Here is a 113,216-nt window from a genome sequence, read left to right as displayed (position 1 = left end):
CCTGGTTCCTCGACGGTTTCTCGCCGGCGAAGAACCCCGAACTCTGGTCGGACGACCTGATGCGCGCGGTGGCTTCCCATACCGCGCCGGGGGGAACCTTCGCCACCTATACCGCCGCAGGCCATGTCCGCCGTGCGCTGGCCGATGCGGGGTTCGAGGTCAGCCGCCGCCCCGGCTTCGGGCGCAAGCGGCACATGACCACGGGGCGGCTTGCGAACCTATAGGCCCAGCGCCGCCAGCCGGGCGTCGAGCGGCGCCCAGTCCTCGATGCGCAGGCGCACGACCAGCGTCAGCACCCGCGACCGCCAGGCGGGAGACAGCCGCGCCGCGTCCTTTTCCGTCGTCACCAGCTGCGCCCCGGCGGCGGCGGCCTCGGCTTCAAGCCGTTTCAGAAGGGTCTCGGACAGCACTTCGTGATCGCCCAGCGCCTCGCCGCGGACCACCTCGGCCCCCTCGGCGCGCAGGGTGGCGAAAAAGCGGTCGGGATCGGCGATGCCGGCGAAGGCCAGGACACGGGCACCCTGCCAGTCCATCCCCATCGCCAGCGGCGCGAGCCGCCCGCGCAGGCGCGGTGGCGCGACGGCAGGGCCCCAGAGACCATCGAACCGCGCCTGAGCCGCCGCGTCGCCGATGGTCAGCACAAGGTCCGCCCGGGCCAGGCCCACCGCTACCGGCTCGCGCAGGGGGCCGGCGGGGATGCAGCGGCCGTTGCCGAAACCGCGCGCGGCATCGACCACCACCAGCGACAGCGCGGGCCTCACCGCCGGGCTCTGGAACCCGTCGTCGAGGAGGATCACCCCCGCACCCGCCGCCTCGGCCGCGCGGACACCGGCGGCTCGGTCCTTCGCCACCCAGACCGGCACAAAGGCCGCGAGCAGAAGTGGCTCGTCCCCGACCTCAGCCGCCGCGTGCCGGGTGGGATCGACCCGCACCGGCCCTTCCAGCCGCCCGCCATAGCCCCGGCTGACCACATGCACCGCATGGCCGCGCGCTGTCAGACGCTCGACGAGAGCTATGACGGTCGGGGTCTTGCCCGCCCCGCCCGCCGTCAGGTTGCCGACGCAGATCACCGGGACGCGAGGCGCGTAACCCGGCTGGCGCAGCCGCCGCGCGGTGCCCGCCGCGTAGAGCCGGCCCAGCGGCGCCAGAAGGCGCGGGAGCAGGCCCGGCCGATCCGGCGGCGCGAACCAGAACCGGGGGGCGCGCATCACTCCTCGCCATCCATGATGGCGCGGATGCGCTGCATCACCGTATCGGTCACCTCGGCGCCGTCGCTGGCGACGGTCCAGGCCGCCTGCGCCAGCCGGGCCGCGCGATCAGGCGCCAGAAGGTCGCCCAGCGCCTCTCCCAATCCACTGGCCGACGCCACCGCCCTCGTTGCCCGCGCCGCACCCAGCCGACCCAGCACCAGCCCGAACTGCCCGGTCTTCGGCCCATGCAGGATCGCCGAGCCAAGGACGGCCGCCTCCATCGGGTTTCGCACCGGGCCGTTGCCGGACAGGGTTCCGCCCAGGAAGGTGATCGGTGCCAGCCGGTACCACAATCCGTATTCCGCCGGATTGTCCACCACCAGGATTTCGCTCCCGGGCTCGGGATCCTCGTCCTTGGCGCGTTCGGCTACGACCCAATCGCCGGTTGCCTCAAGCTCGGCCGCCAACGGGCCCGCGCGGGCGGGATCTTCCGGCATCAGGATCAACAGCAACCGATGCGAATGCTGCGCGGCCTTGCGATGCGCCTGAAGGACGGCAGCTTCCTCGCTTTCGGCGCAACCAGCGGCGAACCAGACCGGCCGTGCGCCCAGCAGTTTCGACAAGGCCGCTCGCTCGGCTTCCTGCGCCGGCAGGAGCGCGCTTTCCTCTTCCATCCGCCCCGCCACGGCGACGGCAGACAGGTTCGCCCCACCCTTGCGGAAGGCCCGGGCCGCCGCCTCGTCCACCGCAAGGATCGCGCGGAACCGTGCGAGTGCCTGCCGCATCAGCCCGGGATACCAGCTGTCGCGTTCGCGCAGGAAGGCGGGCGCCTTGCCGTTGACCACCAGCATCGGGATCTTGCGTTCGGCGGCCTCATGCATCACGGCCGGGCGCAGTTGCCCGCCGGCAAAGACCGCGATCTCGGGACGCCAGTGGTCCAGAAACATGCGCGCATCGGCGGGATTGTCCGGCGGCGGCGGCTGCATGATCACACCCGGGAGGTCCGGCCCCGTGTCGGGCGCGGTCAACAGGATCGGCAGGCCGTCCTCCTCGACCAGCCGCCTTGCCAGGGCGCGCATCGGGCTGACCAGCGCCTCGCCGGGCGCGTGCAGCCAGACCAGCCGCCCGGCGGGCCGCGCCGGACGCTCGCCCGCCTCGGCCTGGTCGCGCCGCTGGCCGAGGTTGTAGAGCGTGAGGCCCAGCGAGGCCGCCATGGGTCAGTTGCCCAGTTCCTCGGTCGCAGAGGCCGGCACGGATTCGTCGCGCAGCCGATGGATATGGGCGATGAAATAGCGCATGTGGGCGTTGTCCACGGTGCGCTGTGCCTCGCCCTTCCAGGCCTTGAAGGCACTGTCGTAGTCCGGGAACATGCCGACGATGTGGATCTGGCTGACGTCGCGGAAGACGTTCTTCTGGGGGTCCACCAACTCGCCACCAAAGACAAGGTGCAGGCGCTGGGTCATGATCGGCTCCGTTCGTTTCAGACGCGGAGCGACCCTATCTTGTTCGCCGGGCAGGGGGAAGTCGGGGCAAGGGTCTTGCACGCACCGGGATCAGGGGTCACATTCCCGTGGGCGCCCGACGTGGCGGTCTTTGGTCTGGAGGGATTGTCGTGGACCTTGATTTCCTGATTGGCTGGCCAGGGGTCTATCTGGCCATCGCTCTCTTCATCATCCTCTGCATCTTCCTTGGCGTGCGGATCGTGCCGCAGTCCGAAAAGCATGTGGTCGAACGGTTCGGCCGGCTGCGCTCGGTCCTCGGGCCGGGGATCAACTTCGTCGTCCCGTTCCTGGACCGTATCGCGCACAAGGTGTCTGTGCTGGAGCGCCAGCTGCCGAACGCCAGCCAGGACGCGATCACGGCGGACAACGTGCTGGTGAAGGTCGAGACCTCGGTCTTCTACCGGGTGACGGAACCGGAAAAGACCGTCTACCGGATCCGCGACGTGGACGGCGCGATCGCGACGACGGTCGCCGGGATCGTCCGGTCGGAAATCGGCAAGCTGGAACTGGACCAGGTCCAGTCGAACCGCGCCCAGCTGATCGACCGCGTGCGCGAGCAGGTGACGGCCATGGTCGATGACTGGGGGGTGGAGGTCACCCGGGCCGAGATCCTGGACGTGAACCTGGACGAGGCGACGCGGGCGGCCATGCTGCAGCAGCTGAACGCAGAACGCGCCCGGCGGGCGCAGGTCACGGAGGCCGAAGGCAAGAAGCGGTCGGTCGAGCTTGCCGCCGACGCCGATCTCTACGCCGCCGAACAGGCCGCCAAGGCGCGGCGGATCACGGCGGATGCCGAGGCCTATGCGACGGGCGTGATCGCCGGGGCGATCAAGGAAAACGGCCTCGAGGCCGCGCAGTTCCAGGTCGCCCTGAAGCAGGTCGAGGCCTTGCAGGCCGTGGCCGTGGGTCAGGGCAAGCAGACGATCCTGGTGCCGGCGAACGCGCTGGAGGCCTTCGGCGATGCGTTCAAGATGCTGAAAGGACGGGGCTGACATGCTGCCGACAATCGCGGGGACCTGGTGGGCCTGGGTCATCCTGGGCTTTGCGCTCGGGGTGCTCGAGGTGCTGGCGCCGGGCTACATCTTCCTGGGCTTCGCCATCGGGGCGGTGCTCACCGGGGTGCTGGTCGGCATCGGCCTCGCGCCGGGCGGGCTGGCGGCGCTGGTGCTGATCTTCGCCATCCTGTCGGTGGCGGCATGGGCCGTGCTGCGCCGGGTGGTCGGCGTGCGCGAGGGCCAGGTCAAGATCTGGGACCGCGACATCAACGACCAGCGGTAGTGGATTTCACCGGGGCCAAGGCGGCGCTGTTCTGCGGGGCCTCGGTGCTGACCTGCCTGCGCGACGACCGGCCCGACCTGCGCTGGCCGGGGCTCTGGGACCTGCCGGGCGGCGGGCGCGAGGGGGCGGAGACGCCCGAGGACTGCCTGCTGCGCGAGCTTTGGGAAGAGTTCGGGCTGCGCCTGCCGGCCAGCCGGCTGGTCTGGCGGCGGGTCTTCCCCTCGATGGTCGAGGCCGGGCGGCAGGCGGTCTTCTTCGGTGGCCGGATCAGCCCGGAGGAGGTCGCGGCGATCCGCTTCGGAGACGAGGGGCAGGGATGGGAGCTGATGCCGGTCTCGGGCTTCCTCGGCCATCCGAAGGCGGTGCCCGAGATGCAGCGGCGGGCCGGGATCGTCTGGGCGGAGATGCAGGCTGTCCACGGTGGACAATCCGGGATCGCCCCGTGATTTCAACAGGATGGCCGTGGGCGTTTACCGGATGTCAACCATGGCGCCGAAGGGCGGCGGGATGGTGCGCTGGAGCGCTCCCTACGCGGGTGGCGGGGCGGCTGCGTCGATGAGGCGGCGGATGATCCCATCCGGCAGGAGGCCGCGCGCGGCCAGAAGCCTGGCCAGCCGCAGCGTCGCGCCAAGCGCGGGATAGCACAGCGTCACGATCAGGAAGAGCCGGATCAGGTCCGGGGCGGGCAGCGTCTCCCAGCGGGTGAAATCGGCCAGATAGACCGCGTCGGCGTCGATCCACTGGCCGATGTCCCGGCGTTTCGCGGTGAAATAGAGGGCGTTCGGCGTGCCGGTGAAGGGAAAGCGGTTGGCCGAGGCGAAGCCGAAGAAACGCAGGCCGAGGTCGCGCAGGCAGGCGTCCTGCTCGGCGAAGAGCGGCTGGTCGCGGTAGATCGGGACGAAGGCGACCTCGGTCTGGACGCAGAGCGCGGCGGAGAGCTTGCGCGCGCCGCCCCGGAAGGCCGCGAGTTCCCCGCCCTGGATGTCGATCTTGAGCCAGTCGATCCGGGGCAGGTCGGCCAGATCGTCCAGCCGGACGGTCCGGACCGGCTGTCGGGCGGTGACCTCGGTCAGCGCGGCGAAGGAATGGATGTGGGCCGTGATCGCGGGATCGGGGGCAAGCGTCGAGGTGAAACCCGGATGCCGGGTCAGGTGCAGCGTCGCGGGGCCACCGTCGCCGACCGCATGCGGCAGGTAACGGCGGCGCGGGTCGGCGGGCAGTTTCGCCAGTTCCTCGGGGTTCGGCTCGAACCCGGTCAGCCGGGCGAGGCCATGGTCCAGAAGCGGCGCGTAGGGCGGCGCCTCGCTGGTCGGCAGGGCCGAGGCGCCGACATCCGCCACCTCGATCGGGTCGGCAAGCGGCAGCGCGGCGAGGAGGTCGGCCAGCAGGTCGGACGGCAACTGCATCGGGTCAGGCCCCCCTTGCGGCGCCGGGCATCGCTCAGCGCCGGATCGTGTCGCCGGGTTGCAGGGTCGGGAACAGCTCGATCTTCTCGCCCGGGGTGGCGGTTCCAGCGATGATCTCGGCCGCCTTGCGCCCGATTTCCAGCCGGCAGGCGTCCATCGTGGCCAGCTTGCGCGGCAGGCCGTCGAGCAGTTCCACCCCGTTGAACCCGGCCAGACCGATGCGGCCGGGCACGTCCAGCCCCTTGTCGAAGCAGTACAGAAGCCCCCCTGCCCCGATCATGTCGTTGGAATAATAGAGGAAATCCACATCCGGCGTCCGGTTCAGGACCGCGGCCGTCATCTCGCGCCCCTTCAGGAGCGCCGATCCGCCGGAATAGTATTCCCGGTCCACCAGCGTCAGCCCGGCCTTGCCCAGAGCCTCTTCAAAACCTTCCAGCCGTTTCTTGGCGCGGAAGTCGTTCGGCATCTGCGTGCCGAGGAAGGCGATCCGGCGATAGCCGGCGGCGATGATCGCCTCGGCCATCTGGCGCCCGGCGCGACGGTGCGAGATGCCGACGGCATGATCGATCGGGTCGCCGTCGATGTCCATGATCTCGACGATGGGGATGCCGGCCCGGGCCAGCATGGCGCGCGAGGCGGCGGTGTGTTCCAGCCCCGCGACGATCATCCCCGAGGGCCGCCAGCTGAGCATCTCGTAGATGACCTTCTCTTCACGGTCGGGCAGGTAGTTGGTCACGCCGACCACCGGTTGCAGGCCGGTGCCTTCCAGCGTCTCGGAGATTCCGGTCATCACCTCGGGGAAGACCATGTTCGACAGCGAAGGGATCACCACGCCCACCAGGTTCACCCGCTGGCTGGCCAGCGCACCCGCGATCTTGTTCGGGACGTAGCCGAGCGCCCGGGCGGCCTCGAGCACCTTTTCCCGCGTCGGACCCGACACGTCGCCCCGGTTGCGCAACACCCGGCTGACGGTCATTTCCGAGACGCCCGAGGCTTCGGACACATCGCGAAGGGTCAAGGCGTGGCGCGGGTCTGGGGTAGGCTTGGTCAATGCACTGGTCCGGCGGTGGGCATATCCCTTGTTAGCGCCAAAGCCGGGGCTTGTCCAAGGCGCAATCGTCTGCTAGTGTTACCGCTAACAGCCAGTTTGGCTGGCCATATCCTGCGCGTCCCTGCAAGCTCTCACTTCGGATGCGTCGGACCAGGGGGGAGGTAGTGGGCCAAAACTTGCCTCCCCTTTTCTTTTGTCCGGTTGAAATGCTGCCCGTTTCGTCGCATGAGGGGACGGCGGCCTCGTAGCTCAACGGATAGAGCGTCCCCCTCCTAAGGGGAAGGTTGCAGGTTCAAGTCCTGCCGGGGTCACCATCCTTGCGCTTCCCTGTTTGAAATCAGCCGGATAGGCTGATCCTCGCGGCCTTGGAGGAGAGCGGGGACATGCGGCGGATCGCGGTTCTGGACATCGGCAAGACCAATGCCAAGGTGCTGGTCGTGGACCTGGCCACCGGGGCCGAGGAGGTGCTGGCGCGCACGCCGAACGCGGTGGTGCGGAACGGGCCCTATCCGCATCACGACCTGGCGATGCTGTGGGGGTTCGTGCTGTCCGGTCTGCGGCTGGCGGCAGGTCGCGGGGTGGATGCGGTGTCCATCACCACGCATGGGGCGGCCTGCGTCCTGGTGGACGGGGACGGCGGGCTGGCGTTGCCGATGCTGGATTACGAGCATGACGGGCCGGATCGTCTGGCCGCCGAATACGATGCGGTGCGGCCGGGGTTTGCCGAGACGGGGTCTCCGCGCCTGCCGGTCGGCCTGAACCTGGGCGCGCAGGTGTTCTGGCTGTCGCGGGCCTTCCCGGCAGAGTTCGCGCGGGTGCGCCATGTGCTGACCCTGCCGCAATACTGGGCGTTCCGGCTGTCCGGGGTGGCGGCCAGCGAGGCGACCTCGCTGGGCTGTCACACCGACCTGTGGAACCCCTGGCAGGGTCGGTTCTCCTCGCTGGTGTCGCGGATGGGATGGCAACGGGTATTCCCCCCGGTGCGGAAGGCGGCGGAGGTGCTGGGGCCGGTGCTGCCGTCGGTGGCCGAGGCGACGGGCTTGGCCCCGGGGACGCCGGTCCTCTGCGGGATCCATGATTCCAACGCCTCGCTGGTGCCGCATCTGGGCAAGGCGCCCTGCGGGGTCCTGTCCACCGGGACCTGGATGATCGTGATGGCCTTGGGGGGGCGGGCGGTGGAACTGGATGCCGCGCGCGACGTGCTGGTGAACGTGAATGCGCGGGGAGAGCCGGTGCCGACCGCGCGATTCATGGGCGGCCGCGAGATGGAGGAGATCATGGGGGGGCGGATCGTGGAGCCTGCTCCGGCGGATCTGCGCGCGGTGCTGGAAGGGCGGGTGATGGCGCTGCCGTCCCTGCATCCCGACACGGGGCCGTTCCCGGGCAAGCGGTTCGGCTGGATCGGGGGCGAGACCGAGGGCGGCGCGCGGATGGCGGCGGCGTCGTTCTATGCGGCGCTGATGGGGGCGGAGTGTCTGGACCTGGTGGGAGCCGAGGGGCCGGTGATCGTGGAGGGGGCCTTCGGGGGCAACCTGCCCTTCCTGCGGATGCTGGCGACGGCGACGGGGCGGGTCGTGAAGGGCTCGGGCCAGGGGGCCGGGACGGGGCTGGGGGCGGCGCTGCTGGCGGGGCCCTTGGCGGTGAAGGCGGCGCCGGCGGTGGAGGTTCAGCCCGAACGCGATGCGCTTTGGACCGGGTATGTGTCTGCCTGGCGGGAGGCTGTTGGCCGGTGAAAGCTCCTCGTGCGCCTTCGGCTTCTCGTCGCGAGCGACGAGTGACGAAGTCATCGAGGAGCGGTCAGCCCATGTAAAAGGTCTCGACCAGCGGGATCGCCACCGGGGAGCCGTCGGGATTGGTGGCCATGATGTCGCCCATGTACGCCCACCATTTCCGCATCACCGGGTGGTTGGGCAGGTCGTCCATCGTATGGTCGTCCCGGCGTTCGAGGTAGCCGAAGAGGGTCATCGTCTCTCGGTCCAGGTGGATCGAGTAGTTCGAGATGCCGGTGTCCTTCAGAAGCTGCACCAGCTCGGGCCAGATCTCGTCGTGGCGGCGGATGTATTCGGCCTCCATCCCCGGATTGAGGCGCATCTTGAAGGCGTGGCGTTGCATCAGGCGTCCTTTCTCTTGCGGGCGCGGAAGTCGGCCAGGAGGTTCGGCAACAGGACCGAGGCGATCAGGAGGACGCCGATCACGCCGGTCTGGATATGGCCGGTCAGGTTCATCAGGCCCATGCCGTTCCGGAGGTTCAGGATGATGAGGATCGACAGGAACACGCCCACCATGCTGCCCTTGCCGCCGAAGATCGAGACACCGCCCAGAAGGACCATGGTGATGATGTCCAGCTCGAACCCCAGCGCGGTGTCGCCGCGGACCGAGCCGAGGCGGGCGGCGTAGAGGAGGCCGCAGAGGGCGGAGATGAGCGCGGAGAGGAGGAAGAGCACGGTCTTCACCTTTGCCACGTTCAGGCCGGAGAAGCGGGCGACCTCGGCATTGGTGCCGATGACGATGACCTGCCTCCCGAAGCCGGAGCGGTGCAGCGTCATGCCGAGGAGGATCAGGAGCGCAAAGAACAGGAGGAGCGACAGCGGGATCGGGCCGATCAGCCCCTTCTGCCCGAGGTCGGTGACCCAGGTCGGGAAATTGCCGAGCGAGGTATCCTTGACCAGCACGCGCGCCAGGCCGCGGAAGCCGATCAGCATGGCCAGCGTGACGACCAGCGAGGGGATGCCGACGCGGGCGATGAGAACGGCGTTCACCGCCCCGGCGACGAGGCCCGCGGCAAGGCAGACGAGGATGGCAAGGCCGGCCGGGGTGCCTGCGTTGACGAGGTAGCCGAAGAGTGCGGCGGAAAGGCCCATGATCGAGGCGACGGAGAGGTCGATCTCGGCGTTGACGATGACGAGGGTCATCACCAGCGCGACGATGATCTTCTCGATATGCAGCTGGAACAGGTTGATCTGGTTCTGCACCGTCAGGAATTCGGGCGCGAAGCTGGCGTTGAGGGCGAGGGTCGCAAGGAAGACGGCGAGGAGGCCGGTCTCCCAGGGGGTGAGGAAACGGGTCATCCGGCGCCCCCTTTCCGCAGACGGGCCAGCTGGCGGCTGGCCAGCGTGTCCACGGTGACGGCGGCCATGATGAGCCCCCCGAGCAGCGCGTCGCGCCAGAATTCCGAGACCACCGCCCAGCGGGTCAGCGAGTTGTCGATGGTGTCGACGAGGAGCGCGCCCATCAGGACGCCGATCATCGAGCCGGAGCCGCCCATGATCGAGACGCCACCCACTACGACGGCGGCGATGGACTTGAGTTCGTAGCCAAGCCCCGCGACGACGGTGATGTTGCCGAACTTGGCGAGGAACAGGAAGCCCGAGAGGCCGGCGAAGGCTCCCGAGAGGATGAAGGCGGTGAAGACGACGCGGGGGGCGTTGATCCCGGCCATCACGGCGGCGTCGGGATTGGAGCCGACGGCGTAGAAGCGACGCGCGGGGCGCCAGAAGGTCAGGGCAAGGCCGGTGACAAGGACGGCGGCGAGGGCCAGGACGACAGTGACGCGGATGTCGAGGCCGCCAAGGGAGAAGGCGTTGGCCGAGGGCAGGTCCACCAGCCATTGCGGGAGGCTCGCGGTGGTGATGGTCTTGGCGTCGGACCATTCGACGAGGAAGCTGCGGAAAAGTGCCAGCGTGCCGAGGGTTACGATGATCGAGGGCACGCGGCCCCAGGCGATGAGGAGGCCGTTGAGCAATCCCAGCCCGGCACCGAGGGCCATGCAGAAGAGGACGGCGAGGACGGGGTGGAGGTCGGGCATCGTGTTCAGAAGCTGGCCCGCCATGTAGGCCACGACGCCGAGGATCGAGCCTGTCGAGAGGTCGATGTTTCGGGTCATGATGACGATGGCCTGGCCGACCGCGACCGGCAGCACCACGGCGGCGGAGGTCGAGATCCGGTTGAACATGCGGGGGGAGAGGTAGCCCTCGATCTGGGTGGCGAAGAACAGGATCGTGGCGAGGAGCGCGAGGCCGAGCGCCAGGAGGCGCAGGGTTTGGGGGGAGGCGCGGGTGAGGATGGTCATGCGCTGTCCCCCAGGGTGGGGGCGGGTTTCGAATTGTGCGCTGACGCGCGAGCCTTTTGTCTCGCCTCTGCGCGGCATAAGGGCCGCGCAACCGGCTCGGGCGTGCTCCGCAGGGGATATTTTGGGACAGATGAAAGGGTTTGGGTGCGGTGCGCGGTCATGCGGCGGGTCTTTCGGAGGTGGCCTGGCCGGCGGCGAGCGCGATGACGCGCTCTTGCGTGGCCTCTTCGATGGGCAGGATGCCGACCTGGCGACCCTCGCGCATGACGAGGACGCGATCGGCAAGGGCCAGGACCTCGGGCAGGTCGGAGGAGATGACGAGGATGGCGACGCCTTCGCTGGCGAGCTGGCGGATGATGGCGTGGACCTCGGCCTTGGCGCCGACGTCGATGCCGCGGGTGGGTTCGTCGAAGATGAGGACGCGGGGTTTCGTTTCCAGCCACTTGGCCAGCATCACCTTCTGCTGGTTGCCGCCCGACAGTTTGCCGACCTCGATCAGGCTGTCGGGCGAGCGGATGGCGAGGCGCTTGCGGTAGGTCTCGGCCATCGCGGATTCGGCGGCGCGGTCTATGAGGCCGAAGGGATTGAGGAGTTTCTTGAGGCTGGCGAGCGAGATGTTGGCGAAGATCGGCAAGGGCATGGCGAGGCCGAGCTTGCGGCGGTCTTCGGAGACATAGGCGATCCCGAGGTCCATTGCCTGCTGGGGCGTGGCGATGCGGACCTGTTGGCCTGCGAGCGTGATGGAGCCGTCGGTCGCCGGGGCGATGCCGAAGAGGGAGAGCGCGACATCGGTGCGCCGGGCGCCGACGAGGCCGGCGAGGCAGAGAACCTCGCCCTTGTGGAGGTCGAAGGTGATGTTCTGGAAGACGCCGGCACGGCTCAGGTCCTTGACGGAGAGGAGCGTCTCGCCATGCGGGTTGGCGGCGGTTTTCACCGCGAAGCTTTCGAGCGCGCGGCCGACCATGTCTTTCACCAGGCCGTCTTCGGTGACCTCGGCGACGGGTTTCGTGCTGATGTGCTGGCCGTCGCGGATCACGGTCACGCGGTCGGCGATGCGGAAGATCTCGTCCAGGCGGTGCGAGATGTAGATGACGGCGACGCCCTGCGCCTTGAGCGCGCGGGCGATGTCGAGGAGGCGGGCGACTTCGTGGGCCGAAAGGCTGGCGGTCGGTTCGTCCATGATCAGGACCTTGACCTTGAGCGAGAGGGCCCGGGCGATCTCGACCGTCTGCTGTTCGGCGAGCGTGAGGCCCGAGGCGGCGCGGCGGACGTCGAGTTTGACGCCGAGGGGGGCGATCAGGGACTCGGCCTCGGCATAGATCTCGGACCAGCGCATGATGCGGCCCTTGGCGCGGTTCGAGATGAAGATGTTCTCGGCGACGTTGAGGTCGGGGAAGACCATCGGCTCCTGGTAGATCGCGGCGATGCCGGCCTCTTGCGCGCCTTGCGTCGAGCGCAGGGTGACGGACTGCCCCTCGACGCGGATCGTGCCGGTGTCGGGCTGGTGGACGCCGGTCATGATCTTGATGAGCGTGGATTTCCCCGCGCCGTTTTCGCCGACGATGGCGTGGACCTCGCCGGGGAGGATGGTCAGGCTCATGTCCTTCAGCGCCTGGGTGGCCGCGAAGGACTTGGACAGGCCGATGAGTTCCAGGACCGGCTGGGTCATGGGGGGATGTTCCGGGACGTTGGGGCAAGCCCAGGAATTTTCGACGAAAATTCCTGGGCTTGCGGGTTGGATACGGGAAGCGGCCTTAGTTCGCGGCGGCTTCGACGTTGTCCTTGGTGTAGACGGTGAACGGCCCCATCAGCACGCGCCTGGCGCCCGGCCGGCCGGGGTCTTCCTCGATCTTGAAGGTGCCCATGCGGCCGGCGGTGAATTCCTCGCCGACCTCGCCCTTGATGGCACCGGTCGCCAGTGCGTAGGAGGCGTGGTAGGTCAGGTAGCCGAGGTCCACGAAGCTCCACAGCGCGAACTGGGGCGCGCAGCCGTTCAGCGTGTAGCTGACCATTTCCGCCGGCAGGCCGAGGCCCGAGACCTTGACCTTCTCGCACAGGCCCTCGTCCTGCATGGCCTTGGCGGCGGCGACGATGCCGACGGTGGTGGGCGCCATGATGACCTTGAGGTCGGGATACTTGTCCACGAGGCCGAGCGCCTTGTTGTAGGATTCTTCGGACTGGTCGTTGCCATAGACGACATCGACCAGCTTCAGATCCTTGTACTTGTCGCCCTTCAGCGCCTCTTTCATCATGTCGATCCAGGCGTTCTGGTTCGCCGCATCCGGGCTGGCCGAGAGCACGGCGAATTCCCCGGCGCCGCCCGCGAGGTCATAGGCCATGTCGGCCATGACGGTGCCGATCGAACCGAAATCGACCTGGGCCACGAAGAAGCTTTCGCCCTTGCCCGAGGGGATCGGGCTGTCCCAGGTCACGACCCTGGTGCCGGCGGCCTGCGCGGCCTCGGCGGCCGGGGCGATCTGGTCGCCCGCGTTGTTCGACAGCATGACCACGTTCTGCTTCTGCGTCGTGGCGTTGGTCAGCATCTCGATCTGACCAGCTGCCGAATTCTCGGGCGTCGGGCCGATGAATTCCAGCTTGCCGGTCGAGCCAAGCTCGGCCGCCGCTTCCTGCGCGCCGCGGTTGGCCTGGTCGAAGGGCAGGATTCCGAGGAATTTCGGCAGCAGGACCGCATTGACCTGCTGGCCCGGGGTGGCGGTGACGGGTTCGGCCATCGCGGTCGAGCCCATCAGCGTCGCAAGGCCCGCGGCGAACGCAAGGCCGGTCAGTTTCATCATCATCTTTCTTCCTCCCTTTTATGTTTTCCTGCCGTGCCCTCCTCAGGCCGCGGTCAGGACCTTCGCTTCTTTCGGGTCGATCAGGACCACCTCGACACCCAGTTGCCGCAGGTGATCGACCATGTTGGGCGGTGCGCCGGTGTCGGTGACCAGCGTCGAGACGCGGGTCAGCGGGCAGACCACCATGTTGCCGCGCGCCTCGAACTTGGTCGAATCGGCGACGACGATCAGGGTCTCGGCGCGGGACAGCAGCTTTGCCTCGGCCCGGGCCACCAGAGGATCGCTTTCGATGATGCCAAGCGGCGTGATCGAATAGCAGGACATGAACATCTTGGACGCCGCGAAGTGCTGGATCGCGTCCTCGTCGAAGGGGGACAGGATGATCCCGGCCTCGCGGTAGATCTCCCCACCCGGCAGGACGACGCGGTTCGCGGAATGGGCGATCAGCTCCTGCGCGATGGGGAAGGAGTTGGTCAGCACCTGCATCCGGTGCTGGCGCAGGCATTGCGCCATGAACCAGGTGGTGGACCCCGCGTTCAGGATGATCGAGTCGCCGTCCTGGCAAAGCTCGGCCGCCCCGCAGGCGACCGCGCGCTTGAGATCGGCGTTCAGCGTCTGGCTGGAATCGAAGGACGGGGCGGTGAGCGGGGTCTGGCCCGATGCCACGGATTCCGCGCCGCCGTGGACGCGGCGCAGCTGGCCCGAGTCCTCGAGTTTCGCGAGGTCGCGCCGCAGGGTGGCGACCGAGGCGCCGGTGACGCCCACCAGGTCGGCCACGCGAACGATCCCCCTCTCCCGCAGGCGGGTCAGGATCAGCTGCCATCTTTCGCGTTCGTGCATCATGGTTGGAAAGGCTGTCAGAATCGCTCATATCCGTCAACAAACAATCGCAATGCTGCATTGCGGAAGATTCTCTGCGATGCAGTATGGCGTTTCGTGATTGACTGTGAGCGTTTCGTCCCTATCCTGATCGGCAACCCTTTCAGCCAAAGTCCGGACCGATGACCCAGGAAATCACGCTCAAGTCCCTGTGGGACGATGCTTATGCCGCCAGTTTGGACGAGCCGGGAAAGCTTCTCTATCGGTCAAACCTGCTGGGGTCGGACCTGAGAATCACCAACTTCGGCGGAGGGAACACCTCGGCCAAGGTGAAGCACAAGGACCCGCTCTCGGGTGAGGATGTGGAGGTTCTCTGGGTCAAGGGGTCGGGCGGCGACATCGGGTCGATGAAGCTGGATGGTTTCGCGACGCTGTACATGTCCAAGCTCATGCAGCTGCGCGCGCAATACCGGAGCCTGGACCAGGAAGACGCGATGGTCGAGGCCCTGGGGCACACGATCTTCAACCTGAACCCGCGCGCGCCGTCGATCGACACCTGGCTGCATGGCTTCGTGCCATATGCGCATGTGGACCACGTCCACTCCGACGCGGTGATCGCGATTGCGGCCAGCGCGGACCAGGTACGGCTGACCGAGGAGATTTTCGGGGGTGAGCTTGGATATCTGCCCTGGCAGCGGCCGGGTATCGACCTGGGGATCAAGCTGGGCCGGATGGCCGAACAGAACCCGAAGCTGAAAGGCGTGGTGCTGGGCCAGCACGGGCTCTTCACCTGGGCCGACACGTCGAAGGACTGCTACCTGCTGACGCTGGAGATGATAAACCGCGCGGCGGTCTGGCTGGACGCCAACGTGAAGCGGCCGGTGTTTGGCGGGGAGAGAGTCCCTGCTCTGGAGGTTGCGGAGCGTAAAGCGACGGCCCGCCGCCTGATGCCGCTGATCCGCGGACGCATCTCGGCCGGGGCGCATATGGTCGGCCATTTCACCGACGCGCCGGAAGTCCTGGAGTTCGTGAACTCTCATTCGCTTTCCGATCTGGCGCCAATGGGGACGTCCTGCCCGGACCACTTCCTGCGGACGAAGATAAAGCCGCTGGTCGTCCCGGCGGATGCCGATGCGGCCGCGCTGGACGGCCTGATCGCCGGCTACCGCGCCGACTACGCGGCCTACTACGACCGCTGCAAGCGCCCAAACTCTCCCGCCATGCGCGACCCGAACGCGGTGATCTACCTGGTGCCGGGCGTGGGGATGATCTCTTTCGCCAGGGACAAGGCGACGGCCCGGGTCTCGGCCGAATTCTACGTCAACGCGATCAACGTGATGCGCGGGGCCTCTGGGGTTTCCAAGTACCAGGGCCTGCCGGAGCAGGAGGCCTTCGACATCGAATACTGGCTTCTGGAGGAGGCCAAGTTGCAGCGGATGCCGAAGCCCAAGCCGATGGCGGGCCGGGTGGCCTTCATCACCGGCGGCGCGGGCGGGATCGGGTCGGCGAGCGCCGAACGGCTCTTGCGCGAGGGCTGCAACGTGGTGTTGGCCGACATCGACCAGACAGCGCTGGATCAGGTCGTGGCCGGGTTCGCCCAACGCTACGGTCGCGACATGGTGCGCGGCGTGGTGATGGACGTGACCTCCGAGGCGGCGGTGATCGCGGCGGTGGACTATACGGTCGGCGAATACGGCGGACTGGACGTGGTGGTGAACAACGCCGGGATCACCTCGGCGGCGGCGGTCGAGGATACGACGCTGGCGATGTGGAACCGCACCATGGACATCCTGTCCACCGGCTATTTCCTGGTAGGGCGCGAGGGCTATCGTGTTCTGAAAGCCCAGGGAATCGGCGGGTCGATGGTGTTCGTCTCGTCGAAGAACGGGGTGGCGGCCTCGCCCGGGGCCAGCGCCTATTGCACGGCAAAGGCGGCGGAGATCCACCTTGCCCGCTGCATGGCGCTGGAGGGCGCGCCCATGGGCATCCGCGTCAACGTGGTGAACCCGGACGCCGTGTTGCGGGGCTCGAAGATCTGGAAGGGTGAATGGTCGGAACAGCGCGCGGCGTCGAACAAGATCGCCGTGTCCGAGCTGGAGGAACATTACCGCAAGCGCAGCCTGTTGCAGCGGTCGGTCTTTCCCGAGGACATCGCCGAGGGCGTCTATTTCTTCGCCTCGGACCTTTCGGCGAAATCGACGGGCAATTTCCTGAACGTGGACGCGGGGAACGCCGTGTCCTTTACAAGGTAGGGGGCGGGGATGCTGATTTCCGAGGATCTGGTCGGATCGCTGAACGAAGCGGCGCGCGTGGCGCATGAGGATGAGTTCGGCGCCCTGGGGCGCAAGCTTTCCCGGCGCGGGGTGGACATCGAGGCGCTGGTGAAGCGCGCGATGGACTGGTCGGTCGCCGTCCCGTCCTGGGGCGTGGGGACCGGCGGAACAAGATTCGCGCGGTTTCCCGGGAAAGGAGAGCCGCGGAACATCCACGACAAACTGGCCGATTGCGGCGTGATCCAGCAGCTGACGCGGGGGACACGGACGGTGTCGCCGCATATCCCCTGGGACAAGGTTTCGGACTACAACGCGCTGCGGCAAGAGGCGGCGCAGTATGGGCTGGGGTTCGATGCAGTGAACTCCAATACCTTCCAGGACCAGGTGGATCAGCGGCTGTCCTACCGCTATGGCTCGTTAGCGAACGCCCGTTCGGATATTCGTGCACAGGCGGTGGCGCACAACATCGAATGTATCGAGATCGGCAAGGCCCTGGGCTCTCCCGCCCTGACGGTCTGGATCGGGGACGGGACGAACTTTGCCGGGCAGCAGAGCCTGTCGAAGATGTTCGAGAACTACCTGTCGGCGATGGAAGAGGTCTATGCGGCGCTGCCGCCCTCGATGGCCATGTTCATTGAACACAAGATGTATGAGCCGGCCTTCTATTCGACGGTCATCAGCGATTGGGGGTCTTCGCTGATGGCGGCACAACATCTGGGGCCGCAGGCGAAGTGTCTGGTGGACCTGGGCCACCACGCGCCCAATGTGAACATCGAGCAGATCGTGGCGCGGCTGGTGCATGTCGGGCGGCTGGCGGGGTTCCACTTCAACGACTCGAAGTATGGCGACGACGATCTGGACAGCGGCTCCGTCGATCCGTTCCGCCTTTTCCTGGTCTTCAACGAACTGGTCGAGGCCGAATTGCGCGGGGCCAAGGGCTTTGCGCCCAGCCACATGATCGACCAGAGCCACAACGTGACCGATCCGATCGAAAGCCTGATGGCTTCGGCCATCGAGATCGCGCGGGCCTACATCCAGGCGTCGCTGGTGGACCGCAAGTCGCTGGCCGAGGCGCAGGAAGCGAACGACGTGATGGCCGCGCACCGGACGCTGAAGGCCGGCTTCCTGACCGATGTCTCGCCGATCCTGGCCGAGGCGCGGATGAGGGCCGGCGGGGCTTACGACCCCATCGCCGCCTACCGCGCCAGCGGCTACCGCGACCGGGTGGCGAAGGAGCGGCCAGAGGTCAAGGGGGCCGGCGGCGGCATCGTCTGACATCGCGCCGGAGGGGAGGCCGGGCAGATGACACAGCACTCGATCATCGACGAAAGCCATGCCTTCTGGGACGAGGTGGTGGCCCCGTTCCTCGCCGCGCGCTTCCCCGAGGAAACGGCGCAGATGGCAGCTGGCGTCTTCGGCTACGGCTCCGAGGTCCTGCGGCTGGACGACGAATATTCGACGGACCACCACTTCGGGCTGCGGGTGAATGTGCTCTTGCCCGAAGGTGTGATGTCCACTCGGGGGGAGGTAATCGAGGATGCCCTCGCCGAGGGCCTGCCGCAGGTCTGGCGCGGGCGCGAGTTGCGCGAGGGCTACACGCGCACGAAGGGTGTTGCCCTTGGGTCGCTGGAAAATCACCTGCGGTCCACCATCGGGCTGGACGCACCACCGAACAGTCCTTCACAATGGCTGGCGATCCCCGAGGAAGACATCATGCATGTCATTGCCGGGGAGGTCTGGCATGACCCCTCGGGGCGCTTTTCCGCCGTGCGGGAGGCCCTGGCGGCCTATTATCCCGAGGAGGTCCGGCTGCGGCGGCTCGCGCATTGGTGCCGCTATTTCAGCGGCATGGGGGTCTATGCGCTGAAACGGGCGCTGTTGCGGAACAACGAGCTATACGCCAGCACCGCCTTTGCGCGCAGTCTGCGCTGGGGGGTGCAGATGGCCTTCCTCCTGGACCGGCAATACTACCCTTACGACAAGTGGCTGACGGTGATGTTCCACCGCCTGCCCCGGATGGGCGCCCGGCTGGCGGCGATTGTCGAGGAAGCACCCAGGCTTTCGACGCCGTGGGAGCGCAAGCTGGAGCTCTTGCACCAGATGTCGGACGTGCTGGACGCAGCGATGGTCGAGGACGGGCTGATCGCGCCGCATCCGCGTTACAAGGTCTCGGCAACCTCGGGCTACCGGCTGCTGGAATCGGCCTATGCCGAGCTGATCCGCAAGTGCCCGGCCGAGATCCGGGGCATCGTTCCGCAATGGGAACAGGTGCATTGGGAGGGGTTCCATTCCGAATTCGTCGCCGGGGTGGGGTTGGAGGACTGGCGGCGCATGCTGCTTCTGGAGGAATGCGAATGAACGGTTATGAACGGGTGATGGCGACGATCAACCACCAGCCGGTGGACCGCACGCCCATCGATTGCTGGCTGTATCAGAAGCAGTTCCTGGAGCGGCTGGAGGCCGAATACGGCCCGCGCGAGAAGTTCATCGAGGAGTTCGGGATCGATGTCTTCGTCGGCCTCATGCCCTTCCCGAACCAGCACGGCCGCAAGTTCGACATCCACGAACTCGCCGATGTCCCGCTGGAAGACCCGAAGCATCCGAAATGGCTGAATTTCACCGACTGGAACTACGATTTCGGCGGCACCAACATCGCCACGGCGATCCGCGACCACAAGGGCAAGCGCTGCGTGCTGGCGCATTGCTGGGGGATGGTCGAGGGCACCTCGTCCTTCCTCGGCATCGAGAACTGCTGGATGAACCTGGGCGGCAACCCGCAGCTGATGGCGAATTTCTTCGACCGCTATGCCGACTGGCTGTGCGTCCAGGTGGACCAGATGATCGAGGCCGGGGTGGACATGATGACCCTCTCGGACGACTGGGGGTCGAACGGGACGATGCTGTTCAGCCCGAAGTCCTGGCGCCAGCTTATCAAGCCCTATGCGATGCGGGTGGTCCAGCACGCAAGATCCAGGGGGATGCCGGTCAACCTCCACTCCGACGGCTACATCCTGCAGGTCGTCGATGACATCATCGAGATGGGCTATACCTCCTGGCACCCGGTGCAGGAAAGCGCCGGGATCGACCCGCGGGAAGTGAAGGCGAATTGGGGCGACAAGATCGTCATCTACGGCTCGCTGGACGTGATCGACGGGCTGTTGAAATACGACGGGGAGGAGCTGGACGAATACATCACCGAACGCTTCTCGATCTACGCGCCCGGCGGCGGGTTCATCTTCAACGGCGGGCATTTCATCCAGCCGGACATCCCGCCGATGCGGCTGGTCAGGGCCTACCGGCTGGTGAACAAGCTGGCGGCTCAGTACGGGACCCTTCAGTGAAGGTCCCCGACGGCGCGGTCTGGATCGGTCCGGCGCATCCGTTCGATCTGCGAGACGCTTATGTGAACTTTCGTTCTGCTTTCACTCTGGATGCCGCGCCAGAAGCCGCGCGGTTTTGGATTTCGGCGGACAGTCGGTATCGCCTTTGGATCAATGGCGTCTTCGTCGGCCGTGGACCGGAGCGGTCCTGGCCCTCGTCGATGGCGGTCGATGAACGTTCGGTCACGAATCTTTTGCGTCCAGGGAGGAACCGGATCGCGGTTCAGGTCCACTCGCCCGGACATTCGCACTTTGCCCATGTCCATCGCGGGGCCTGCGGGCTGATCGGGTGGCTGGAGGTGGACGGGACGACGGTTCTGACCACGGGCCCGCACTGGAAGGTGCGGCGGGACAGGTCGTGGTCAGATCGGGTCGAGCGGGTCTCGATATACGGGACCGGGGTCGAGGACCGGGATCTGCGGCTGGAGGAAGACTGGGTCGAGGCCGATGCCTCCGACTGGGAGGCGGCGCGGGTGGTGCAGGGGGCAGAGGGGCCGGTCTGGCAGCGGTTGCGGCCACGGGCGACGGCACTGCCGTTGGAAGATGTGCTGCCGCTGGGGAAGCCTTGGCAGGTGCGCGCGGGCCGGACCCTGGCCTTTTCGGAAGACCCCCACAGTGACCTGCGAAAGGCTTTTTCATCTTCGGCTCCCGGTCCAGCCCCTGCCCTGCTGCCGGCGGGCACTTCGGCGATCTGGGTTTTCGATCTTGGGGAAAGCCGGGCCTGTCTGGGCGGGGTGGAACTCACGGCGGCGGGAGGGGAGCGGCTGCTGATCTCCTATGCCGAGAAGCTGCGCGATGGCGAACTGCTGTTGCCTGACCCGGAGACCTATTGCCGGATGCGGCCTACCGATCGCTTCACGCTGCGCCAGGGGCGGCAGGTGGTTGAGGGGTTCACGCCGCGGGGCGCGCGGTATCTGCTCTTTGCGCTGGAGGGTGGCGGGGTGGCGCCCGCGCCGAAGTTCCACGCGCGGCTGCCGGTGACGCCGGTGGTGGAGCGCCCCCTGCCCCCACTCGGTCCGGAACTTCAGGGCGTGGCGGAGATCTGTCGCCGGACCACGCTCAACTGCCTGCAGGACGGATTTGTCGATGGCGTCTGGCGGGAAAGCAGTCTGTGGCTGGGCGATGCGGTGGCGCAGGACTGGGCGCTGCGGGGGATTTCCGACGATCCCCGGCCGCTTCTGTTCGCCATCGACATGGCGGCGGAGGGGGCGGACGCCGAGGGGCTGTTGCCGTCGGCACTTCCCGGCGAGGTGCCGGCCTATGCGGTGACGGACTACAACTTTTCCTGGGTCGAACTCCTGTCCGGCTGCGCCACGCATCCGGGGATCGACGAGCCGGAGGCGGTCTGGCAGCGCCACTGGGGCACCCTGACCCGGATGCTGGAGCGGATGGCCAGCTTCCGTGGCGCGGACGGGTTGCTGCGCAATCCGCCGGGGCGGCGGCTGTTCCTGGACTGGTCGCCGATGAATCGCGTCGAGCCGAACCTGACGCTGAACCTGCGCTATCTGCATGCGCTGCGGCTGGCGGCGGAGATGGCCGGGCGGGTCGGCCGGACCGCCGATTGGGCCGAGGATGCGGGCGAGTTGGCCCGGGTCTTGCAAGGTCACCGGGCGCCGGATGGTTGGCGCGAAAGCCCCGGCGGCGAGGCTGCCAGCCAGCTTGGTCTGGCGCTGCTGATCCTGACGGGGGTGGTGGAAGGGGCGGAGGCCGAAGGTCTGGCCGACCGCATCGTGGCCCGGTCGCTGGACCTGCGGGATGGCCCGGTGGAGGGCCAGCCCGCGCTCGCCAGCCCCTTCATGCACCACTATCTTTTCCTTGCATTGCAACGGCTTGGGCGCCGCGACGCGATCCGCGCCATCATCGCCGCGCGCTGGGGCCGCTGGGTGCGCGAAGGCCGCGTGACCACGCCCGAGAACTGGTCGATCGACTTCCCCGACGGGTCCGCCTGCCACGGTTTTTCGGCGCACCCGCTGGGCTGGCTCTAGAAGTCCAGGTTCTCGACGCTGAGCGCGTTCTGCTGGATGAAGTCGCGGCGGGGTTCCACCACGTCGCCCATCAGCTTCGAGAAGATGTCGTCCGCCTCGGCCAAGTCGTCCACCTTGACCTGCAACAGCGTTCGCGCCTCGGGGTCGAGCGTCGTCTCCCACAACTGGTCGGGGTTCATCTCGCCCAGACCCTTGTAGCGTTGCAGGGTAAGGCCCTTTTCGCCTTCGGTCAGGATGGATTTCAACAGGTCGATCGGACCGTGGATGGCCTGCTCACGGTCCTTGCGGACCAGGCGGGAGGGGTCGCGGTAGATGTCGCGATACTGGCCGGCGATCTGGCTGAGTTTCCGCGCCTCGCCCGACCGCAGCACCGCGCCGTCCAGCGTCCGCAACTCCTCGACCCCGCGCAGGATGCGGGACAGGCGGATGCCGTGGTCCTGTGTGATGCGGCCCTGCCAGCCGCGCTCGAACTCGGGCGCGATCAGGTTCAGGCGCCTGGCCACGGTGTCGGCGACGGCCTGGAGGTCATCGTCGGCCTTGCCCGGATCGAAGGCGCCGGCCAGTGCCGCCTGTTCCAGGATCGGGCGCGGGTAGTGGGTGGGGAAGGCGTCCAGCACGCGGCGGAACTGGCGCGCGCCCTCGATGACGCGGGCGAGGTCGTTGCCGGCGATCTCTTGCCCGTCGGTCAGGCGGAGGACGGCGCCTTCGGTCCCCATCTCGATCAGATAGTCGTCCAGCGCGGCCTGGTCCTTAAGATAGACCTCGGACTTGCCGCGCGTGACCTTGTAGAGCGGCGGCTGGGCGATGTAGAGGTGGCCGCCTTCGATCAGCTGGGGCATCTGGCGGAAGAAGAAGGTCAGCAGAAGCGTGCGGATATGCGCACCGTCCACGTCGGCGTCGGTCATGATGACGACCTTGTGATAGCGCAGCTTGCCGATGTCGAACTCGTCGCGCCCGATCCCGGTGCCCAGCGCGGTGATCAGCGTCCCGATCTCCTGGCTGGAGAGCATCCGGTCGAACCGCGCGCGTTCCACGTTCAGGATCTTGCCGCGCAAGGGCAGGACGGCCTGGTTGGCGCGCGAGCGGCCCTGCTTGGCCGAGCCACCGGCCGAGTCACCCTCGACGAGGAAGAGTTCGGATTTCGACGGGTCGCGTTCCTGGCAATCGGCCAGCTTGCCGGGGAGAGAGGCCACGTCCAGCGCCGTCTTGCGTCGGGTCAACTCGCGCGCCTTGCGGGCGGCCTCGCGCGCAAGGGCCGCCTCGATGATCTTGCCGACGATGATCTTGGCCGGGCCGGGGTTCTCCTCGAACCACTCGCCAAGCTTTTCGTTCACGAGGTTCTCGACCGCCGGACGCACCTCGGAGGACACCAGCTTGTCCTTGGTCTGGGACGAGAACTTCGGGTCCGGCACCTTGACCGACAGCACGCAGGTCAGCCCTTCACGCGCGTCGTCTCCGGTGAAATCGACCTTTTCCCGCTTGGCGATGCCCGAGGACTGGGCATAGGCGGTGATCGTGCGGGTCAGCGCGCCCCGGAAACCGGCCAGATGCGTGCCGCCGTCGCGCTGCGGGATGTTGTTTGTGAACGGCAATACGGTTTCGTGGTAGCTGTCGTTCCACCACATCGCCACCTCGACGCCGATGCCGTTCCTTTCGCCGACCATGTAGATCGGCTCCGGCATCACGCTGGTCTTGGAGCGGTCGATGTATTTCACGAACTCGCGCACGCCGCCTTCGTAGAACATCTCGACCCGCTGCGGCTCGGCATGGCGTTCGTCCTCCAGCACGATCCGCACGCCGGAATTCAGGAAGGCCAGTTCGCGCAGCCGGTGCTCCAGCGTCTTGAAGCTGTAATCGAGGTTCGAGAACGTCCCGTCCTGCCGATTGGTCTTGGCCGAGGCCAGGAACCGCACCTCCGTCCCCCGCTTGCCCGGTGCGGGGCCGACCGGATGGACATGGACCGTGCAGTCGCCATCCTCGAACCGGGCGCGGTATTCGGTGTCGTTGCGCCAGACGGTCAGCTCCAGCCATTCCGACAGGGCATTCACCACCGACACGCCCACGCCGTGCAACCCGCCCGAGACCTTGTAGGCGTTGCCGCCCTCGTCCGTGTTGTTGAACTTCCCGCCCGCGTGCAGCTGGGTCATGATGACCTCGGCCGCCGAGACGCCTTCCTCGGGGTGCAGATCGACGGGGATTCCGCGCCCGTTGTCGCGCACCGAAACGCTGTCGTCGGCGTGGATCTTCACCACGACTTCGGTGGCATGTCCGGCAAGCGCCTCGTCGATGCCGTTGTCCACGACCTCATAGACCATGTGGTGCAGACCCGAGCCATCGTCGGTGTCGCCGATATACATGCCGGGGCGCTTGCGAACCGCCTCCAACCCCTTGAGAACCTTGATGGAATCGGCGCCGTATTCGGCCGGCTTCTTGGGCTGGTCAGCCATGCGTGGGAAACCCTTGTCGTTGCCCGCGATTTATAGCGGTTCGGTGCGGGAATGTCACCCCTCGGCCACCAGATTTGGTGGTCAGGTGAAGGGGATCACCAGCCCCACGGCGATCAGCAGACAGCCCGAGGCCACGTTCAGCCGCCGCATCGCCTCGGGGCTGGAGAGAAGCCGCCGCGCCCGGTCGAGAAACCAGGCCAGCGCGAGGTTCCCCAGCATCGGGATCAGCGCCGAGATCAGGAGGATAGCGACGATATCGGGCGCCGTGACGCGCGACAGGTCGAAGAAGCCGGGCAGCACACCCATGTAGAACAGGATGGCCTTGGGGTTGCCGATCACGGCTGCGACGCCCACGGCAAAGCCGGCCCAGGCCCCCGGCCGGGTCAGTCGGCTGTCGGCGTCGATGGCGGCGGCGGGCTTGCGGATCAGCAGGATCCCCATGACCAGAAAGACCGCGGCCGCCACCCAGCGCAGCAGGCTGAGGAAGTCGCCATACAGCGACAGGATCCAGCTCAGCCCGAAGATCGCGGCCAGCGGCCAGATCAGGTCGCCCAGAGCCACGCCGACGGCCAACGGCCAGGCCCCGCGCATGCCGAAGGCCAGCGCGCGCGCGGTCAGTGCGACCCAGACCGGACCGGGGACTGCCCAGAGCGCGGCCATGCCCAGCGCGTAAAGCCAGAGTTGCCAGAGTGTGACGGTCATCGGCGGGCCTCAGAACAGACCGCCGAGAAGGTCGAGCGGTCGGGTCTCATCCCATGGCTCCCGCCCGAGATCAAGGACTTGCAGGTGCGCTTCGGCCTTGTCGCGGCAAAGCGCGCCGGTCCTCGCCCCGGTCATGTCGAGGTAGGTGAGCAGGTTGCCGACCGGTCGGAAGCCGGCGGCGGGATACAGCCTCGCCGTGCCGAACAACAGGACATGCCGGGCCGGCGATGCCTGCGCAGTGGCCAGCGCGGCCTGGAGAAGCGCGGCCGCATGGCCCTGCCCGCGATGCGCGGGATCGGTCGCCACGTCGGCGACGCCGGCGATTGTGACAAGCTCCTCGCCCAACCGTACCGCACGCAGTTGCACGGCGAGATGGGCGATGATGCGCCCCCCGTGACGGCGCAGGTGGCGCCAGCTGTGGCGGGTCTGAAAGAAGCTGCGCCCCCCGAAATCGGTGCGGAAGCAGCGTTTCAGCAAGGCAGCGATGGCGAGATCGTCTTCATTTGTGAGCTGATATTCGGCAATCGTCTCGACACTCATGCGTCCACCCGTGAACTGCCGTTCTGGTCACTGATGCTCAGCATCCGGCCCCGGTCGCCCAGCGCGGCAAACAGGTCGGCCTCGGTGCCGGTCATCAGCGCCTGCGCGTCGAGCTTGCAGATCTCGTCATACAGCGCGGCGCGGCGCCGGTCGTCGAGATGCGCGGCGACTTCGTCCAGCAGAAGGACCGGCGCCCGGCCCAGCTCCTGCGCAAGCGCACGGGCATTGGCCAGGATCAGGCTGATCAGCAGCGCCTTCTGCTCTCCGGTCGAACACTGGTCGGCGGGCATGTCCTTGGCGCTGTAGCGCGCCAGCAGGTCGGCGCGGTGCGGGCCGACCAGCGTGCGGCCCGCGGCAATGTCGCGCCGCCGGCTTTCGGCCAGCGCGCCGGCAAGGTCGGCCGGCTCCTCGCTGCCTTCGGGACCGGTCAGGGTCAGGTCGGCCGAGGGGAAGGCGCTGGCCGGGTCGGCCGCCTGCGCGATCCGGGCGATGGCCGCGCGGCGGTGGGCGGTGATCGCCTCCCCCGCCTCGGCCATCTGCGCCTCGAGCGCCGCATACCACTGGGCATCCGTCACCCCGTCCTTGATCAGCCGGTTGCGATCGCGCATCGCCTTTTCGTATATGAGCGTCTGTTCGGCATGCTCGGGAAAGAACGACAGGGTCATCCGGTCGAGAAACCGCCTGCGGCCCTCGGCGGCTTCGATCCAGAGCCGGTCCATAGCCGGGACCAGCCAGAGCACGCGCAACACGCGGCCCAGACTTGCCTGGGTCGCGGCCTTGCCGTCGATCCGCACCTGCCGCGCCTCGCCGGGTTCGGCCCAGGTGTCGATCTCATGTGCGGCAGAGAGGCCGCTGACCGTCGCAGAAATCTTCCAGCCCACACCGTCCGGCCTGCGGGCAAGATCCTCGGGGGCGGCGCGCCGCAGACCGCGGCCGGGAGAGAGCAGGGAAACCGCCTCGAGGATGTTGGTCTTGCCCGCGCCATTCGGTCCGGTGATGGCGACGGGGCGGCCGTCGAAGGCCAGCCGCGTGGCCCGGTGGCTGCGGAAATGCGTGAGCGCGAGGGTTTCGATCGCCAGACCGCCCACCGGGATTTCCTTTCAGACCAGGTGCTTGCGGCCGGCTCAGACCCGCATCGGCATCACGACATAGACCGCCGAAGTGTCATTGCCTTCGCGCATCAGGGTCGGGTCGGCGGCCGAGTTGAACAGGAAGACGGCATTCTCGCGGTCCACCTGGCTGGCGATTTCCAGCAGGTATTTCGCGTTGAAGCCGATCTCCAGCCGGTCGTCGCCATAGGCCACCGCCAGTTCCTCCTCGGCGGCGCCACTGTCAGGCGAATTCACCGACAGAACCAGCCGGTCCTCCTCCAGCGACAACTTGACCGCGCGCGAGCGTTCCGAGGACACGGTCGCCACGCGGTCCACCGCCTTGGCGAATTCCGAGGCGTCAACTTCCAGCTTGCGGGTGTTGCCGGTCGGGATGACGCGGGTGTAATCCGGGAAGGTGCCGTCGATGACCTTCGAGGTCAGCGTGATCGCCGGTGTCGCAAAGCGAACCTTCGTTTCGGAAACCGAGACGGCAATGGTGGCGTCGTCGTCGTCCAGAAGCTTGCGCAACTCGCCCACCGTCTTGCGCGGAACGATCACGCCCGGCATCCCCTCGGCCCCGTCCGGCAAGGGCGCGTCGATCCGGGCCAGCCGGTGGCCGTCGGTGGCAACGCAGCGCAGCACCTTGCCGCCCTCGCCCTGCGCCACATGCATGTAGACGCCGTTCAGGTAATAGCGCGTCTCCTCGGTGGAAATCGCGAATTTCGCCTTGTCGAACAGCCGCCGCAGCACCGGCGCCTTGGCGGAGAAGTTCGAGGAATATTCGCTGGAGGCCATCACCGGGAAGTCCTCCTTCGGCAGGGTCGCCAGGCTGAAGGTGGACCGGCCCGCCGTGATGGTCAGCCGCCCGGCGGCGGCATCCTCGGACAGGTTGACCAGCGCGCCGTCCGGCAGCTTGCGGACGATCTCGTGCAGCATGACCGCCGAGACCGTCGTCGCCCCGGCGCGTTCGACCATGGCGGGAGCGCGGTCCACCACCTCGATGTCGAGGTCGGTGGCGCGGAAGGACACCTGGTTGCCCTCGGCCTCGATCAGCACGTTGGCGAGGATCGGGATCGTGTTGCGGCGTTCGACCACCGACTGCGCCTGCGCCAGCGCCTTCAGCAGCGTGGCGCGTTCGATCGAGAGCTTCATCAGACTTCCCCCTGCCCCCCGTTGAAGGGACGACGAATTTACCCGGTTTTCACCGGTTCACAAGTGTCGATACGGACTGTGAAAGGCTTTCACGGGGCCGTCAAGTGCGGCCCCGGCGCCTAACCCTGCAACAGGCGGCGCAGAAGCTGAAGATCGTCGGCAAGCTGGCTGTCGGTCAGCATCAGCTCCTCGATCTTGCGCACTCCGTGCATGATCGTGGTGTGGTCGCGCCCGCCGAAGCGGCGGCCGATTTCCGGCAGGCTGCGCGGGGTCAGATGCTTGGCCAGATACATCGCCACCTGCCGCGGCCGGGCAATGGTGCGCAGCCGCTTGGGGCCGATCAGGTCGGACAGGCGGACGTTGTAATGTTCGGCCACCTTGCGCTGGATCTCCTCGATCGTCAGCTTGCGGTCGGAGGACCGCAGGATGTCGGCCAGGCAGTCCTGCGCAAGTTCCAGCGTGATCTCGCGCCCGACCAGCGAGGCGAAGGCGAACAGCCGGGTCAGAGCGCCTTCGAGCACGCGGACATTGGTGGTGATGCGGTGCGCGAGGAATTCCAGCACGCCGTCGGCCAGCACCAGACCGCGATACTGGGTGCGGTAGAACTCCACCTTCTGCTGCAGGATCCCTAACCGGAGTTCGTAATCCGTGGGATGCAGGTCCACGACCAGGCCGCATTGCAGGCGCGACTTGATGCGTTCTTCAAGATCCTTGATCTCGCCCGGGGCGCGGTCGGCGGAAATGACGATCTGCTTGTTGGCATCGACCAGCGCATTGAAGGTGTGGAAGAACTCTTCCTGGGTCGAATCCTTGCCGGCGATGAACTGCACGTCATCGACCATCAGCACATCGACGGACCGGAACAATTCCTTGAAATCCATCACCTGCCGGTCGCGCAGCGCCTGGACGAAGCGGTACATGAACTGCTCGGCCGACAGGTACAGCACGCGACGGTCCGGATGGCGGGCCTGAAGCTCGTGCGCGATGGCGTGCATCAGATGCGTCTTGCCGAGGCCGACGCCGCCATACAGGAACAGCGGATTGAAGGTCACTGGGCCGCCTTCGGCGACCCGGCGGGCCGCGGCGTGGGCCAGCTCGTTCGGCTTGCCGACGACGAAAGTATCGAAGGTAAAGCGGGCGTCCAGCGGCGCACCGGGCAGATCCTCGTCCGGGCCACGCGACCGCGCGGGCTTGCCGGCCGGCTTCGCTGCAGGCGGAGTCGCCACCGCGGCCGCGGCCCCGACGGCGAATTCCAGACGATCGACCGGGGCCCCCGCGCTGGACAGCTGGCTGCGGATATGGTCGCCGTAGTTGCGCTGCACCCAGTCGCCGAAGAAGATCGTCGGCACCTCGAACCGGGCCACCCCGTTCTTCAGCTGCGACAGCTTCAACGGTTCGATCCAGGTGGCATAATTGTGCTTGCCGACGCGTTTGATCAGCTCTTCGCGAACCTGCCCCCAGGTTTCATTCGTCATACTACAACCTGCCAATGTCCCTGAACCGAAAGCACGCAGCTTCGATCCTGCCTTTAACCCTTGTTGACCGATCCTGCCCCGACCAAACCCGCGGTTGGCCGGAGAGGCCATTCGCGCGAACGGTTTGTCGGGGGACTGAACGACACAAGGCGGCACTGCCGGCACACCGACAGCTGGGCCATGCAAAGCGGGATGGCTTGGATGCCATCTCCAATCCATTGATCCAGAAGAGAAAACTCAGACCAGGTTGCGCTTTGCGCGTCCGGTCCGTGCAGCAGCTTTCCCATCCAGATCCGTTCTTGTCCCCCAAGACGAAGTGAATCGCAGGCTGACGCTATCAAGGCCGCTGCGGGCACTGCAACCGAACAACGCGCTTGACAGGGCTTCGCCGAAATCGAATCCGGAGCCTCTGGCAAATCGGCAACGGGGCGCCGATCCCGACCGTTCGGGCCGGCAGAAACGACAAGGGGCACGGCCTTGCGGACGCGCCCCCTGGAGTGGATCCGGTGCTGTCGCCCGGGATCAGGCCTTGACGACGGCCTTCACGCGCGCGGCCAGGCGCGACATCTTGCGCGCCACGGTATTCTTGTGCAGCACGCCTTTCGTCACGCCGCGGGCGAGTTCCGGCTGGGCGGCCTTCAGCGCGGCCTGGGCGGCTTCGGCATTGCCCGAGGCGATGGCTTCCTCGACCTTGCGCAGGAAGGTGCGGATGCGCGAGCGGCGCGCCTTGTTCACGGCATAGCGCGCCTCGGACTGGCGGGCGCGTTTCTTGGATTGTTCGGTATTGGCCATGGGTGGCGTCCTTGCGGTCTGTCGGTTTCAATTCTGTCGCACGAAAGACCAGAAGGCCCCATCCCGGAGGATGGATCTGATTCTTGCCTAAGCGGGCCCACGCGCATGTGCCGCCGGCCTATATGGCAATGCAGCGGGAAAGGGAAGCCCCCGCATCACGGGGCGCGCGCGCGTCGATGACTTCGTCACTCCTCGCTGGCTCCCGACGAGAAGCCGGAGGCGCACGAGGAGGGTCGTCAGCGGTCGCGGAACTGCGGCTGGCGCTTTTCCAGGAAGGCGGCCATGCCTTCCTTCTGGTCCTCGGTGGCGAACATCGCGTGGAACATGCGGCGCTCGAACAGGAGGCCCTCGGAGAGCGGCGTTTCCTGCGCTCGGTTCACGCATTCCTTGACCACCATCGCGGTGACTGCCGATTTCTCGACGATCTTCTGCGCGGCCTTCATCGTCTCTTCGATGAGCGCCTTCGCGGGCACGACCCGGCTGACGAGGCCGCAGCGCTCCGCCTCGGCCGCGTCCATGAAGCGGCCGGTCAGGTGCATGTCCATCGACTTCGACTTGCCGACCGCGCGGGTCAGCCGCTGGGTGCCACCCATGCCGGCGACGATGCCGAGGTTGATCTCGGGCTGGCCGAACTTGGCGTTGTCGGCGGCGATGATGAAATCGGCCAGCATCGCCAGCTCGCAGCCGCCGCCCAGGCAATAGCCCGCGACCGCCGCGATGATCGGCTTGCGGGCGCGGGAGATCACCGCCGCCTCCGGCCCGAACAGATCATCGAAGAAGACGTCGATGAAGCTCTTTTCGGCCATCTCCTTCACGTCTGCCCCGGCCGCAAAGGCCTTTTCGGACCCGGTGATGACGATGCAGCGGACGCGGTCGTTGGCTTCTGCTGCCGTCACCGCCGCCGCAAGCTCGCGCATCAGCTGCGCATTCAGGGCGTTCATCGCATCGGGGCGGTTGAGCCGGATCAGCGAGACATAGTCCTCGGTCTCGACGATCAGCGTTTCATAGGCCATCTCGGCCTCCCTGTGGTCAGTCGCGGTGACTCCTAGCACCAAACGGCGCGTTGGCAAGTCACCTCTGGCAGGCGGGGCACCAGAACGAGGACCGTCCCGACTGCACGCTGCGGGTCACCATGCCGGGGCAGCCGGGCGTCTCGCAAGGCTCGCCTTCCCGATCATAGACCTGAAAATGCTTGGAAAAATAGCCAAGCTCGCCATTGGCCTGCCGGAAGTCGCGCAAGCTGGATCCACCCGCCTCGATCGCCTCGGCCAGCACGTCGCGGATGATCGGCACCAGGGCGCGGACCTGCCCTTCCTCGAGGTCCCCGGCCAGCCGCAACGGGCTGATCCGCGCGCGATACAGCGTCTCGGCCACGTAGATGTTGCCCAGCCCCGCCACGATCCGCTGGTCCAGAAGCGCCGCCTTGATCGGCGTCCTGCGGCCCTTCAGACGCCCGGCGAGGTAGGGCTCGTTGAAGTCGTTGCCGAAGGGTTCGGGGCCGAGGTCCTTCAACAGCATGTTGTCTGCGGCCCGGTCAGTCGGCATCAGGTCCATCGCGCCAAAGCGGCGGGCATCGTTGAAGGTGACCCGTGCGCCACCCTCCATGTGCAGCACCACATGGTCGTGCTTCTGCGGCGCGGGATGGTCATGATGGAAGGTGCCGATCTGCGCGCCCGAGACCAGCATCCGCCCCGACATGCCCAGATGCACCAGCAGCGTCTCGCCCGAGGAGAGATCGGCCAGCAGGTATTTCGACCGCCGCCGCAGCGCCGTCACCCGCTGCCCCGTCAGCCGCTCGGCCATCCGCTCCGGCAAGGGCCAGCGCAGGTCGGGGCGGTTGACCTCGGCCCTTGCGATCACCGCGCCTTCCAGCACCGGCTGAAGGCCGCGGCGGACGGTTTCGACTTCGGGCAGTTCGGGCATTCAGACCTCGCGCAGGACGGCCTCTGCCTTCTCCCGCAATGCGGCGTAGCCCACAACATACTTGTGCGCCTGCACCACCCTGCCCCTGCGGAAGTGAAAGACCAGATACCAGCCCTGCGACTCGGTCACCGCCTCGAGGTCGCGCCACCTGTGCGTGGTCGCCCCGAACCACCAGCGCGGCAGCGTGATCGTGTCGCGGTCATAACTGATCTCGTAAAGGCTCGTGTGCAGGGCCAGGTAGATCACCGTCAGCAGGGCCAGCGTCCCCGGACCCCAGACCGGGGCCCGCATCTGCCACAGGACCACCACCAGCGCCGCCAGTACGCCCCAGCAGAGCAGCCTCAGCCCCAGCGTCGCCCGCAGCCGCCGGGTGCCCAGCGTCTCTGCGACCGGCCCGCCGACACCGATCAGCGAGACAAGACGTGACGCGCCATCCGGCCGGTGCAGCTCTGCCCCCTCGGGCACCAGTCCCGCAGGCATCCGCTTGCGCAGGCGCCAGGCCAGCACCAGGCGGACCAGATACATCGCCACCGCCAGCCCCAGAAGGCCCAGGACGAACCAGACGTAATGCTCTACCTCGGCCGGCATTGCCCCCCCTGCGGCAGATTGCGGTTTCCCTTCGCCAGGTTCGGGCGCTATATCCGCGGCGGATGGCAATTTTCGGGCAGCTGCGCATGACCGGCGACAAGACCACGCACTTCGGCTTCCAGGACGTGCCCGAGGCCGAAAAGGCCGGGATGGTGCATGGCGTCTTTTCGCGCGTGGCCTCGAAATACGACATCATGAACGACGCCATGTCGCTGGGCATCCACCGGCTGTGGAAGGACGCGATGATGGACTGGCTGGCCCCGCGTCCCGGCCAGCGGCTTCTGGACGTGGCGGGCGGCACCGGCGACGTGGCCTTCCGCTTCCTGAAACGCGCGCCCGGCGCGCAGGCCGTCGTCTGCGACATGACCGAGCCGATGCTGGTGGAGGGCCGCAAGCGCGCCGAGGCGGAAAGCCTGGCGCACAGCCTCGACTGGGTGGTGGGCGACGCCATGGCGCTGCCCTTTGCCGACAACAGCTTCGACGTCTACACCATCTCCTTCGGGATCCGGAACGTGACCCGCATCCCCGACGCGCTGTCCGAGGCCTTCCGCGTGCTGAAACCCGGCGGGCGGCTGATGGTGCTGGAGTTCAGCCAGATCCCGAACGACCTGATGCAGAAGGTCTATGACCTCTATTCCTTCAACATAATCCCGGTCATGGGCCAGGTGATCGCGGGCGACCGCGCCAGCTACCAGTATCTCGTCGAATCCATCCGCAGATTCCCCGATCAGGAAAGCTTCGCCGCGATGATCCGCGCCGCCGGGTTCGAGCAGGTGAAATACCGCAACCTGACCATGGGCATCGCGGCCCTCCATTCCGGGTGGAAGCTGTGAGGACCTGCCGCTCATCGGTCCCGTTCGGTCCCTCTTCGCTGTCGCGCCCCGCGATGAGCGACCGAAGGGATGCGAAGAGCCGCCCGGAGCGCGCCGCATGAAGGGCCCGCACAACATCGTCCGCCTGATCCGCACCGGCGCCACGCTGGAACGCACCGGCGCCATGGACGTGGTGCTGGAAGCCTTCCGCGCGCCCCCCCGCCTGCGCTTTGCCGCGCGGATGCTGGGCTGGCCCTTCAAGTGGCTGGGTCTGAAGGGCGACCCCGAGCTCCCCCCCGCCACCCGGGCGCTGACCGCGCTGGGGCCGGCCTACATCAAGTTCGGCCAGGTCCTCTCCACGCGCCCCGACATCGTGGGCGAGGAACTGGCCGACCAGTTGAAATACCTTCAGGACAAGTTGCCCCCATTCCCGACCGAGACCGCCAGGAACATGATCGAGGCGGAGCTCGAGGTGCCGGTCTCCGACCTGTTCTCCGACTTCTCCGAACCCGTCGCCGCCGCCTCGATCGCCCAGGTCCACCGGGCGCGGCTGGCCGATACCGGCGAGGAGGTCGCCGTCAAGGTGCTCCGTCCCGGGATCGAGCGCGCCTTCCGCAAGGACATCGACGCCTTCTACCTCGCCGCCCGCTGGATCGAGCGGCTGGCTCCCTTCAGCCGCCGCCTGCGCCCCGTGGACGTGATCGCCCATTTCGAAGGCGTGGTGATGGGAGAGCTGGACCTGCGGCTGGAAAGCTCCTCGGCCGCCGAGTTCGCGGCGAACACCGCGCAGGACGAAGGTTTCCAGGTGCCGAAGCCGCACTGGTTCCTGTCGTCGCGCAACGTGATGACGCTGGGCTGGGCGGAAGGGATCGGGCTGAACGATGTCGAGGCGATCGAGGCCGCCGGACACGACCGCCGGGTGCTGGGCGCCCGCGTGTTGCAGCTGTTCCTGAACCACGCGCTGCGCGACGGCTTCTTCCATGCCGACATGCACCAGGGCAACCTGAAGGTGGCCGCGAACGGCGACATCATCGCCTATGACTTCGGCATCATGGGACGGATCGACGAATACACCCGCCGGGTCTATGCCGAGATCCTGATGGGCTTCATCCGCAAGGATTACCGTCGCGTGGCCGAGGTGCATTTCGAGGCGGGTTACGTTCCGGCAGACCGCGACATCGACGAATTCGCCCGTGCCCTGCGCGCCGTGGGCGAGCCGATCTTCGGCATGGACGCCAGCCGGATCTCGATGGCCCGCCTTCTCGCCTATCTGTTCGAGGTGACGGAACGCTTCGGGATGGAGACGCGGACCGAGCTGATCCTTCTGCAACGGACGATGGTCGTGGTGGAAGGCGTGGCGCGGTCGCTCGACCCGCACATCAACATCTGGCAGGTCGCCAGCCCCATCGTCGAACGCTACATCCGCGAGAATGTCGGCCCCAGGGCCGTGCTACGCGATCTGGTCAAGACCACGCGGGTGCTGGCCCGCTTCGGCCCGAAGCTGCCCGCGCTGGTCGAGGCGCAACTGATCCGCGCCGGGAACCCGGCCACGCAGCCGCCACGCCCGCAATCCTCGCTGCGCTGGGTTTTCTGGCCCGCTCTGGCAGCGGTCGCCTTCGCCGCCGGATGGCTGGCAAGGGCGATGATCTAGGGCCGGACACCCTCAGTAGCCGCCCGGTCCCGCCTGCCCCTCGCGCCCTCCGGTAAGCCTGCGGAACCCCGCAACAGCCGCCCCGGCGGCGGCAGACAGGAACTTCGTGTCGCCGCCCACCGTCGTCATGTCGAAGCCCCAGCCGATGGCGCGGGCAGCGTAGTCGGGCGTCCCGCAATGCAGCGCGGCGCGCAGGCCGTTGCGCTTGCAGGCGGCCAGGATCTTCCGGAAGGCTTCCTGCATCTCGGGCTCTTCCCGGTCCATGCCGGGGGCCAGACGCCCGGCCGACAGCGAAATCGACAGGTCAGCGGGCCCGACATAGATCCCGTCCAGCCCCGGCGTGGCGGTGATGGCGTCGAGGTTCGTCATGGCCTCGGCGGTCTCGATCATCGCGAAGGCCAGGATGTTGGCGTTGGCCTGCGAGGCATAGTCCCCCTGCGCCGCGAAGGCCGCCCGCGTCGGGCCGAAGCTGCGCACGCCCAGCGGCGGATAGCGCAGATAGCTGACGAATCGCGCGGCCTCCTCGGCGGTGTTCACCATCGGGCAGATGATGCCCTGCGCGCCCGCGTCCAGCGCCTTCATGATGATGCCGGGTTCCAGCCAGGGCACCCGCGTCAGCAGCACCGCGCCGCTTGCGCGCATCGCCTGCAACATGGGCAGGAGGTCTGAGTAATCCAGCGCGCCGTGCTGCATGTCCACGGTCAGCGAATCGAAGCCCTGCGCCGCCATGATCTCGGCCGCGAAGGGGCTGGCGATGGAGCACCAGCCGTTGACCGTGGGCCTGCCCTCGGCCCAGAGCGCCTTGAGTCGGTTGGGAAACATGCGCCCTCCTCAGCCGCCCTTGAGCCGCTGCAACAGATAGACCTCGCTGTCCGGCTTCACCGGCGCGGCGCGGTTGTTGGCGATGACCTCGCCGTCCACCGCCACCGACAGGCCGGCCGCCACCGCCGGCGCCAGCCCCGGATGCGCCTTGACCAGCGCATCCAGCATCTGGCCCACGGTCGCGGCTTCGACCTCCACCACCTCCTGCCCCTCGGCAAAGCGCCTGAGGCTCGCCCAGAGATGGACCCTGGCCATGCCTTACCCCTTCGCCGCCTTGATCGCCGCCAGCACCTTGGGCGGAGAGCAGGGCAGGCTGCGGATGCGGACACCCGTCGCCCCGGCGATGGCCGAGGCGATGGCGGGCAGGGGCGGGGTGATCCCCGTCTCGCCCACGCCGCGCACGCCGTAGGGATGGCCGGGGTTCGGCACCTCGATGATCACCGTGTCGATCATCGGCAGGTCCGAGGCCACCGGGATCCGGTAGTCGAGGAACACCGGGTTCTGCAGCCGCCCGTCGGGGCCGTAGATATATTCCTCGTTCAAGGCCCAGCCGATGCCCTGCGCGGCACCGCCCTGATACTGGCCCTCGACATAGGCCGGGTGGATCGCGGTCCCTGCATCCTGCACCACCAGATAGCGCAGGACGGTGGTCCGCCCCGTTTCCGGGTCCACCTCGACATCGACGACATGGGTGCCGAAGCTGGCGCCATATCCGCCCGCCGTCACCTCGTGGTGGCCCGAGATCGGCCCGCCGGTCGAACCCATCTTGGCACCGATCTCGCCGATGGTCATCGGCGGGTGCTTGCCCGCGTTCGGGCCTGCCGGATGGGCCGCGCCGTCACGCCATTCCACCGCCTCGGGCTCGATCCCCCATTCAGCCGCCGCGCGGCGGCACATCTCGCGGATGGCCTGGTTGGCCGCCTCGATCGCCGCCTTGCCGCTGGCAAAGGTCGCGCGGCTGCCATGGGTGGGTTCGTTCACCCCGAGCGCCCCGGTTTCCACCACGTTCACCCGGACATTCTCATACGGAATACCCAGATGCTCGGCCACCATGAGCCCGATCGAGGCCCGGCTGCCGCCGATGTCGGGCGTGCCAACGGAGACCGTGGCCGTCCCGTCCTCGCCGATGGCGAGGCTGACGGAGGTCTCGCCGCCATGGTTGAACCAGAAGCCCGAGGCCACCCCCCGGCCCTGATTGGGGCCCAGCGGGATGGAATAGTTCGGATGCGCCCTGGCGGCCTGCAACGTCTCTTGCAGGCCGATCACGTCATAGACCGGGCCATAGCTGGACTTGGACCCGTTCTTCGCCCCGTTCTTCAGCCGCACCTCGATGGGGTCGAGGTTCAGCTCGCGGCACAGTTCGTCGATCATGCTTTCCACCGCAAAGGCTGCCATGGGCGAGCCCGGCGCGCGATAAGCCGCGGCCTTGGGGCGGTTGGTGATGATCTCGATCCCCTCGTGCTTCAGCGCGGGGATGTCGTAGCAGGCAAAGGCGCAGGGCAGCGCCTCGCCGATGGGCGACATGCCGGGGAAGGCCCCGCCCTGCATGCGGAAATAGACCTGGCCGGCAGTGATCGTGCCGTCCTTCTTCATGCCGATCTTCACGTCCATCGAGGCGCTGGCCGTCGGCCCCGTGGCGCGCAGCACCTCGGACCGGCTCATCACCAGCTTCACCGGCCGCCCGCCTGCCTTCTTCGACAGCGCCAAGGTCAGCGGCTCCATGAAGATCGTGGTCTTGCCCCCGAAGCCGCCACCGATTTCCGAGGGCGTCACCCGCAGGTTCGCCGCCTCGATGCCAAGGACGGCGGCGCTCATCCGCCGGATGTACCAGTGGCCCTGGGTGCAGACCCACATCTCGCCGCGCCCGTCCTCGCCCAGCTGGCCCACTGCGGCATGCGGCTCGATATAGCCCTGATGGGTGGCCTCGGTGCGGTAGGTATGCTCGCGCACCACGTCGGCGGCGGCAAAGCCCGCCTCGACATCGCCGTGCCCGAACTCCATGTAGCGGGCGACGTTGCCGTGCATGCCTTCCGGCACCGAATAGTCGGCGACGCCGGGCCGGATCACCGGAGCGTCCGGGGCGATGGCGGCATCGACATCGGTCACATGCGGCAGGACCTCGTATTCCACCTCGATCAGCCGCGCCGCGTCCTGCGCCAGTAGCTGCGAGGTCGCCGCCACCGCCGCCACCGCGTGCCCGTCATAAAGCGCCCGGTCCCCGGCCAGCGTGTTGTCCTGCAGGTTCAGGTCCTCGCCCGTAAGGCCGGTCGGAAGGTCGGCCCGCGTGACCACGGCCTTGACCCCCTCCAGCGCCAGGGCCTTCGAGGCGTCGATCTTCACGATCCGCGCATGGGCATGGGGGCTGCGGACCACGGCGGCCCAGAGCATTCCGGGCAGCGAGAAATCCGCGCCATAGCGCGCCCGGCCCGTCACCTTGTCGAGGCCATCGGGGCGGTTCGGCCGCGTGCCGATCAACTTGTATCCGGTCTTCACATCATCCCGTGCCATCACGCAGCCCCCCGATGATCCTGACGCATTTCCGCCGCCGCATCCTGCACGGCGCGCACGATCTTGTCATAACCCGTGCAGCGGCACAGGTTCCCGGCCAGCCAGTAGCGGATTTCCGTGTCCGTCGGGTCCGGGTTCCGCTCCAGCAAAGCCTTCGCGGCCACCAGGATCCCCGGCGTGCAGAAGCCGCACTGCAAGGCCGCATGTTCGATGAACTTGCGCTGCAAGGGGTGCAGCTCTTCCTTCGCCATGCCCTCGATGGTTTCCACCCGCTTGCCGTTGGCCTCGGCCGCCAGCATCAGGCAGGAACAGACCAGCGTGCCGTCCACAGTGACCGAACAGGCGCCACAGTCGCCGGTGCCGCAACCTTCCTTGGTGCCGGTCAGGTCCAGATGGTTGCGCAGCGCGTCCAAGAGCGTCTCGCGCGGGTCGGCGAGAAACTCCACCGGGTCGCCGTTGACGGTGGCTGTGACGTGAATCTTGCTCATGCCTTCATTCCTTTCGCCCGGTCATAGGCGATCCTGGCCGCCCGGCGGGCCAGCACGCCCGCCACCTCGATGCGGAACTCCTTCGTCCCGCGCTTGTCCGAAATGGGTTTCGCCGCGCCCTTGGCCGCCTTGGCCAGAGCGGCCAGCGCCGCATCGTCCAGCGTCGTGCCGATGATGGCCTGCGCGCAAGCCTCGGACAGGATCACCGTGGGCGCCACCGCCCCCAGCGCCACCCGCGCCTCTGCGACCCTGTCGCCGTCCAGCCGCAGGTTCACCGCGCAGCCGACGACGGCGATGTCCATCTCGGTCCGCGGAATGAAGCGCAGATATGCGTCGCCCCCGTTCTTCGCCCGCGGCGGCAGGGTGATCGCCGAGATCACCTCGCCCTTCGCAAGCGAGGTCCTGCCCGGCCCCACCGGCACCTGTTCCACCGGAATGTCGCGGCTGCCCTTCGGCCCCGTCACCGTGACCACGGCCCCGGCGGCGAACAGACCCGGCACCGAATCGGCGGCCGGAGAGCCGTTGCACAGGTTCCCCGCCAGCGTCGCCCGGCCCTGCACCTGGGTCGAGCCGACCAGGTTCATCCCCTCCACGACGCCCGGCCAGTCGCGCACCAGTTCCTTGTGCGCGCCGAGAACGATGCCGGGCACGGCGACACCGATTCGCCAGCCGCCCTCGGGCGTCTTCTCGATCCGGTCCACGCCCGGAATGTGCTTGAGGTCGATCAGGTCGTCCGGCTGCACCATCCCGGCGCGCATCTGCACCAGGACATCGGTGCCGCCGGCCAGAAAGCGAAGGGTTCCGGTCGATGCCGCGGCGATCGCGGCCGCGTCCTGAAATGTTGTCGGGGTGTGGTATCGCATTGCGCCTCCCTACCTGTCCTTGGGCGGTCTCGTGTCGCCGTTCGCCGCCGACTTTGCGGCAGTCGGACCGCCGCCGCAATGCCAGTCTGCGACTTTCCCGGCCCGCCGCCGACCTCCGGCTTCAAGAAAGCGCCAATCCCGGGGCACAGGATGGCCGCCCCGTGCATGGCCACCATCGGGAGCGCAACGGCCCGCGCCCCCGGACAAGGGGCACGGGTCCAGGGTCAACGGTCCGCTGGGGCAGGTCGCGGACAGACACGAGAGGAACCCGGTCGGCGGCATCCCCGCTCGCCTGGTCCTGCCGACCCCGCCTCGTCTAGCGCAGCGTGTCGGTCGAGGAGAAGAACATCGCCTGGCTGACCGCCGAGCGCACCTGTTCCTCGGTATAGGGCTTGTTGATCAGGAAGGCCGGCTCTGGCCGGTCCCAGGTCAGAAGCCGTTCGGGGAAGGCGGTGATGAAGATGCGGTGATGAAGATCACGGGGATGTCGCCGAACTGGGCCAGGATCTCGTTCACCGCCTCGATGCCCGAGGAATTGTCGGCCAGCTGAATGTCGGCCAGGATCAGGTCGGGCCTGTCCGCCGCGGCAAGGCGCACCGCCTCGCGGTGGGTGCGGGCGGTGGCGGTGACCCGGTGGCCCATGCCCTCGACGATGGCCGAGATATCCATGGCGATGATCGCCTCGTCCTCGATCACCAGGACCGCGCCGCGCACCGACTGTTCCATCTCGCGGATGGCGATGTCGATCAGCTCGGCCGCCTCGGCCTCGGACGTGTCCATGCTCGCGGCGACATCGGTGGTGCCGAAACCCTAGATCGTGTTCAACAGCAGCGCCTCGCGCGAGTTGGGCGTCAGCGCGGCCAGATGTGCCTGCGCGACACCGGCGATGGCGTCCTCGGCCTCGGCGACCAGCACGCCCGAGGTGGACCAGATCGAATGGAAGATCACGAAGAGCGACACCTTCGGGTCGCGATGCGCGCCCGGCACCCCGGGTCTGCCACGATCGATTCCAGCACCGCCACCCCATACTGGTCGCCGCTGGCCTGGTTGCCGGTCAGCGCGCGCGCATGGCGCCGCAGATAGGGCAGGTGCCGCGCCACGGTTGCCGAGTGGTCCACCGCTTCCTGTGCAAGCATGAGGTCTGCCTCCATGTTTCGTGGCATGTTTTCTGCTTCTCGTCGGGAACCGAACGCGGCAGCTGGCGTTTGGTTCCCGAAGCTCAGGAAAAATTTCGAGCAGACCAAAAAAATCACGGAACCATGACAGCCTCTGCGCGTTGCGGTCCGAAGGAACAGGAAGCTGATGCGATGAGTAACGAGAGGAATGGGGATGGGCCGGACAGACGGGCCATCCGGGCACAGATCGACGAGAACCTGAAGCGGGTCTATGCGGCCACGCTGAACGAGGAGTTGCCGGACCGCTTCCGGGAGCTTCTCGCGCAGCTGAAGGCCCGCGACAGTGCCGGCAAGGACGGTGCGGCATGACCGCCCGGGCCGTGGTCGTGCCGCTGGTGCCGGAAGATCCGCGCGACCGGCTGGCCGGGGCGATCCCCAGGCTCCGCGCCTTCGCGATCAGCCTGACCCGCGAGGTGTCGCGGGCCGACGACCTGGTGCAGGACACGATCCTGAAGGCCTGGACCAACATGGACAAGTTCGACCCGGCGACGAACCTGGATGCCTGGCTGTTCACCGTCCTGCGCAACACCTTCTACTCCAGCCTGCGCAAGACCCGGCGCGAGGTGCAGGACAGCGACGGCGTCCATGCCGGGGCGCTGTCGGTCAAACCAGCACATGACAGCCGCCTGGCCCTTCAGGAATTCCAGCGCGCTTTCGACAAGCTGAGCCCCGAACACCGCGAGGTCCTGATCCCGGTCGGCGCTTCGGGCTTTTCCTGCGAGGATGCGCCCGCGCTCAGGGCAAATGGCGGTGGATCACCGTCACGCCGACCATCCGTCGCGCCATCAGCGCGATCGCGGCGCGGCGCAGCGGCGGGACCAGCAGCAGAAGGCCCAGCGCATCGGTGAAGAAACCCGGCAGGATCAACAGCACCGCCGCCACGGCGACCAGCGCCTGATCCACCAGCGGCGACAGCGGATCCTCGGCCATCCGGCCCCGGAACCCCTCGACGAACTCCTGTCGCCGCACCGACAGGCCGGAGGCGGCCAGCCGGCGCAGGATGAACAGGCCACCCGCCGCCGTCAGCAAGACCCAGGCCAGGGTCAGCCAAAGGCCCAGCCGCGCGCCCAGGGTCACGAACAGCGCGATTTCCACCAGGGGAAGCGCCAGGATTGCCAGGATGATCGCCATCGCCACTCTCCGCCCGCCCGATCCGGTCTCGTGTGGTAGACTTCGGCGGGTGCCCACCCTACATAGGGGCAAACCGTGCCCATTCCAACGGAACACCAAAGGTTCAGAGGTCAGTAATGAACGGCTCCTTGATCCAGCTCCTGGTCCTTGCCGGGATCGCGATCTTTCTCATCCTCAAGCTCCGTTCCGTGCTGGGCACCCGCGACGGCTTCGAAAAGCCGCCGATCCCCCTGGAGAACGTCCGCCCCCGCATCCGTCGCGACTTCGAGGTGATCGAGGGCGGTCCCGACCGCGACATCATCGACCATGTCGCCGAAGGCTCGGATGCCGCCCGGGCCCTGGCCGAGATGAAGAAGGCCGAACCCGCCTTTGCGGTGGGCCCCTTCCTGCAGGGCGCGCGCGGCGCCTACGAGATGATCCTGACCGCCTTCGAGAAGGGCGAACTGGATCGCATCCGCCCCTTCCTGGCCGATGACGTCGAGGCGAGCTTTGCCGAGGCCATCGCCGCGCGCGAGGCCGAGGGCCTGACCATCGAGGCCAATTTCCTCGGCATCAAGGAACTTGCCCTGCACGACGCGACCTACAACCCCGACAGCCGGATGGCCGAGATCTCGGTCCGCTTCGCCGCAGACCAGACCTATGTCGTGCGCAACAAGGCCGGCGAGATCGTCGAGGGCTCCCCGCGCGAGGTGAAGAAGACCCGCGATATCTGGACCTTCGCGCGCCAGATGGGGTCGGACGACCCGAACTGGCAGCTTGTCGCGACCGGCGACTGACCGCTGTGCCATGTCCGCGGCCCGGTCCCTTGCTCTGGCCTTCCTCGCGGTCGTGGTCGGCCTGATGCCCGCCCGACCCGCCAGGGCCGAGCTTCTGGACTTCGACGCGCTCGACGGCTGGATGGAGGACGACCATCTGGCCGCGCTGACCGCCTTTCTCGGCACCTGCGACCTGATCGACCAGCCCGACTGGAAGCCGATCTGCGCCGTTGCCGCCGACGTGCCGAAGGACGACGCATCGGCCCGCAGCTTCTTCGAGCTGTTTTTCCGGCCCGTGCTGGTGGGCCAGCCGCCCGCGCTCTTCACCGGCTACTTCGAGCCGGAACTCGCAGGCTCGCCCATCCGCACCGGCCGGTTCCAGTACCCGATCTACCGCCGCCCGCCCGAACTGCAGGACGGCGTGCCCTATCACACCCGAGCCGCCATCGAAGGCGGCGCGATCGCGGGCCGGGGGCTGGAACTGGCCTGGCTCGACGACCCGGTGGATGTCTACTTCCTCCAGGTGCAGGGTTCGGGCCGCATCCGCATGACCGACGGCACGGTGATCCGCGTCGGCTATGCCGGCAAGAACGGCCACTCCTACCGCTCGGTCGGGCAAGAGATGGTGCGCCGCGGCACCCATACGCTCGACCAGGTCTCGGCGCCGGAAATCGCCACCTACGTCCGCTCAAACCCCTCGACCGGGCGGGCGCTTCTGGACACCAACCCCTCCTATGTCTTCTTCCGCAAGATCGGCACGCTGCGCCCCGAGGACGGCCCGATCGGCGCCATGGGGCGTTCGATCACCGCGATGCGCTCTGTCGCCATCGACCCCAAGTTCACGCCCCTCGGCGCACCGGTCTGGATCGAGAAGGACGGCCGCCGTCCGATCCGCAGCCTGATGGTGGCGCAGGATACCGGAGGGGCGATCAAGGGCATGCAGCGCGCCGACATCTTCTACGGCACCGGCAAGGACGCGGGCGATGCCGCGGGCACGGTGAAGGACCCCGGCCGCATGGTGCTCCTCCTGCCCATCGACCGCGCCTTCGCGACGCTGGAAGACGACTGAGGCCATGCGCCGCCGCCGCACCCTTTCGCCCGAGGAAGCCGACCTCTGGCGCAGCGTCGCGCGGACTACGCGGCCGCTGCACACGGCACGGCTGCCCCTGCCGACCGACCCGGCACCGGCGCCGGAACCGCCCCCGCCGATGACGCCAGCGAAGCCGCGCCTTCCGCCCTTCGCCCTGGGCGAGAAGGCGCGCAGCCCGGAACGGCTCGACCTCGCCCCGACGCTGCCGCAGCTTCTCGGCCAGGCGCCCCTGCGGATGGATGCCGGCACCCATGCGAAGATGACGCGCGGCAAGCTCGCCCCGGAGGCGCGGATCGACCTGCACGGCATGACGCTGGCCGAGGCGCACCCCGAACTGATCCGCTTCGTCCTGAACGCCCATGCCGCCGGTCTGCGCCTCGTCCTCGTCATCACCGGCAAGGGCAAGCAACGCGACGACGGCGGCCCGATCCCGCAAAGGACCGGCGCGCTCCGCCACCAGGTGCCGCACTGGCTCCACCTGCCGCCGCTCGGCCCCGTGGTGCTGCAGGTGAGCGAGGCACACCTGAAACACGGCGGCAGCGGCGCCTATTACGTCTATCTCCGCCGCCGCTGACTGCTCGTCGATGACTGCGTCACTCCTCGCACCGCACCGACGAGGAGACGAAGTCGAACGAGGAGGCCGCGCAGCCGCCCGGCCAAGCGCCCCTATTGCCCCTCGGCGATCGCCCCGACCGGAGCCAGCACGATCTCGGTTGCGTTGCGGACCGTCAGCACCAGCCCCGGCAAGAGGCCGACCCGCGCCCGGGCATCGGCGGTGAAGGCGTCCGCGATCCCCACCAGCCCGCCGAAAAGGTTCAGAAGGGCGGGGTTCTCGCCCAGGTTCAGGTGCCCGGTCCCGGTGGAATAGGCGGCAGTGTCGAGGTAGATCACGTTCAGATCGGCAATCTTCGCCACGCCGTCGATGTTGCCCAGCCGCTCGCCGCTGCCCGAGATCGTTGCCGAGATGTTCAGGATCCGGTCGCGCGAACTGCCGAAGATCACGAAGGGCTCGGGCAGCTTGCCGATGTCGCGCGCCTGCGACCGGAATACGTCCAGGTCCAGGTCCGGCGCGATCAGCACCACGCCCTTGATCCGCTCCAGCGCCCTCGGCCCGTCCTGCAACGCCTCCTGCCGCAAGGCCTCCATCGTCAGGAAGGCGCCCATGGAGTGGGCCACCAGGATCACGCTCTTCGCGCCCGCGGCCTCGACCTCGTCGATCAGAGCCACCAGGCCGCTGCGCGAGGCGATCACCGAATCCTTGTCATAGACATAGCCCAGCGCCGACCCGCGCGAGGGCCAGGCGAAATGCACCGCGACGCCCGGCACCTTCAGGTCGTGGTGCATCTGCGCCACCCGATAGACGCCCTCGGCCATGGTGTTGTTGAAGCCGTGGACGTAGATCACCACATCCGTCTGCCCCCGCCGCTTCAGCGCCCCGCTGAGCGCCGCGCGGAACTCGTTCCCCGAGCCGAATCGCTGCCAGTCCAGCAGCAGGAAATCCTTCCGCGCGTCGGGCTTGCGGGTCTTCGGCGGCCAGTTGACCTTGCCCGGCTCGCGCTCGGGCGGGATGCTGACGTCATAGCGCAGGAAATTTGCCGCCTCCGAACGCTCGAAACCGAAGCCCTCCGGCCCCTCGGCGCGGGTCGTGCCGACGAAGATCGCCTCCGGGGTGCCCCCGGCCAGTCCGGCCGGAGCCTTCTCGAACTCTCCCCGCGCCGCGCAGCCGGCGAGGATCAGGACAATCAACAGCTTGCGCAACCTGCTCTCCCTTTACGACCGAACCTTGCCCGACCGGCCGGCGGGGTCAAGACGCGCCCGCGGGTGGACAGCGGCGCCCCGCCGCCGCTAACCTCCGGGGATCACGAAAGGAACCCGAAATGAAACTTTCCGGCAAGACCGCCCTCGTCACCGGCGGCAACCGCGGCATCGGGCTGGCCACCGTCCGCGCCTTGGCCGAAGCAGGGGCCGAGGTCCATTTCACCACCCGCAGCGCAGCCAATCTCGCCGCCGCAAGGCGCGAGTTGGGCGAGATCCCGGCCATCGGCCATCTGGCCGACATGACCGACCGGATCGCCATGACCACGCTTCTTGAACGGGGCTTCGACATCCTGGTCAACAACGCCGCGGTGATCGGCCCGATCGGCCGGATCCTCGATGTCTCGGCCGAGGACTGGGCGCGCAGCATCGACATCAACCTCACCTCGGCCTTCCACGCCACCCAACGCGCCCTGGCCGGAATGGTTGCACGGGGCGGGGGGACCATCGTCAACATCTCCTCCGGCGCCGCGCACCGCCCGCAGGAGGGCTGGTCGGCCTATTGCGCGGGCAAGGCAGGGCTGGCGATGCTGACCCGCTCCATCCATCTCGAATACGGCGCGCAGGGCGTCCGCGTCTTCGGCTTCGCGCCGGGGGTGGTGGACACCGACATGCAAGGCGCGATCCGCGCCTCCGGCATAAATCCGGTCTCGAGGATCCCCCGCTCCGATCTCGCTCCGCCCGACCAGCCGGCCCGCGCCATCGCCTGGCTCTGCACACCCGAGGCCGATGCGCTCGCCGGGCAGGAACTGGACATCCGCGCCCCCGATTTCCGCGCGATGGCGGGCCTGCCGCCGCTGGCCTAGCGCGGAAAGGCCTCGGCGCCCCACAGCTCCCGCACCCGCGCGTCGCGGCCGCAGGCCTTGCGATAGAACTTGTAGGCATTGGCCTGCGACTTCGGCCCCGCGCGGGTCAGGACGATGTTCGAGCCTTTCCAATAGTCCTGGTGATAGTCCTCGGCACGCCAGAAGGTTCCTGCGTCGAGGACCGGGGTGACGATCTTCCGCCCCAGCGCCGCCTCGGCCCGAGCCACTTCGGCCTCGGCCGCCTGCCGCTGCGCCTTGCCTTGCACGAAAATCGCCGTCCGGTAGGAATCACCGCGGTCGCAGAATTGCCCGCCCGGGTCCAGCACATCGACCGACCGCAGGAACAGCCCGATCAGGTCGCCGTAAGAAATCACCTCGGGGTCGAAGGTGATCTCCACCGCCTCCAGATGCCCCTCGTGGTTGCGGTAGGTCGGGTTCGCCAGCGTGCCGCCGGTATAGCCAGACACCACGGCGCTGACGCCCTTCACCTGTTCGAAATCCGCTTCCACGCACCAGAAGCAGCCCCCGGCGACGATCGCCGTGTCTGCCTGCGCGGACCCCGTCAGCCCAGCCAGAACCACCAGACACCACCGCAGCATCGCGCCCTCCCGCCCCGAACGGACAAAGGCTGATCCCGCATCGCGCCGCGCGTCCAGTCACCGATGCGTGCTTCACGGGCTGGTGAAGCCTTGCCGACCCGTGCGACCCCCCTTGGCCATTCCTGTGCAGCGGACTAGCCTGACCCCGCACTCGGCTGCCGAAACCGCCGAATCCCTGCGCCGACCGAAAGGCCCCGATGCGTCACGCCGTGCTTCTTCTGGGCCTCCTTGCCAGCCCCGCCTCTGCCGAGATGTCGCTCCGGGATGCGGTGTCCGGGCTCGACCTCTTCCCCTGCGATCTCAGCAACCTGACCTGCACCTCGCTGACGGTGCCGCTCGACCATCGCGCCAATGACCCGGACAAGACGCTGGAAATCACCTTCGCCCTGTCCTTCGCCAGCAACGAAAGCCGCGGGATCCTGTTCTACTTCGTCGGCGGTCCGGGCGGATCGGGGCTGGCCTCGACCGACAGCTACCTCGCGGCCTTCGACCCCAGCCTGGCCGAGAACATCGACATCGTCTTCGTGGATCAGCGCGGAACCGGCTCGGTGCATGGCCTGGCCTGCCCGACGGCGCAGGCGCGATTCGACATCGCCCCGGTCTCTCTGGACGACCCCGAGGCCGTGCTGGCCACCGCCGGACGCTTCGTCACCGACTGCACGGCCGAACTGGACGCGGACGAGCTGCTGCCGGTCGTCGACACCGATCAGGCGATCCGCGATTCCGAGGCCTTCCGCCAGGCCATCGGCGCGCCGAAGGTCTGGCTTTACGGCGAAAGCTACGGCACCCAGCTGGTGCAGGCCTACGCGACGCAGTTTCCCCAGGCGGTCCGTGGGGTCATCCTCGACGGCGTGGTCGACCTGACGCTGGACGCCGAAGGCTTCTACCGCCGCTACACCCTGGCGGCCGAGGCGCTCTTGTCCGAAACCTTCGCGCTCTGCGACGCGCAGCCGGCCTGCGCCACGGACATTCCCGGTGGCGCGGCTGCCGCCTATGACGACCTTGCGCGCCGCGCGGCCGAGGCACCGATTCCCGTTCCCTATCCGCTGGCCGACGGCACCACCGCCACGCGCCACCTGACCACGGGCTTTCTCGAAGCCAATGCCTTCTTCGCGCTCTACTCGCCCGAGGGCCGGGCCGAATTCCTGCGCGCGCTGGCCGCGGCCGGCCGGGGCAACCTGGTGCCGATGCTCCAGCTTGGCTACCTGAACATGTATATCGACCCCGAGACCGAGATCGGCCTCCAGGATCCCGGCTGGTTCGGCGCGGCCTACTACGCGATCACCTGTTCCGACTACGGCAGCGGCGAAGGCACGCCCGAGGAACGCGCCCGGCGCATTCTGGACGAGGCCCGGGCCCTTCAGCCGCAGGCGCCGCGCCTGTTGCGGGCCTACTACCTGGAACGGGTGGCCTGCGCGCTCTGGCCGCATCAGGGCCCCGACCGCCGGCCTGCCCCCTATGCCGGTGGCGACTGGCCGACGCTGATCCTTAACGGAGACCGCGATCCGATCACGCCGATCTCGATGGCCCGTTCCGTGCTCGATGCGGCCCGCAATGCCTATGGCGTCTTCATGGCCGGCGGGTCGCATGTGATCTGGGGCCGGGGCCATGCCTGCCCGGACCGCATCGTCGAGTCGCTCCTCTACGACGGCACGCTACCGGCGGCCCGCGAGCAGCGGTGCGAACAGGATCCGATGACCGAGTACGAGCCCCTCACCCTGACCGATCCGGCACAGATGTCCGACGCCTTCGCGGTCGCCCGCGCGGTCGAGACCGAGCTTTTCAGCCTGATCCCGCTCATCGGCTGGGATGGCCAGCATCCGACGACCTTCGGCTGCCCGCTGGGCGGCACCCTCTCGGCCAGTCCGAGCGACCGGGGCACGGACTACCGCTTCTCCGACTGCCGGTTCTGGTCCGGGCTGGCGGTCGAGGGCAGCGGGACCGATGCCACCCTGCCAGAGACTGACGATGGCCTGGTGCTGGAGATCGCCGTCACGGGCGCGCAGCAGGGGCAGCTGACCTACCGCCACGACCGCTTTGCGCAGGCCTACAGCCTGTCGGGCCTCTGGAACGGCCAGCCCGCCGGCCTGCCGCACGACGGGCCCTAGCCGCCGGTCGGACCTGCCTCGGCGGCCCGGCGATAGTGGCTGACGGTGGCCTCGATCAGCGCCGAAAGACGCCCGCACCCGGCCGGCGCCTCCGGCTGCCGGGCGAGAGCGGCCGCCAGGTCCGGCAGGCGCCCGCAGCGGTCTGCCGTATCGATCAGCGAGGCGACCAGTGTCGGGCTGTAGGGTGCTTCGGCAAAGACCTCTGGCCTCAGCTCCTTCGGCCACCAAGGCACGAACCGTGCCAGCGCGGCGACAGCCTCCTGCACCACGACCGGCGCGAGGTCCTCGCCGCCCAGGATCACCCTGAATGCGCCGTGGAACTCGGGCAGGCGCCCCGGCATCGTCGCCGGCAGCCTCCCGAACAGCGGCAGCCTGTCCCTGACCGTGAAATCCTCGCGGTAAAGCATGGCATCGACCGCGTTGTGATCGCGGATCGACACCCGCGACGGGGCCTCGAAGAAGGGAACGAACACCTTCTGCAGCTCCTCCCGCCGCAGGGCATCGGGAACCGTTCTCTCGGCCCAGTCGCGGAACTCGCCGGCCACGAAATTCATCACCTCGGGCGCCAGATAGGGCAGCGCGATGCCCTTGATCGCCGCATCCGCGGCCAAGGGCCCCGCCAGGCGGAGGCCGCGCCAGGCAAAGGGGCTGTGCGACAGCCGCGCCATGGCCCGCACGCCCTGCCACAGGGTCTCGCCCGGATCCGCCGGTGCCGCGCTGCCGGCCAGCGACAGGACCAGCATCAGGGCCAGTCGCGCCGGCCAGAGCTGCCCCGATTGCTCGGCGGCATTGGCAAAGACCCACCGCAGCCGTTCGCGCCGCTCGGGATCCTCCAGCCAGTCCCGCACCGCCGCACCCAGACCCGCTGCCGGATCGGGGCCGAGGTCCGGGGCATGGCAGGCCGTCGCCGCCTGCAGCGCCGCGACCGACAGGCCCTGCAACTCCTCGGCCGTCATCTCGCCCGAGGGCGACAGCGGCGCGGCCATGCCCGGGATCGCATCCAGCAGCAGTCGCGCCAGGCGCGGCGCCTCGCCCGCCACCAGGGCCAGGTTCAGCTCGGCAAAGCGCAGCGACACCTGCTCGGCGGACATCGCCGTATCGTCCGGCGGTTCGGCCCCGACCGCCTCCTGGATCGCGGCGCGTTCCTGGCCTTCCGACATCTGCACCTTCTGCCGCCGGACGCGCGCGCCGCGCTGCACGGCTCCCCAGGCCAGGGTTTCGACCGCCTTGCGGCTCACCACCCGGCCCCGGGCATCGCGGAACCTGTCGCGCGCGAAGTCCAGGTCGTCCACGAAAACGCCCAGGTGATCAGCCAGCCGCCGCAGCAGATCGGGGTCGTCCGGCAGGCTGGCCGGGTCGGCAAGCGCGCGGTAGTAGACCGCGTCCAGATCCGCCCCAGGCTCGCCACGCGCTGCCCGAGCCTCGAACCAGGCCGCCGCCGCCCCGGCCACCGCCTTCGCCCTCGGATCCTGGAGGATCTGCGGCAGCATCCTCCGGCGCAGGTCGGGCAGATGCTCCACCCGCTCCGGCGCGCCCGGAACTGGTCGGACCAGCCAGACCATCTCGGCCAGCCTGTCGAACAGGGCCCTTGCCTCGACCCCGGTCAGATCCACCTTCAACCCGCAGGGGCCGGCCAGCACCTCGCGGATCAGCTCGGGCGTCACCTCGCGCAGCACCAGTCCCGGGCTTGCCACGGCCTGCAACTCCCGCGTCGGCAGCCGGTCCAGGATGCGCGAGAACAGGAAGGCCTGCCGCAACTCGCCGTCCAGCCGGCCCCGCGCCTCGGACGGCCCGTCCTGCACAAGGGCGGTCAGCTCCGCCTCCACGTCGCGCCCCTCCCGGCCCAGGCTTTCGGCAAATCGCGCGATCATCATCAGTGTCAGCGGGTCCGACCCGAAGACCTCGACCAGCCGTGGCACCAGGTCGATGCCCTCGACCGAGCGGGACCGGAACTGGTCGCGCAGCAGCGCCCGCCCGGCCTGGGTTCCCAGATCGCCCAGCGGCAGAACGCCCTGCACGGCAAGTCCGGGCAGATGGGCCGGCGGGATCGTGCCGGCCTCGCGCCCCGACAGGATCACCCTGGGCATCAGGCGCTGGCGGCCGACCAGTGCGATCCAGTCGGCGATCAACCCGACCCGGTATTCGCCCACGATCAGCGCCTCCTCGAACGTGTCGAAGATCAGCACCAGCCGGATCGGCGCGTCGGCGCCCTCTGCCGTCAGGATCTCGTTCAGCGCCGTCAGGCTGGCCACGACCGCACTCGCCTCGCGGCCGGGATCGACCGTCTCGCTGCCCGCCGCCACGCCGCCGCGCAGGGTCTGCCGGATCGCCGACAGCCTTTCGTCCAGGTCGGCCCGCTGTTCGCCCACCTGGCGCAGGAGTTCCTGGGTCAGCGCAACCCGGTGCCCGGCGCGCAGGGCGGGCTGGTCCAGGTCGAACACCACCCGCAGGATGGACCGGTCTCGCCCGAGACGCCGCCGCAGGGCCTCGAGCAGCGCCGACTTCCCGCTGCCGCCCAGCCCGGACAGGATCACCGTAGGCGGCGCGCTGCTTGCGGTGGCGACAGGTGCGTCCGGCAGGACCAGCGGAGGGATGCGGATCCGCCCCGTGGCGGCGAAATCCGCGAGCGCCGACAGCTCGTCCCTGCGGCCCCGCAACTTCCAGCCCAGGATCTGCCGGCTGGCTGCAAGCTTGTCGGACTGCACGGCAAGGCGCGCCAAGCGCCGCGCGAGATCAGGGTCGGCGGCCCAGCCCTCAAGCTCGACCTTCGCGTTCCGCAAAAGCTCCAGCGCCTGCAAGAGGCTCAACAGCGCGGGCAGGTCCTCTTCCTTCGGCCGGGTCCGGCGCGGCCGGGCAATGGCCGGCGCGGCCCGCCCGCCAGCAAGCAGAAGCCGCAGCGAACGGGCCAGGGCATCGTCTCCGGCCTCGGGCAGGCCCGCCAGAAGCGCACGCCGCGCCGCGCCAGAGGGCAGCCGCGCCAACCCGTCGCGCTGCGCGTCCGGGGTCAGCCGCCACAGCCAGGTCTCGCCAACCTGCACCTCGGTGGAAACCGCCGCCAGCGCCTGCAACCGCGCTGCTCCGTCCTCGGGCGTGGGGCCGAGCAGCACGCGCGGGTCGTAGGCGCCGATCAGCGCGGCGCGGGTCAGGTCGATGTCGGCCATGGCTACCATTCCTCGACCGCCTTCAGATAGACATGCGCGAGATAGCCCGACAGAAGCGCCAGCAGCGACCGCCCGCCGCCTTGCCGCGCCAGTTCCTCGGCCGCGCCCAGCACCAGCCGGGCATGGCGGCGCGATTCTCCGACGGCCGGCGCCTTGCCCGCCGCGACACTCAACCCGTCCAGGCAGTCTTCAAGCTCCTGCGCCGCGATCCGTGCCGGGTCGGGTATCGGGTCGAAGCCGACAAGCCGGGCCTCCACCCCGACCAGCGTGTCGGTCAGCCCGATCAGCACCACGCGCAGGGCCTCGCGCAGTTCGCCATCGCTGTAGATCTGGTCCAGAAGCATCCGCGCGCCGATCCCGGGCAGGCGGGCCACGTCCAGCTCGTCGATCACCAGCCACAGCGTGCGCGGCTGCGCCGGATTGGCCCGGGCCAGGTCCAGCAATTCCCGCTTCAGCACGGCGAAGATTCCGGCCACGGTCGCCGCCGCCGTGGTCAGGCCGCCCTGCGCGGACAGCAGCGTGTCGATCCTGTCCGCCGGCACGCCCGCCCGGGCCAGGATCAGCCGCGCCAGGTCCATCGCCTTTGCAGGCAGCTCGCCCGCGGACAGCTCGATGATCGTCCGTGCCTCGATCGGGACCGAATCGCGCAGAAGCGCCGTCGAAAAGCTTTTCCCGCTGTCCTTTGGCCCCTGCACGATCAGGATCGCCGGGTCCGGCCCCAGCTGCATGCGCCGCAGCGTGTCCTGCGTGCTACCCCGCCCCACCACCGCCCGCGAACCGTCGGCCAGACGCGACAGCCGGTCGTTGCGCCGTTGCGGATCGCCCAGCCGGGGATCGCCCAGGTCGGGCCGCGCGGCATGGATCGCCGACAGGCGGACGGCCAGATTGTGCAGCGTGCGCTCGCGGCCCAGCGCGTCGCGTGCCGTGACCTTGGCCCGATGCAGCGCGATCGGACGCAGGCGGTTGTCCAGGCACAGGCCGCCCGACGAGCCGCCGGCCGTCCAGACCCGGTGGCGCAGGTGGTTCGGGTCGCCGGGGTCCACCACGGTGCCAGGGGCGAAGCCTGCGCGTTGCGGGACGGCGGCGGGATGCTGGAAGACAAAGAAATTGTCTGTCGAATGGTCCAGCGCGCCGGTCTGCGCCAGGTCGTACCAGCCGCGCTCGCGCCCCGGGGCGCCGCGCAGCCGGATCGCGCAATAGTCGAGGAACGTGCCGTCCGGGCTGGTCGCCTGCGGGGCCGCGTCGCCCGGAGCCTTCCGCGCGGGGCTGAAGGCGACGAGCCAGTCCTCGGGCACCGGGTAAAGCCGGCCATCGCCGGTGCCCAGCGTCTCGAACCGGCAGGACAGGCGCGCGGCGGCATTGTCGCACAGGCGGTCGGTCGCGGGGTCGATCAGCGGCGCGACCACATGCCAGCAGGTCAGCACCGTATGCGGCCCGATCAGGAACCCGGTGCCCTGGCTTGCCGTGCCCGCCCCCTGCGCATCGGCGACCCGGACCAGGCACAGCCGCCGCGCGGCCAGGTTGAAGGCCGCCAGCAGGTCGGCCATGCCCAGCGCGGGCGACATGGCCTGCGCGAATTCCTGCACCCCGATCCCGCTGCCGTCGGCGTTCTGCGGCAGGACCTGGACGCTGCCTCCCGCCGCCTCGGCCTCGGCCATCGCCGCCGGCAGGTCGATCATCCCCAGCGCGGACAACTCGGCCAGAAGGGTTCCGTGCCAGGGCGGATCCCGGCTGGCCGCGGCCAGGATGACGGCCGCAAAGGCCGGGACGGGCTGGTGGATCCCAAGCGCCAGAGTCTTGAAATCGGGCAGGTCGCGCGACACCCGCGCGGCGATCTCGTCATGGACGGCGGCCACCGCCAGCCGGTTGCCCGTGATCCCGCGCGCCAGGGCCTCGGCCTGCGCCGGGGTCAGGGCAGGCCCGGTCATGGCAGCAGGGCGGCGACGCCGGCGGTAGCGGCCCGGACCAGCGCCAGGTCATGCGCATGGTTGGCGCGCAGCCAGTCGCCGGCGAAATGCAGACCCACCGCCGGCAGATCGCCGCCAAGCTGGCCGACGACCGACCCCGAATTGCCGCCCAGGGTCGTCGCGTCGTGGTCGAACACCATCGCCCCGGCCGTCTGCGCCCTTGCCGCCTGCACCAGTCCGGGGCTGAAATACTTGCGCCGGTAGTTCAGCCCATACAGCTCGCGCAGCCGTTCGATCACATCGTGGCGCAGCGCACCGCGCTCGTCCCGCGGGACCGAGGCCGGCGGCGCCGGGAACCCCACCACGAACAGGTTCGCATCCGTCCCGCGCCAGGCCGGGTCCGCGTTCACCCGGAACGGCTTCGGCAGAGCCATGCCGGCGGCATTCACCGGCTGGACCCGCAGGATCGCCATGTCCAGCTTGTCGAAGCTGATCGGCAGCCGATGGATCTGCCGCGGCCCGGCAAAGGCCACCTCCTCGATGGCGAAACGCTGCGCCGGATCATTGCCCGAGGGCGAAAAGTCGATCGTCGCCGCCCGCACCATCTGCCAGCGCCGCGGGTTGTCGGCGCGTGGCAGCGGGGCGGCGAATTCCTCCAGAACATGCCGGTTGGTCATCACCAGCCCCGGCCCGACCACGAAGCCGGTGCCCAGATGGATCCCGTCGCCGTCGATCCGCCCGACCGCCTGCAAGGGCCCCGCCTCCAGGTCCGGCCGCGCGAGGACCAGAAGCGCCGCGAACTGCCCCAGTTCGGGGTCGTCGGTGTCGATGCTTTGCACCTGCCGCCCCTCGAGCGTGGTGCGCCAGGTGACCGGCAGGGCCGGGCGGTCGGTAAGCGAGACCAGCGCCTCCAGCTCGATCAGCGTCGTCTCGTCCAGCCGGGCCGAGGTGCCCTCGGCATGCAGCCGCGCAAGCCCCGCGTCCAGCCGGTCCAGATCCACCGTCTGCCTGCCCTTCTCTAGCCGCCGGGTCAGCGGCTTCAGCACCTCGCGCCGGCCCGGCGCGTCCAGCCGCGCCTGCCCGTCCTTCGGGTCCACCGATGCCGCGGCCTCCGGCGTGATCCCCGGTGTTGCGGCCGCGCCAAGGCTTCTCAGCACCCCGGCAAGCCGGTCGGCGTCCACCGGGGCGGGAATCAGGATCGAGGGCGCGGGCGGCCGGCCGCGCAGCGCCAGTTGCGCCAGGCGCGGGTCGCGGCTTGCCGCAGCCGCTTCGGTCAGCCCGGCCGATGCCTGTCGGAACGCCCGCACCTCGCGCCCGGCGCCGCGCGGACTGCGCCCGGCCCGCGCATCGGCCAGCACGAGCGCCGCGACCTCCGGCCCATGCGCATCCCAGTCGAAGTCGGGATCGAGCCGCCCCGGCCCGAACATCCGCGTCAGCGCGGGTTCGATCCCTCCGCTGGGGTCCTCGAAGGCCGATTCCGGCGCCGCCGCCGCGATCGAGGGCAAGGCCAGCGACAACAGCGCCTCGGCATTGATGACCCCCGCGCCAAGACCCGAGGGGAAACCGGCCGGCCTCCGCGCCGTCTGCTGCACCGCCGTGCGGAACAGCGCCTGCACGCTGACGCCCCGCGCGTTGGCCTCGGCAATCACCTTCGTCCGGCCATGATGCCCCAGCCACAGCGCCGCGATGCCCGCCGTCAGCGCCGTGGCGAACGAGGTGCCCTGCCCGCCCGCGATCCCGTCCTTGGGCGCGTCGGGCTTCTGCCGGTCGGCGCGCCAGACGAACTCGGCCGGGGCGGCGAAATCCACCGCCGGCCCGTGCGAAGAGCCCTTCCAGCGCTTGTCCCGGATGTTCGTGCCGCCGACCGCGATCATCTCGGGATAGGCGGCCGGCCAGACCACCAGCCCGACGCAGTTGCCCGCCGCCGCAACCAGGATCACGTTCTGCCGCACCGCCCGCCGGATCGCCTGCCGCAGGGCGAATGAGGGGATGCCGCCGAGGCTCATCGAGATCACATGCGCGCCGACGCTTACCGCATGGTCGATCGCCTTCGCCACCGGCGCCGCGTTGAAGATCTTCACGTCGTTGATCGCGCGGATCGGCACCAGAGTTGCCTTCGGCGCGGCCCCCTTCATCCGCCCGCCCTCGCCCGAGGCCAGCACCGACCCCGTTCCCGTCCCGTGCCCCGGGTTCGACATCGAGGCCGCCAGCGGATCGGTCGGCTGCCTGCCGCCCTCGATCAGGTTCAGCGACTTGCCGAAATCGAAGGTGGTGTCCGCGAACTCGGCATGGTCGGCGACGCCGGTGTCGGGTTGGGCCACGATGATCCCCTTGCCCTTGCCCGGCGACATCGCCCAGGCCTGGATGACCCGGGTCTTTTCCAGCGCCCAGGTCTTCGGCTCTGGCGGGGTGCCCTTCTCCCAGCAGATCGCGTCCATCACCACGCCTTCGGTGCCGGCGGGCGTCTCGGGGACCGGCTCGACATAGGCGGTGGCACCGAGGTCGGGGTCGCAGGCGACAAGCCCGAGCTCGCCGCGCAGCTCGGCCGCGATGCCGAACAGCGCATCCTCGGGCAGGGTGCGGTCCAGACCGAAGGGGGCGAAGGTGAAGGTGACGGGCTCGTCCGGCTCGGGCGCGTCGAACAGGGGCTCCAGCGCGAAGCGGTCCGATCCCAGCAACGCCGCAAGCCTTGCCCGCAGCGCCGCCGCATCCGCGCCGCCCGCCGGCACGGTCAGCGCGAACCGCAGCCGGTCCGGGTCGTAGAGGGACCGCGTATCCTCTTGCGCAGCGTCCTGCATCAGGCTGCGCAGGGCGGGCAAACCATCAAGCTGCGGCATGGGGCCACCTCCAGGATGCAATGTTCAGACACCGGATCACGATCAGGCCGCCATGCGGCAAGGCGGTGGGCGACGGGGTGCCCGCAAGGCCTGAAGTGCTGCGGCCGCAAAACTGAAAACGATAAACAATTTACAGGATACTAGCGGATTTGTTCTGAGCATAGCGTGAATAATGCGTCAGGTTCCGCTTCTGGTTGATTCAGCCTTTGGCCGACTCGGGCAAATGCGCTAATCTGTCTGCAAGGCGCAATGTTGATTTCGGCGCCCGTTCCAGAAAGCAAAGTTCCTTTTCTTCCAACCGGATTTCACCGGCAGCATGCCCATTCAGTCAGGCCCGCCCATGCGGACCCCCCAGTCCAGGAAGGATAAACGATGGCCGAGACCGTTGTTCGCAACGAGTATGGCGAAGTCGTTTTCGTTCAGGCCCCCGAAGCCTCGACACTCGAAAGCGCCACCACTCTGTCCACGCCGCAGCTTGCGGCGGAACACTACATGAAATCCCTGCAAGACACACTTGGCCTTGCGGGAACCCGCCTGGCCGGAGACCCCGCGCTGGAAGGCGCGGGCGACACACCGGTGGCCGAATTCCAGTCGGAACGGGACGTCGCCGGCACCAAGGTCGTCGTCTATCAGCAGAAGGTCATGGGGCTCGACGTGTTCGGGGCCCGGCTCGGGATGCAGATGGACGGCGAAAGCCTGGCGCTGGAATCGGTCCAGTCCTCGATGCACGCCGAGATCGAGGTGGAGAACCCCTCGGCACTTGCCCCGGCCGGCACCCGCAAGCTCAGCCGCGCCGCGCTGGTCAAGCTACTGGGCATCGAACTGCCCGACATGGACAATGCCCGGATCGAGCGTCAGGTCGTCCTGCGCTACGAACCGGACGAGCGTGAAGAGGCCCATGACCACGAAGGCTGCATCGGCGGGCCGGGCGTGGACCTGCCGCGCCTGCCGCCGACGAAGCTGAAAGGCCTGGCCAAGGGCAAGCACTACATCTGCGACGAGGTGCTGTTCCAGGCGGCGATGGGCAAGGGTCAGGCACCGGTCAACTGGCGCGCGCTGGTGGAGCCGAAAAGTGGCGATGTCCTCTATCTGCGGGCGCTGGTGGCCTGCGCGACCGGGCTCGTGTTCGACCGCGATCCGCAGACCCAGACCGGGGCCAATGTCTCGGCCGCCTCGCCGAACGCGGTGCTGAACCCGTTCCGCAGCTCGCACACCATGGCCGGGCTGATCCCGGCGGTGCCGCAGCCCCTGTCGGGGAACTATGTCCGCATCGCCGAGACCCAGGCCCCGGTGCAGACCGCGCCCACGGTTCCGAACATCAACGGCGCCTTCAACTTCGACGCCCAGACGGAGGAATTCACCGCGACCAACTGCTATCACCACTGCGACCGGTTGTTCCGCACGATGGAGGACTACGGATTCAACGTCGCCTCCTATTTCAACGGCACGACCTTCCCGGTGCCCTGCGACTTCCGCGCGCTGGGTGACGCGGTCAACGCCCAGGCCCCCGGCAACGCGATGGGCAACGGACTGCTTGAGTTGCGCTTCGGCAAGATGATCCCCGGACAGACCATCGGGATTGCCACCGACAACCGGGTGGTCTGGCACGAATTCGGCCACGCGCTCCTTTGGGACAACGTGAACAGCCCGAACTTCGGCTTCGCCCATTCGGCGGGCGACGCGCTGGGGGCGATCCTGAACGATCCCGGCTCGCAGGCCGCGGACCGGTTCATGACCTTCCCCTGGACCGCGGCGGGCCTCAACATCGACCGCCGCCACGACCGCGCCATCGCCGACGGCTGGGCCTGGTTCGGCCCGCGCTGGAACACCCAGTATGGCGGCGAGCAGGTGCTCTCCACCACGCTGTTCCGCTTCTACCGCGCGATCGGCGGCGATTCCCCGCACCTGGCGACCCAGCGCCGCGCGGCCCAGGTCACGGCCTATCTGATCTTCAAGGCCATCGGCCTGATGACCGCCACCACGGCGATCCCGGAAGTCTTCGTGGGCCATCTCCAGACCGCCGACAGGACCACGCCCTCGTTCAAGGGCATCCCCGGCGGGGCACTGCACAAGGTGATCCGCTGGGCCTTCGAGAAGCAGGGACTGTTCCAGCCCGGCGCCGCTCCCGGCCAGCCGCAGACGGTGAACCGCGAAGGCAACCCGCCGGACGTGGATGTCTACATCGACGACGGACGGGGCGGGGAATACACCTACCTCGCGAACCACTGGTCCTGCCAGGACATGTGGTGCCGGCGCCGCCCCGACGGCGGGCTGACGCACCAGAACCCGCTCGTGGGGTTCAAGAGCTACATGTATGTCCGGGTGAAGAACCGCGGGATGCAACCGGCGCAGAACGTGCGGGTGGATGCCTACCACGCGCTGCTCGGCTCGGGCCTCGCCTTCCCCGACGACTGGGCGCCGATGGACACGCCACGCTGTCCGCCCCAGGTCCGCTCGCGCCGGGGGCCAGCGTGATCCTCGGGCCCTTCCGCTTTGTCCCGACCGTGGTCGGCCACGAATGCCTCATGGCCATCGCCCATGCCACCGGCGATCCCGGCAACGACACCACGATCCAGGGCACCATCCCCGAACACCGCTTCGTGCCCTTCGACAACAACATCGGCCAGCGCAACATTTCTCCGGTCCGGCCGACGATCCTCGACATCATCAAGCTTTTCCGCAAGCACCTCATCTGGATCCGCAACCCGTTCAGCAAGCCCGTGGTGGCCAAGGTCGAGGTGACGCTGCCCAGGTTCCTGCAAAAGCTTGGCTGGCGCATCGCCATCCGGTCGGCCGGCGGCGCGAAGTTCGAGCTTGGCCCGCGCGAAAGCCGCAAGGTCATGCTGGTCCTGACCCGCGGCAAGGATTTCGACGCCGATCTCCTCAGGCAGTCGATCGACCGCAAGGATGACGAGATCCGGATCAGCACCCTCCTCGACGGCGAGTTGTCGGGCGGCATGACCTACAAGCTCGACTTCCGCATGGCCAGGGACGACGACCCCGGAGAGCCCGACGACGACGACGACGATCCGCCGAAGGACGGCCCGCCGAACGGCCCGCAGGACTGGCCGCCGAAGCTCCCCGACCGTCCGGTCCGCACCCGGCGCCCGACGATGGAAGAGATCCTGAAGATCCTTCGCGGAGAGGAGATCGACGGCGCCACGCGCGGCATCCGCACCATGCGGCTGGAAATCGACTTCGACGGCGACTGAACCGCCGGACCGGGCCGGGGCCGCAAGGCTCCGGCCCGTCGCAGCGCGACCATCATTTCAGGAAGGGATCGCCATGGACAGCCCGGCCTCCGCCCCCTCCGGGGCGGCGTTTCTGCCACTGCACGAGATCGAACCGACTGCCACCATCAAGCGCAGGCTTGCCAAGCTCCTGTGGACCGTGACGGTCGTCCTGGTCCGTCATGCCGAACGCGGGGCCGGCGCCGACCCGGCGCTCACCCCCGCCGGGCAGGCCCGCGCCGCGCTTCTGGCCCAGATGCTGCAGGACGCCAACCTCTCGGCGGTCTTCGTCACCGACACGCTGCGCTCGCGCCAGACCGGCGCCCCGGCGGCACAGACGGCGGGACTGCAACCCACGCTCTATGCCGCGACCGACGCCGCGGGCCTGGTCGCTGCGATCCGCGCCGGCCACGCCGGACGCACCGTCCTGGTCGTCGCCCATTCCAACACCGTGGATGACATCGCCGCCGCGCTCGGCGCCCCCGGCCTGCCCGAACTGGCCGACAGCCAGTTCGACCGGCTCTTCGTCCTCACCCGCAGCTGGTGCGCGACCCGCATCCTGCGCCTGCGCTACGGCACCCCCACGCCCTGACCGTCAGGAGACCCCCATGCCCCCGATCACCCGCGCCATCGTCGTTCTCGACCAGACCAGCGGCACCCTGCGCGAGGAGGACGGCCGCCTCCTTGGCCTAGACCTCGCGCCATCGCTGCACGCGGCCGCAACCGGCCTCACCGGGGTCGAGATCCTCCTTGCCCTCCCCGGCGCCGCCGACCTGCCCGGGGCCGAGGCCCTGACCGGCTTCGCGCCCGCCGCCCTCCGCCTGCTGCCGCTCGGCCCGCTGACCTACGGCGACCTCGGCGCGCTCTCGGGCAGCGATCCGGCGACCGCGCTGGTCTCGGCCGACCGGCGCCTGCGCGGCGAGGCGCGGGCCGCAGGCTTCACCCCCGCCGCCCATCCCGCGCTGATCCCGATGCTGGCCAGGGGCGTTGCCCCGGTCGCCGCCCGCATCGCAGGCCCGCGCGATGTCGTCGAACGCTTCGCGTCCCGCAGCGGCGCGATCCCGATGCAGTTCCAGCCCGCACCCGACGGCTGGGCGCTGATCGCCCTGATCCCGCCCGAGGCCCAGGCCACCGCCGCCGAGATGGGCCTCTCGGTCTTTCCCCTCGCCTGTGACCCCGCGACCGAGGATCTGGTCTGGGCCCGGCTCGACGCGGGCGATCCCGGCCACCAGGGCGACCTCGCCGCCGCGCTGGCCGGCCGGCCCATCCTCTACAGCGAGCCGGGCCAGATCCTGATCGCGCTGAAACCCGGCGAGACGGCCGAGGCCCTCCACCTGCACGGCGGTCATGGCCATGCCGAGTTTCTCGCCCCCGACCCCGGCCTTCTGCAACCGGCCCTGCACGAGGCCGCCGACTTCGACGTGCCCGACATCGGCAAGCTGCCCGAGATACTGGAGGCCGTGGAACTCGACCCCGCCGTCCGCAAGATCCTCGCCGCGATCCGCCCGCGCTGTTCGGTGGTGACCGCCGCCTACGAGGCCGACCTCGACCGCTACACGGGCGTCACCACGCTCGATGCCGCCGGCCCCATCGTCTCGCGCCATTCCGCGCATCCCGACAACAAGCGCGCCGAGGCCGCGCTGATCGCCGACCTGCGCGGCATGGGCTACTGCCCCTGGCGGCACGACTTCGTCCATGCCGGGGCCACCCATTCCAACATCATCGCCGACCTGCCCGGCCTGGGCCGCCTGCGGATCCGGCCCGAGATCCTGGAGCGTTACCTCCGCATCCTGCGCGATGCCGGCCCCCTGCCCCCGCCCGACCGCTGGCTGCCGGATCTCGGTGCCCTCGCCCAGGACAGCTGGGCCGAGGGCTTCGACGATCTGCCCGATGCCACCATCCGGGCCGAGATCGAACGGGTCCTGAAGCTGCAACCCTGGTTTCCCTGGTGGAAGCACCGCTGCCCGCTCCCCGGCTTCGGCGCGGGTCTCGTCATCGTCGGCGCGCATATGGATTCGACTGCCGGGTTCGAACCGGGCTACCAGGCGCCCACCAGCCCCGCGCCGGGGCGCGACGACAACGGCTCCGGCCTGGCCGGGGTGCTGTCGCTCGCCCGCCACTTCCGCGCCTATGCCGGCAGGCTGACCCACACCGTCCGCTTCTGTTTCTTCAACGCCGAGGAATCGGGCCTGGTCGGGTCCAAGGCCTATGCGGCATCCCTTAAGGCGGCTCGGGCGCCGGTGCGGGCGGTGATCTGCATGGACATGATCGGCTACAATTCCGACGCCAACCGGATCTTCGAGCTGCATGCGGGCTATACCGACCCCGCGATCCGCGACCTGAGCCTGCCGCTGGCCGACCGCGTGGCGCTGGCCGCCGCCCAGCTTGGCCGGCTGGCGCCCGCGCAGATCTACAAGGGCACCTCGACCTTCGGCGGGCCGGACCGCAACGTCTATGACGGGGCGATCAACCGCTCGGACCATGCGGCCTTCCATCAGCAGGGCTGGGGCGCAGTGCTGGCCAGCGAGAATTTCTTCGCGAACCTGCCCACCGAGCCCGCCGCCGACGGCAATCCGAACTACCACCGCGCCGCCGACCGGACGACGGATGCCGCCTATGCCCGCGACATCGTCTGCGCCGTCGCCCGCGCCGTGACGCAGCTTGCGCTCTAGGCTCCTCTTGCGCCTCCGGCTTCTCGTCGCGAAGGCCAAGCGAGGAGTGACGAAGTCATCGACGAGCGTTCCGCGGCACACCGCCAAAGGTAAAGGGCGCGTAAATGCGCGCCCTCAACCCCTTGATGTGCCTTTGACCAGAGTTCCGTCCACCGTGGACGGCTACTTCGCCACCCGTGCGTTCCTGCTCGCAATCAGCCGCAGCCGCAGCGCATTCAGCCTGATGAAGCCTTCCGCGTCCTTCTGGTCGTAGGCGCCCGCATCCTCCTCGAAGGTGACGTGCTTTTCCGAATACAGCGAATGCTCAGACCAGCGCGCCACCGTCCGGGCCGAGCCCTTGTAAAGCTTCACCCTCACCGTCCCGGTCACATGCTCCTGCGTCTTGTCGATCAGCGCCTGTAGCGCCTCGCGCTCGGGGCTGAACCAGAACCCGTTGTAGATCAGTTCCGCATAGCGCGGCATGATCGAATCCTTCAGGTGCCCCGCGCCCGCGTCCAGCGTGATCTGCTCGATCCCCCGGTGCGCCTCCAGCAGGATGGTGCCGCCCGGCGTCTCGTAAACCCCGCGGCTCTTCATCCCCACGAAGCGGTTCTCCACCAGGTCCAGCACGCCCACGCCATGTTTGCCGCCCAGCTCGTTCAGCCGGGTCAGGATCGTGGCCGGCGACATCCGCTCGCCGTTGATCGCCACGGCATCGCCCTTCTCGAAGGTGATCTCCACCATCTCGGCCTGATCGGGGGCCTCTTCCACCGGCACCACCCGCTGCAACACATAGTTCGGGAATTCCTCGGCCGGATTCTCCAGCACGCGGCCCTCCGACGAGGTGTGCAACAGGTTCGCGTCCACGCTGAACGGAGCCTCTCCCCGCTTGTCCTTGGCGATCGGGATCTGATTGGCCTCGGCGAACTCAAGCAGTTTCGTCCGGCTGGTCAGATTCCACAGTCGCCAGGGCGCGATCACCTTGATCGCCGGATCCAGCGCCGCGGCAGACAGCTCGAACCGCACCTGGTCGTTGCCCTTGCCCGTCGCGCCATGCGCCACCGCATCCGCGCCCGTCTCATGCGCGATGCGCACGAGGTGCTGGCTGATCAGCGGCCGGGCGATCGAGGTGCCCAGAAGATACAGCCCCTCGTACAGCGCATTGGCCCGGAACATCGGGAAGACGAAGTCGCGCACGAATTCTTCACGCACATCGACGATGTGGATGTTCTCGGGCCTGATCCCCAGAAGCAGCGCCTTCTGACGGGCGGGCTCCAGCTCCTCGCCCTGGCCCAGATCGGCGGTGAAGGTCACCACCTCGCAGCCATACTCCGTCTGCAGCCATTTCAGGATGATCGAGGTATCAAGCCCGCCCGAATAGGCGAGGACGACTTTCTTCGGCTTCTGCATGGATGCACTCCGTCCCGGTTTCGCTGGCGCTTAAAGCGAAACCGGGCCGAGGGCAAGAATGGCCGAGACCCGTGTCGAGGCTCGACCCGCAGAAGCCGGACGCGCGCCCCGATGATTCGGCGCTCGCTTCGGTGCGGCCATGGCCCTGTGGCCAGGCGGATCACTTCACGACGATGACCTCATCCGCTTCGGGAAGAAGCACCGCGGTCTCATCTGATGCCAGCGTTTCGGCCACGGTGGCGTCGATCTCGGTCTGGTGCGGGGCCAGCCTGGCGCGCAAGGCGTCCAGCAGCGCTGTCGCGTCACCCGTCTTGTTCCAGGCGTCAATGATCGCCTGTTCGGCATCGGTGACAGCCTGGCCCGCCAGGGCAGCGGCGTCCCGGGCAGCCTGGATCTCCGCATCCTCCGGCCGGCTTTCTGCAAGCTGAAGCCCGGTCGCATCGGTTCCGCCAAGATCTGCGATCATTGTGTCGATGTCACCCGACACAGCCAGCTGCTCGTTCGTCAGCGTGCCGTCCGTCCGTGCCTGAAGATAATCTTCCACGGTAGCGAAGCCTGCTTCCTCGACCTTCGCCTGAAGGGCATCGAACTCCGCGGCGCGTGCTTCCAGTTCAGCCGCCTGACCCGCCGCGGCCAGGGCCGAAGAGTCCGCCACCGCCAGCCCGGCCAGAAGGCCCACCGGACCCTTCGTCGTCTGGCCGTTGCGGATATGCGCCAGCACGGCGTTGATGTTGGCGTTCATGGCGCCGTTCATCTTGCCAAGTTCGTTCGGCGCAAGCCCCGCCGCCTTTGCGGACTTGGCCTTGGCGGCCTTCATGGAGCCGTCTTCGGCCGCCTTCGTTGTCTTCTTCTTGGCGGCGGATTTGGCGGACTTCTCCTGCTTGGCCTTGCGCTTCTCGGACGACTTCGCCTCGGACTTCCCCTTCCCGGACGATCTAGCCTCGGATTTACCCGATTCGGACTTCTTCGATTCAGACTTGCCCTTCCCCCCACCAGAGCCCTCACCCTTGGCATGTGCGGCGCCAAACCCCGGGGGGAGAACTGCCAGGGCCGGGGAAAAAACCAGGAGTGACACGGCAAGTACAGACAACAGTTTCATCTTGCGCATTGGAGCGAGTCCTTGTCTGGATGGCACAGGCTAATGAATGGTCTTCCATGCGGGGCGCCAATCATGGCCAGAATATGACACAACGCATAAACCAGAGGTATACTGGGGCCATGTCAGGCTTTGCGGATGCGGCAAGAGCGACGACCGCGGCCCTGCGCGCGCTGTTCCCCGAAACGCCGCTGCAGCGCAACGACTTCCTGTCGGACCGCTACGGCGCCGAGATCTGGCTGAAACGCGAGGACCTGTCGCCGGTCCGCAGCTACAAGCTGCGCGGAGCCTTCAATGCGATGCGCAAGGTGCGGGCACAACAGCCCGACCAGCGCCGCTTCGTCTGTGCCAGCGCGGGCAACCATGCGCAGGGCATGGCCTATGCCTGCCGGCATTTCGATGTCTCGGGCACGGTCTTCATGCCGGTGACGACCCCGCAGCAGAAGATCGACAAGACCCGCGTCTTCGGCGGCGCGAACATCGAGATCGTGCTGACCGGCGACTATTTCGACCAGACGCTTGCCGCCGCCCAGGCCTTCTGTGCCGAGGCGCGCGCGCATTTCCTGTCGCCCTTCGACGACCCCGACGTGATCGAGGGACAGGCGTCGGTCGGGGTGGAACTCCTGGACCAGCTCGGCCGCGCGCCCGACCTCGTGGTGCTGCCGGTCGGCGGGGGCGGGCTGGCCTCGGGGGTGACCAGCTATCTGCGCGAAGTGGCGCCGGACACCGATTTCCGCTTTGTCGAGCCCCTCGGCGGGGCCAGCCTGACCGCCGCGCTGATGGACGGCGCGCCCGTCAAGCTGCAGCAGGTCAACAGCTTCGTCGATGGCGCCGCCGTGGCCCGGGTCGGCGACCACACCTTCCGCCGGCTGGACTGGGTGGACCGCGAGGATGTGCTGCTGGCGCCCGAGGACCGGATCTGCGTGACCATGCTGGAAATGCTGAACCACGAAGGCATCGTGCTGGAACCTGCCGGCGCCCTGTCCCTGGACGTGCTGCCCGAACTGGCCGAGGAAATCCGCGGCAAGACCGTGGTCTGCGTCACCTCGGGCGGGAATTTCGACTTCGAGCGCCTGCCCGAGGTCAAGGAACGCGCCCAGCGGTTCGCGGGGCTGAAGAAGTATTTCATCCTGCGCATGCCGCAGCGCCCCGGCGCCCTGCGCGAGTTCCTGAACCTCCTGGGCCCCGATGACGACATCACACGCTTCGAATATCTGAAGAAATCGGCACGCAACTTCGGCTCGGTGCTGATCGGGATCGAGACGCGATCGGCCGGCGGGTTCGCCGGCTTCACCGCCCGGATGGATGACGCGGGCCTGGCCTTCCGCGACATCACCAACGACGAGGCCCTGTCCGAGTTCCTCATCTAGACCTGCGCCGGCCCCAGGCGTGCGCCCCGGATTGCGGGCGGCAGGGCTTCAGGCGGCCCCGGCCCTGTCTGCGGACATTCCGTCCAGCAGCCCGGCGCGCGAGGCGCGATAGACCGACGCGACCTGCGCCACGTCCACCAGAGCCCCATCGCCGGCGGCGGCCCGACGCTCGCCTTCCTGGCAGATCACCGCCAGGTCGCGGAGGCCAAGGTTCAGTGCGCTGCCCTTCAGGAAATGCAGCTGCGCCCCAACCTCATCCTCCGGCACGCCCTCAAGCAGCGCCCGCACGGCACCTTCGGCTTCTTCCAGGAACATGCCGGCGACTTCGGCAAAACCGTCCGCGCCGATCTCTTCCCGCAATTCGTCCACCCTTTTCCAGTCTATCATGGCACCCACCCGCACTGTCACCCACGCACGCAGTCTGGCGGCGCGATCGTTAACAAACAGTCGCCAACCCCCTGCTTCTTGTCGCGCATTTTAGCGTTCACCCGGCGTTAAGCCCGGAACCGCAGGCTGCGCCGATCAGGTCGGAGAGGTGAATGTGCTTGCCGGTGCGATGAGGGGCGAAATGGGGCAGCCGGGCGTCGGCGCGCCGCGGCATGTGCTGGTTGTCGATGACAGCCGGGCCCAGCGTCTCATGCTGTCGATGCAATTGTCCCGCTGGGGGTATCGGGTCACGGACTGCGGCACCGCCTCGTCCGCGCTGGAACTCTGCCAGGATCAGGCCTTCGACATCGTCATAAGCGACTGGATGATGCCGGGCCTGACCGGACTTGAATTCTGTCGCGAATTCAGGGCCTTGGATCGTGAATCCTACGGCTACTTCATCCTCCTCACCTCCAAGTCCGAGACGACCGAGATCGCCGATGGGCTGGAGGCCGGGGCCGATGACTTCCTGACCAAGCCCGTCGCTTCGAACGAACTCCGCGCCCGCCTGCGTGCGGGCGAACGCATGCTGGCCATGCAGGCCGAGCTTCTGGCCAAGAACAGGGTCATCGCCTCGACCCTGGCCGAACTGCAGGGGATCTATGATTCGCTCGACCGCGACCTGATCGAGGCGCGGAAACTGCAGCAGACCCTCGTGCGCGACCGGGTGCGGGACTACGGCTGGGCCACGGTCTCGCTCATGCTGCGCAATTCGGGTCGGGTCGGGGGCGATCTGGTCGGCAGCTTCCGCGTCGATGACAACCGGGTGGCGGCCTACTCGATAGATGTCTCGGGCCATGGCGTCGCCTCGGCGATGATGACGGCGCGGCTGGCGGGGTTCCTGACCGGCTCGTCGCCGGAACAGAACCTCGCCTTCCAGAAGGGTCCACGCGGGACGCATGTCCTTCTGCCGCCCGAAGCCGTGGCGCAGCGGTTCAACCGCCTGATGCTGGAGGAGATCCAGGCCGAACAGTATTTCACCATGGTCTTCGCCGTGGCCGACCGCGCGGCGCGGCAGATCAGCCTGGTCCAGGCCGGCCATCCGCATCCGATGATGATCCGCGCGTCGGGCCAGGTGGAACGCCTTGGCCGTGGCGGCCTTCCGATCGGCCTTGTCCCCGATGCAAGCTATGACTGGCAGGACATCCCCTTTGCCCCCGGCGACCGGCTGGTGCTGGTCTCGGACGGCGTCACCGAATGTCCGCTGCCCGCGGGCGGCGACTTCGGCGAGGACGGGCTGGCCGCAAGCCTGCGGGCCTCGGCGCGCCTCTCCGGCGCCGACCTGCTGGAATCGCTCATCTGGGACATCGCCCGCCAGTCGGGTAGCGACAGCTTTGCCGACGATGTCTCGGCCGTGGTGCTGGACCTATCCTAGGGCGCGGGCCAGCATCGCCCGGTCGCCCGGATTGCCCAGCCGCCAGAGCGCCTCTTCCACCGGCAGCCAGATCGCGGTGTGCCCGGGCTCGGACGGCGGGCCAAGGCGGCGGACTGGATGCGCCAGATAGACGGTGCAGACCTTTTCCGCCCAGAGATCGTATTCCGGCATGTAGGTGAAGCGCCGGAATGCCCCGAGACGCCGCGTCACCGCGACTTTCCAGCCGGTCTCCTCGCGCACCTCGCGGTGCAACGCCGGGATCGGCTGCTCTCCAGGGTCGATCCCGCCGCCGGGCAACTGGAACTCGGGCACCGGCTCGGCCTGGTGCGTGGCCAGGATATGGTCGCCCCGCAGCAGGATCGCATAAACCCCGGGGCGGCGGGTGTAGGTCTGGCCCGGTTTCACCGGCTCGCCGTGGCGTCGGATCATGCGTCACCCCCTTGGTGCGGCGGTTGCCCTGACTATATAGGCGCGGTATGCCAGCATTCGGCACCATCAGGAACTCCCCATGACCACCGGTTCGCAAATCGCCTGGGACGATACCGTCCTGCCCTTCCAGCTTGACGCCTCGGGCATCCGCGGCCGCGTCGCCCGCCTGGACGGGGTCCTCGACCAGGTGCTGAAGCAGCACGCCTATCCTTCGGTGATCGAGGCGCTGGTGGCCGAGACCGCGCTTCTCACCGCGCTGATCGGCCAGACCATCAAGCTGCGCTGGAAGCTGTCGCTCCAGGTTCGCGGCAAGGGTCCGGCCCGCCTGATCGCCACCGACTATTACGGCCCGACCGCCGAAGGCGAACCCGCCCGCATCCGCGCCTATGCCAGCTACGACGCCGAACGGCTCGACCCGACCGCCGACCCCTTCTCGCAGATCGGCGAGGGGTATTTCGCGGTGATGCTCGACCAGGGCGAGGGGATGCTGCCCTACCAGGGCTTCACGCCGATCGCCGGGGGCAGCCTGTCGGCCTGCGCCGAAACCTATTTCGCCCAGTCCGAACAGATCCCGACCCGCTTCCAGCTCGCCTACGGCGAAAGCGCCGAACCCGGCCGGCCGCTCCGCTGGCGCGCCGGTGGCATCATGCTGCAACACATGCCGCAGACGGGCGGGGTCGCGGCCGAGCAGGGCTCGGGCGAGGGCGGACTCCTGACGCATGCCGACATCCTGGCCGGCGCCGAATCCGACGACTGGAACCGCGCAAACCTCCTGCTCGACACCGTCGAGACGCTGGAGATGATCGGCCCCTCGGTGCCCCCCACCGACCTTCTGGTGCGCCTGTTCCACGAGGAAGGCCCGCGCGTCTTCGACGCCCAGCCGGTGCGCTTCGGCTGTTCCTGCAGCGAGGACAAGGTGCGCAACACCATGTCGATCTACAGCCAGAAGGACATCGCGAAGATGACCACCGAGGCCGGGGTCGTTACCGCCGACTGCCAGTTCTGCGGCGCGCATTACGAGATGGACCCCAGGACGCTGGGCTTCGAGGCGGTCAAGTCGGAATGACCGACCCCGAGGACGCCTTGCGCGCGGCGCTGGCCCGCCCCGCCGGGCCATCCTCGGATTTCGACCTGAACCCGGGGATGCACCCCCGCCCCGACAAGCCCCTGCGCCCCGCCGCCGTGCTGGTCCCGGTCTGGCTGCGCCCCGAAGGCGCGTCCATGATCCTGACCAAGCGGTCATCGCGGCTGAAACACCACCCCGGCCAGATCGCCTTTCCCGGTGGCAAGGTCGACCCCACCGACGCCGGCCCCGAGGCCGCCGCGCTGCGGGAAACCCGCGAAGAGATCGGCCTTGAACCGTCGCGGGTGGAAATCCTAGGCACCCTCCCGGTGCACGAAACCGTCACCGGCTTTGCCGTCACCCCCTTCGTCGGCCTGATCCGCGGCACCTTCGACCCGGTTCCCGAGGCCGGCGAGGTCGAGGAAGTCTTCACCGTCCCCCTCTCCCACGTCCTGACGCCCGCCCGCTATACTATCGAGCGCCGCCGCTGGATGGGCGTCTGGCGCCGCTATTACGCCGTCCCCTACGGCCCCTATTACATCTGGGGCGCCACCGCGCGTATCCTGCGGGGGTTGGCGAACCGGGTGGGGCAATGAAGCTTGCAGGAGATTGGCTGGACCATCCGGGCACGCAGGCCCTGATGCAGGCGCTGGAAGCGGCAGGCCACCAGGCCCTGTTCGTCGGCGGCTGCGTCCGCAACGCGCTTCTTGGCGAGCCCGTCAGCGACGTGGATATCGCCACCGACGCAACGCCCGAAGCCCTCTCCACCCTTGCCGAGACTGCAGGCTTCAAACCCGTCCCCACCGGCATCGACCACGGCACCGTCACGGTGGTCGCCGGGGGCAAGCCGCACGAGGTCACCACCTTCCGCCGCGACGTGGAAACCGACGGTCGCCGCGCCGTGGTGGCCTTCTCGACCCGGATCGAGGAAGACGCCCACCGCCGCGACTTCACGATGAACGCGCTCTATGCCGACCGGCACGGCGCGGTCATCGACCCGCTGCACGGCCTGCCCGACCTGCAAGCCCGCCGCGTCCGCTTTGTCGGCGACCCCGAGACGCGCATCCGCGAGGACTATCTGCGGATCCTGCGCTTCTTCCGGTTCCACGCCTGCTATGGCGACCCCGAGGGCGGGATCGACGCCGAAGGCCTTGCCGCCTGCTCCGCGCTGGCGGACGGTCTCGACCTCATCTCGAAGGAACGCGTCACCGCCGAACTGCGCAAGCTCCTCTCTGCCCGCGACCCGGCCCCCGCCGTTGCCGCCATGGCGCAGGCCGGTGTCCTCGCGCGCGTCCTGCCCGGCGCCGACCCGCGCGCTCTTGCCCCGCTCGTCCACCTCGACGCCGAGGAACACCCCCGCTGGCTCCGCCGCCTTGCCGTTCTCGGCGGCGACACCGACATCCTCCGCCTCTCCAAGGCCGAAGCCCGCGATCTCACCGCCCTCCGGACCGCCATCGCCAGCGCGGACACCCCCGCCGTACTGGGTTGGCGCCTTGGCGAAACCCTTGGGCTCGACGCCATCCTCGCCCGTGCGGCGAGCCTGGGCGCGCCCCCGCCGCCGGGCTGGCAAGACGAGGTCCGGCGCGGGGCCAGCGCCCGCTTCCCCGTCATCGCCGCCGACCTGATGCCAGGCTTGCAGGGCGAGGCGCTGGGCGCGCGGATGAAAGAGCTTCAAGGCCGCTGGCTTTCCTCGGGCCTGATGCTTTCGCGCGAGGACCTCTTGAAAGAGGCGTGACAATCCGCCGCGATTCGTCTAAGGACGTCCCACCCAGGAAGGAGACCAGCATGGAAAACAGGATCCCCCTTCAGCTCGCCTGAGTTGACCGATCCTGTCGTGGCGGTCGTTTGCAGGCACCGCTTCACCCCATCGCTGCACCATCTTCGGGTCTTCCCAACATGTTTCGTTTCCTCGAAAATCTCGTCGATCCCTATCAGCCTTACGTTGAGCAGGACGCCCCGCCCCGCCGGCTCTGGCCCTTCCTGAAGGACTACATCCGGCCGTTCCGCGGGATCTTCGCGATCACCGCCCTCTTCTCGGTCGGCAACGCGGTGCTGGATGTCGGCATGATCTGGTATCTCAGCCGCCTCGTCGATCTGATGGCGGGCCAGACGCCGCAGGCCTTCCTCGAAAACCACTGGACCGAGATCCTGCTGGCCGCCCTGGTGATCCTGATCGTCCGCCCCCTTGTCGCGGGCGGGTCCGTGGGCCTGCTGCACAACACGATCCTGACGAACTTCGGCACGATGATGCGCTGGCGCGCGCACCGGCATGTCCTGCGCCAGCCCGTCGGCTGGTTCGAAAGCGACTTTGCCGGCCGCATCGCCAACCGGATCATGCAGGCCCCGCCCGCCGCCGGCGATGCGGTGTTCCAGGTCTTCGACATGGCCGCCTTCGCCGCCGCCACCTTCCTTGGCGCGCTGCTGATGCTGGCGAACTCCGATCCCCGGCTGATGGTGCCGCTCCTGCTCTGGCTCGTGGCCTACCTGTCGCTGATGCGCTGGACCATCCGCCGCGCCGGCCCCGCCGCCACGGCCTCTTCCGACGCGCGGTCGGCGGTCACGGGCCGCGTGGTGGACAGCTACACCAATATCCATTCGGTCAAGCTCTTCGCCCACCAGGCGGCCGAAGAGAACTACGCCAGGGAGGCCATCGAACACGCCCGCACCACCTTCCAGAAGGAAATGCGGATCGTGACGAAGATGGACGTGGCGCTGACCTTCATCAACGGTCTGATGATCCTCGGCGTCTCCGCGCTCGCCATGTGGCTCTGGACCCGCGACCTTGCCACCGTCGGCGTCGTCGCCGGGGCCGTGGCGCTGGTCCTCAGGCTCCACTCCATGACCTACTGGATCATGTGGGCCTCGACCCAGCTGGTGCAGAACCTTGGCACGCTGGCCGAGGGGATGGAGACGATCGCCCAGCCCGTGACCCTGGTGGACAAGCCCGGCGCGCAGCCGCTCCAGTTCCGCGAGGGGCTGCTGGAGCTGAAGAACGTCTCGCACCACTACGGGCGCGGGTTCGGGGGGCTGAAGAACGTCAGCCTGACGATCCGTCCGGGCGAGAAGATCGGCGTCGTCGGCCGCTCCGGCGCGGGGAAATCCACGCTGGTCAAGCTGATCCTGCGCTTCTACGACACCGAGTCGGGCGCCATCCTGATCGACGGCCAGAACATCGCCGACGTCACGCAGGAAAGCCTCCGCCAGAAGATCGGCATGGTGCAGCAGGACTCGTCGCTCCTCCACCGCTCGGTCCGCGACAACATCCTCTACGGCCGCCCCGGGGCGTCCGAGGCCGAGATGATCGCCGCCGCGAAGAAGGCCGAGGCGCATGATTTCATCCTCACGCTCGAGGACCCACAAGGGCGCAAGGGCTATGACGCCCATGTCGGCGAACGGGGGGTGAAGCTGTCGGGCGGCCAGCGCCAGCGCGTCGCCATCGCCCGGGTGATCCTCAAGGACGCCCCCATCCTGATCCTCGACGAGGCGACCTCGGCGCTGGACAGCGAGGCCGAAGCCGCCATCCAGGGCGCGCTTTACGGGGTGATGGAGGGCAAGACGGTCATCGCCATCGCCCACCGCCTGTCCACCATCGCCGCGATGGACCGGATCGTGGTGCTGGAGGACGGCGAGGTTGTCGAGGACGGCCCCCATGCCGACCTGCTGCGCAAGGGCGGTCTCTACGCCCGCTTCTGGGCGCGCCAGTCCGGCGGCTTCATCGGCCTCGAAGAGGAAGCCGCCGAATAGCCCCCAAGCCCAAGAATTTTCGCCGAAAATTCTTGGGCCGCACGGGAACCCTGCCGTCCATGCGGCGTTGACACTTGCTTCCCCCCAAGGACCGGCCTACCTCTCCCCCATGAGCGCGCTTCAAAGCCTCGGCTCCCTCATCGACGCCTTCCGCCCCGCCGACGGCCCGCCGCCGCAACGCCTCGGCGCCTTCATGCGCTGGGCGCTGGCCGGGTCCTGGCCGATGCTGGTCGTGGCCGGGGTCCTCTCCTCCCTCGCCGGCGTGACCGAGGTCGTCTCGGCCCTCATCCTCGGCTGGGTCATCGACGCCGCCGTCAATTCGGGCCCGACCGACTTCTTCGCCGCCCACTGGCACCTCGTCGCCTGGTTCCTCGGCTTCTACCTCGTCCTGCGACCGCTTGCCTTCGCCGTCTCCTCGGCCTCGAACAGCATCGTCATCGGGCCGAACGTGATGCCGCTGGTCCTGTCGCGGCTCCACCGCTGGACGCTCGGCCAGGCCGTCACCTTCTTCGACAACGACTTCGCCGGCCGCATCGCGCAGAAACAGATGCAGGCCGCCCGCGCCGTCACCGATGTCGCGACCGAAGTCATCAACACCGTCTGCTTCGCCCTCGCCTCGGTCATCGGCTCGGTCGCCTTCCTGCTCGCCGTGGACTGGAAGGCCGCAGTAGCCCTTGCCGTCTGGCTGGTCGCCTACATCCTCCTGATCCGCTTCTTCATGCCGAAGATCCGGGTCAATTCCGCCGCCCGCGCCTCGTCCCGCGCCATGGTCTCGGGCCAGGTGGTGGACACGATCACCAATATCAAGACCGTCAAGCTCTTCGCCCATGCCGCCTTCGAGGACCGCGTGGCCATCGACGCGATGGAGGTGTTCCGCGACCGCAGCCTCGAATTCGGCGTCATCTCCACCTGGTTCCGTTTTGCGCTGATGCTGCTCGCAGGCGTCCTGCCCGTCCTTCTGATCGGCGGCACGGTCCTTCTCTGGCAACAGGGCGCCGCCTCGGCCGGCGACATCGCGGCGGCCGGTGCCATCGCGCTGCGCATCGCGCAGATGTCCGGCTGGGTCAGCTTTACCCTCATGTCGATCTACACCAGCGTGGGCGAGGTCGAGGACGGCATGCGCACCCTTTCGGTTCCCCACGCCCTTACCGATGCCCCCGATGCCCAGCCCCTTCCCCGCATCCGGGGCGAGATCCGCTTCGATCACGTCACCTTCGCCTATGGCCGCGAGCGGGGCGGGGTCCGGGACATCGACCTGACCATCCGCGCGGGCGAGAAACTGGGGATCGTCGGCGCCAGCGGGGCGGGGAAATCCTCGCTCGTCTCGCTCCTCCTCCGCCTCTATGACCCCGAACAGGGCCGCATCACCATCGACGGCTTCGATGTCCGCGATGTCACGCAGGAAAGCCTCCGCCGCCAGATCGGCATGGTCACGCAGGAAACCGCGATGTTCAACCGCAGCGCGCGCGACAATATTGCCTACGGTAGGCCCGAGGCGACCGAGGACGAGATCATCGCCTCCGCCCGCGCCGCCGAGGCGGACGAATTCATCGCCGGCATGCACGACCACCAGGGCCGCAAGGGCTATGACGCCTTCCTCGGCGAACGCGGCGTCAAGCTGTCGGGCGGCCAGCGCCAGCGCATCGCGCTTGCCCGCGCCTTCCTGAAGGACGCGCCGATCCTGGTGCTGGACGAGGCGACCAGCGCGCTCGACAGCGAGGTCGAGGCCTCGATCCAGGAGGCGTTGGGCCGGGTGATGCAGGGCAAGACGGTGCTCGCCATCGCGCACCGTCTCTCCACCATCGCCGCGATGGACCGGATCATCGTTCTTGACCGTGGCCGGATCGTCGAGATGGGTAGCCATGACGAGCTTCTGGCGAAGGACGGGCTTTACGCGCGCTACTGGAAACGGCAATCAGGCGGCTTCATCGGCACCGAAGACGAACAGGCGGAAGCGGCAGAGTGATCGTCACCATCGAACGGCTCGGGCACCTGGGGCACGGCATCGCTCCGGGTCCCGTCTATGTGCCCGGAACCCTTCCGGGCGAAGTGGTCGAGGGCACGCCCGACGGCGACCGCCTGCTGGACCCGAAGATCATCACCCCCTCTGTCAACCGGGTCAAACCCCCGTGCCGCCACGCCCGCGCCTGCGGCGGTTGCCAGCTGCAACACGCCTCGGATCCCTTCGTGTCCCGATGGAAGCAGGAGGTCGTCCAGACCGCGCTTGCCGGTCAGGGACTTACGGCCGAGTTCCTGCCGATCGTCACCTCACCTGCCCGCTCCCGCCGCCGCGCCACGTTGTCCGCCCGCCGGACGAAAGGGGGCGTGCTGATCGGCTTTCACGCCCGGGCCTCGGACACGATTGTCGAGATCCACGACTGCGAGCTTCTGCACCCCGGCATCCTCGAAGCCTTTCCCGGCCTGCAAGCTCTGGTCCAGACCGGGGGCTCGCGCTCCACCGAGCTTTCCCTGCAGGTGACCCTGACCCGCGGCGGCCCGGATGTCGTCGTCACTGGCGGCAAGCCGCTGGACGCCGCCCTGCGCATGGACCTTGCCCGACTGGTCGAGGCGCACGGCTTCTCGCGCCTGACCTGGGACGGCGAGACCGTGGCGCTGCGTGACCGCCCGGCGCTGGCCATGGGGACGGCGATGGTCGTTGCCCCGCCCGGCGCCTTTCTTCAGGCCACTGCCGAAGGCGAGGCGGCGCTTCTGGCCGCCGTGCGCCAGGCGCTTGGCCCGCAGAAGCGGGTCCTCGATCTGTTCAGCGGTGTCGGGACCTTCACCCTGCCGCTGGCCACCGACATGGAGGTGCATGCCGTCGAGGGCGACGCGGCGATGACCAGGGCTCTGGACCTCGCCGCGCGCAACACGCCGGATCTCCACCGGATCTCGGTGGAAACGCGGGACCTGTTCCGGCGGCCGCTGGAACCCGACGAGCTGCGCGGCTTCACCGGCGCCGTCATCGACCCCCCGCGCGCCGGTGCCGAGGCTCAGACCGAGCGGCTGGCGCGGTCGGACATCCCGGTGCTCGCCGCCGTGTCTTGCAACCCCGTCACCTTTGCCCGCGATGCGAGGGTCCTGTCGGACCATGGCTACCGGCTCGACTGGATCCGGGTCGTCGACCAGTTCCGCTGGTCCACCCACATCGAGCTTGTCGCCCGTCTGTCGCGCGCCTGACAAATCCGTGAAGCCCTGCGGCTCTCGCCGCACTAGGCAAATCGACCGATTTCCGCTATCCATCGGAAAAAAAGACAGGCGGGCAAGGGCATGCGTATTTTCGGGTGGCTGGCGATCCTCGTGGCGGTGATCGGCCTTTCGGGCTGTGGAGATCCCAAGTTCCGCAAGTACCGCGGTCCCGAAGTGACCCAGATCCAGGTCCACAAGGCCGACCGGCGCATGTATCTTCTGCACCACGACAAGGTTCTGAAGGCCTATGACATCGCTCTCGGCTTCGCGCCCGAGGGCCACAAGCAGTTCGAGGGTGATGGCAAGACGCCGGAAGGCGCCTACACGATCAGCCACAAGAACCCGAATTCCAAGTTCCACCTGTCGCTGCGCATCGACTATCCGAACGCCAACGACATCGCCTTCGCCGAGGCGCAGGGCAAGAAACCCGGCGGCGACATCTTCATCCACGGCGGGCCGACCCGGCCGGTGTCGCGGCGGGACTGGACCGAGGGCTGCGTCGCGTTGACCGACCGGGAGATGGAGGTCGTCTATTCGATGGTAAAGCCCGGAACGCCGATCTACATCCTGCCTTGAACGCGAAAGGGGGCCCGAAGGCCCCCGCACGACAGCCATGCTTGCCGGGCTCAGGCCCCGGTCAGCATCGTCCACCAGATCTTGCCGCCCGGCTCCTGGAACCAGGCAAAGCCCAGCTTCGTCGCCAGCGGGTCCATGATGACCACCCGGGTATCGGGTTGCGCCATCCACGAGGACAGCGTTTCCAGCTCGGTCTCGTAGGTCTCCGAGATGTTCTCGCCCAGCAGCCGCCCGGTGAAACCGCTGCGCTGCGCCCGCACCAGGGGCGAAGACCCGTCGGACCCGAAATGCCAGGGCCGGTTCTGCACCGACATGTCGCGCGAATGGGTTTCGGCCGCCGCGTTCAGGCTGGCGTCGAAGGCCACCGGCTGCAGCGACTTGGCCGCGCGCAGGGTATTCATCGCGTCGAGGAACCGGAACGACACCTCGCGCGGATCGCCGATCCGGTAGACCTGTGGCAACGGCTTGCCGTCAGCCCCCAGCTGGGGCGCGCTGGAAGTTCCGCAGGCAGCCAGCGTCACGCCGGCGCCGGCAAGCAGGAAGATACGTCTGTTCATTCGGTCCACCAGATCAGAGCCGCCCCGGGGGCGGCCGTTCGGCTCTCCTTAGCGGAAGCGCGCGCCGGGTTCAAACGGGGTTCTTGCCGATCGGCAGGATGCTGACGGGCGTTTGATTTGCGGCCCGGTCACAAAGTCGCTATATGGCCGTCGAGAACAGACCTTACGGAGTATCAGCCATGGCAAACGGCAAGATCAGCCGCCGCGCGGTTCTGGGCGGTGCAGCGGGCGTGGCCGGTCTGGTGGCCTTCCCCGCGCTGGCCCAGGACGGAACCACCGAATTCCTGCAACCGGCCACGGCCACCCGTCACAACATCTCCAGCTTCCGCATCCTGCAATGGCAGGATTATTTCGACAACCTGCGCAACGGTGCGATCCTGGCCGACACCACGTCGCGCGCGCTGCACTTCTGGTCCGAGGACCAGTCGATCTATCGCCTCTACCCAACCTCGGTTCCCCTGTCCGAGGAACTGACCCGTCGCGGCTTCACCACCGTCATCCAGAAGGTGGTCAATCCGACCTGGCGGCCGACCGCCTCGATGAAGCAGCGCAATCCCGACTGGCCCGACATGGTCCCGGGCGGGGCGCCAGACAATCCGCTCGGCACCCGTGCGCTCTATCTGGGTTGGCCGGCCTACCGGATCCATGGCACCCATGACACCCGCAAGATCGGCCGCCGGTCCTCGAACGGCTGCATCGGGCTCTACAACGAGCACATCCAGGAACTGTTCGAACTCGCGAAGGTCGGCACCCAGGTCCGCCTGATCTGATCGCGCCCGACCGGGCCGGAACCGGACCGCGCGGCCGCAATGCCGCGCGGTCCTTGCGTTTTCAGGCCCGACGGCACCAGGCGGGCAGCGTCGTGTCGATCCGGCCCGTGCAGGCGGCCTCGACGCACCGCGCCAGACTGGCAAAGTGAAAGCCCTTCCCCACGGCCGGGGGGCCGTAATGCGCGTATTTGCCGGAGTTGGTGGCGATGTTGCGCACCGACTTCGGCACCACGGGCTCTCCGATGAAGCACCAGCAGGTGTCGTTCAGCACCTCGCCGCCGAAGGCGCTGATCGTGTCGATCAGTCCTTCGGCGCGTGCCTGTTCGTGGACATCGCGCCCGCAGGTCACGGTCAGCCGGACGCCCTCCGCCTTCTGCCGTCCTGCGCACAGTCGGGCCAGGGCCGCGATCTCGGTCAGCGAGAAGTGCGGATTGCCCAGCGCCACCAGATCAACATCCGGCGTGCGCGCGATGTTCAGCTCTGCCCAGGTCTCGGCCAGATCCTGCACCGACACCTGCACATGGCGCACATCGTCCCCCAGCACCGCCGTTGCCGTGCCGGCTTCGGGAGTGATGCCCAGGATGTGGAACATCGGCGCCGCCGAGGTAGTGGCGAAGGCCGCGCCGAATGCCTTCAGGTCGTCGTGGCCGACCTCGTGGTCCTCAAGCCCGCAGATCAAAGGTATCTCGTTCGTGGCGATCTTCCCGATGTGATAGCCAAGCAGCGGGAAGAACAGATCGTCCAGGTCCCGCAGCGGCGGCAGGTCAATGCGGATTGCGGCGCGGCGGCCCCTGCCCAGATAGCACTCGGCCGCCGGGGCGCGGCCTGTCAGGGCGACCAGGACATCCAGATAATCCGGATACTTCAGCGTCCGCGCGCCCAACACCGAATTGGCGAACATCACCGCGTTGGACTCGCCCCAGGCGATGTTCTGCCCAGCCCTGGGCCTCGGCTCAAGCAGATAGGGCGCGCAGGTGTAGGTCGGTCTTGCGCCCATCTCGACATAGGCATCGGCCAGCGCATCCGAGCCTTCGCCCACCACCGCCGGTACGCCTTGCGCCCGCCATTGCCGCCGGTCGACGCAGAGCGCGTTCATCGTCGTCGGCACCCGGACCCTTGCCCCCATATCGCACAGCCTGCGGGCAAACTTCAGACCGGCCGGTCCCTGGTAGAACACGCCGTCAAGATGCGCCATGTCGACGTCGACCAGTTCGGTCGCGCCCTCGATCCGCGCGGTTTGCAGGACGATCCGCATCGCCGTCTGTGCGGCCTCGCCGAAGTCTCCGGCCAGAAGGCGGCAGTCCAGCTCGCTCAGCCGGAAATCGGCCGGATCGGGCCGCGGCAGGTCAAAGCTTGCGGGCAGGTCCATCGGCCCCTCGGCGGACCAGAGCGTGTCGCCTTCTATCCGCGCGTGGCTGACACCGGAAAGGGCCGCGAATCCGGCCTCGTCCAGTTGCAGCACCGGAATTGCGCGATGGAACAGCTCTCCTGCGATCAGCACGCCCAGCGTTAGGATCGTTTCCTTGTGCCGAAAGACCAGCGCTGCCGGGGCGTGGCCGTTCATCAACAGTTCGAAGATCACCAGGCTGCCCGAGCAGGACCCCCGTCCACTCGGAATGGCCAGCACCTTCCCCGCGACCGACTCGCCGCACAGCGGATGGTGGACGTCGGTGACCCGTCCCGTGGCTGCATCGACTCCGCCCATGAAGCTGAGCCCGACATCCGCATGCAGCACCGGCCCGCTTGCCCGCCCCGTGATCAGGGCCTTCCCGCTCAGCATCGACCACGGCATTCCGCCCTCGCCCCTCCACCCTCTGGCTCGGGGTAGGCTAGCACGCGGGTTCCGAAAAGGTTAAGACCGCCCTAACGGATTCTGGCAACCTATTGGTCTTGAACAGGAATATCGGGTCTGTCCACTGTGGACACGTCACCCCTTCCGGGGCAACCACCCACCGAGGTTCTCTTCGATCACCGCCACCAGGGCCTCGATATGGGCCGCATCGTCGTTCAGGCAGGGGATGTAGGTGAAGACCTCGCCGCCGGCATGTTCGAAGGCCTCGCGGATCTCGCCGTTGATCTCCTCCAGTGTCTCGATGCAGTCCGCGGAAAAAGCCGGGGCGATCACCGCGATCCGCTTCTTTCCCTGCTTCGCCAGCTCTGCCACATGCTCGACCGTGTAGGGCCGCAGCCACTCCTCGCGCCCGAAGACCGACTGGAAAGTGGTGTCGATCGACCCCTTCTCCCACCCCAGCCTCTCGCGCAGAAGACGGGTCGTCTTGGCGCACTGGCAGTGGTAGGGGTCGCCCTCCATCAGGTAGCGTTTCGGCATCCCGTGGTAGCTGGCCACCAGCACGTCCGGCCGGTGGTCCAGCGCCGCATAGGCCGTCTCGACCGACCTGGCCAGCGCGTCGATGTAGAGCGGGTGGTCGAAGTATTCGGCCACGGTCCGCACCGCCGGCTGCCGCTTTTCCTTCATCAGTGCCCGGAAGAACTGGTCGTTCGCCGTGGCCGAGGTGGCGCCGGCGTAGTGGGGGTAGAGGGGGAAGAACAGGATCTTCTCGCATCCCGCATCGACCATGGCCCTGACTTTCGACTCGGTCGAGGGGTTGCCGTAGCGCATGCAGAAATCGACCATCACCTCGGCCCCGTGCCGTTCGGCCATCGCCGCAGCGATCGCCGCCGTCTGCGCCTTGGTGATGGTCAGAAGCGGGCTCTCGTTCAGCTCTTCGTTCCAGATCAGCCTGTAGTTCGCGCCCGAGGTGAAGGGACGCTTCGACAGGATGATCAGCTGCAACAGCGGTTGCCATTTCCAGCTGGGGTAATCGACGACCCGCTTGTCCGAGAGAAACTCGTTCAGATAGCGCCGCATCGACCAGTAGTCGTAGGCATCCGGCGTGCCCAGGTTCGCCAGCAGGATCCCGACCCGTGCCCGGCGCACCGGCGGATGATCGGCCGGCGCATGGGCCAGCCGACCCTCGCCGGGACGCACTTCCTCCGCCGCAGCGGCTTTCGTCCGGTCATCCGGCATGTCAGTCCTTCCCTCTGGTTCAGCACGGGACATAAGGGCTGGGTCGGCAGGGTCAACCATCTTTGGGCAGTCGGCCCTCGGGAACGCCCAGAGCATCAGCCAGCCGCGATCTGGCCGAACCCGGGCGCAGCGGCTTTTGCTGGCTGTCATGCGGTGCCCATCCGGTCAGGAACACAAGCTCGGCCGTCGCACGCAGTCGCCCCTCCGCCGTGACAAAGGTTCCGGCATAGACTTCCGCGGCCGCCGCCAGCACGGAACGGGAGGTGAAGCGGCGCAGCCGGCCAGCCAGGGCATTGGTTTCCCCTGCGGCCCTGAGGTCGGACATCAGCGCCCCGAAATCGCGATACTCGACGGTCTGCACAAGGCTGTCGGCGACCGGCAAGGCGAAGCCCGCACGTTGCATCAGCCCCCCGAGGTCGCGGATCTCGGCCATCGGCAGCACGCGGGGAGACAGCCCGCCGGTCACGCGGGCCTCGGCTTCGGCGAGGCTTGTCCGCAACTCCTGCAGGCTGCGCCCGCCGGGCAGGACGGCAATGAAAAGACCATCAGGTCGCAGCGCGCGGCGGCATTGTACCAGCTGGCCCAGTGGGTCGTTCGCCCAGTGCAGACCCATCGCGTGGATCACCAGGTCATGCGCGCCAGGAACCATGTCCAGCAGGTCGTCATCGGCAACCTGCCGGGCGTCCGGGCGCAGATCCCGCCAGATTTCGGGGAATCCGCTCACCACGGCCGGCGCCGTAAAGGTTCTGTTAACCTCGGTGAGTCTTTCCTGAATGTCGGTCAGGGCGAGGCGATGCAGGAACATCGCCGGACCATGATCGGGCAGGGTTCGGGCGCGGGCGCGGTGGCGGGCCAGTGCGGTACGGTCGGTCAGGATCGGGGCTTCGGTCATCGGCGGGACATTAGGAGGCAGGGATGGGATTGCAAGGCGCGCTGCATCTGATCTACCCGCCGCAGTGCCTGTCCTGCGCGGCGCCGGTGCAGTCCGATTTCGGCCTCTGCGCCGACTGCTGGCGCGAGACCCCGTTCATCGCCGGCCTCGTCTGCGACGGTTGCGGAACGCCGCTTCCCGGACCGGACAGCGAGGAGCGGGCGCTGTGCGACGACTGCATGACCGTCAAACGCCCCTGGGACCGGGGAAGGGCCACGCTGATCTATGACGGAAACGCCCGAAACCTGGTGCTGGCGCTCAAGCATGGCGACCGGATGGATCTGGCGCGACCGGCATCGGACTGGATGGCCCGCTCGGCGCAGCCGATCCTGCGGCCGGGGATGCTGGTCGTGCCGGTGCCCCTGCACTGGATGCGGCTGTTCCGGCGTCGCTACAATCAGGCGGCGCTTCTGTCGCGGGGCATCGCGCGCGCGACGGGTCTGGAGCATTGCCCGGACGCCCTGACCCGCCGCCGGCCCACCGGCACCCAGGACGGCAAGGGACGCGAGGCGCGCTTTGCCAATCTGCTGGACGCCTTCGTCGTGCCGAAGGCGCGCGTGATGCGGGTGCGGGACCGCGACATCCTGCTGGTCGATGACGTGATGACCTCGGGCGCGACCTTTGCCGCTGCGACCGAGGCGCTGATTGCCTCGGGCGCCCGGTCGGTTTCGGTGCTGGCGCTGGCGCGCGTTGCGAAAGACGGCTGAACCCCTATATTCGGGCGCGAAAGAGGTGCCCCGATGCGTCCGGTCGAAATCTATACCACCCCCATCTGCCCCTATTGCCACGCGGCCAAGCGGCTGCTGCAGAAGAAGGGCGTGGCCTTCGCCGAGATCGACGTCAGCCGCGACCCGGCGCTGCGCGAGGCCATGGTCCAGCGCGCCAACGGCCGCCGCACCGTGCCGCAGATCTTCGTCGGCGAGGTGCATGTCGGCGGTTGCGACGACCTATATGCGCTGGACAGCGCCGGCAAGCTTGATCCGCTCCTGGCCGCGTGATGCGCGCGGGCCTGGTCCAGCTGACCGTCACCGACGACCCGGAGGCGAACCTCCCGGTGACGGTCGGCCTTGTGCGTCAGGCCGCCGCTGCGGGTGCGGGTCTCGTCCTGACCCCGGAACTGACGAACGGCCTGTCCTCCAGCCGGACTCACCAGCGCAGCGTGTTCCGGCATGAGGACGACGACCCGACGCTGGCCGCGCTGCGGGCCGAGGCGCGGGCGGCGGGCATCTGGCTTCTGATCGGCTCGCTGGGCCTTCTGACCCATGACGCGGACGGTCGCTTTGCCAACCGCAGCTTCCTGATCGCGCCGGACGGCGGGATTGCCGCGCGCTACGACAAGATCCACATGTTCGATGTCAATGTCTCGGCGACCGAGGTCTATCGCGAAAGCGAAGGCTACCGGCCGGGCGCGCGGGCGGTCGTAGCCGAGACGCCTTTCGCGAAGATCGGCATGACGGTCTGCTACGATGTGCGCTTTCCGGCGCTGTATCGGCGACTGGCGCAGGGCGGGGCGCAGATCATCACCGTGCCGGCCGCCTTCAACCACATCACCGGTGCTGCGCATTGGGAGACCCTGCTGCGCGCCCGCGCCATCGAGACCGGCTGTTTCGTGCTGGCCCCGGCGCAGACCGGGTTCCACCCCGAAGCCGACGGCAAGGGCCGTCGAACCCATGGCCATTCCCTGGCCATTGCCCCCTGGGGCGAAGTGCTGGCCGATGCCGGAACCGAGCCGGGGGTGACGCTGGTCGATCTGGACCTGGCCGAGGTCGAGAAGGCGCGCGGTCGGGTGCCGTCTCTGTGGCATGACCGGAGCTTCGAGGGGCCATGAGCGGCGAGAAGGGAAGCGACAAGGCGGATGACATCGCGGTCGCGCTGTTCGGCGAACTGTTCATGGCAGATCAGCTGGCGCGGAACCGCATTTCCAAGGTGCTGCCGAAGGGGATGGAACTGTCGCATTTCGGCGTGCTGAACCATCTGGCGCGCATCAACGACGAACGCACTCCGGCGCAACTGGCGCGGGCCTTCCACGTCACCCGCGGCGCGATGACCAACACGCTGGCCAAGCTGGAATGGGCCGGGCATGTCCACATCCGCCCCGACTGGGAGGACGCGCGGCAGAAGTTCGTCGCGATCAGTCCCAGCGGCCGGGCGGCGCGCGACGGAGCCGTGGCCAGCGTGGTGCCGCTGATTGCCGAGGTCGTGCAGTCGATCGGCCCCGAGAAGGTGCGCGCTCTCTTGCCCGTCCTGCGGGAACTTCGGATCAGCCTGGAAAGCGAAAGCACCTGACCGGGCCGGCGGCCGTGTTGGCGGAAATGCCGATATCCCCGATATTGTGCCGGCTTCCCCGTCGAAGCCCCTTGCCCTGATCGCCCGATCTTCGCATAGACTGCACCGACATCCCGGGTCTGGTCATCATGCACATCCTGCAATTCCGCCTGCTTGCCCTGCTTGCCGCGAGCACCGCGCTGACCGTTGCGCCGGCGCATGCCGAAAGCACGGGCACGCTGAATATCAACGGGGCAACCGGCCTGATCGACATGCCGTCGGGCGAGGCGCAGAAGGATGCGACCTTCTCCTTCAGCACCTCGCTGGCAGGCCCGATCACTCGCACGACCTTCAGCTTCCAGTTCAGCGAGCGGCTGTCTGCATCATTCCGCTTCCAGACCTGGCGCGACTGGGACACGGTAATCCCAGGTGACAGCAAGGAAACCGACCGCAGCATCGACCTGCGCTACCAGATCCTGAAGGAAGGGACCTGGCGCCCTGCCCTGACCATCGGCCTGCAGGACATGACCGGACAGGGGCTGTTCTCTTCGGAGTATGTCGCGGCGACGAAGAATTTCGGCGACCGGCTGAAGGTTACGGCGGGCCTCGGCTGGGGCCGGCTGGGCAGTTACGGCAGCATCGGGGCGCCCTTCGGCGACCGCCCGCCGGTCAGCCCGACCGGCACGCCCAACGCCGACCAATGGTTCCGCGGCGATGCGGCGCCCTTCGCGGGCGTCGAATACAGGATCAGCGACACCTGGACCTTCAAGGGCGAGTATTCGTCAGACGCCTATGTGACCGAGGACGAGGTGCGCGGACTGTTCGATCGCGATAGCCCGTTCAACTTCGGCTTCGAGTATCAGCGCAATCCCAACATGCGCTTCGGGGTCTATTCGCTTTACGGCTCGGAGATCGGGTTGACCTTCCATGTGATCCTTGACCCGAAAAGCCGCCTGACCGGCGGGATCGCCGGCGCTGCCCCCGCCCCTGTCAAGGCACGCCCGTCGAGGGCAACAGACCCCGATGCCTATGACGGCGGCTGGGTGACGCAAGCGGATGCAGGGTCGATCCTGCGCAAGAATCTGGCCAAGCGGCTTGCCGCCGACGGAATTGCGGTCGAGAACCTCGCCTACACCGAGACGACCGTGCAGGTCCGCATCCGCAACAGCCGGATCGACGCGGGCTCGCAGGCCGTGGGCCGGACAGCGCGGGCGCTGAGCCATGTCATGCCCGCCTCGGTCGAGGTGTTCGAGATCGTGCCCGTGGTCAACGGCATGGGGGCCTCGAAGATCACCATCCGCCGCAGCGACCTGGAAGGGCTGGAGTATACCGCCGACAATGCAACCTTGCTGCGCGAGCGGGTCACCGTCACCGATGCGGGGCCGGTCCCTGCCTATGCCATCGGCGACGAGAACCTGTACCCCAGGTTCTCCTGGGGCCTGCGGCCGGCGCTGCGCCTGGCGGAACCGGCAAAGGGCGACATCGGCCTGCGCCTCTCGGCAAGTTACAACTTCGCGCCGGGTTTCGTGGTGGCGGGCTCGGTGTACAAGCAGCTTGTCAGCAACACCGATCTTGGCAGCCCCTCAACCTCGCCCCTGCCGCATGTCCGCACCGACGGATCGCTCTACACCGAGTTCGGAGATCCGGCGCTGGAGCGTCTGACTTTCGCCTGGTATGCGCGCCCGGCACCGAATTTCTATTCCCGCATCACGGTGGGCTATCTGGAGCGCATGCATGCCGGTGTGTCGGGCGAGCTTCTGTGGAAGCCGGTGGACAGCCAGCTGGCCCTGGGAATCGAGGCCAACTACACGCGGCAGCGCGATACGGATGGTGGCCTGGGCTTCGACGAGTATGACTATGACGTCGTGACCGGCCATGTGTCGGCCTACTACGACTTCGGCAACGGCTTCCTCGGCCAGCTGGACGTCGGGAAGTATCTTGCCGGCGATGTCGGGGCGACGATCTCGATCGACCGCGTCTTCGCGAACGGCTGGAGGGTCGGGGCCTTCGCCACTGTGACGGATGTCAGCGCGGAGGACTTTGGTGAAAGCGGTTTCGACAAGGGCATCCGGTTCACCATTCCCTTCAACTGGGCACTTGGCACCGAGACGCGGCGAGGCTTCGGCATGACCCTGCGTCCGGGCAGCGGCGATGGCGGCGCGCGGGTCGATGTGGACGGGCGGCTCTACGAGTCGATCCGGGAGTATCACACCGATGGACTTGACCCCGATTGGGGAAGGGTCTGGCGGTGAGATTTCCAAAGAAAGCGATTGCAGCCATCGCCCTGATGGCGCTGCTTGGCGCCTGCGGCAATGACGGCGGCGGCGGAAACCCTCTGGTTGCTGCGGTCGGTCAGATGGCCAAATCCGCGGTCTCCCAGGAAAGGAAGGGCGCCGCGGGAGCCGCGCGCCCCATAAAGCCTGCCGGGCGAGAGGAGCTTGAAGCCTATGGCAAACCCGTCTTGCGGGTCAAAGCCCAGGCGCTGGGGCAAGATGCCCTGCTGACGATTGCCGATACCAAGGCCGATGTCGTGACCTGGACTGCGCAGGGGCAGGCCAACTTCTCGCTCCGCAATGGCGTGCTGATCCAGACCCGCGGTCTCGGGGCCGACCTGATGTCGGCCGATGCTCCCGCGCTGGCGCAGCTGAAAGGCGCGGCCAGCTACCAGCGCATCTACTACTTCCTCGGCCCGGACGACGCCGGAACGCGGCGGACCTACGACTGTGCCGCCGTGGTCGTCGGCGCAGAGAGGGTCGAGATCCTGGGCAAGTCGCATGGGGTTACCCATGTGACCGAGACCTGCACTCGACCCAATGGCAAGGTGACCAACGACTACTGGATCGAAGGCAACACCGTGCGAAAATCCCGGCAATGGGCCAGCAACGGGGTCGGCTACCTGGAGTTCGAGAAGGTCATCGACTGACCACCGGGCCGGGCCCCTCGTCGCCGCACGGGCGCTTCCGCGGCCCTGGTCGGGAGGGTGCAGGATCAGCGCATCCCGCTGCAATCTGGGCCTGACAGGCAACGAATGGGTGCGAATCGTCGGTATTTGCCCCAGACTGGCGGGCAGAACGACAGCCTGCGAGGGCCGCATGAAGCCCCTGATCGCGCTGAGCCTCTGTGTCGCCTGTCTTGCCGCCCCGGCCCTGGCCGGCGGCCCGGTCGTCGTCGTCGAGGAACCGGAGCCCGAGGTGAAGGAGGCGTCGTCCTCCAGCAAGGGTTGGCTGCCCTGGCTTGTGGTGCCCCTGTTCCTTTGCGTGGTGATGTGCGGACCGGATGGGGACGACGAGGGCGATCAGTAGTCGCGCTGGAGATAGACTCCGATCCCGGTCTCGCCGTCGGCCCCGATCCTGCCCTTGACCGTGAGCCCCTTCCTGAGGTCGAGGTTCAGGTTGATCCGGCTCTTGCCCTCCTGATCGACCTCGATCTCGGTATAGACATTGTCCTTGATGTATTTCCCGGCCTTCAGCGCGGCGGAGCCGTCCTCGGAAGTCGTCACGTCCAGATCGTCCAGCCCGAAGGTCCGGCGCAGGTTGCCCACCAGGCCCACACCGCTGCGTCCGGCAAGAATGGCGACCGCATTCGCCAGTTGCGCGGCCTGCAGGGCCGAGATGTTGTCGAGGCCCCGCCCGAAGAGAAGCCGCGCCAGGACTTCCTCTTGCGGCAGGTCGGGAGAGGAGGTGAACCGGACAACGGGGTCGTTGGCCGGTCCTTCGACGGTGACCGTGCTGACGATGCCGTCGCTTTCGGTATCCGCCGCAATGCTGATCTGCGGGATCAGGCTGCCCTCCATCGCCAGATCGGCGCGCGACAGGACCAGGCGCCGCCCCAGGATGTCGATCCGGCCGCGGATCAGGCTGAAGCCCCCTGCCGGACGGACGTCCGACGTCGTGCCCAGAAGCCGCAGGCTGCCGCCAAGCTCGGCGTCGATCCCCCGGCCGCGGACGAAGACCCGGGCGGGGGCGGTGATCGTCAGGTCCAGCCCGAGTGCCCGGGCTGGCGCCGCATCACGCGACGCGGCGGCGATGGCGTCCAGAAGGCCCGCCTTGCGCCGGGTGTCGCGCACGGGCGCCGTGTCGCGGACATGGCGGATGTTCATCAAGGCATCGGCCGAGCTGAATCCCGAGGCCGGCACCAGCACCTCGGTTTCTCCGAGTTGCAGCGCACCGGACAGCACCGCCCCGCCGGCCAGCGGCCCGCGCAATGCCAGATTGCCGCTGACCCGCGTTTCATACAACTCGGGATCGTAAAGCCGCAGCCCGTCGAGGGCGATGCTCAGGTCGGCCTCCTGCCGCCCGTTCAGCCGGATCGGCCCGTCCACCCGCAGCCGCCCGCCCGAGGACAGGCCCGAGGTCGCCGAAAGCTGCAGCGTCCCGCCCGCCAGTTGCCCGATGGCCTGCACCTGTTGCAGGGACAGACCCAGTTCCGGGTCAGAGATGCGGCCGTCAGACAGGGTGACACGCCCCGAAAGCGACGTCAGCGCCAGCGGCCCGTTCAGCCGCAGGTCATAGCCGACCCGTCCCGAGGCGGACCGCGGCGAAAGGAACAGGTTCGCAAGCCCCGCCTCGCCCGAGCCGTTGGTCGCGAGGTCGGCGGTGCGGAAATCGTTCGCCACCCGCCCCTCGACCCGGGCGGCGAACTGGCCCGGCCCGTTGCCGCGCAGGTCGAGCCGATAGCCCGCCGCGTCCTGCACCGCCGTTCCGGCCACGGTCAGCGGGCCCGAGACTTCGGGCACGATCAGCCCCAGGTTCGCCAGCCGCGCGTCCAGCGTGATCCGCCGCACCTCGCCGGTGATCTCGCCCTGCGCCGTGGCGGACAGTTGCGGGTTCTGCAACCGGGCGGAGCGAACCTGGATCACCCCCCCGTTCAGGCCAAGGTCGAGGTCGAGATTGCTTTGCCCGGCCAACAGCCGATCCGCTTCGGCGTTGCCAATGCGCAGTGACCGGCCCTGCCCCGTCAGCCTGATCGCCCCGGCCTCGGGCGTGCCGGTGAAGCGGCCCTCGAGCGTCACCGCACCGCCATAGCCCGCCCGGAGCGCCGACAGATCGGCAAGGCTGACCGTTCCCGTCAAGTCCGACCCGGCCGAGGCCAGCCGGCCGCTCGCGCTCGCCCGCAAGGCCCCCGCCTTCAGATCCAGGCTGCGCAGGGCCGTGCCCGTCTCGTCCCGCCGGACCGAGGCGGTCAGCCGCGAGGCCCCGGAAAGCAGCCGGTCCGCCTCGGGTTGACCGATCGACAGACCGGAGCCGTCGAAGGCGATCTCGGCATCGAAGACGCCCGACAGCCGGCTTGCCTCGCCCGACACCTCCAGCCGCCCCGCCCCGCCCAGCGGACGGCCTGCCAGCCGCGAGAAGCGCGAGAAATCCGCGGCCTCGACGGCCAGCTTGCCGGTCATTCGCAAGGCCTGGTCCAGCCCCTCGATCCGCACCGCGCCGGTTCCGGTCAGGCCCGCGCCTTCCAGCCGGATGTCGGTCAGTTGCAGCGCGCCCGCGCCTTCGCGGGTGAAGAATCGCAGCCCGCCGGTCAGCGCCGGGCCCAGCGCCTCGGCCAGGGCGGGGTCGGAGGGCTGAAGGCCTGAGGCGCTTCCGCTCAGCGTGCCGCCGAAGCTCCGCCCCGCCGCGCTGCGCCCGATCCGGCCCGAGCCCGTGACCGCAAGGTCGGCGATCTTCAGGTCGGGCCGGTCCAGCCCCCGCACCGACAGGCTGCCCGACCAGCTGTCGGCATCGCCCTGCGCGGATCTCAACTGGAAATCGGCGCTGCTGACCTTCGTCCCGTCGGCCAGCGGCAGCACCACCGGCGCCCCGTCCGGCGCGACGAGGCGACCGCTGACCTCCAGCCGCTCGGGCACGCCATCCGCCGCGATCTCGGCCGCGCCGGTCAGGGCCAGCGACCGCGCGGCCAGGTCGAAACGGTCCACCCGCACCCGCCCGCCGGCGCTGCGCCAGGCGTCGAGCTTCAGGCCGACCTCGGTGCCGAAGAAATCCACCAGGTCCGGCGCCAGCATCGGCGCGAGATCCCCCGCAAGGTCGGCACCAAGGCGGTTCCCGCCGTCCTCGGCCCGCAGCGTGACCGTGCCGGTCAGCCGGTCGGCACCATCCGTTGCCAGCGAGACATCGGCCGCGAAATCGTCGATCGGCCCCTGCCCCTCGACCTGCAACTGCGCAGAGGGTGCGCCGGGGATGCCCAGCAGGCTGGCCGCGATCCCGCCCGCCGCCTCTTCGGCCCGGAGCGACAGCTTCAGTTCTCGCGTCGCATTGGCATAGGCCGCGTCCAGCCGCACCTCGCCCGAGGGGCCGTCGCCGGTGCGGATCAGGTCCAGCACCGCCTGCCCCTCGCCCCCGGCCAGTTGCAGCGAGGCCGACAGCGTGCCGGTGACCGGCTGGCCAAGCAGATCGGTGCCCAGCTCGATCCGGTCGGCGGCGACCTTCTCGATATCGATCGAGACCAGCAGTTCGGGAAGGCTGAACCCGGCCGCCTCGGGCGCGGGCACAGCCTCGGCCGAGCCGACGGGCGCACGGGCGACGATGATCTCGTCGGCGGACAGTTCGTTGACCACCACCTCGCCCGACAGAAGCGCCGAGCGCGACCAGTCCAGCACAACGCCGTTCAGCGTGATCCAGATGCCCTGGTCGTCGGCGATGGTCAGCTGCTCGATCGTGGCCTGGGCCGAAAGCGCGCCGGCAAAGCCCGTCACCGTGACCTTGCGCCCCGCACCGGAGAGCGTGTCTTCCAGAAAGGCGGTCAGGTAGTCGCGGTCGTCCTGCTCTTGCGCCTGGGCGGGCAGGGCGAGCAGGCAGAGGGCGAAGGCAAGCGCGCGCCGCATCAGAAGGACTGCCCCAGGCCGACATAGATCTGCACCCCGTCGCCGGTGGTGCCGCTGATCGGTGCCGCCACGTCCAGCCGGATCGGGCCAAGCCCGGTGTCATAGCGCAGCCCCAGCCCGGCCCCGGCATGGGAATTGGCCAGATCACCCGAGAAGCCATCCACCCCGATGCTGCCCCAGTCGACAAAGCCGACCACCCCGATCCGTTCGGTCACGCTGGCGCGCAGTTCCACCGAGGCGGCAAGGAATCGGTTGCCGCCGATCAGGAACTGCGGCCCGAAACCCCGCGTTATGGCAACCCCCAGCGAGCGATAGGGCTGGCCGCGCACCGTGCCGCCCCCACCCGAGAAGAACAGGTCGCTGCGCGGCGTTTCCAGCAGCGCCGGGCCGAAGACCGCCCCGGCCTGCGCCCGCGCCGCAAGCACGAAACGGCCCCCGGAGCCGAGGCTGCGATAGATGCGCCCGTCCAGCGTGGCGCGCAAGCCCGATCCGGTGGTGCCGAAGCCCAGGAAGGGCTTGGCTGTCGCATCGATGTAGAAGCCCTTCGTCGGATCCGTCGCCACGTCGCGTCGGTCCCAGGTCAGTCCCGCGGGCAGCGACAGGTTGCGGAAGTCGAACCGTCCGCCGGGGTCTCGCCCCCTAGCGGTGTCATAGGTCAGCCCGGCCCGCGCCGTCAGCTGTTCGGAAAACACGTGGGAAAACCGCAAGCCGAAGCTGAAGGCGTCAAGGTTGTAGTCGATCTCGTCCTCGTGCCGGTAGCTCAGCACCAGACCGGCCGAGGTGTCCGCACTCAGCGTCGCGGGGCGGTCGAGCGTCACCTCCAGCCCGTAATCGATGCCGCTGAGGCTGGTGCCGATGTTGGTGATCTCGCCCTTGATCCCCAGCCTTTCGCCCCCGCCCAGAAGGTTGCGGTGCAGCCAGGCGGCCGAAAGCGACAGGCCGTCCAGGCTGGCTATTTCGACACCCAGCGAATAGCGGCGCGGCTTCTGCTCGACCACGGTCGCGGTGATGCCCAGAAGGTCCGGCGCGGTGATCCGGTCGTCCTCGGTCAGCGCGACGGACGAGAAGATGCCGGTGCGGCGCAGCCGCGTCTCGGCCCGGCGCAGTTCGGTCTCGCTGAAGGTCTCGCCCTCGGGCAGGCCGGCGATCTTGCGGATGCGCGCCTCGCGCATGCGCTGTTCCCCGGTGATGGTGAGCGGCCCGAAGCGCAGGCGCGGACCTGGCGTCAGGCCGACATCGGCGTCGATCCGCCGGGCGGCGTGATCGGCCAGCACCCGCTCCTGTCCGACGAAGGCCTTGGCATGGCCGGCCTCGCGCCAGGCGGCGATGGCGACATCGACCGCCGACTGCACCTGGCCGCTTTCCGCCGGAGCGCCGGTGCGGAAGCCTTCGGGCAGCTCGGTCCCCGGCGCGAGGGGGGCGATTCGCGCCTGGCCGAACCGGAAGGGCGGGCCTGGGTCCACCAGGATACGGATGGTCGAGATCGCACGCGGCGCCTCGAGCGCAGGGATCGCCGCCGCCTCGCGCCCGTCGATCAGGATGCGGATGTCGACCGAATAGTGGCCCCTGGCATAAAGCGCCGCAAGGATATGCGCGTAATCCGACCGCGCCGCCGCCAGCAGGTCCTGCGGATCGGTCTGGCCCTGCTGTTGCAGCGACCGAACCATCGCCGCCTCGGTCACCGCCTTCGTCAGTTCCTCGGATCCGCCGGCGACCGAGATGTCCAGCCGCTCCAGCGCCAGCACGGGGGATGCCGCCAGCACCCCGACCAGAAGGCCAAGCGCGCACCGGAGCCGCGATGTCTTCGGACCGGCGTGCATCCAGCCTGACCCCTTTCCCTGCATTCCCCGGACTATTGCAGCTTGTGCCGGACCCTTCAATCGGGGGAAAGCCGGTCGGCAAGCCTCCGGTTCCCTCAAGCCGTCATCAGCCTGTGACAGGATCGTAGCATCACCGCCGCGAAGCTGGAGGATTGCAGATGACCGAAGACGCCTATGACCTGGACGAAGCCTACCGGATCAACGGTCCCGAGGACGCCCGCCGCATGTATGGCGACTGGGCGGAGACCTACGACGAAAGCTTCGGCGCGGCCTGGGGCTACATCGCCCCTCGCGAGATCGCGGCGATCCTGAAGGGCGAGATCGCCGAAGGGGCCGAAATCCTGGACATCGGCGCGGGCACGGGCCTGGTGGCGGAACACCTGCGCGGACTGACGGTGGACGCGCTGGACATCACGCCCGAGATGCTGGAGGTCGCGCGACCGAAGGGCCTTTACCGGAACCTGATGCTGGGCGACCTGACCAAGGCCCTGGACATCCCCGACGCGAGCTATGACGCCATCGTCAGCTGCGGCACCTTCACCCATGGCCATGTCGGCCCGGAATGTTTCCCCGAGCTTCTGCGCATCACCCGCCCCGGCGCGGTCTTTGCCTGCGGCACCATCGGCCCGGTGCTGGACGGGGCCGGCTTCGGCTCGGAACTTGCCCGGATGGTGGCGCATGGCCGGATCACCCCGGTCGCCTGGCGCGACATCCCGATCTACGAGTGCGCGGACCATCCGCACAAGGACGACCGCGGCCTGGTGATGGTGTTCCGCCGGATCTGAGTCCCGGGAAGGACATGACCCGATCCGGGTCATGTCTTGAAGAACGACATGATTCTCTTGGCTATCTTCACTCTGTGCAGGCCCGGGTCCGGCCGTGCCGTGCGGCCAGGAAGCTTAAGGAGGATCAAGCATGAGGATTCTGAAAGGTGGTATCGCCGCGATGGCCGTTGCGGCGCTGGTGGCGATGCCGGCTCCCGTTGCGGCCAAGCCCGACAAGGAAGACATCGCCCGCGCGCTTGCGGCCTTGGCGATCCTTGGCGTCGCGGTTGCCAAGGCCAAGAACGACCCGGACGGCTGGGACGAAGACCGTTACGGCGATCCGTTCAGCCCGGCCCAGGGCGTGATCTGCCTGCCGAAGCCCAAACAGTGCTTCAAGGACGGGCACTTCTCCTATCGCTGGACCCGGCGGATCTTCGGCATCTGACCCCTTGGCACGGAAAGGAAAACCATGAAGTCTCGTCATATCCTCGTTCTGGCAGCGGCAAGCCTGCTGGCCGCGCTGCCCGTGTCGGCGGAAGAAGCCCAGACCCCGGTCGATCCCGCGACCATCGATCCGGTCGCGCGGATGGAGAAGGCGGTGAACACCAAGGCGCTCGAGCGCATCATGACCGAGCAGTCGGGCCTGTTGTCGCCGGGCGACAGCCTGCGTCTCCTGATCGTCGCGCAGCAGCGCGCGCTGGCCGAGAACTGCGACGGCTATGCCGTCGATGAAACGAAATTCGCGGCGGTGATATCCGATATCCTGTCCGGCCTCCAGGGGATGACGGAGGAGGGTCAGAACAATCTGGCCGTGGACATGGTGATGGGGGCCTATGCGATGAGCCTCGGCGGTCTGACCGCAGTCGCGGCCTATGACCCTGCGCGCTTCTGTGCCCGCGGCGCCGAGATCAGGGACGAACTGACCGAGGATACCGAAGGCCGTATCACGGTTCTGATGCCCGCCCAGTGATCCGGTCGGACCGCAGCGGCGCCCCGTTGCCTCGGGGCGTCGCAGGTTCAGGGCATGGTCCGCGTCCTCGACAGCGCGCCGAGTCGGTCCATCGTCCTGACCACCCCGAGGAACTGTCGCGCGACCGACAGCGTGGTGCCGTTCTCGCTGAACCTGGCGAGGGTTCCGCCCGGGGTCGAGATCTGACCGCGCCCCCTTTCGACCACCAGTTGCCGCGCAAGCAGTCGGTCAACATGACGGCGCACCGTTTCGACGGGCAGGTCAAGGGCTTCGGCAATCCGGCGGCGCGAGATGTGGCCACGATATTCGGGCGGGAGCTGCTGGCGGGTCAGCAGCGCTTCGCGGGCGGAGGGTGCCCGCATGAACCTCTGGACGGTGGCGGCAACGATGACGAGGAACACCATGCATTCCTCGGGCCTGAGCTTTACCGTTCTCTGAAGATCCAGCTGGATGGCCAGGATGGCGTTCAGCATGGCGAAGCCGATCGGCCGTTCCACCGCCTCGAACTGAGCGATGTTCAGCACATATGACGGCTCGCATCCTGTGTTGACGGGCACCATGGGCAGCCTCTTCGTGGTCGGCACGAGTCAAGGATAATACAGGTCGATCGGGGGAAAAGGCTTCGGGGTCGGGGAGAACGGCCTTGCATCCCTCGGGTCAACGGCCTATATCGACGCCAACAGCGGTTTCGGGGTCCAAACTCGAAGCTACCGGAAGATGCGAGCGGGCCGCCTGGTCCGCTTTTTCGTTTTGGAACCCTGATGACCGATCTCGTCGCGAAAACCGCCATCGACCGCCGCCTTGCCGACATCGTCCAGCCGGTGATCGAAGGCATGGGCTACGAACTCATCCGCCTGCGGCTGATGGGTGGCAAGACGCGCGTCTTGCAGATCATGGCCGACAGGCCCGAGGGCGGGATCGGCGTGGACGAATGCGGCGACATCTCCACCGCGGTATCTGCAGTGCTGGACGTGGAAGACCCGCTGGAGGACAACTATATTCTGGAAGTCTCCTCCCCCGGAATCGACCGGCCGCTGACCCGGCTGAAGGATTTCGCGACCTGGAAGGGCTGGGAAGCCCGGGTCGAGACGACCGAACTGATCGACGGCCGCCGCCGCTTCAAGGGCGATCTGGCGGGGGTCGATGGGGATGAGGTCCTCATCACCATCGAGGACGCGGGCGAAGAGGTCACCATCGGGCTCAAGTTCGACTGGCTGTCGGACGCGAAGCTGGTCCTGACCGATGCGCTGATCGCCGAGATGCTGCGCCAGAAGAAGGTAGCCGAACCCACTGACGGCCAGTTCGACGAGATCGAGGAAACTGACGGGGACGAGGAAGAAGATCCCGCCCCCGAGACGAAACACTAGGGAGAGAGACCCATGGCAATCACCTCCGCCAACCAGCTGGAGCTTCTGCAGACCGCCGAAGCCGTGGCGCGCGAAAAGATGATCGACCCGGATCTGGTGATCCAGGCGATGGAGGACAGCCTCGCCCGGGCCGCCAAGTCGCGCTACGGCGCCGAGATGGACATCCGCGTCAAGATCGACCGCAAGACCGGTCGCGCGACCTTCACCCGCGTCCGCACCGTGGTCGAGGACGACGCGGTGGAAAACCACCACGCCCAGCTGACGGTGAAACAGGCGAAGTCCTACCTGGCTGATCCCAAGGTCGGCGACGAGATCGTGGACGAGGTTCCCCCCGTCGATCTGGGCCGCATCGCCGCGCAATCGGCCAAGCAGGTCATCCTGCAGAAGGTGCGCGAGGCCGAACGCGACCGCCAGTACGAGGAATTCAAGGACCGCAAGGGCACGATCATCAACGGCGCCGTCAAGCGTGAGGAATACGGCAACATCATCGTCGACATCGGCCGGGGCGAGGGCATCCTGCGCCGGAACGAGAAGATCGGCCGCGAGGCCTACCGCATCGGCGACCGCATCCGCTGCTACATCAAGGACGTCCGCCGCGAACCGCGCGGGCCGCAGGTGCTCCTGTCGCGCACCGACCCGCAGTTCATGGCGGAACTCTTCAAGATGGAAGTGCCGGAAATCTATGACGGCATCATCGAGATCAAGGCCGTCGCCCGCGATCCGGGCAGCCGCGCCAAGATCGCCGTCATCAGCTACGACAACTCCATCGACCCCGTGGGCGCCTGCGTCGGCATGCGCGGCAGCCGCGTGCAGGCCGTCGTGAACGAGCTTCAGGGCGAAAAGATCGACATCATCCCGTGGAACCAGGACATCGCGACCTTCCTGGTGAACGCGCTGCAACCGGCCGAGGTCTCGAAGGTCGTGTTCGACGAGGAAGCCGGCAAGATCGAGGTCGTCGTCCCCGATGAGCAACTGTCGCTCGCCATCGGTCGTCGCGGCCAGAACGTGCGGCTTGCATCGCAGCTGACCGGCCTCGACATCGACATCCTGACCGAAGCCGAGGAATCGCAGCGCCGCCAGGCCGAATTCGCCGAGCGCACCAAGCTGTTCATGGATTCGCTCGACGTGGACGAGATGATGGCCCAGCTTCTGGTCTCCGAGGGTTTCACCAATCTGGAGGAAGTCGCCTATGTCGATCTGGACGAACTTCTGTCCATCGACGGCTTCGACGAGGACACGGCGGCCGAACTTCAGGCCCGCGCCCGCGATTATCTCGATGCGGCCAATGCCAAGGCGCTGGAAAACGCCCGCAAGCTGGGAGTCGAGGACAGCCTGGTCAACTTCGAGGGCCTGACGCCGCAGATGCTCGAGGCTCTGGCCCAGGACGGGATCAAGACTCTGGAAGATTTCGCCACCTGTGCCGACTGGGAACTGGCCGGCGGCTGGACCACGGAGAACGGCCAGCGCAAGAAGGACGAGGGCGTCCTGGAAAAGTTCGACATGTCGCTGGAAGAGGCGCAGAACCTCATCATGACCGCGCGCGTCATGCTGGGCTGGGTCGATCCTGCGGAACTGGAGCAGCCGGAAGAAGAGGCTGCCGACGACGAGGAGGCCGAGGCCTGATTTCAGGCCTCGGGGTTACGCGCCATGACGCGCGGCGGCCGGGAAAAGGACAGGGACGAGCCGGAACGCAAGTGCATTGCGACCGGGGAAAGCCAGCCGAAGGCGGGGTTGATCCGCTTTTGCGTCGGGCCTGACGGGCAGATCGTCCCGGATGTCCTGGGCAAGCTGCCGGGCCGCGGGATCTATGTCTCGGCCGACCGGGGGGCGATCGAGAAGGCGGTGAAGAAGAACCTCTTCTCCCGCGCGGCGCGCCAGCCCGTGAAGGCACCGGATGGCCTGGCCGATCTGGTCGAGACGCTGGTGGCGCAGCGGACCGTCGAGCTCCTGTCGATGGCCCGCAAGGCCGGCGAGGCGGTGACGGGCTACGAGAAGGTGAAGGACTGGCTGGTCAAGGGCACGGCGGCGACCCTGGTCCAGGCCAGCGACGGGTCGGAACGGGGCAAGACCAAGCTGCACGCGCCCGATGGCGCAAACGGCTTCATCGGCTGCCTTTCGGCTGGGGAAATCGGTTTGGCATTCGGGCGCGAACGTGCGATACACGCCGCGCTTGCCGCTGGCGGACTCAGGTCCCGTGTTGTAGAGGAAGCGGCAAAACTCGCCGGTCTGCGTGGTTGGACGGGTGGGGATGACGGCGGCGAGACCGCCATGAAGGATACGAAGAACGCATGAGCGATACTGACGGCAAGAAACCTCTTGGCCTTGGGGGCGCCCCCCGTCCCGGACAGGTGAAGCAAAGCTTCAGCCATGGCCGGACCAAGAGCGTCGTGGTCGAAACCAAGCGCAAGCGCGTGGTGGTGCCCACTCCGGCAAAGCCGGGGGTGACCGGCGCCGGTGCGCCTTCGGCTGCCACGGGTCTGGGGGATCCGTCGAAACGCCCGGCCGGGATTTCCGATGCCGAGATGGAGCGTCGCCTCGCTGCCCTGCGCGCCGCCAAGGCACGGGAGGCCGAAGAGGCCGCCCGTCGCGCCGAGGAAGAGCGTGCCCGCGAGGAGGACCGCGCCCGCCGCCGCGAGGAAATCGAGGCGAAGGAGCGCGAGGACCGCGAACGCGCCGAGGCGCTGCGCCTGAAGGCCGAGGAAGAGGAACGCGCCGCCAGGGCCGAGGCCGCCGCGCGTGCCGCCGCCGCCGAAGCGCGCAAGGCCGATGTGCTGGGCACGCGCTCCCGCTCAGCCACGCCGCCGCCCTCCGCCGCCAAACCGGCGGAACGTGCGGCGCCTGCGGCCGGCGACGAGGCGCGCGGCCCGGCTTCCGCGAAGCCAGGCCTCTCGCCCCGCAAGACCGACCGCGAAAAGGACGACCGCGCCGAGCGCGGGGCCAGGCGGGGTGGCGAAGAGGGCCGCCGTTCGGGCAAGCTGACCCTGTCGGATGCGATCTCGGACGAAGGCGGCCGTCAGCGCAGCCTGGCCGCCATCAAGCGCAAGCAGGAAAAGGCCCGGGCAAAGGCCCTGGGTCTTGGCCACAAGGCCGAGAAGCAGGTGCGCGACGTGCAGCTGCCGGAAACCATCGTTGTCAGCGAACTGGCGAACCGCATGGCCGAACGCGCGGCCGACGTGGTCAAGGCGCTGATGAAGATGGGCATGATGGTCACGATGAACCAGGCCATCGACGCCGACACCGCCGAACTCGTGATCGAGGAATTCGGCCACAAGGCCGTGCGTGTTTCGGACGCCGACGTCGAACAGGTGATCGACACCGTCAAGGACAAGCCCGAGGACCTGAAGCCGCGCCCGCCGATCGTGACGATCATGGGCCATGTCGATCACGGCAAGACCTCGCTTCTGGACGCGATCCGCAAGACCAATGTGGTCTCGGGCGAGGCTGGCGGGATCACCCAGCATATCGGCGCCTATCAGGTGAAGGCGGCCAACGGCCAGGTCATCACCTTCCTCGACACGCCCGGCCACGCGGCCTTCACCTCGATGCGCTCGCGCGGGGCGCAGGTCACCGACATCGTCGTGCTGGTGGTCGCGGCCGATGACGCCGTGATGCCGCAGACGGTCGAGGCGATCAACCACGCCAAGGCCGCCAAGGTGCCGATGATCGTGGCGATCAACAAGATCGACAAGCACGAGGCGAACCCGCAGAAGGTGCGGACCGACCTGCTCCAGCACGAGGTCGTGGTCGAGGCCATGTCCGGCGACGTGCAGGATGTCGAGGTTTCTGCCAAGACGGGCCAGGGTCTGGACGACCTCCTGGAAGCCATCGCGCTGCAGGCCGAGGTGCTGGAACTGAAGGCCAACCCGAACCGGGCGGCCTCGGGCGCGGTGATCGAGGCCAAGCTGGACGTCGGTCGCGGACCGGTCGCGACAGTGCTGGTCCAGAACGGCACGCTGCGGAAGGGCGACATCTTCGTCGTGGGCGAACAGTGGGGCAAGGTCCGCGCTCTCATCAACGACAAGGGCGAGACCATCCCGGAAGCCGGGCCCTCGGTCCCGGTCGAGGTGCTGGGCCTCAGCGGCACGCCCTCGGCGGGCGACACCCTGAACGTGGTGGAAACCGAGGCCCAGGCGCGCGAGATCGCGGACTACCGGATCAAGGTCGCCAAGGACAAGCGGGCCGCGGCAGGTGCCGCGACGACCCTGGAACAGCTGATGGCCAAGGCCAAGGCAGATGCCGCCGTGGCGGAACTGCCGGTGGTGGTGAAGGCCGATGTCCAGGGCTCGGCCGAGGCGATCGTCCAGGCGCTGGAGAAGATCGGCAACGAGGAAGTCCGGGTCCGCGTGCTACATTCCGGCGTGGGCGCGATCACGGATACCGACGTGGCGCTGGCCGAGGCCTCGAAGGCGCCGATCATCGGCTTCAACGTTCGTGCAAACGCGACTGCGCGGGCTTCGGCCACCCAGAAGGGGGTCGAGATCCGCTACTATTCGATCATCTACGACCTGGTAGACGACATCAAGGCGGCGGCCTCGGGCCTCTTGAAGGCCGAGGTGCGCGAGCACTTCATCGGCTATGCGAAGATCCTGGAGGTCTTCAAGGTCTCGGGCGTGGGCAAGGTGGCGGGCTGTCTCGTCACCGAAGGCGTGGCACGGCGGTCGGCCGGTGTTCGCCTGCTGCGCGACGACGTGGTGATCCACGAGGGCACGCTGAAGACGCTGAAACGCTTCAAGGACGAGGTGAAGGAAGTCATCTCGGGCCAGGAATGCGGGATGGCCTTCGAGAACTACGAGGACATCCGCCAGGGCGATGTCATCGAGATCTTCGAGCGCGAGGAGGTCCAGCGCAAGCTGGACTGATCCGCCTGTCCACGGTGGACAAACGCCGAAAACACTTTCCCGTCAGGGACTTGGCTGCAGGCGTTAGGGATCTGGAAAGAATGGCGCCGGGCCTTCGGGTCCGGCGTTTTCCTGCCCGGGCGCTCGTCGTGCGCCTTCGGCTTCTCCTCGCCGGCGGGGCGAGGAGTGCCAGAAGGGCTTCGACGAGCGGCAGTCAGAGCCAGTCGCGCAGGATCGGGATCAGCGGCAGATCGGCGGGCGGCATGGGATAGTCGCGCAGGCGGTTCGGGGCGACCCAGGCCAGTTCCTGGCCTTCGGTCGCGCGCACCGTGCCCTGCCAGCGGCGGCAGGCGAAGAGTGGCATCAGCAGGTGGAAGTCGTCGTAGCTGTGGCTCGCGAAGGTCAGCGGCGCGAGGCACGAGGCCCAGGTGTCGATGTCGAGCTCTTCCTTCAGCTCGCGGATCAGGGCAGCCTCGGGCGTCTCGCCGGGTTCGACCTTGCCGCCGGGAAATTCCCAGAGGCCCGCCAGCGACTTGCCCTGCGGCCGCTTGGCCAGGAGCACGCGGCCGTCGGGGTCGATCAGGGCGACGGCAGAGACGAGGACGATCTTCATGGCCGGGTTCCAGTTGGCAGGCCCCCGGGGGGTTTCACACCCCCCGGCCCCCCGTGGAGTATTTGCAAAAGGGCAAGATCAGGAGCGGTAGTCGGCGTTGATCTCGACGTAGCGGGCGGTGAGGTCGCAGGTCCAGACCGTGCGCCGGCCCTTGCCGAGGCCGAGATCCACGGCGAAGACCAGTTCCTGACCCTGCATGTAGGCGGCGCCGTCCTCTTCCCGGTAGTCGGGGTTCCGCCAGCCGTTCTGCGCCACGAGGATGTCGCCGAAGCGGATGGTGAGACGGTCGCGGTCGGCCTCGGCGCCCGACTTGCCGATGGCGGCGACGATGCGGCCCCAGTTCGGGTCCTGCCCGGCGACCGCGGTCTTGACGAGGGGCGAGTTGGCGATGGCGAAGGCGACCTTGGCCGCATCCTCGTCCGAGGCCGCGCCGGTCACGCGCACCTCGACCAGTTTCGTCGCCCCCTCGCCATCCCGCACGACCTGAAGCGCAAGGTCGCGCATCACGCCGCGCAGCGCGGTCTCGAAGGCCTTGAGCACCGGCCCCTTGACCTCGGCCGCCGCGGACTGCCCGGTGGCGGCGATCAGCAGTGTGTCGGATGTCGAGGTGTCGCTGTCCACCGTGATCGAGTTGAACGTGTCGTCCACGTTGCGCGACAGGATCTTCTGCAGCTGGTTCGCGCCGATCTTCGCGTCGGTGAAGATATAGACCAGCATCGTCGCCATGTCGGGAGCGATCATGCCCGAGCCCTTGGCGATGCCGGCGATGTGGATCGTGCCGCCCTCGCCCTGCACGGTGGCGGCGGCGCCTTTCGGGAAGGTGTCGGTGGTCATGATCGCCTGGGCGGCCATTTCCACAGCGTCTTCCTTCAGCGCGGCGACGAGGTCGGGAACCCTGGCGGTGATCTTCTCGAAGGGCAGCGGCTCGCCGATCACGCCGGTGGACGACGAGAACACGCGGCTGGCCGGCACCCCGAGCGCCTCGGCCACGGCGCCGGTGACGGCGGCGACGGCCTCGTCCCCCAGCTTGCCGGTGAAGGCGTTGGAATTGCCCGAGTTCACGATGATCGCCGCCCCGGCATCGGCCGGCACCTTCATCGCCAGCTTCGCCTGGCAGTCCCGGACGCAGGCCGAGCGGGTGGAGGAGCGGGTGAAGACACCGGCCATCGTGGTGCCGGGGGCAAGGCGCACCAGCATCACGTCCTTGCGGTTCTGATACCGCACTCCGGCCTCGACCGCGGCGAATTCTGCCCCCTTGATCGCGGGCAGCGCGGGGAAATGCTCGGGCGCCAGCGGCGAGACCGGCTTCATTGCCTTCTTCGCCGCCGCCACGACGTCGCCCACCGCCTCCTGCACAGCCTCGGCCACGGGGCCGGCAGCCGCGGCCAGGCTGTCCTTCAGCTTGCGGACCTTCTTCTTCAGCGCTTTCGCTTCGGCCTTCCAGTCGGTCTTTGCCATGTGCCTTGCCCCCGGATCAGGTTGTCAGTCGATCAGCGCCGAGTTCTTGAGAAGCGCGGGGTCCAGCCCCTCGCCCTCGCGGGTGACGGTCGCCTGCTTGGTCAGCTCCTCGATCCTGGCGTTGATCGCGGCGTTCTCGACATCGGTTGCAAGTTCGTCGCGCAGCTGATCCAGCGTCGGCTTTTCGGCGACCCGGGTTTCCTTGACCAGGATCAGGTGCCAGCCGAAATCGGTCTGGACAGGCCCCGCAACCTCGCCCACCTTGGCGGCGACGACGGCATCCTCGAAGGGCTTGACCATCATGCCGAGGCCGAACCAGCCAAGGTCGCCCCCGTTGGCGCCCGAGCCGGTATCGGTGGACTTGGACTTGGCGATCTCGGCAAAGTCGCCGCCGGCGTCGAGTTCGGCCTTGATCGCCTTGGCCTCATCCTCGGTCGCGACCAGGATGTGCGCGGCGTTGTATTCGGTCTGGGGCTTGGCATCCTTGAAGCGGGCGTCATAGGCGGCCTGGAGCGCCGCGTCGGTGACGGCATCCTTGACGATGGCCTCGATGGCGATGCCCGAGGCAAGCCCGCGCTTGTTGTTGTCGATGGTGGCCAGGGCGCGGGGGCGCAGGTCGGGCACCGACTGGGCCAGCACCTCCTGCTGGATCAGCTGTTCGAAGATGCCCTTGAACAGCACGTCGTCCGGCAGCTGCTGGTATTCCGGCGGCAGGCTTTCGCGCAACGCGATCATGTGGCCGAGGGTGATCTGCGTGCCGTTCACGGTGGCGACCACGGTGTCGGCCGTCTCGCCTTCGGCGAACACCGGCCCGGACAGTGTGGCGGCCAGGGCGAGAGCCGGCCAGAAAGCAGAACGTTTCGTCATTTTCACCATCTCCTGATCGGGGCGATCCGCCTGCCCAAGTTGACTATCCCGGGCCTTCCCCTTACATCGCGACAGTCGCGTGAAGCGGGGCCGTCCGGTCATACACAGGCCCTTCTAGGGAAGCTGTCGGGGCCGGGCAAGCCCAAGGGTCACACGATGCTGTCAGAAGCTGCCCTTCGGGAGATGAAATGCTGGGTCTGGGAACGCTCGCGCGGAAGATGTTCGGCACGCCGAACGACCGCAAGGTAAAGTCCGTCCGCCCGGTGGTGGCGCAGATCAATGCGCTGGAACCCGAATACCAGGCGCTGTCGGACGAGGGCATCATCGCCAAGACGCGCGAGTTCCAGAAGCGGGTGCAGGAGGGCGGCGAAAGCCTGGATGCGATTCTTCCTGAGGCCTTTGCCAACTGCCGCGAGGCGGCTCGCCGGGCGCTGGGGCTGCGGGCCTTCGACGTGCAGTTGAAGGGGGCGATGTTCCTGCATCAGGGCAACATCAGCGAGATGAAGACGGGCGAGGGCAAGACGCTGGTCGCGGCCTTCGCGGCCTACCTGAACGCTCTGACCGGCCGGGGCGTCCACGTCGTCACGGTGAACGACTACCTGGCCAAGCGCGACGCGGAATGGATGGGCAAGGTCTATGCCCAGCTTGGCATGACCACGGGCGTGGTCTATTCGCACCAGCCCGACGCGGAAAAGATGGCGGCCTACCGGGCCGACATCACCTATGCCACGAACAATGAACTCGGCTTCGACTACCTGCGCGACAACATGAAATCCTCGCTGGAGGACATGGCGCAGCGGGGGCATTACTATGCCATCGTGGACGAGGTGGACAGTATCCTGATCGACGAGGCGCGGACTCCACTGATCATCTCGGGCCCCAGCCAGGACCGCAGCCCGCTCTATCAGGCCGTGGACAAGGTGATCCCGCACCTGCAACCGGAACATTACGCGGTGGACGAAAAGACCCGCAGCGTGACGCTGACGGAAGAAGGCAACGACGTGATCGAGGATCTGCTGCGCCAGGCCGGCATCCTGCCCGAGGGGCAGAGCCTTTACGCCGCCGAAAGCACCTCGATCGTGCACCACGTCAACCAGGCACTGCGGGCGCACAAGCTGTTCTTCAAGGACCAGCAGTACATCGTCCGCGACGGCGAGGTGATGCTGATCGACGAATTCACCGGCCGGATGATGAAGGGCCGGCGGCTGTCGGACGGGCTGCACCAGGCGATCGAGGCCAAGGAAGGCGTCAAGATCCAGCCCGAGAACGTGACCTATGCCAGCGTCACCTTCCAGAACTACTTCCGCCTCTATGAAAAGCTTGGCGGCATGACCGGCACGGCGGCGACCGAGGCCGAGGAATTCCGCGAGATCTACGGCCTCGGCGTGGTCGAGGTGCCGACCAACCGCCCCGTCGCCCGGATCGACGAGCATGACCAGGTCTTCCGCACTGCGCGCGAGAAATACGACGGCATCCTGAAGGCGATCAAGGAAGCGCATGCGAAGGGCCAGCCGATCCTGGTCGGCACCACCTCGATCGAGAAGTCGGAAATGCTGTCGGCGATGCTGAAGAAGGAAGGCATCCCGCACAATGTGCTGAACGCGCGCCAGCACGAGCAGGAAGCGAAGATCGTCGCCGATGCCGGCAAGCTGGGCGCGGTGACCATCGCCACCAACATGGCCGGCCGCGGCACCGACATCAAGCTGGGCGGCAACGTCGAGTTCAAGGTGCTGGAAGCCATCGCCGCCGAGCCCCACGGCGATCACGTCGCCATCCGCGCCCGGATCGAGGCGGCGCATGTCGGCGAGGAAGAGGCGGTCAAGCAGGCCGGTGGCCTGTTCGTGCTGGGCACCGAACGCCATGAAAGCCGCCGGATCGACAATCAGCTGCGCGGCCGCTCGGGCCGGCAGGGCGACCCGGGGCGCTCGGCCTTCTTCCTGAGCCTGGAAGACGACCTGATGCGGATCTTCGGATCCGAACGGCTGGACAAGATCCTGTCCACGCTGGGCATGCAGGAAGGCGAGGCGATCGTCCACCCCTGGGTGAACAAGAGCCTCGAGAAGGCGCAGGCCAAGGTCGAGGCCCGCAACTTCGACATCCGCAAGCAGCTGCTGAAGTTCGACGACGTGATGAACGACCAGCGCAAGGCGATCTTCGAGCAGCGGATGGAGATCATGCAGGCCGATCACGTCAGGGATGTCGCCGCCGACATGCGCCACCAGGTGATCGAGGACCTGGTCGATCTGAACATGCCGCCCAAGTCCTACCCGGACGCCTGGGACACCGAGGGCTTGGCCGCCGCCTGCCGCGAGATGCTGAACCTCGACCTGCCGATCGCCGACTGGACTGCCGAAGAGGGCGTCGATCAGGCTGTGATCAAGGAACGGATCATCGAAGCCTCGGACAGGATGATGGCAGAAAAGACCGAGGCCTTCGGGCTTGCCACGATGCAGACCATCGAGAAGCAGATCCTGCTGCAGGCCATCGACACCAAGTGGCGCGAGCATCTTCTGCGGCTGGAGCATCTGCGCTCGGTGGTCAGCTTCCGCGGCTATGCCCAGCGCGACCCGCTGAACGAATACAAGACCGAGGCCTTCCAGCTGTTCGAGGGTCTGCTGAACAGCCTGCGCGAGCAGGTCACGCAGCAGCTGTCGCGCATCCGCCCGGTAACCCGCGAAGAGCAGGAAGCGATGATGCGGCAGATGCTGGCGGAACAGCAGGCCGCGGCACAGCCAAAGGTGGTGGAAGCCGCAGCAGCGGGGCTGGCCGCCGCCCCTGCAGCCGCCGGTCCCGTGGCCGCTGCTCCCGCTGCCGCCGCGCGCGCGGGCTTTGTCGAGGCCGACCCCTCGACCTGGGGAAACCCCGGCCGGAACGACCCCTGTCCCTGCGGCTCGGGGGAGAAGTTCAAGCATTGCCACGGGCGAATCGCCTGAGATCGCAGCGACCATCGGACATCTTGCGCCGCGTCTGACGACGCGGCGTTTTCATGGCGTTTTGGCAGCAATCCGTATCTGCACCCAAATAATGCCATTTCTCCGCCCCGATTGACCTCTAGCGGTAAACGGTGCGATTCTCGTACCGGGGCACTGCCATGCTTTGGGGCAAAAAGATTCTGCGGATCACCGCCGCCGTGGCGGTGGCCGCGCTGGCGGCCCATACCGCCGAAATTCAGAAAGGTCAGGGCACCGCGAAATCGCTGGTGCTGACGGCCACCGAACGCTTTGCGCCCGACCGCCCGGCCAGCGCGGGCGCCGGTGCCGGCGTCGATGCCGTGCCGCCGTCGGCATCGCTCGGTGCACCTGCAGAGGCACCTTTGGGAAATCTGACCGGGATCACCCCGGTCGCGGCCTCGGCCCCGGCCGTCGCGGGAGATCAGTGCCGCCCGGTGATGCAGTTGCAGGCGGCCCCCGGCGCGATGATCCAGTTGACCCTCTCCGCTCCCTGCAATCGCAGCGAGCGGATCGTCCTGCGCCACTCCGGCATGGCCTTCGCCACCCGGACCGACGCCGGAGGCTCTGCCCGGTTGCTGGTCCCTGCCCTCAAGCCCGAGGCGATGGTGGCCGTTTACCTGGCCGAGTCCCGTCTCTTGCTGGGCAAGGTCACCGTTCCCGACGCCGCCTCCTACGCGCGGCTGGCCGTGACCTGGGAATGGCCGGCCGAGGTCGAGTTGCGCGCGACCGAGGGCAACCATGTTCTGGTGGCCGCCAGCGCATCGTCTGCGGACGAGCCTGCGCGGATCATGTCCTTCGGGTCGCCGGATGTGCAGTCACCGGTCATGGCGCATGTCTATTCGGTCCCTGGCCGGGATCTGGGAGATGTCTCGCTTTCGGCCGAGCTGCGGATCACGCCCGCCACTTGCGGCCGGACCCTGCGGCTGGGCACGGTTTACGCCGCAAACGGCCTGACGATGGCGCAGGAACGCGAAGTCGCGGTTCCGCTCTGCGGCACGGCCGGTGACATTCTGCTGTTGAAGAATCTCTCGCCTGCTCCGAAACTCGCCACTCCGAAGTAAGGTGCGGATCGGCAGTTGATGGGTGTGAAGGCAGGGCTGGCGGCGCTGTGCGTTGCGGCGACCCTTGGTGTTTCCGTTGCAGCGCAGGATGTGACCCTGGTCGCCCGCGAGGGCGGGATCGTGCTGAGCGGGACGCTGCAGGGCTATGACGGCGAATTCTACCGGATCGACACCAGTTACGGCCTGCTGACCGTGGATGGCCAGGGCGTGATCTGCGAGGGACCGGCCTGTCCCGAACTGGTCGCCCCCAGGGCGCAGATCCGCGTGGTCGGCGCCCCGGATGCGGCCGCCCTGCTGCCGACCCTGTTCCAGGCCTTTGCCGAGGCCCGCGGGCTGATCTACGAACCCCAGGCCGGCGATGGCTTTGCCGCCCGCATCCTTGACCCGGCCACGCGCCAGGTGCTGGCCGACCTGTCCTTTCAACCCCTGCCGCCCGAAGCCGCCAGCGCCGCAGTCAGCTCCGGCTCTGCCGACCTGAAGCTGTCGTTCGACTCCGAGCCGGGGTTCGCCGCCCATTCCATCGCGATGGACGGCATGGTCGCCATCGTCGCGCCCGACAATCCGATGCCGGCGATCTCGACCATCGACCTGGCCCGCGTGCTGGCGGGAGAGGTGGACAACTGGGCGCAGATCGGCGGGCCGGACATGCCTGTCGTGCTGCATGCCCTGGCTCCGGACAGCGACCTGCAACAGGCGCTGGTGGCTCGGCTGGGACAGTCCCGCCCGGCGGATGTGGAGCACTCCGATCTGGCCAGCCTCGCCAAAGCGGTGGCAAGGGACCCCTGGGCGATTGCGATCAGTGGGCGGTCGGCCATCGTGCCGGCCCGACGCATGCCGCTGACCGATTCCTGCGGCTTCCCGCTGCTGCCCAACTCGCTGGCGATCAAGGCGGGGGACTACCCGCTGTCGCTGCCGGTCTTCCTGTTGTCGGCCAAGCGGCGGCTGCCCTTGCTGACGCGCGAGTTCCTGGCCTTCCTGCGCACGCCGGCCTCGGATGCGGCGGTGACGGCGGCGGGTTTCATCGACCGCTCGCCCGCGCGCCAGCCGATGACGGCGGACGGGCTGCGGCTGATCAACGCGATCAAGGGCGCGGGCGAGGACGTGACGCTGGAAGAGCTGAAGCGCCTGGCCGGGATCATGGACGGGGCGGACCGGCTGTCCTTCACCTTCCGGTTCGAGGACGGGTCATCCACCCTGGACGCCACCTCGCAGGACAGTCTGGAGGATCTGGCCCAGCTTATCGCCGCAGGGCAGTTCCGCGACCAGAAGCTGGTGCTGGCGGGTTTCTCGGACGGCTCGGGCGCGGCCGAGGCGAACCTGGCGCTGTCGATCGACCGCGCGGCGCGGGTGGCGCAGGAACTGGCCGCCGTGGCCCCCGACCTGTCTCCGGCGCAGATGCCGGTGGTCGAGGGCTTTGGCGAGGCGCTGCCGATGGCCTGCGACGAAACCCCGGTCGGCCGGCAGCTGAACCGGCGGGTGGAGCTGTGGGTGGTCCCCGACTTCACCCCGACCGGCACCGCGCCGGTCATGGCGCCGGCGCCCTAGGCGAGGAACTCGGTCAGCGTCTGCCGGGTGCCCACGGCCCAGAGCCGGTTCAGGTGCCGCTCGAAGGCCGTGGCAAAGCGCGGGTTCTGCCCGAGATCGCCATAGACCGTGGTCATCTCCAGCCAGGCCGCCGGGCGCGCCCTTGCCGCCCGCGACCGGGCGACCAGCGCATCCCAGTCGGGGTCGTTCGGTGGAATGGGCGTGCCGCTGTCCGTCTCGCCAAAGCAGTACCGGCACCACAGGGCCGAGACCAGCGCCAGCCCCTCGACCGAGCCGCCGGCGGCGAGCGCGTCGCGGATCGAGGGCACGATGAACTTGGGTTGCCGGTTCGACCCGTCCAGGCAGAGCCGGCGTTCGGTATCGGCCACCTCGGGGTTCGAGAAGCGGTCCACGATCAGCCGGTAATAGTCGCCGAGGTTGGTATCGGGGACCGGCGGGATGTAGGGGATGATCTCGTGGATCTCGACCTTGTCGAGCAGGCCGCGGATCAGCGGGTCGGCCATGGCCTCGTGGACATATTCGATGTCCATCAGCCCGCCGGGATAGGCGATGGTCGCATGGCCGCCGTTCAGGATGCGGATCTTCATCAGCTCGAAATTGTGGACATGCGGGGTCAGCGTGACCCCGACCTTTTCCCAGGCCGGACGGCCGGCGGGGAAGTTGTCCTCCAGCACCCATTGCCGGAAGGGCTCGCAGGTCACGGGCACCGGATCGTCGGCCAGTCCGAAGGCCGCCGCCATCGCCCGTTCGCGCGGGCCCGTCGCCGGGGTGATGCGGTCCACCATGCCGTTCGGGAAGGCGACATGGGCCGCGATCCAGTCGGCCAGGTCCGGGTCGCGAAGTGCGGCAAGACCGGTGACGGCGGCGCGGGTGACATGGCCGTTGCCGGGCAGGTTGTCGCAGGACATGACGGTGAAGGGCACCACGCCGGCGGCCCGACGCGCCTTCAGCGCCGCGATGATCGCGCCGAAGGCGGTCCGGTGCGGGTCCGCGGCATCGGCGACGATCTCGGGATGCGTCGGGTCGAACTGCCCGGTCGCCGGGTTGATGAAATAGCCGCCCTCGGTCACCGTCAGGCTGACGATGCGGATCTCGGGCCGGGACATGGCCGCGATCAGCGCCGCGTTGTCCGCCTCTACCGGCAGGAAGTCGATCATCGACCCCACCCGGCGGGCGGATTTGCCCTTCGGGTCCAGCTCGATCACCGTGGACAGGCAATCCTGCGCCTTCAGCGCCTCGCGCATCCGGGCATCGCCCTCGCGCACCCCGGCGCCAAGGATCGCCCAGTCGTGGTCAAGCCCGAGGTTGAACAGGTCATCCAGATAGACGGCCATGTGGGCGCGGTGGAAATTGCCCAGCCCGATATGGACGATGCCGGGCGTCAGGCGCGAGCGGTCGTAGGCGGGAAGCGTGACGGTGGGGGACATTCGGGGCCTCAGACGGTTTTCAGCATGCCGCCATCGACATGGTAGGTAGAGCCGGTGCAGTAGCTGGCGCGCGGCGACAGCAGGAAGGCAATGATATCGGCCAGTTCCTCGGGCGTGCCGAAGCGGCGGATCGGGGCGTGTTCGTCGGCGACCGATTGCAGATAGCCCTGCCAGTCGCCGTCCCTTGCCAGGGCCTTGGCGGTCTTGATCCAGTCGGGCGTCAGGATCAGCCCCGGATTCAGCGTGTTGACCCGGATGCCGAGCGGGATGAACTCGGTCGACATGGTCTTCGACAGCATCATCAGAGCCGCCTTGGTGGTGTTGTAGATCGGCTCGTACCAGAGCGGCTGGACGGCGCAGATCGAGGCGTTGTTCAGGATCGCGCCGCCGCCATGCGCCTGCATCTGCGGCACGAGGCCCCGGGCAAGGCGCACGGCGGCCATGACATGCAGGTTCCAGTAGTGCAGCCACTTCTCGTCCGGCGCGTCCAGGATCGTCTCGTTCGAGCCGGTGCCGGCGTTGTTGAACAGAAGCTCCGCCCCGCCCATCCCGGCGGCTGCGGCGACCACGGCGGCGCAGCCTTCGGCGGTGGTGACATCGGCGGCGACGGCCTGCGCGTCGCGGCCGAAATCGGCGCGGATGCGGGCGGCCTCGTCTGCCGCGCGGGCGCCGTCGCGGGCGGCGATCAGCACGCGCGCGCCCTCGCGCGCCAGCGTCCGGGCGGCCGCAAGGCCGATGCCGACCGACCCGCCCGAGATCACCGCCAGTTTTCCGTCAAGTCCAAGGTCCATGGGTCACGCCATCCAGTTGCCGCCGTCCACGCCGAAACACTGGGCGACGATGTATCTGGCCTCATCGGTGGCGAGGAAGATCGCCATGCCGGTCAGGTCCTCGGCCTTGCCCATGCGGCCGAAGGGCACTGCGGCGCCGACCTCGCGCTTCTTCTGACCAAGGGGCTTGCCTTCGTATTTCGCGAAGAAGGCATCCACCCCGTCCCAGTGTTCGCCGTCCACCACGCCGGGCGCGATGGCGTTCACGTTGATGCCGTGGCGGATCAGGTTCAGCCCGGCGGATTGCGTCAGGCTGATGACCGCGGCCTTGGTGGCGCAATAGACGGCCACCAGGCTTTCGCCGCGCCGCCCGGCCTGCGAGGCCATGTTGATGATCGTCCCGCCCTGCCCCCGGTCGATCATGTGGCGCGCGGCGGCCTGCAGGCAGAACAGCGTGCCGGCCACGTTCACCGCAAACAGCCGCTCATAGTCGTCCCGCGTGATCTCGACGATGGGAGCCGCAGAGAACAGCGCGGCATTGTTGATCAGGATGTCGAGCTTGCCCATCCGCTCGATGGCATCGGCGAAACCGGCATCGATCGAGTCCTGCCGGGTCACGTCCAGCGCGATGGCATGGGCCTTCGGACCCAGAGCTTCTGCCGCCGCGCGGGCGGCGTCGAGGTTGATGTCGGCGATGGCGACCTCGGCCCCTTCGGCGATGTAGGCCCGGGCGAAGGCCAGCCCGATGCCGCGCGCGGCGCCGGTGATCAGAGCGGATTTTCCGGCAAGTCTCATAGGGCCATTCCATTCGTGTTGAAGCGGTGGATCTTTCCGGCCGGGGCCAGCCGGATA

General features: G+C 68.1%; 100 protein-coding genes, 1 tRNA gene and 1 pseudogene (2 of these 102 cut by a window edge). 51 read left to right on the top strand and 51 right to left on the bottom strand.

Features of this window, described 5'->3' with window-relative positions:
• Positions 1-224, top strand: the 3' portion of a protein-coding gene (gene mnmC2 / locus FL625_RS05515) for a tRNA (5-methylaminomethyl-2-thiouridine)(34)-methyltransferase MnmC2 (RefSeq protein ID WP_149587618.1). It extends 463 nt beyond the left edge of the window; 224 of the gene's 687 nt are visible here — the last part of the coding sequence; its start codon lies off the left edge, out of view; its stop codon occupies positions 222-224.
• Here mnmC2 and lpxK read toward each other — a convergent pair.
• Genes lpxK through FL625_RS05500 form a run of 3 tightly spaced genes read right to left on the bottom strand, consistent with a single transcriptional unit; the run spans position 219 to position 2,653 of the window.
• Positions 219-1,208: a tetraacyldisaccharide 4'-kinase gene (gene lpxK, locus FL625_RS05510; RefSeq protein ID WP_149587617.1), complete on the bottom strand. Its 990-nt coding sequence runs from the start codon at positions 1,206-1,208 to the stop codon at positions 219-221. The two genes, mnmC2 and lpxK, sit on opposite strands and share 6 nt — an antisense overlap.
• Positions 1,208-2,404: a 3-deoxy-D-manno-octulosonic acid transferase gene (locus FL625_RS05505; protein WP_149587616.1), complete on the bottom strand. Its 1,197-nt coding sequence runs from the start codon at positions 2,402-2,404 to the stop codon at positions 1,208-1,210. Before FL625_RS05505 ends, lpxK begins: the two co-directional genes overlap by 1 nt.
• A 3-nt stretch (positions 2,405-2,407) precedes the next feature.
• Positions 2,408-2,653 (bottom strand): DUF4170 domain-containing protein, encoded by a 246-nt coding sequence (locus FL625_RS05500; protein WP_149587615.1) that lies wholly within the window; start codon positions 2,651-2,653, stop codon positions 2,408-2,410.
• Positions 2,654-2,802: 149 nt separating this feature from the next.
• Here FL625_RS05500 and FL625_RS05495 point away from each other — a divergent pair, with 149 nt between their 5' ends.
• From FL625_RS05495 to FL625_RS05485, 3 genes are read left to right on the top strand one after another with little or no spacing between them, the layout of a single operon-like run.
• The gene (locus FL625_RS05495; protein WP_149587614.1) at positions 2,803-3,684 is read left to right on the top strand and encodes an SPFH domain-containing protein; all 882 of its coding nucleotides are present in this window, start codon (positions 2,803-2,805) and stop codon (positions 3,682-3,684) included.
• A gap of 1 nt (position 3,685) precedes the next feature.
• Entirely contained in the window at positions 3,686-3,970 is a 285-nt protein-coding gene (locus FL625_RS05490; protein ID WP_149587613.1) for an NfeD family protein, read from the top strand.
• Positions 3,970-4,416 carry an NUDIX hydrolase gene (locus tag FL625_RS05485; RefSeq protein ID WP_200833883.1) on the top strand — a complete coding sequence of 149 codons (447 nt, stop codon included), beginning with the start codon at positions 3,970-3,972 and terminating at the stop codon, positions 4,414-4,416. The genes FL625_RS05490 and FL625_RS05485 overlap by 1 nt, the downstream gene beginning before the upstream one ends.
• Before the next feature lie 81 nt (positions 4,417-4,497).
• Here FL625_RS05485 and FL625_RS05480 read toward each other — a convergent pair whose 3' ends face one another.
• Positions 4,498-5,376 (bottom strand): FkbM family methyltransferase, encoded by an 879-nt coding sequence (locus FL625_RS05480; RefSeq protein WP_149587611.1) that lies wholly within the window; start codon positions 5,374-5,376, stop codon positions 4,498-4,500.
• Between the two features lie 34 nt (positions 5,377-5,410).
• Positions 5,411-6,394, bottom strand: a complete 984-nt coding sequence (locus tag FL625_RS05475; RefSeq protein WP_290426955.1) for a LacI family DNA-binding transcriptional regulator — start codon at positions 6,392-6,394, stop codon at positions 5,411-5,413.
• Between the two features lie 271 nt (positions 6,395-6,665).
• Here FL625_RS05475 and FL625_RS05470 point away from each other — a divergent pair.
• Positions 6,666-6,741 (top strand) — tRNA-Arg (locus FL625_RS05470).
• Between the two features lie 69 nt (positions 6,742-6,810).
• The gene (locus FL625_RS18490) at positions 6,811-8,160 is read left to right on the top strand and encodes an FGGY-family carbohydrate kinase (protein ID WP_149587609.1); all 1,350 of its coding nucleotides are present in this window, start codon (positions 6,811-6,813) and stop codon (positions 8,158-8,160) included.
• A gap of 64 nt (positions 8,161-8,224) precedes the next feature.
• Here the strand turns inward: FL625_RS18490 and rhaM are convergent, their stop codons facing one another.
• The 6 genes from rhaM to FL625_RS05435 form a co-directional block, all read right to left on the bottom strand.
• Positions 8,225-8,539: an L-rhamnose mutarotase gene (gene rhaM, locus FL625_RS05460; RefSeq protein ID WP_149587608.1), complete on the bottom strand. Its 315-nt coding sequence runs from the start codon at positions 8,537-8,539 to the stop codon at positions 8,225-8,227.
• The gene (locus FL625_RS05455) at positions 8,539-9,495 is read right to left on the bottom strand and encodes an ABC transporter permease (protein ID WP_149587607.1); all 957 of its coding nucleotides are present in this window, start codon (positions 9,493-9,495) and stop codon (positions 8,539-8,541) included. The genes rhaM and FL625_RS05455 overlap by 1 nt, the downstream gene beginning before the upstream one ends.
• Positions 9,492-10,496 (bottom strand): ABC transporter permease, encoded by a 1,005-nt coding sequence (locus FL625_RS05450; protein WP_149587606.1) that lies wholly within the window; start codon positions 10,494-10,496, stop codon positions 9,492-9,494. The genes FL625_RS05455 and FL625_RS05450 overlap by 4 nt, the downstream gene beginning before the upstream one ends.
• A 157-nt stretch (positions 10,497-10,653) precedes the next feature.
• Positions 10,654-12,165, bottom strand: coding sequence for a sugar ABC transporter ATP-binding protein (locus tag FL625_RS05445; protein WP_149587605.1), 1,512 nt, complete (start codon positions 12,163-12,165; stop codon positions 10,654-10,656).
• Between the two features lie 85 nt (positions 12,166-12,250).
• Positions 12,251-13,294: a rhamnose ABC transporter substrate-binding protein gene (locus tag FL625_RS05440; RefSeq protein ID WP_149587604.1), complete on the bottom strand. Its 1,044-nt coding sequence runs from the start codon at positions 13,292-13,294 to the stop codon at positions 12,251-12,253.
• Positions 13,295-13,333: 39 nt separating this feature from the next.
• Positions 13,334-14,131 (bottom strand): DeoR/GlpR family DNA-binding transcription regulator, encoded by a 798-nt coding sequence (locus tag FL625_RS05435; protein WP_149587603.1) that lies wholly within the window; start codon positions 14,129-14,131, stop codon positions 13,334-13,336.
• 161 nt (positions 14,132-14,292) lie between these two features.
• Between FL625_RS05435 and FL625_RS05430 the strand changes: the two genes are divergently transcribed.
• From FL625_RS05430 to FL625_RS05410, 5 genes are all read left to right on the top strand, one after another.
• Complete coding sequence (locus tag FL625_RS05430; protein ID WP_149587602.1) at positions 14,293-16,362, top strand: bifunctional rhamnulose-1-phosphate aldolase/short-chain dehydrogenase; 2,070 nt, start codon at positions 14,293-14,295, stop codon at positions 16,360-16,362.
• Positions 16,363-16,371: 9 nt separating this feature from the next.
• Complete coding sequence (gene rhaI / locus FL625_RS05425) at positions 16,372-17,658, top strand: L-rhamnose catabolism isomerase (protein WP_149587601.1); 1,287 nt, start codon at positions 16,372-16,374, stop codon at positions 17,656-17,658.
• Positions 17,659-17,685: 27 nt separating this feature from the next.
• Entirely contained in the window at positions 17,686-18,741 is a 1,056-nt protein-coding gene (locus tag FL625_RS05420) for a DUF4037 domain-containing protein (protein ID WP_149587600.1), read from the top strand.
• Positions 18,738-19,724 carry a uroporphyrinogen decarboxylase family protein gene (locus FL625_RS05415; protein WP_160147735.1) on the top strand — a complete coding sequence of 329 codons (987 nt, stop codon included), beginning with the start codon at positions 18,738-18,740 and terminating at the stop codon, positions 19,722-19,724. Before FL625_RS05420 ends, FL625_RS05415 begins: the two co-directional genes overlap by 4 nt.
• Positions 19,725-19,924: 200 nt before the next feature.
• Positions 19,925-21,748 (top strand): alpha-L-rhamnosidase-related protein, encoded by a 1,824-nt coding sequence (locus FL625_RS05410; protein ID WP_149587598.1) that lies wholly within the window; start codon positions 19,925-19,927, stop codon positions 21,746-21,748.
• On the opposite strand, the gene gyrB is transcribed toward FL625_RS05410, so the two are convergent.
• The 10 genes from gyrB to FL625_RS05360 form a co-directional block, all read right to left on the bottom strand.
• On the bottom strand, positions 21,745-24,195 hold the full coding sequence (gene gyrB, locus FL625_RS05405) for a DNA topoisomerase (ATP-hydrolyzing) subunit B (protein ID WP_149587597.1): 2,451 nt from the start codon (positions 24,193-24,195) through the stop codon (positions 21,745-21,747). The genes FL625_RS05410 and gyrB overlap by 4 nt on opposite strands.
• An 81-nt stretch (positions 24,196-24,276) precedes the next feature.
• Positions 24,277-24,897, bottom strand: a complete 621-nt coding sequence (locus tag FL625_RS05400) for a LysE family translocator (protein WP_149587596.1) — start codon at positions 24,895-24,897, stop codon at positions 24,277-24,279.
• Between the two features lie 9 nt (positions 24,898-24,906).
• Entirely contained in the window at positions 24,907-25,437 is a 531-nt protein-coding gene (locus FL625_RS05395; RefSeq protein WP_149587595.1) for a GNAT family N-acetyltransferase, read from the bottom strand.
• A complete protein-coding gene (gene recF / locus FL625_RS05390; RefSeq protein WP_149587594.1) occupies positions 25,434-26,525 on the bottom strand; it encodes a DNA replication/repair protein RecF in 1,092 nt (363 codons plus the stop codon). The genes FL625_RS05395 and recF overlap by 4 nt, the downstream gene beginning before the upstream one ends.
• Positions 26,526-26,561: 36 nt before the next feature.
• Positions 26,562-27,680 (bottom strand): DNA polymerase III subunit beta, encoded by a 1,119-nt coding sequence (gene dnaN, locus FL625_RS05385; protein ID WP_149587593.1) that lies wholly within the window; start codon positions 27,678-27,680, stop codon positions 26,562-26,564.
• Between the two features lie 119 nt (positions 27,681-27,799).
• Positions 27,800-29,155, bottom strand: coding sequence for a chromosomal replication initiator protein DnaA (gene dnaA, locus FL625_RS05380; RefSeq protein ID WP_149587592.1), 1,356 nt, complete (start codon positions 29,153-29,155; stop codon positions 27,800-27,802).
• Between the two features lie 522 nt (positions 29,156-29,677).
• A complete protein-coding gene (gene rpsT, locus FL625_RS05375; protein ID WP_149587591.1) occupies positions 29,678-29,947 on the bottom strand; it encodes a 30S ribosomal protein S20 in 270 nt (89 codons plus the stop codon).
• A 236-nt stretch (positions 29,948-30,183) separates the two neighbouring features.
• Positions 30,184-30,960: an enoyl-CoA hydratase gene (locus FL625_RS05370; RefSeq protein WP_149587590.1), complete on the bottom strand. Its 777-nt coding sequence runs from the start codon at positions 30,958-30,960 to the stop codon at positions 30,184-30,186.
• Between the two features lie 58 nt (positions 30,961-31,018).
• A complete protein-coding gene (gene mutM, locus FL625_RS05365) occupies positions 31,019-31,870 on the bottom strand; it encodes a bifunctional DNA-formamidopyrimidine glycosylase/DNA-(apurinic or apyrimidinic site) lyase (RefSeq protein WP_149587589.1) in 852 nt (283 codons plus the stop codon).
• Complete coding sequence (locus FL625_RS05360; RefSeq protein ID WP_149587588.1) at positions 31,871-32,458, bottom strand: hypothetical protein; 588 nt, start codon at positions 32,456-32,458, stop codon at positions 31,871-31,873.
• An 86-nt stretch (positions 32,459-32,544) separates the two neighbouring features.
• On the opposite strand from FL625_RS05360, the gene ubiE reads away from it, so the two are divergent.
• Both ubiE and ubiB read left to right on the top strand, forming a co-directional pair.
• Positions 32,545-33,291, top strand: a complete 747-nt coding sequence (gene ubiE / locus FL625_RS05355) for a bifunctional demethylmenaquinone methyltransferase/2-methoxy-6-polyprenyl-1,4-benzoquinol methylase UbiE (protein ID WP_149587587.1) — start codon at positions 32,545-32,547, stop codon at positions 33,289-33,291.
• Between the two features lie 97 nt (positions 33,292-33,388).
• Positions 33,389-34,921 carry a 2-polyprenylphenol 6-hydroxylase gene (gene ubiB, locus FL625_RS05350; protein WP_149587586.1) on the top strand — a complete coding sequence of 511 codons (1,533 nt, stop codon included), beginning with the start codon at positions 33,389-33,391 and terminating at the stop codon, positions 34,919-34,921.
• Positions 34,922-34,933: 12 nt separating this feature from the next.
• Here the strand turns inward: ubiB and FL625_RS05345 are convergent, their stop codons facing one another.
• The 6 genes and pseudogenes from FL625_RS05345 to FL625_RS05320 all read right to left on the bottom strand — a co-directional run bounded on the left by FL625_RS05345 (position 34,934) and on the right by FL625_RS05320 (position 40,738).
• Entirely contained in the window at positions 34,934-35,743 is an 810-nt protein-coding gene (locus tag FL625_RS05345; protein WP_149587585.1) for an HpcH/HpaI aldolase family protein, read from the bottom strand.
• Positions 35,744-35,752: 9 nt separating this feature from the next.
• Positions 35,753-35,998 carry a MoaD/ThiS family protein gene (locus tag FL625_RS05340; protein ID WP_149587584.1) on the bottom strand — a complete coding sequence of 82 codons (246 nt, stop codon included), beginning with the start codon at positions 35,996-35,998 and terminating at the stop codon, positions 35,753-35,755.
• Positions 35,999-36,001: 3 nt separating this feature from the next.
• Positions 36,002-38,251: a xanthine dehydrogenase family protein molybdopterin-binding subunit gene (locus tag FL625_RS05335; protein WP_149587583.1), complete on the bottom strand. Its 2,250-nt coding sequence runs from the start codon at positions 38,249-38,251 to the stop codon at positions 36,002-36,004.
• Positions 38,251-38,739, bottom strand: a complete 489-nt coding sequence (locus FL625_RS05330; RefSeq protein ID WP_149587582.1) for a (2Fe-2S)-binding protein — start codon at positions 38,737-38,739, stop codon at positions 38,251-38,253. The genes FL625_RS05335 and FL625_RS05330 overlap by 1 nt, the downstream gene beginning before the upstream one ends.
• Positions 38,736-39,602, bottom strand: coding sequence for an FAD binding domain-containing protein (locus FL625_RS05325; protein ID WP_149587581.1), 867 nt, complete (start codon positions 39,600-39,602; stop codon positions 38,736-38,738). The genes FL625_RS05330 and FL625_RS05325 overlap by 4 nt, the downstream gene beginning before the upstream one ends.
• 316 nt (positions 39,603-39,918) lie before the next feature.
• A pseudogene (locus tag FL625_RS05320) lies at positions 39,919-40,738 on the bottom strand (response regulator).
• 171 nt (positions 40,739-40,909) lie between these two features.
• On the opposite strand from FL625_RS05320, the gene FL625_RS18050 reads away from it, so the two are divergent.
• Both FL625_RS18050 and FL625_RS05315 read left to right on the top strand, forming a co-directional pair.
• Positions 40,910-41,086 (top strand): NepR family anti-sigma factor, encoded by a 177-nt coding sequence (locus FL625_RS18050; RefSeq protein WP_160147734.1) that lies wholly within the window; start codon positions 40,910-40,912, stop codon positions 41,084-41,086.
• Positions 41,083-41,625, top strand: a complete 543-nt coding sequence (locus tag FL625_RS05315) for a sigma-70 family RNA polymerase sigma factor (protein ID WP_149587580.1) — start codon at positions 41,083-41,085, stop codon at positions 41,623-41,625. Before FL625_RS18050 ends, FL625_RS05315 begins: the two co-directional genes overlap by 4 nt.
• On the opposite strand, the gene FL625_RS05310 is transcribed toward FL625_RS05315, so the two are convergent.
• On the bottom strand, positions 41,513-41,908 hold the full coding sequence (locus tag FL625_RS05310) for an FxsA family protein (protein WP_149587579.1): 396 nt from the start codon (positions 41,906-41,908) through the stop codon (positions 41,513-41,515). The two genes, FL625_RS05315 and FL625_RS05310, sit on opposite strands and share 113 nt — an antisense overlap.
• A 116-nt stretch (positions 41,909-42,024) precedes the next feature.
• Here FL625_RS05310 and FL625_RS05305 point away from each other — a divergent pair, with 116 nt between their 5' ends.
• The 3 genes from FL625_RS05305 to FL625_RS05295 are packed head-to-tail and all read left to right on the top strand — an operon-like array spanning position 42,025 to position 44,327.
• Positions 42,025-42,684, top strand: a complete 660-nt coding sequence (locus tag FL625_RS05305) for a Tim44/TimA family putative adaptor protein (RefSeq protein WP_149587578.1) — start codon at positions 42,025-42,027, stop codon at positions 42,682-42,684.
• A 10-nt stretch (positions 42,685-42,694) separates the two neighbouring features.
• Entirely contained in the window at positions 42,695-43,732 is a 1,038-nt protein-coding gene (gene mltA / locus FL625_RS05300; protein WP_149587577.1) for a murein transglycosylase A, read from the top strand.
• Between the two features lie 4 nt (positions 43,733-43,736).
• On the top strand, positions 43,737-44,327 hold the full coding sequence (locus FL625_RS05295) for a Smr/MutS family protein (RefSeq protein ID WP_149587576.1): 591 nt from the start codon (positions 43,737-43,739) through the stop codon (positions 44,325-44,327).
• Positions 44,328-44,419: 92 nt separating this feature from the next.
• Here the strand turns inward: FL625_RS05295 and FL625_RS05290 are convergent, their stop codons facing one another.
• Positions 44,420-45,511, bottom strand: coding sequence for an alpha/beta hydrolase (locus FL625_RS05290; protein WP_149587575.1), 1,092 nt, complete (start codon positions 45,509-45,511; stop codon positions 44,420-44,422).
• A 119-nt stretch (positions 45,512-45,630) separates the two neighbouring features.
• Between FL625_RS05290 and FL625_RS05285 the strand changes: the two genes are divergently transcribed.
• Complete coding sequence (locus tag FL625_RS05285) at positions 45,631-46,374, top strand: SDR family NAD(P)-dependent oxidoreductase (protein ID WP_149587574.1); 744 nt, start codon at positions 45,631-45,633, stop codon at positions 46,372-46,374.
• On the opposite strand, the gene msrA is transcribed toward FL625_RS05285, so the two are convergent.
• Positions 46,371-46,973 carry a peptide-methionine (S)-S-oxide reductase MsrA gene (gene msrA, locus FL625_RS05280; RefSeq protein WP_149587573.1) on the bottom strand — a complete coding sequence of 201 codons (603 nt, stop codon included), beginning with the start codon at positions 46,971-46,973 and terminating at the stop codon, positions 46,371-46,373. The genes FL625_RS05285 and msrA overlap by 4 nt on opposite strands.
• 197 nt (positions 46,974-47,170) lie before the next feature.
• Here msrA and FL625_RS05275 point away from each other — a divergent pair, with 197 nt between their 5' ends.
• Entirely contained in the window at positions 47,171-49,081 is a 1,911-nt protein-coding gene (locus FL625_RS05275) for an alpha/beta fold hydrolase (RefSeq protein WP_149587572.1), read from the top strand.
• Here FL625_RS05275 and FL625_RS05270 read toward each other — a convergent pair.
• Genes FL625_RS05270 through FL625_RS05260 form a run of 3 tightly spaced genes read right to left on the bottom strand, consistent with a single transcriptional unit; the run spans position 49,078 to position 56,986 of the window.
• Positions 49,078-52,242, bottom strand: coding sequence for an ATP-binding protein (locus FL625_RS05270; RefSeq protein ID WP_160147733.1), 3,165 nt, complete (start codon positions 52,240-52,242; stop codon positions 49,078-49,080). The genes FL625_RS05275 and FL625_RS05270 overlap by 4 nt on opposite strands.
• A gap of 2 nt (positions 52,243-52,244) precedes the next feature.
• On the bottom strand, positions 52,245-54,170 hold the full coding sequence (locus FL625_RS05265) for a serine protease (RefSeq protein WP_149587570.1): 1,926 nt from the start codon (positions 54,168-54,170) through the stop codon (positions 52,245-52,247).
• Positions 54,167-56,986 carry a S8 family serine peptidase gene (locus FL625_RS05260; RefSeq protein WP_149587569.1) on the bottom strand — a complete coding sequence of 940 codons (2,820 nt, stop codon included), beginning with the start codon at positions 56,984-56,986 and terminating at the stop codon, positions 54,167-54,169. The genes FL625_RS05265 and FL625_RS05260 overlap by 4 nt, the downstream gene beginning before the upstream one ends.
• Before the next feature lie 372 nt (positions 56,987-57,358).
• Between FL625_RS05260 and FL625_RS05255 the strand changes: the two genes are divergently transcribed.
• The 4 genes from FL625_RS05255 to FL625_RS05240 all read left to right on the top strand — a co-directional run bounded on the left by FL625_RS05255 (position 57,359) and on the right by FL625_RS05240 (position 62,888).
• Positions 57,359-59,461 (top strand): hypothetical protein, encoded by a 2,103-nt coding sequence (locus FL625_RS05255; protein ID WP_149587568.1) that lies wholly within the window; start codon positions 57,359-57,361, stop codon positions 59,459-59,461.
• Positions 59,458-60,198 carry a hypothetical protein gene (locus FL625_RS05250; protein ID WP_149587567.1) on the top strand — a complete coding sequence of 247 codons (741 nt, stop codon included), beginning with the start codon at positions 59,458-59,460 and terminating at the stop codon, positions 60,196-60,198. The genes FL625_RS05255 and FL625_RS05250 overlap by 4 nt, the downstream gene beginning before the upstream one ends.
• A 73-nt stretch (positions 60,199-60,271) precedes the next feature.
• Complete coding sequence (locus FL625_RS05245) at positions 60,272-60,808, top strand: SixA phosphatase family protein (protein ID WP_149587566.1); 537 nt, start codon at positions 60,272-60,274, stop codon at positions 60,806-60,808.
• A 16-nt stretch (positions 60,809-60,824) separates the two neighbouring features.
• The gene (locus FL625_RS05240; protein WP_149587565.1) at positions 60,825-62,888 is read left to right on the top strand and encodes a M28 family metallopeptidase; all 2,064 of its coding nucleotides are present in this window, start codon (positions 60,825-60,827) and stop codon (positions 62,886-62,888) included.
• Positions 62,889-63,050: 162 nt separating this feature from the next.
• Here the strand turns inward: FL625_RS05240 and FL625_RS05235 are convergent, their stop codons facing one another.
• Positions 63,051-64,277, bottom strand: coding sequence for an argininosuccinate synthase (locus tag FL625_RS05235; RefSeq protein ID WP_149587564.1), 1,227 nt, complete (start codon positions 64,275-64,277; stop codon positions 63,051-63,053).
• 160 nt (positions 64,278-64,437) lie between these two features.
• Complete coding sequence (locus FL625_RS05230) at positions 64,438-65,385, bottom strand: hypothetical protein (protein ID WP_149587563.1); 948 nt, start codon at positions 65,383-65,385, stop codon at positions 64,438-64,440.
• Between the two features lie 110 nt (positions 65,386-65,495).
• Between FL625_RS05230 and ilvA the strand changes: the two genes are divergently transcribed.
• Positions 65,496-66,743, top strand: coding sequence for a threonine ammonia-lyase IlvA (gene ilvA / locus FL625_RS05225; RefSeq protein WP_149587562.1), 1,248 nt, complete (start codon positions 65,496-65,498; stop codon positions 66,741-66,743).
• A 48-nt stretch (positions 66,744-66,791) separates the two neighbouring features.
• Here the strand turns inward: ilvA and FL625_RS05220 are convergent, their stop codons facing one another.
• On the bottom strand, positions 66,792-67,130 hold the full coding sequence (locus FL625_RS05220; RefSeq protein ID WP_149587561.1) for an Hpt domain-containing protein: 339 nt from the start codon (positions 67,128-67,130) through the stop codon (positions 66,792-66,794).
• 169 nt (positions 67,131-67,299) lie between these two features.
• Between FL625_RS05220 and FL625_RS05215 the strand changes: the two genes are divergently transcribed.
• Positions 67,300-68,544, top strand: a complete 1,245-nt coding sequence (locus FL625_RS05215; protein ID WP_235019320.1) for a PP2C family protein-serine/threonine phosphatase — start codon at positions 67,300-67,302, stop codon at positions 68,542-68,544.
• On the opposite strand, the gene FL625_RS05210 is transcribed toward FL625_RS05215, so the two are convergent.
• Complete coding sequence (locus tag FL625_RS05210) at positions 68,536-68,973, bottom strand: NUDIX hydrolase (protein WP_149587560.1); 438 nt, start codon at positions 68,971-68,973, stop codon at positions 68,536-68,538. The two genes, FL625_RS05215 and FL625_RS05210, sit on opposite strands and share 9 nt — an antisense overlap.
• A 79-nt stretch (positions 68,974-69,052) precedes the next feature.
• On the opposite strand from FL625_RS05210, the gene hslO reads away from it, so the two are divergent.
• From hslO to FL625_RS05175, 7 genes are all read left to right on the top strand, one after another.
• Positions 69,053-70,039, top strand: a complete 987-nt coding sequence (gene hslO, locus FL625_RS05205) for an Hsp33 family molecular chaperone HslO (RefSeq protein WP_149587559.1) — start codon at positions 69,053-69,055, stop codon at positions 70,037-70,039.
• Positions 70,036-70,632 (top strand): CoA pyrophosphatase, encoded by a 597-nt coding sequence (locus tag FL625_RS05200; protein ID WP_149587558.1) that lies wholly within the window; start codon positions 70,036-70,038, stop codon positions 70,630-70,632. Before hslO ends, FL625_RS05200 begins: the two co-directional genes overlap by 4 nt.
• Positions 70,629-71,771, top strand: a complete 1,143-nt coding sequence (locus FL625_RS05195; RefSeq protein ID WP_149587557.1) for a CCA tRNA nucleotidyltransferase — start codon at positions 70,629-70,631, stop codon at positions 71,769-71,771. The genes FL625_RS05200 and FL625_RS05195 overlap by 4 nt, the downstream gene beginning before the upstream one ends.
• 161 nt (positions 71,772-71,932) lie before the next feature.
• On the top strand, positions 71,933-73,780 hold the full coding sequence (locus FL625_RS05190) for an ABC transporter ATP-binding protein (RefSeq protein ID WP_149587556.1): 1,848 nt from the start codon (positions 71,933-71,935) through the stop codon (positions 73,778-73,780).
• 109 nt (positions 73,781-73,889) lie between these two features.
• Positions 73,890-75,746: an ABC transporter ATP-binding protein gene (locus FL625_RS05185; RefSeq protein ID WP_149587555.1), complete on the top strand. Its 1,857-nt coding sequence runs from the start codon at positions 73,890-73,892 to the stop codon at positions 75,744-75,746.
• Positions 75,743-76,957 carry a class I SAM-dependent RNA methyltransferase gene (locus tag FL625_RS05180; RefSeq protein WP_149587554.1) on the top strand — a complete coding sequence of 405 codons (1,215 nt, stop codon included), beginning with the start codon at positions 75,743-75,745 and terminating at the stop codon, positions 76,955-76,957. The genes FL625_RS05185 and FL625_RS05180 overlap by 4 nt, the downstream gene beginning before the upstream one ends.
• Before the next feature lie 90 nt (positions 76,958-77,047).
• Positions 77,048-77,542, top strand: coding sequence for a L,D-transpeptidase family protein (locus FL625_RS05175; RefSeq protein WP_149587553.1), 495 nt, complete (start codon positions 77,048-77,050; stop codon positions 77,540-77,542).
• Between the two features lie 50 nt (positions 77,543-77,592).
• Here FL625_RS05175 and dalA read toward each other — a convergent pair whose 3' ends face one another.
• On the bottom strand, positions 77,593-78,099 hold the full coding sequence (gene dalA / locus FL625_RS05170) for a divisome-associated lipoprotein DalA (RefSeq protein WP_149587552.1): 507 nt from the start codon (positions 78,097-78,099) through the stop codon (positions 77,593-77,595).
• A gap of 179 nt (positions 78,100-78,278) precedes the next feature.
• On the opposite strand from dalA, the gene FL625_RS05165 reads away from it, so the two are divergent.
• Positions 78,279-78,869, top strand: coding sequence for a L,D-transpeptidase (locus FL625_RS05165; protein WP_149587551.1), 591 nt, complete (start codon positions 78,279-78,281; stop codon positions 78,867-78,869).
• A gap of 61 nt (positions 78,870-78,930) precedes the next feature.
• Here the strand turns inward: FL625_RS05165 and lhpI are convergent, their stop codons facing one another.
• The 3 genes from lhpI to FL625_RS05150 form a co-directional block, all read right to left on the bottom strand.
• On the bottom strand, positions 78,931-80,661 hold the full coding sequence (gene lhpI / locus FL625_RS05160; RefSeq protein WP_149587550.1) for a cis-3-hydroxy-L-proline dehydratase: 1,731 nt from the start codon (positions 80,659-80,661) through the stop codon (positions 78,931-78,933).
• Between the two features lie 135 nt (positions 80,662-80,796).
• The gene (hemH, locus tag FL625_RS05155) at positions 80,797-81,897 is read right to left on the bottom strand and encodes a ferrochelatase (RefSeq protein WP_149587549.1); all 1,101 of its coding nucleotides are present in this window, start codon (positions 81,895-81,897) and stop codon (positions 80,797-80,799) included.
• A gap of 52 nt (positions 81,898-81,949) precedes the next feature.
• Entirely contained in the window at positions 81,950-82,789 is an 840-nt protein-coding gene (locus tag FL625_RS05150; RefSeq protein WP_149587548.1) for a methyltransferase domain-containing protein, read from the bottom strand.
• A 23-nt stretch (positions 82,790-82,812) separates the two neighbouring features.
• Between FL625_RS05150 and FL625_RS05145 the strand changes: the two genes are divergently transcribed.
• From FL625_RS05145 to FL625_RS05115, 7 genes are all read left to right on the top strand, one after another.
• Entirely contained in the window at positions 82,813-83,535 is a 723-nt protein-coding gene (locus tag FL625_RS05145) for a ComF family protein (RefSeq protein WP_149587547.1), read from the top strand.
• A 33-nt stretch (positions 83,536-83,568) separates the two neighbouring features.
• Positions 83,569-83,826, top strand: a complete 258-nt coding sequence (gene grxC, locus FL625_RS05140; RefSeq protein WP_149587546.1) for a glutaredoxin 3 — start codon at positions 83,569-83,571, stop codon at positions 83,824-83,826.
• Entirely contained in the window at positions 83,826-84,656 is an 831-nt protein-coding gene (locus tag FL625_RS05135; RefSeq protein WP_149587545.1) for a carbon-nitrogen hydrolase family protein, read from the top strand. The genes grxC and FL625_RS05135 overlap by 1 nt, the downstream gene beginning before the upstream one ends.
• Positions 84,653-85,114: a MarR family winged helix-turn-helix transcriptional regulator gene (locus FL625_RS05130; RefSeq protein WP_149587544.1), complete on the top strand. Its 462-nt coding sequence runs from the start codon at positions 84,653-84,655 to the stop codon at positions 85,112-85,114. Before FL625_RS05135 ends, FL625_RS05130 begins: the two co-directional genes overlap by 4 nt.
• Before the next feature lie 128 nt (positions 85,115-85,242).
• Positions 85,243-87,345 carry a YjbH domain-containing protein gene (locus FL625_RS05125; protein WP_149587543.1) on the top strand — a complete coding sequence of 701 codons (2,103 nt, stop codon included), beginning with the start codon at positions 85,243-85,245 and terminating at the stop codon, positions 87,343-87,345.
• 35 nt (positions 87,346-87,380) lie between these two features.
• Positions 87,381-88,016, top strand: a complete 636-nt coding sequence (locus tag FL625_RS05120; RefSeq protein WP_149587542.1) for a YjbF family lipoprotein — start codon at positions 87,381-87,383, stop codon at positions 88,014-88,016.
• Positions 88,017-88,185: 169 nt separating this feature from the next.
• The gene (locus FL625_RS05115) at positions 88,186-88,395 is read left to right on the top strand and encodes a hypothetical protein (RefSeq protein WP_149587541.1); all 210 of its coding nucleotides are present in this window, start codon (positions 88,186-88,188) and stop codon (positions 88,393-88,395) included.
• Here FL625_RS05115 and FL625_RS18540 read toward each other — a convergent pair.
• The gene (locus FL625_RS18540) at positions 88,389-91,913 is read right to left on the bottom strand and encodes a translocation/assembly module TamB domain-containing protein (protein ID WP_149587540.1); all 3,525 of its coding nucleotides are present in this window, start codon (positions 91,911-91,913) and stop codon (positions 88,389-88,391) included. The genes FL625_RS05115 and FL625_RS18540 overlap by 7 nt on opposite strands.
• The gene (locus tag FL625_RS05105) at positions 91,913-93,733 is read right to left on the bottom strand and encodes an autotransporter assembly complex protein TamA (RefSeq protein WP_149587539.1); all 1,821 of its coding nucleotides are present in this window, start codon (positions 93,731-93,733) and stop codon (positions 91,913-91,915) included. The genes FL625_RS18540 and FL625_RS05105 overlap by 1 nt, the downstream gene beginning before the upstream one ends.
• Before the next feature lie 158 nt (positions 93,734-93,891).
• On the opposite strand from FL625_RS05105, the gene FL625_RS05100 reads away from it, so the two are divergent.
• The 3 genes from FL625_RS05100 (at position 93,892) to FL625_RS05090 (ending at position 95,467) form a co-directional block, all read left to right on the top strand.
• The gene (locus tag FL625_RS05100; RefSeq protein WP_149587538.1) at positions 93,892-94,518 is read left to right on the top strand and encodes a class I SAM-dependent DNA methyltransferase; all 627 of its coding nucleotides are present in this window, start codon (positions 93,892-93,894) and stop codon (positions 94,516-94,518) included.
• A gap of 130 nt (positions 94,519-94,648) precedes the next feature.
• The gene (locus FL625_RS05095) at positions 94,649-94,942 is read left to right on the top strand and encodes a YcgJ family protein (RefSeq protein WP_149587537.1); all 294 of its coding nucleotides are present in this window, start codon (positions 94,649-94,651) and stop codon (positions 94,940-94,942) included.
• Positions 94,943-94,966: 24 nt separating this feature from the next.
• Complete coding sequence (locus FL625_RS05090; RefSeq protein WP_149587536.1) at positions 94,967-95,467, top strand: hypothetical protein; 501 nt, start codon at positions 94,967-94,969, stop codon at positions 95,465-95,467.
• 47 nt (positions 95,468-95,514) lie between these two features.
• On the opposite strand, the gene FL625_RS05085 is transcribed toward FL625_RS05090, so the two are convergent.
• Positions 95,515-96,027: a hypothetical protein gene (locus FL625_RS05085; protein ID WP_149587535.1), complete on the bottom strand. Its 513-nt coding sequence runs from the start codon at positions 96,025-96,027 to the stop codon at positions 95,515-95,517.
• Between the two features lie 201 nt (positions 96,028-96,228).
• Between FL625_RS05085 and rimP the strand changes: the two genes are divergently transcribed.
• From rimP to infB, 4 genes are read left to right on the top strand one after another with little or no spacing between them, the layout of a single operon-like run.
• On the top strand, positions 96,229-96,834 hold the full coding sequence (gene rimP / locus FL625_RS05080) for a ribosome maturation factor RimP (RefSeq protein ID WP_149587534.1): 606 nt from the start codon (positions 96,229-96,231) through the stop codon (positions 96,832-96,834).
• A 12-nt stretch (positions 96,835-96,846) separates the two neighbouring features.
• On the top strand, positions 96,847-98,457 hold the full coding sequence (gene nusA / locus FL625_RS05075) for a transcription termination factor NusA (protein WP_149587533.1): 1,611 nt from the start codon (positions 96,847-96,849) through the stop codon (positions 98,455-98,457).
• A 24-nt stretch (positions 98,458-98,481) separates the two neighbouring features.
• Positions 98,482-99,126, top strand: coding sequence for an RNA-binding protein (locus FL625_RS05070; RefSeq protein ID WP_149587532.1), 645 nt, complete (start codon positions 98,482-98,484; stop codon positions 99,124-99,126).
• Entirely contained in the window at positions 99,123-101,693 is a 2,571-nt protein-coding gene (gene infB / locus FL625_RS05065) for a translation initiation factor IF-2 (RefSeq protein WP_149587531.1), read from the top strand. Before FL625_RS05070 ends, infB begins: the two co-directional genes overlap by 4 nt.
• 193 nt (positions 101,694-101,886) lie before the next feature.
• On the opposite strand, the gene FL625_RS05060 is transcribed toward infB, so the two are convergent.
• The 3 genes from FL625_RS05060 to FL625_RS05050 all read right to left on the bottom strand — a co-directional run bounded on the left by FL625_RS05060 (position 101,887) and on the right by FL625_RS05050 (position 104,610).
• Entirely contained in the window at positions 101,887-102,285 is a 399-nt protein-coding gene (locus FL625_RS05060) for a (deoxy)nucleoside triphosphate pyrophosphohydrolase (RefSeq protein ID WP_149587530.1), read from the bottom strand.
• A 78-nt stretch (positions 102,286-102,363) separates the two neighbouring features.
• Complete coding sequence (gene argJ, locus FL625_RS05055; protein WP_435532697.1) at positions 102,364-103,596, bottom strand: bifunctional glutamate N-acetyltransferase/amino-acid acetyltransferase ArgJ; 1,233 nt, start codon at positions 103,594-103,596, stop codon at positions 102,364-102,366.
• Positions 103,597-103,767: 171 nt separating this feature from the next.
• Positions 103,768-104,610, bottom strand: a complete 843-nt coding sequence (locus tag FL625_RS05050) for a peptidylprolyl isomerase (protein WP_149587528.1) — start codon at positions 104,608-104,610, stop codon at positions 103,768-103,770.
• A 188-nt stretch (positions 104,611-104,798) separates the two neighbouring features.
• Here FL625_RS05050 and secA point away from each other — a divergent pair, with 188 nt between their 5' ends.
• From secA to FL625_RS05035, 3 genes are all read left to right on the top strand, one after another.
• Positions 104,799-107,543: a preprotein translocase subunit SecA gene (gene secA, locus FL625_RS05045; RefSeq protein ID WP_149587527.1), complete on the top strand. Its 2,745-nt coding sequence runs from the start codon at positions 104,799-104,801 to the stop codon at positions 107,541-107,543.
• A 158-nt stretch (positions 107,544-107,701) separates the two neighbouring features.
• Positions 107,702-108,622, top strand: coding sequence for a hypothetical protein (locus FL625_RS05040; RefSeq protein ID WP_149587526.1), 921 nt, complete (start codon positions 107,702-107,704; stop codon positions 108,620-108,622).
• Between the two features lie 18 nt (positions 108,623-108,640).
• Positions 108,641-110,167: a phosphate ABC transporter substrate-binding/OmpA family protein gene (locus FL625_RS05035; protein WP_149587525.1), complete on the top strand. Its 1,527-nt coding sequence runs from the start codon at positions 108,641-108,643 to the stop codon at positions 110,165-110,167.
• Here the strand turns inward: FL625_RS05035 and FL625_RS05030 are convergent.
• The 4 genes in view from FL625_RS05030 to FL625_RS05015 are tightly spaced (at most 8 nt apart) and all read right to left on the bottom strand, a layout consistent with a single transcriptional unit that may run on beyond the window.
• Positions 110,164-111,594, bottom strand: coding sequence for a mannitol dehydrogenase family protein (locus FL625_RS05030; RefSeq protein WP_149587524.1), 1,431 nt, complete (start codon positions 111,592-111,594; stop codon positions 110,164-110,166). The two genes, FL625_RS05035 and FL625_RS05030, sit on opposite strands and share 4 nt — an antisense overlap.
• Positions 111,595-111,602: 8 nt before the next feature.
• Complete coding sequence (locus tag FL625_RS05025; protein WP_149587523.1) at positions 111,603-112,385, bottom strand: SDR family NAD(P)-dependent oxidoreductase; 783 nt, start codon at positions 112,383-112,385, stop codon at positions 111,603-111,605.
• Positions 112,386-112,388: 3 nt separating this feature from the next.
• The gene (locus FL625_RS05020; RefSeq protein ID WP_149587522.1) at positions 112,389-113,159 is read right to left on the bottom strand and encodes an L-iditol 2-dehydrogenase; all 771 of its coding nucleotides are present in this window, start codon (positions 113,157-113,159) and stop codon (positions 112,389-112,391) included.
• A protein-coding gene (locus FL625_RS05015; protein ID WP_149587521.1) for an ABC transporter ATP-binding protein crosses the window boundary here: on the bottom strand, positions 113,156-113,216 show its 3' end. Its footprint extends 929 nt past the window's final position; only the last 61 of its 990 coding nucleotides appear in the window; its start codon lies off the right edge, out of view; the stop codon is at positions 113,156-113,158. The genes FL625_RS05020 and FL625_RS05015 overlap by 4 nt, the downstream gene beginning before the upstream one ends.

The organism is Tabrizicola flagellatus, from assembly GCF_008271465.1.
In the GTDB taxonomy this organism is placed as follows: domain Bacteria; phylum Pseudomonadota; class Alphaproteobacteria; order Rhodobacterales; family Rhodobacteraceae; genus Tabrizicola; species Tabrizicola flagellata.
The sequence above is the reverse complement of the archived record's forward strand: the minus strand, read 5'-3'. Positions and strand labels throughout refer to the sequence as shown.

Coding starts and splice junctions, on each gene's coding strand:
- ilvA (WP_149587562.1), top strand. CDS start 65,496: ATGTCAGGCTTTGCGGATGCGGCAAGAGCGACGACCGCGGCCCTGCGC.
- FL625_RS05100 (WP_149587538.1), top strand. CDS start 93,892: ATGACCGAAGACGCCTATGACCTGGACGAAGCCTACCGGATCAACGGT.
- FL625_RS05445 (WP_149587605.1), bottom strand. CDS start 12,165: ATGACCCAGCCGGTCCTGGAACTCATCGGCCTGTCCAAGTCCTTCGCG.
- hslO (WP_149587559.1), top strand. CDS start 69,053: ATGACCACCGGTTCGCAAATCGCCTGGGACGATACCGTCCTGCCCTTC.
- FL625_RS05235 (WP_149587564.1), bottom strand. CDS start 64,277: ATGCAGAAGCCGAAGAAAGTCGTCCTCGCCTATTCGGGCGGGCTTGAT.
- FL625_RS05260 (WP_149587569.1), bottom strand. CDS start 56,986: ATGCCGCAGCTTGATGGTTTGCCCGCCCTGCGCAGCCTGATGCAGGAC.
- FL625_RS05105 (WP_149587539.1), bottom strand. CDS start 93,733: ATGCACGCCGGTCCGAAGACATCGCGGCTCCGGTGCGCGCTTGGCCTT.
- FL625_RS05175 (WP_149587553.1), top strand. CDS start 77,048: ATGCGTATTTTCGGGTGGCTGGCGATCCTCGTGGCGGTGATCGGCCTT.
- rhaM (WP_149587608.1), bottom strand. CDS start 8,539: ATGCAACGCCACGCCTTCAAGATGCGCCTCAATCCGGGGATGGAGGCC.
- FL625_RS05115 (WP_149587541.1), top strand. CDS start 88,186: ATGAAGCCCCTGATCGCGCTGAGCCTCTGTGTCGCCTGTCTTGCCGCC.
- FL625_RS05400 (WP_149587596.1), bottom strand. CDS start 24,897: ATGACCGTCACACTCTGGCAACTCTGGCTTTACGCGCTGGGCATGGCC.
- FL625_RS05255 (WP_149587568.1), top strand. CDS start 57,359: ATGGCCGAGACCGTTGTTCGCAACGAGTATGGCGAAGTCGTTTTCGTT.
- mutM (WP_149587589.1), bottom strand. CDS start 31,870: ATGCCCGAACTGCCCGAAGTCGAAACCGTCCGCCGCGGCCTTCAGCCG.
- FL625_RS05165 (WP_149587551.1), top strand. CDS start 78,279: ATGGCAAACGGCAAGATCAGCCGCCGCGCGGTTCTGGGCGGTGCAGCG.
- FL625_RS05095 (WP_149587537.1), top strand. CDS start 94,649: ATGAGGATTCTGAAAGGTGGTATCGCCGCGATGGCCGTTGCGGCGCTG.
- FL625_RS05025 (WP_149587523.1), bottom strand. CDS start 112,385: ATGGACCTTGGACTTGACGGAAAACTGGCGGTGATCTCGGGCGGGTCG.
- FL625_RS05245 (WP_149587566.1), top strand. CDS start 60,272: ATGGACAGCCCGGCCTCCGCCCCCTCCGGGGCGGCGTTTCTGCCACTG.
- argJ (WP_435532697.1), bottom strand. CDS start 103,596: ATGAAGCCGGTCTCGCCGCTGGCGCCCGAGCATTTCCCCGCGCTGCCC.
- FL625_RS05340 (WP_149587584.1), bottom strand. CDS start 35,998: ATGGCCAGGGTCCATCTCTGGGCGAGCCTCAGGCGCTTTGCCGAGGGG.
- FL625_RS05030 (WP_149587524.1), bottom strand. CDS start 111,594: ATGTCCCCCACCGTCACGCTTCCCGCCTACGACCGCTCGCGCCTGACG.
- dalA (WP_149587552.1), bottom strand. CDS start 78,099: ATGAACAGACGTATCTTCCTGCTTGCCGGCGCCGGCGTGACGCTGGCT.
- FL625_RS05420 (WP_149587600.1), top strand. CDS start 17,686: ATGACACAGCACTCGATCATCGACGAAAGCCATGCCTTCTGGGACGAG.
- FL625_RS18490 (WP_149587609.1), top strand. CDS start 6,811: ATGCGGCGGATCGCGGTTCTGGACATCGGCAAGACCAATGCCAAGGTG.
- FL625_RS05150 (WP_149587548.1), bottom strand. CDS start 82,789: ATGACCGAAGCCCCGATCCTGACCGACCGTACCGCACTGGCCCGCCAC.
- FL625_RS05335 (WP_149587583.1), bottom strand. CDS start 38,251: ATGGCACGGGATGATGTGAAGACCGGATACAAGTTGATCGGCACGCGG.
- FL625_RS05020 (WP_149587522.1), bottom strand. CDS start 113,159: ATGAGACTTGCCGGAAAATCCGCTCTGATCACCGGCGCCGCGCGCGGC.
- FL625_RS05060 (WP_149587530.1), bottom strand. CDS start 102,285: ATGAAGATCGTCCTCGTCTCTGCCGTCGCCCTGATCGACCCCGACGGC.
- FL625_RS05315 (WP_149587580.1), top strand. CDS start 41,083: ATGACCGCCCGGGCCGTGGTCGTGCCGCTGGTGCCGGAAGATCCGCGC.
- secA (WP_149587527.1), top strand. CDS start 104,799: ATGCTGGGTCTGGGAACGCTCGCGCGGAAGATGTTCGGCACGCCGAAC.
- hemH (WP_149587549.1), bottom strand. CDS start 81,897: ATGCCGGATGACCGGACGAAAGCCGCTGCGGCGGAGGAAGTGCGTCCC.
- FL625_RS05370 (WP_149587590.1), bottom strand. CDS start 30,960: ATGGCCTATGAAACGCTGATCGTCGAGACCGAGGACTATGTCTCGCTG.
- FL625_RS05410 (WP_149587598.1), top strand. CDS start 19,925: ATGGCGGTCGATGAACGTTCGGTCACGAATCTTTTGCGTCCAGGGAGG.
- FL625_RS05220 (WP_149587561.1), bottom strand. CDS start 67,130: ATGATAGACTGGAAAAGGGTGGACGAATTGCGGGAAGAGATCGGCGCG.
- FL625_RS05480 (WP_149587611.1), bottom strand. CDS start 5,376: ATGCAGTTGCCGTCCGACCTGCTGGCCGACCTCCTCGCCGCGCTGCCG.
- FL625_RS05330 (WP_149587582.1), bottom strand. CDS start 38,739: ATGAGCAAGATTCACGTCACAGCCACCGTCAACGGCGACCCGGTGGAG.
- FL625_RS05130 (WP_149587544.1), top strand. CDS start 84,653: ATGAGCGGCGAGAAGGGAAGCGACAAGGCGGATGACATCGCGGTCGCG.
- FL625_RS05230 (WP_149587563.1), bottom strand. CDS start 65,385: ATGCGCAAGATGAAACTGTTGTCTGTACTTGCCGTGTCACTCCTGGTT.
- FL625_RS05200 (WP_149587558.1), top strand. CDS start 70,036: ATGACCGACCCCGAGGACGCCTTGCGCGCGGCGCTGGCCCGCCCCGCC.
- FL625_RS05040 (WP_149587526.1), top strand. CDS start 107,702: ATGCTTTGGGGCAAAAAGATTCTGCGGATCACCGCCGCCGTGGCGGTG.
- FL625_RS05395 (WP_149587595.1), bottom strand. CDS start 25,437: ATGAGTGTCGAGACGATTGCCGAATATCAGCTCACAAATGAAGACGAT.
- FL625_RS05125 (WP_149587543.1), top strand. CDS start 85,243: ATGCACATCCTGCAATTCCGCCTGCTTGCCCTGCTTGCCGCGAGCACC.
- FL625_RS05285 (WP_149587574.1), top strand. CDS start 45,631: ATGAAACTTTCCGGCAAGACCGCCCTCGTCACCGGCGGCAACCGCGGC.
- FL625_RS05145 (WP_149587547.1), top strand. CDS start 82,813: ATGGGATTGCAAGGCGCGCTGCATCTGATCTACCCGCCGCAGTGCCTG.
- FL625_RS05440 (WP_149587604.1), bottom strand. CDS start 13,294: ATGATGATGAAACTGACCGGCCTTGCGTTCGCCGCGGGCCTTGCGACG.
- FL625_RS18540 (WP_149587540.1), bottom strand. CDS start 91,913: ATGCGGCGCGCGCTTGCCTTCGCCCTCTGCCTGCTCGCCCTGCCCGCC.
- FL625_RS05085 (WP_149587535.1), bottom strand. CDS start 96,027: ATGGTGCCCGTCAACACAGGATGCGAGCCGTCATATGTGCTGAACATC.
- lhpI (WP_149587550.1), bottom strand. CDS start 80,661: ATGCCGTGGTCGATGCTGAGCGGGAAGGCCCTGATCACGGGGCGGGCA.
- FL625_RS05215 (WP_235019320.1), top strand. CDS start 67,300: ATGAGGGGCGAAATGGGGCAGCCGGGCGTCGGCGCGCCGCGGCATGTG.
- rimP (WP_149587534.1), top strand. CDS start 96,229: ATGACCGATCTCGTCGCGAAAACCGCCATCGACCGCCGCCTTGCCGAC.
- FL625_RS05185 (WP_149587555.1), top strand. CDS start 73,890: ATGAGCGCGCTTCAAAGCCTCGGCTCCCTCATCGACGCCTTCCGCCCC.
- infB (WP_149587531.1), top strand. CDS start 99,123: ATGAGCGATACTGACGGCAAGAAACCTCTTGGCCTTGGGGGCGCCCCC.
- FL625_RS05135 (WP_149587545.1), top strand. CDS start 83,826: ATGCGCGCGGGCCTGGTCCAGCTGACCGTCACCGACGACCCGGAGGCG.
- FL625_RS05070 (WP_149587532.1), top strand. CDS start 98,482: ATGACGCGCGGCGGCCGGGAAAAGGACAGGGACGAGCCGGAACGCAAG.
- FL625_RS05450 (WP_149587606.1), bottom strand. CDS start 10,496: ATGACCATCCTCACCCGCGCCTCCCCCCAAACCCTGCGCCTCCTGGCG.
- FL625_RS05325 (WP_149587581.1), bottom strand. CDS start 39,602: ATGCGATACCACACCCCGACAACATTTCAGGACGCGGCCGCGATCGCC.
- FL625_RS05415 (WP_160147735.1), top strand. CDS start 18,738: ATGAACGGTTATGAACGGGTGATGGCGACGATCAACCACCAGCCGGTG.
- lpxK (WP_149587617.1), bottom strand. CDS start 1,208: ATGCGCGCCCCCCGGTTCTGGTTCGCGCCGCCGGATCGGCCGGGCCTG.
- rhaI (WP_149587601.1), top strand. CDS start 16,372: ATGCTGATTTCCGAGGATCTGGTCGGATCGCTGAACGAAGCGGCGCGC.
- FL625_RS05090 (WP_149587536.1), top strand. CDS start 94,967: ATGAAGTCTCGTCATATCCTCGTTCTGGCAGCGGCAAGCCTGCTGGCC.
- msrA (WP_149587573.1), bottom strand. CDS start 46,973: ATGCTGCGGTGGTGTCTGGTGGTTCTGGCTGGGCTGACGGGGTCCGCG.
- FL625_RS05500 (WP_149587615.1), bottom strand. CDS start 2,653: ATGACCCAGCGCCTGCACCTTGTCTTTGGTGGCGAGTTGGTGGACCCC.
- FL625_RS05455 (WP_149587607.1), bottom strand. CDS start 9,495: ATGACCCGTTTCCTCACCCCCTGGGAGACCGGCCTCCTCGCCGTCTTC.
- FL625_RS05035 (WP_149587525.1), top strand. CDS start 108,641: ATGGGTGTGAAGGCAGGGCTGGCGGCGCTGTGCGTTGCGGCGACCCTT.
- FL625_RS05430 (WP_149587602.1), top strand. CDS start 14,293: ATGACCCAGGAAATCACGCTCAAGTCCCTGTGGGACGATGCTTATGCC.
- grxC (WP_149587546.1), top strand. CDS start 83,569: ATGCGTCCGGTCGAAATCTATACCACCCCCATCTGCCCCTATTGCCAC.
- FL625_RS05305 (WP_149587578.1), top strand. CDS start 42,025: ATGAACGGCTCCTTGATCCAGCTCCTGGTCCTTGCCGGGATCGCGATC.
- FL625_RS05490 (WP_149587613.1), top strand. CDS start 3,686: ATGCTGCCGACAATCGCGGGGACCTGGTGGGCCTGGGTCATCCTGGGC.
- dnaN (WP_149587593.1), bottom strand. CDS start 27,680: ATGAAGCTCTCGATCGAACGCGCCACGCTGCTGAAGGCGCTGGCGCAG.
- FL625_RS05360 (WP_149587588.1), bottom strand. CDS start 32,458: ATGCCGGCCGAGGTAGAGCATTACGTCTGGTTCGTCCTGGGCCTTCTG.
- FL625_RS05265 (WP_149587570.1), bottom strand. CDS start 54,170: ATGACCGGGCCTGCCCTGACCCCGGCGCAGGCCGAGGCCCTGGCGCGC.
- gyrB (WP_149587597.1), bottom strand. CDS start 24,195: ATGGCTGACCAGCCCAAGAAGCCGGCCGAATACGGCGCCGATTCCATC.
- FL625_RS05270 (WP_160147733.1), bottom strand. CDS start 52,242: ATGGCCGACATCGACCTGACCCGCGCCGCGCTGATCGGCGCCTACGAC.
- FL625_RS05050 (WP_149587528.1), bottom strand. CDS start 104,610: ATGACGAAACGTTCTGCTTTCTGGCCGGCTCTCGCCCTGGCCGCCACA.
- nusA (WP_149587533.1), top strand. CDS start 96,847: ATGGCAATCACCTCCGCCAACCAGCTGGAGCTTCTGCAGACCGCCGAA.
- FL625_RS05345 (WP_149587585.1), bottom strand. CDS start 35,743: ATGTTTCCCAACCGACTCAAGGCGCTCTGGGCCGAGGGCAGGCCCACG.
- ubiB (WP_149587586.1), top strand. CDS start 33,389: ATGAAGGGCCCGCACAACATCGTCCGCCTGATCCGCACCGGCGCCACG.
- FL625_RS05275 (WP_149587572.1), top strand. CDS start 47,171: ATGCGTCACGCCGTGCTTCTTCTGGGCCTCCTTGCCAGCCCCGCCTCT.
- FL625_RS05190 (WP_149587556.1), top strand. CDS start 71,933: ATGTTTCGTTTCCTCGAAAATCTCGTCGATCCCTATCAGCCTTACGTT.
- FL625_RS18050 (WP_160147734.1), top strand. CDS start 40,910: ATGAGTAACGAGAGGAATGGGGATGGGCCGGACAGACGGGCCATCCGG.
- FL625_RS05435 (WP_149587603.1), bottom strand. CDS start 14,131: ATGCACGAACGCGAAAGATGGCAGCTGATCCTGACCCGCCTGCGGGAG.
- FL625_RS05240 (WP_149587565.1), top strand. CDS start 60,825: ATGCCCCCGATCACCCGCGCCATCGTCGTTCTCGACCAGACCAGCGGC.
- FL625_RS05195 (WP_149587557.1), top strand. CDS start 70,629: ATGAAGCTTGCAGGAGATTGGCTGGACCATCCGGGCACGCAGGCCCTG.
- FL625_RS05210 (WP_149587560.1), bottom strand. CDS start 68,973: ATGATCCGACGCCACGGCGAGCCGGTGAAACCGGGCCAGACCTACACC.
- mltA (WP_149587577.1), top strand. CDS start 42,695: ATGTCCGCGGCCCGGTCCCTTGCTCTGGCCTTCCTCGCGGTCGTGGTC.
- FL625_RS05120 (WP_149587542.1), top strand. CDS start 87,381: ATGGCGCTGCTTGGCGCCTGCGGCAATGACGGCGGCGGCGGAAACCCT.
- ubiE (WP_149587587.1), top strand. CDS start 32,545: ATGACCGGCGACAAGACCACGCACTTCGGCTTCCAGGACGTGCCCGAG.
- FL625_RS05505 (WP_149587616.1), bottom strand. CDS start 2,404: ATGGCGGCCTCGCTGGGCCTCACGCTCTACAACCTCGGCCAGCGGCGC.
- FL625_RS05310 (WP_149587579.1), bottom strand. CDS start 41,908: ATGGCGATCATCCTGGCAATCCTGGCGCTTCCCCTGGTGGAAATCGCG.
- rpsT (WP_149587591.1), bottom strand. CDS start 29,947: ATGGCCAATACCGAACAATCCAAGAAACGCGCCCGCCAGTCCGAGGCG.
- dnaA (WP_149587592.1), bottom strand. CDS start 29,155: ATGACGAATGAAACCTGGGGGCAGGTTCGCGAAGAGCTGATCAAACGC.
- FL625_RS05295 (WP_149587576.1), top strand. CDS start 43,737: ATGCGCCGCCGCCGCACCCTTTCGCCCGAGGAAGCCGACCTCTGGCGC.